This is a genomic window from Microbulbifer pacificus (genome assembly GCF_002959965.1).
Taxonomy (GTDB): domain Bacteria; phylum Pseudomonadota; class Gammaproteobacteria; order Pseudomonadales; family Cellvibrionaceae; genus Microbulbifer; species Microbulbifer pacificus_A.
On sequence record NZ_PREV01000026.1, the window covers coordinates 468871 to 584213 of the forward strand.

A 115343-nucleotide genomic window follows, 5' to 3' on the forward strand; every position below is an offset into this window, starting at 1 on the left:
CCACCAGCAGATACGGCGTGCATTTGTTATCGGTGATCCACTCATAAAACGCCCGTAACAGATACGGGCGGTTGGATGTCATCGGCGGCTTGTTCAATCAGCACCTCAGGAGCGCATTTCGCGCTCATATTCGGTCAGACTCTGCTGGAAGGCTTCGCGGGCAAAAAGGCGATCCATATAGTCCTGTAATGGCTTGGCCTGCTTGGTCTTCGGCAGCGCAATTTCCAGCTGATCCAGACGCCATAGCAGCGGCGCCATACAACAGTCCACCAGGGAAAACTCTTCATTGAAGAAGTACGGCAGATCGGTAAACATCGGCGCAATACCAACCAGACTATCACGCAGCTCTTTACGCGCCGTCGCCACATCCTTGCCGCCGGCAAGAATTTTGTCCACCAGTGGCACCCAGTCGCGCTCAATACGGTACATGATCTGGCGGCTCTGAGCGCGAGCTACCGGATATACGGGCAGCAGCGGCGGATGCGGAAAACGCTCATCCAGGTATTCCATCATCACCTTGGTTTCAAACAGTACCAGTTCCCTATCCACCAGAGTAGGCAGCGAGTTGTAGGGATTGAGCTCTGCCAGCTCCGCCGGTTTGTCTTCGGGATCGACGTCGACGATGTCAACGGTAACACCCTTTTCAGCGAGAACGATACGCACCCGGTGGCTGAAGTGACAACGACCATCGGAAAAGAAGGTCATGGAGGAGCGCTTGTTGGTCGGCACACCCATTGTGGAACTACCTCAATCTATACTGGTCGGCTTTGCGACCGTCATTCTGAAACGGAAAACGGGCGGTAGGGCTGATGCCGGAAACCGGCGGCCCACCACCCGGAAAAATCAGTCTGGCAATCGCTCAGTGATGAATATCTTTCCAGTACTCGCGATTCAACAGCCAGGCAAAAATGAAGAACACAAGGATAAACGCCAGCACATAGAAGCCGATACGTTTACGGGACTCCGCCATGGGCTCAGCCACGTACTCCATAAAATTGACCAGGTCATACACCGCCTGATCATATTCTTCACCGCTCATGGACCCCTTGACCTTGGCAACCTGCAGGCTGCCGCAGTTGGCGTCCATGATGGGATTGCCCATCTCGTCGCGCACTACCTTGCCGTGGTCGCGTTTGGGGCCCGGCGCGCACTCCGGAAGACCCTGCAGCTCCATCAGCACATGGGGCATCCCCACATTCGGGAACACTTTGTTGTTCACACCAGTGGGACGGCTCTCATCCTTGTAGAAGCTACGCAGATAAGTGTAAAGCCATTCCGGAGAGCGTGCGCGGGCCACCAGAGTGAGATCCGGCGGCGTGGCACCAAACCAAACCTTGGAGTCTTCAGGTTGCATGGCAATTTGCATCAGGTCGCCGATCTTGTCGTCGCCCAGCACCAGATTCTGCAGCATCAGCTCGTTGGGGATATCCAGGTCCGTGGCAACACGCTCCCAGCGGGAAAAGTTGGCGCTGTGGCACCCCATGCAGTAGTTAACGAAGTACTTGGATCCGCGCTGCAATGAGGCTTTATCGTTCAGGTCGATATTGATGTGGTCCAGCTCAACGGAACTCTCTGCCCCCACCGCCTTGATGGGCACGAAGGCCAGCAATACCACCGCGATAATACCGCCGAACAGAAGGATGAACGATTTGCTGCCAGACGGGCTGGTAACACGATCCGGCACCGGGTGTACCACATCGCGCTCGGTCAGCCACGGCAGCGCCGCGAAAAAGCCGGCAAACAACAGGGACACGACACCAACGAACAGGCTCGCTTTCCAATTCACAACCGCCATCCACAGAAACAGGAAGGCGAATACACCACTGACAATCCAGGAAACCAGAGTTTTACGACTGGTCGGATTGGTCCAGATTGGCATGGTGACAAAGAAGGCAAAGTAGAACAGGGTCGCTACCTGAGCCAGGAAGTTACGCCCCGGGGTCGGCGACTTAACACCCAAGTATCCAAGAATGATGAACACCGCGGCAAACACGAGCAGCAGGACCTTGGGCAGCACTCCCTTGTAGCGAATGGACTTGACCGGGCTTTTGTCGAGCCAGGGCAGTACAAACAGGATTGCAATGGCCGCACCCATCGCCACCAGGCCGAGGAATTTTGCGGTCAACGGACCGATATCCATGGTCACTGCACGCAGCACCGCATAGAACGGCGTGAAGTACCACACCGGAGCAATGTGCTCGGGGGTCTTCAGCGGGTTAGCCTCTTCAAAGTTGGCGTGCTCGAGGAAGAAACCGCCCATTTCCGGGAAGAAGAATACCACTACACAGAAAGCGAACAGGAAAACCGCCACACCGACGAGGTCGTGCACGGTGTAATAAGGATGGAAGGCAACCCCATCCAGCGGGACACCGTTTGCGTCCTTGTTCTTCTTGATCTCGATACCATCGGGGTTATTGGAGCCCACTTCGTGCAGCGCCAGAATGTGCAGCACTACCAGCAACACCAGCACCAGCGGCAGGGCAATCACGTGCAGGGAGAAGAAACGGGTCAGGGTAATACCGGAAATCAGGTAGTCGCCGCGAATCCACTGCACCAGATCTTCACCGATACCGGGGATGGCACCGAACAGGGATACAATGACCTGCGCCCCCCAGTAGGACATCTGTCCCCAAGGCAGCACGTAACCCATAAAGGCTTCCGCCATCAGTACCAGGTAGATACACATACCGAAAATCCACACCAGTTCGCGTGGCGGCTTGTAGGAACCGTACATCAGGCCACGGAACATGTGCAGATAAACCACCACGAAAAACGCGGAAGCGCCGGTGGAGTGCAGATAACGGATAATCCACCCCATATCCACATCGCGCATGATGTATTCAACGGACGCGAAGGCACCTTCGGCAGATGGGTTATAGCTCATCACCAGCCAGATACCGGTCAGCAGCTGGTTCACCAGAACCAGCATGGAGAGCACGCCGAAGAAATACCAGAGGTTGAAGTTTTTGGGCGCGTAGTACTTGCCCATGTGGGTATCCCACGCGCGATAGATCGGCAGACGCTGATCAACCCAATCTCCCAAAGCGGTTAACCAGTTCATGCGGCGCCCTCCTGATCCACACCAATTACGATGACATCGTCACTTTCATAGGAATACGGCGGCACCTCCAGATTGGTAGGAGCCGGTACACCTTTGTATACGCGACCAGCCAGATCGTATTTGGAGCCGTGGCAGGGGCAAAAGAAACCACCCATCCATTCACTGCCGCCAAGATCGGCAGCGCCCACTTCCGGGCGATACATGGGCGCGCAACCGAGGTGCGTGCACAGACCGACAAGAACCAGCGTTTGAGGCTTGATGGCACGGTTTTCAGGGTTTACATAGGCGGGCTGATTGGACTCCGCAGACTTCGGATCGCGCAGCAGCGGGTCGACCTTGACCAGGTTATCCAGTGATTCCTGGGTGCGGCGCACCACGTACACCGGCTTGCCGCGCCACTCGACGGTGACCATTTGGCCGGGCTCCAGCTTGCTGATGTTGTATTTGACTGGCGCGCCTGCGGCCTTGGCCTTGGCACTCGGATTCCAGGAAGCGACAAAAGGTACTGCGACCCCGACCGCACCTGCACCACCCACGACAGAGGTAGCAGCGGTCAGAAATCGACGACGCCCCACATTTACACCGTCATCACTCATGACGTAGTTCTCCCATCACAGCGCCCCGCACAACCTACATGAACGTAAGCCCAGAGCTGACTGGCCCAAACCCAAAAAATCCGGAAAACTTCTGCAGTAAATCTACATGGCCAGCGGCGCTTCAGGTTCATCCGCATTGGCAGCGAGTGCGTGTATGCGGCCCAATGGTTCGGGAAGAAAAGATCCGCGACCAGATAGAACTGAGCACCCGCGCAATGGCGAATAGCTCGCCACAGCAACATCAGAGACTTAAGACAGAAACTCCCCACAACTGACCCACCTGCTTGGCTGTAGAACAAAGTAGCCAAACCCCAAGTGCAGGCGGATAGAAATTCGCGCAATGTTAAAGAAAATGCCAAACCGATACAAGGCGAAACCCGGGGCGAACGCCTGCGACCTTGCCGCGAACTGGCGGAATTTTAAACAGAAAATGCTTTGACCCATGGCCCGCGAAGAAGGCCCACACAAAAAAAAGCCCGGCAGTAGCCGGGCAATAAAATACAGAAAATTCTGCTTAACGCTTGGAGAACTGCGGCTTCTTGCGCGCTTTGCGCAGACCAACTTTCTTCCGCTCAACGGCACGCGCATCGCGAGTCACGAAGCCGGCTGCACGCAGCGGCTGACGCAGGGACTCGTCGTACTGCATCAGAGCGCGGGTCAGGCCGTGACGAATAGCGCCCGCCTGACCGAAGGAACCGCCACCTGCAACAGTGACATTGATATCGAACTTTTCGACCATATCGACCAGTTCCAGCGGCTGACGCACGATCATGCGAGCCACTTCACGACCGAAGTATTGGTCCAGAGTGCGGCCGTTGATGCTGATATTACCTTCGCCCTGCTGAATGAATACACGAGCAGTAGAGGTCTTGCGGCGGCCGGTACCGTAGTATTGAGTAGTTGCCATGAGAATGCTTTCCGTTTAGATCGACAGTTCAATCGGCTGCTGGGCCGCATGAGGATGTTCGCTACCCTTGTACACCTTCAGTTTCTTGAACATGGCGCGACCCAGGGGGCCTTTCGGGAGCATGCCTTTGACTGCACTTTGAATCGTGCGCTCAGGCGCCTTGTCGATCAGCTTCTCAAAGCTGATGGATTTCAGACCACCCGGGTAACCGGAATGGTGATGGTAGATCTTGTCTTTGGCCTTGTTGCCGGTCACGCGAACCTTTTCGGCATTGATGACTACGATGTAATCGCCGGTGTCCACGTGGGGCGTGTATTCAGGCTTGTGCTTGCCGCGCAGGCGGTGAGCGATCTCGGCGGAAATACGGCCGAGAGTCTTGTCCGCAGCGTCAACAATGTACCAGTCGCGAGTTACCGCTTCCGGCTTGGCACTGTAAGTCTTCATGTTATAAAACACCTGTATATGGCCTCCGAAATGGGGGCCGTCCCACGAAAAGAGCGCGAATACTACATAAGCGCCCGGGGCTTTTCAAGCACAAAATTGAGCAACTTGTGACCAGTCCAAACCGCCGCCGACGCCCTACTCCGGGCGGTGAGGGCGCGCCAGATACTCCCGAGACTGCATCTCCTGCAACCGACTGACGGTGCGCTCGAACTCAAAGCGCAGGTGGCGACCGCGGTACAGAGACTCCACTGGCTGTTCCGCGGAGATCACCAGCTTGACGCAACGGTCATAAAATTCGTCGATCAGATTAATGAAACGACGCGCCTGACTCTCCATACGCTCATCGAAACGCGGTACGTCCGCCAGCACAATGGTGTGAAACTCTCTCGCCAACTCGATGTAATCATTCTGTGACCGCGGTCCGTCGCAGAGCTCACTGAATCCAAACCAGGCCACATCGTCCGCGACCCGCGTCGCGACTATGGGGCGCCCCTCGATATCCAGTTTCACCTTTTCTCGCACCTCGCACCCCTCAACGATGAGACTGCGAAATGAGCGCTCAAGACTGGCATCGGCTCCGATTCCTAGCGGGCAGTGGTACAACTCCGCCATCTCCAGAGCACGCAAACGGTAGTCGACGCCGTTGTCGACATTGACCACCTTGGTGTGCTCCAACAACAGGTCTATGGCTGGCAGAAAGCGCGCCCGCTGCAGACCATCTTTATACAACCCCTGCGGCACGATGTTCGACGTGGCCACCAGAGTAACCCCGCGTTCGAACAGCGCCTGCAGCAGATTGGCCAGGATCATGGCGTCGGTGATATCCGAGACAAAAAATTCGTCAAAACACAGCACCCGAGCACGGCTCGCAATGCGATCAGCCACCTTTTCCAACGGATTTTTCTCACCCGCCAGGGTTTTCAGCTGTCGGTGTACATCGCGCATAAAACGATGGAAATGCGTGCGCTGTTTCTGTTCGAAAGGCAGAGCCTCAAAAAAGGCGTCCATCAGATAAGTTTTGCCGCGTCCGACGCCACCCCAAAAGTACACCCCCGTTTCGGGACGACGCTCACGCGCCCGAAATAATCGGCGCAGACGGCCAAACACCCCCTGCTCCCGCCCCCCGGCGGCCATCAACCGCTCATAGAGATCCTGCAGTTCGGCAACAGCCGCCTTCTGCGCGGGGTCTGCCACAAAATCCGGACGCTGCAGATCCCGCTGGTAGCGGGCCATGGGTGTAAGCCGTTCGGAGGTGGGCGGACGTTGTACCGTGACCATTAACTCGAAACCATTCAGAAAAATAATCGGGGGACACAACCAGACGGGGTGCGCATAATCCGCCCCACACAAGGGTTTCGGAAACGCCTGCGGCGAAGACACCTCCCCGCGACCGTCCGAATCGGCGCGCACTTTACCAAATCCGCAGTGACTTGGCACAAACCGTATCGCGGCGCGCTGGTGGGAATTGCGTATAATAGGGGCACCGTCACGGATGGCCGGTGCCACATTCAATTTGAGGAGAAAGTACGTGCACGCAACTTCGGTTTTAATTCTGGTCGGCATACTCGGCCTGGTCCTGGGCGCCCTGCTGGCCTTTCTGGCTACTCGCGGCCGCCAGAACGTCGATCGCACTCAGGAACTGGAACTGCGCCTGAAAGAGGCCAATACCAGACTGGAAGACTTCCAGCAGCAGGTGAATGAACACTTTGACCAGACGGCCCAACTGGTCAACAACCTGACCCAAAGCTACAAAGAAGTGCATGAACACCTCGCCACCAGCGCCATGCGGCTTTCCAATCAGGACATCGGGCGCCAGATGCTGGAGGCCGGCAGCGGCAACCTGAGTGACAACGACGAGAACCTCAACGTGCTCCCCCCCCGCGACTGGGCCCCAACGAAAGGCGCACTGTCCGAGGATTACGGGATTGAAAAAGAGGCGCAGGCCCCCTCGCCCGCCCCGATGAACTCTTCCAGCCGCTGATCTCGCCACTGCCGCTCAGGCCCTGGCGCTTACGCTCCAGATTCGAGACACAAAATTCGAGACACAAAATTCGAGACACAAAAAAGGCGGGACTTCCCGCCTTTTTTGTGTCCGCCGAAATATACCAGCTTTGTGATTACAGACTCTGGTAGTAGTCCATCAGAATCTGGGCCACTTCCGGACGAGAGAACTCCGGGGGCGGTGCAATGCCGTTGCCCAGCAACTCACGCACCTTGGTGCCGGACAACAGGATGAAATCATCCTTGGTGTGATCAGGCACATCGCGCATCATCACCACGCGGTTCAGTTTCTTGGAGTAGGCGGTGTGATCCGCGCGGAAGATTTCGATCTCCAGGGCGCCCTCCGGTACCTTTTCGTCGAAGATCGTCTGCGCGTCGAAAGCACCATAGTAGTCACCCACACCCGCGTGATCGCGCCCTACGATCAGATGGCTACAGCCACAGTTCTGGCGGAACACAGCGTGCAGAACAGCCTCACGCGGACCGGCGTACAGCATGTCAAAACCATAGCCGGTCACCATCACGGTATTTTTCGGGAAGTATTCTTCCACCATCTTACGGATGGCTGCGTCGCGCACATGGGCGGGAATGTCGCCGGCCTTAAGCTTGCCCAGCAGCATGTGGATCAGCACACCGTCGGCACCAACGGCGTCCAGCGCCATCTTGCACAGCTCTTCGTGAGCCCGGTGCATGGGGTTGCGGGTCTGGAAGGCAACAACCTTGCTCCAGCCGTGCTCCACGAATTCATTGCGGATTTCCACCGCGGTGCGGAAGGTATCGGGGAAGTCAGACTGGAAGTAGCTGAAGTTCAGCACCTCGATAGGGCCGGAGATCAGCTGGCGGCCCGCAGCCTTGAATGTCGCCACTCCCGGGTGGGCGTCATCCAGGGTGCCGAATACGTGCTCGGCGATGGTGTTTACCTGCTCATCGCTCACGGTTTCGATCGCGTCCACGTCCATTACCGCGATGACCGGGTTACCCTCGACATTGGGGTCGCGCAGGGCTATGCGCTTGGCACCAGCAACGGCAGAAGCGTCCTCCACCATATTCACCACAGGCACCGGCCAGAACAAACCATCCGCGGTACGCAGGGTTTCCGCCACGCTCAGGGTGTCCGCGAGGTTCATATACCCATGCAGCGGGTTGAAGTAACCCGCCCCCAGCATCACCGCATTTGCCGCCGCAGCGGAGCTGATGACGATGGACGGCAGGGATTCCGCTTCGTGGATCAATTGGTGATGGCGCTCACTGTCGTAAACGAAACGGGGCTGCAGCTCGACACTGCCGTGTGGACGAACCAGGGACATAGTTACTCCTGAGGTGTTTGGGATTCGGACCAGAATTTTGAGCGCCACATTATACGGATTCCGACATTGCCACCAAGCACCGTCCGCGGCCGCCCTTAGAACTCTTGAGGAGCCCCCGGCCGCAAAGGCGCATAAAGCACGTATAATGGCCCCAAATCAAGGAGCCGCCGGTGTCACTACAACGTTTTTTGCAAGATTGGGCCATTCCCGCAGCGATCGGTCTCGGTGTCGCCGCGGCGCTGTTGTTGCTGTTCCCGCACCTGCGGGGGAAACCGGACCAATCTGTTGTTATCGCGGATTTTCAGGGCCCCGCCTCCTATGCCAGTGCCGTCAATCTGGCGGGGCCCGCAGTGGTCAACATTTTCACCCGCAAAACCATATCCGAGCGCAGCCACCCGCTGTACAACCACCCGCTCTACCGGCGCCTGCTGGACAACATGAACATCCCGCAGCGGGAGCGCATGCAGTCAAACTTGGGCTCTGGGGTCATTGTCGACCAAGACGGTTACATTTTAACCAATTACCACGTCATTTCCGGCGCAGAAGAGATTGCCGTGGTGCTGTCGGACGGGCGTGAGGCCCAGGCGACCCTGGTGGGATCGGACGCCGATTTTGATCTGGCGGTGCTTAAGATCAATTTGCCCAACCTGACTACCATCGAAGTGGGAGACCCGGACAAGGCGCAGGTGGGTGACGTGGTGCTGGCCATCGGCAATCCGTTCGGGGTCGGCCAGACGGTAACCCAGGGGATCGTCAGTGCAACCGGTCGCGATCTGAGCAAAACCGGCACGGGCAGCTACCTGCAGAATTTCATTCAGACCGATGCCGCGGTCAACCCAGGTAATTCCGGTGGTGCCCTCGTGGATGCGCGCGGAAAGCTGCTGGGGATCAACACTTCCATCCTGAACCAGAGCGGCTCCTCGGGCGGGATCAGCTTCGCCATCCCTGCCAATATTGCGCTAAAGATTATGCAGGACATTATCGAATTCGGTCGCGTCGTGCCCGGCTGGCTGGGTATCGAGGCGCAGACGCTGTCGCCACAGCTGGCGCGCTCGTTCAACCTGGCCTCCACCAATGGCGTGATCATTACTGCCATCTACAACCAGGGACCAGCTCATCAGGCAGGACTCAAACCCGGCGACGTAATCACCCACATCAACAACGACCCGATCAATGACGGTATGCACGGTGTAGCGGCCATGGCAACACTGAGGCCGGGAGAAGTGGTCAGCATCACCTATATTCGCAACGGCGAAGTCCACAACACACGTGCCACGGTATCAGAGAAGCCGCAGTCCCAAAGCAGAAGCTGACAAGACGGACAATGAAGCGCGGAAAAGCGCGAGCCTGAGCAATCGAGGCCGCACCTGCAGGCCTCGATATTCAGAGACAAGGAAACCCTAACCCCGTTCAGCGCCCGGTGTTTTTACCACTCGATATTCTGCCGAGCGGGCGTGGGCATCCAGACCTTCACCCTTAGCGAGTGTGGCCGCCACGCGGCCCAGCGTATCGGCACCCTGCGGTGAGCAATAGATGATAGAACTGCGTTTCTGGAAGTCATAAACCCCCAGCGGTGAAGAGAAGCGTGCCGTACCACTGGTCGGCAGCACATGATTGGGACCCGCACAGTAATCCCCCAACGCCTCCGCGGTGTGGCGCCCCAAGAAAATGGCACCGGCGTGGCGAATACGCGGCAGATAACGCTCTGGCTCGTCGACGGAAACCTCAAGATGTTCCGGGGCAATTCGGTTTGCCACGTCTATCGCCTGCTCAATGTCGCGCACGAGGATCAATGCACCGCGATCGACAATGGAACGCATGGCGATGTCCTCGCGGGGCAACGCCTTCAGCAGTTTCTCCAGTGAGCGGGCCACCGCATCCAGAAACCCGGCATCCGGGCTGAGCAGAATGGACTGCGCCTGTTCGTCGTGCTCCGCCTGGGATAACAGATCCATGGCGATCCAGTCCGGGTCCGTCTTGCCGTCACAGATCACCAGAATTTCGGAGGGCCCGGCAATCATGTCTATGGCAACCCGACCGAACACGGCGCGCTTGGCGGAGGCGACAAAGACATTGCCGGGGCCGACGATCTTGTCCACCCGCGGCACGGTCGCAGTGCCGAACGCCAGAGCGGCCACCGCCTGGGCACCGCCGATGGTGAACACTTTGTCCACGCCGGCAATCGCCGCAGCCGCGAGCACGAGATCGCTGAGCTGATTATCTGGTGCCGGTACCACCATCAATACTTCATCCACACCCGCTACGCGCGCGGGAATCGCATTCATCAGTACCGACGACGGATAGCTCGCTTTACCGCCGGGTACATAGATGCCCACACGCTCCATCGGCGTAATCTGCTGGCCTAGCACGGTGCCGTCGGCTTCCCGATATTGCCAGGATGACTGCAACTGGTGCTCATGGTAGTCACGCACCCGCTTTGCAGCAGTTTCCAGTGCCGCGCGTTTATCGGCGGGGATACGCTCCAGCGCCGCCGCAAGTTCAGCCTGGTCGAGACAGAACGCATCGGCGCGGCTGAGATGGCGACGATCAAATCGGTTGGTGTACTCAATTACCGCGGCGTCGCCACGCGCTTTTACCTCGCGCAGAATTTCCGCCACAGCAGACTCTACCCGCTGATCCGCTACCGACTCCCAGGCCAATAGCTGCTCGAGATCCCCGGAAAATTCGGAGCTGCCGGCGTCCAGCCGGCGAATGAAGAAGTCACTCATGATTTTCAGTCGAAATTGCATCGCGGCGACAAGCCGCCTTAAAAAACGATCAGGGCAGCCATCAGAGAAAAATCAGGCGGTTTCCCGCGCCCGAACCGCATGGCCTAATTGCTCGATCAGCGCATTGATCGGGCCATACTTCATCTTCATGGAGGCCTTGTTCACGATCAGACGGCTACTGATATGCGCGATATGCTCCCTCGCCTCCAGGCCATTGGCCCTGAGGGTATTGCCGGTATCGACGATATCCACAATCTCGTCGGCGAGTTCCATCAGGGGAGCCAGCTCCATGGCACCATACAGTTTGATGATATCGGCCTGACGCCCCTGAGCCGCGTAATAACGCTTGGCGGACTGCACAAACTTGGTCGCCACTTTGATACGCCCTTTCGGCCGCGGCGCACCCTTGATACCCGCGGTCATCAGACGACAGCGCGCAATATTCAGATCCAGAGGCTCATAAATGTTGCTGGTGTCGTGCTCCAGCAGATTGTCCTTACCCGCCACACCGAGGTCCGCGGCACCATGCTGCACATAGGTGGGCACGTCGGAACCGCGCAAAATAAGCAGGCGCACATTGTCCTGATTGGTTGGGAATATCAGCTTGCGGCTCTGGGCGATGTCCTCCAGCGGCTCGAGACCGGCGGCAGCCAGCAGCGGTAGCGTTTCCTTGAGAATACGCCCCTTGGTCAGGGCAATGGTGATCTGCATATACGTTTATGATTGTTGAAGTGCCGACTGAGGCCGGACAGAGAGCGATGGCGGAAGCTTACTTGAATGTCAGCTTCCCGCGCCAATACAAATCTAGAATAGCGCTAGACACTTCGCATCTAGCGCTTTGGCGTCAGCCAGGGACGCGACGGATGTTTGCGCCGATCTGACGCAGTTTCTCTTCAATGCACTCGTAGCCGCGGTCGATATGGTAGATACGATCCACGGTGGTGGTGCCCTCCGCGACCATTCCGGCAATCACCAGACTCGCGGAAGCGCGCAGGTCCGATGCCATTACCGGCGCACCCTTGAGCTTCTCGACACCGGTAACAATCGCGGTATTGCCTTCAAGTACGATATTCGCCCCCATGCGGTTCAGCTCGTGCACCTGAATCAGACGGTTTTCGAAGATGGTTTCCACGACGGTACCCTTGCCTTCCGCCACCGCATTCATGGCGGTGAACTGGGACTGCATGTCGGTGGGAAAGGCCGGATAAGGTGCCGTGCGGAAGCTGACCGCCTTCGGGCGGTTACCTTTCATATCCAGCTCAATCCAGTCGTCGCCAATACTGATATGAGCGCCAGCCTCCTCAAACTTTGCCAGTACCGCATCGAGAATATCCGCACGGGTGTGGGTCAGGCGTACACGGCCACGGGCTGCAGCGGCTGCGGCGAGAAAGGTTCCGGTCTCAATCCGGTCAGGCATCACGGTAAAGGAACAGGGGTTCAGGCGCGATACGCCATGTACGCGAATGGTATCGGTGCCCGCGCCCTCAATCTGCGCACCCATGGCAGTCAGGAAGTCCGCTAGGTCGACAATCTCCGGCTCCCGCGCCGAGTTGTGCAGCACCGTGGTGCCTTCCGCCAGTGCCGCCGCCATCAGCAGGTTTTCGGTACCGCCCACGGTAACTTTTTCCATCACGATGTTGGCGCCCTTCAGGCGGCCATTACTGCGCGCGCGAATAAAGCCCTCATCGATGGTAATTTCCGCCCCCATCGCTTCGAGCCCCTTGAGGTGGATATCCACGGGGCGGCTGCCAATGGCACATCCACCGGGGAACGAAACGTTCGCCACACCATGACGCGCCAACAGCGGCCCCAGCACCAGAATCGAGGCTCGCATGGTTTTCACCAGATCGTAGGGCGCGGTCAGCTCGTTGACCGAGCGCGGGTCGATCTCGACCCCCAGGCGCTCATCGATGGTGATTTCAGTCCCCATGCAGCGCAACAGGGTAATCATGGTGGTGATATCGTTGAGGTGCGGGAGATTGTGAATCTGCACCGGGCCATCGGCCAGCAGAGTCGCAGCCAGAATCGGCAACGCAGAATTCTTGGCCCCGGAAATTCTCAGAGTTCCGGAGATGGGGCTGCCCCCTTCGATAATCAGTTTATCCATGCGAACTGGTTTCCCATTGCGAAGCAAAAATCCCTGGCGAGCCCGAGGCCCACAGAGCAGAGGTTACTGACCGGCCTCTTCCGGAGTGAGCGTTTTCATCTGCACCGCGTGCAGGGTGCCATCGGCAATTTTGTCGGACAGCGCACCGTAAACCAGCTGCTGCTTCTTCAACCGGGAGAGGCCACTGAAGGCTTCGCTGACGACCGTCAAATGCAGGTGACTACCTTCGAAGGCCACATCGGTAACCTGGCTGCCGGGAATCTGCCCTTCAATGAGGGACTTGATCTGATCTGGTTGCATAAAAATAAATACGGATGGGAATTCAGTCGATATAGAAACAGGCGCGGAGTGTACTGGAAAGCACATACTGGCGCAGCCGCGATTGTGCAAACTGCGCCTCAATTCGTTCGCTACGGTCAGTTCACACTATCCGCAACCTTGTCCGCCGCAGACCAGTTGGCAATGACCTTATCGAGATCGCCGCCGTTCGCCTGCATCGCCTGGGAGAATTGGCCGCGGAAGGTTTTACCGAGGTTGACACCATTCAAAATAACGTTGATCAATTTCCACTGGCCACTCTTGTTCCGCACCAGCGTGTAGGACACCTTGGTCAACCCTTCCGCACTGCGCACTTCCTGCAACACATTAACCCGGTTGCCGCTGGGAGCAGCGCCCGGATTCACCACCTTAACGTCCATATTGCCGAAGGTGGCAACACCGCGCGCGAACGTCGCCACCAGATCGCGGCGGAAGGTGCTGGAAAATTTGGCGCGCTGTGCCGGCGTCGCCTGCTTGGCGTAATTCCCCATGACACCACGGGCAATAAAGTCAAAATCCACCACCGGCGCCAGCACTCTATCCACGGAAGCGTAGTAGCGCTGCGGATTCGAACTGACCTGCTGCCCCTCGGAGCGGATCACATTCAACAACTGGCTGGAGACGCTCTCAATCGTGGTATAGGGGTTTTCCGCAGCACCGGCAAACGGAGCCAGGCAACACAACAGAACGGCGGAAAGCAGCGCTCTGCTCTTGCGCGCAATCGCGGATTGAAAAGCTCCGGTTTGGATAGTCATGGTGGGTGCGCTCACAGAAAATCTCCCAATTGGCAATTCGTCCCTTGGATGCACACAACACAAAAAAGTGTCATGGCGGTGCCGAAATATCTCGCTGGCAGGTTCAGACGCGCCCTCGCGCGGGCCTGGTCCGACACCACAGCTGACAATAGCGGCGGCAAACTATACCATGGCGCCGCCGCGGACAAGCGGCACTGAGCCACTTTCGCCCTATTGCACGACGAATGCGGTGGAGCGATGACGTCGGCGACAATTGGATGCACTTCGCATTCACAGCAGATCCGTGACGCAGGTCTCAACGTCGATTTCCACTGACACTACAAAGGTTAGCACGTCAGACCGAAGGCCGGCGGAGCGACAACGGATCGCCATTTGTCACCGCAGACAAGGCCGAGTTCGGGTTACTCCCTCTAAAATGAACACACTGGTAACGGTGAATACGGCCTGCCTGCCCACCCTGGTAATTCCACACGAGAGATGTCATGGGAAAAGATATGATCCTCCAGGCCGGACGCCGCACCATAGCCATGGAAACCGCCGCCGTAGCGGCACTGGAGGCACGCATCGGTGACGACTTTGGCCGCGCGTGCGAGCTGATCCTGAGCTGCCCCGGGCGCGTCATCGTATCCGGCATGGGCAAGTCCGGGCATATCGGGCGCAAGATCGCCGCCACCCTTGCCAGCACCGGAACCCCCAGCTTTTTCGTCCATCCCGGCGAAGCCAGCCACGGCGACCTCGGCATGATCACTCGCCAGGATCTGGTGATTGCCATCTCCAACTCCGGCAGCTCCGCGGAGGTGCTGACCCTGCTACCGCTGTTGAAGCGCCTTGGCATTCCCCTGATCAGCATGACCGGCAAGCCGGATTCGCCACTGGCGCAGTCCGCCGATGTGAATCTGGATATCTCTGTGGAAACCGAGGCCTGCCCGCTGAACCTGGCCCCGACGTCGTCTACCACCGTCACCCTGGTGATGGGCGACGCACTGGCAGTGGCACTACTGGAAGCACGCGGCTTCACCGCGGAAGACTTCGCTTTTTCCCACCCCGGTGGCGCCCTCGGGCGCCAGCTGCTGCTCAAGGTAGAGGATGTGATGCACGCCGGGCAGGAGCTGCCCCAGGTGTCCCCCGACACCCCCCTCTCGCAGGCCCTCCTGGAAATGACCAGCAAAGGCTTCGGCATGACGACCGTGGTGGACAACCAGGGCCAGCTCCAGGGCGTATTCACCGACGGGGACCTGCGCCGTGTTATCGACCACAAAGTCGAGCTGGACACCGCCACCATGAAGGACGTCATGAGCCGCAGACCGAAAACCGTGAGCGCCCACATCCTGGCGGCAGAGGCCCTGCGTATTATGGAAGACAACAAAATCACCGCGCTGGTGGTGGAAGACCCCGAGCACCACCCGGTTGGACTGCTGCACATGCACGATATACTGCGCGCCGGCGTTATCTGAGTAGTTGCAGCAATTAAAAGAGAAGGACACCCCATTGAGCCAGCAAAGCCCGTTCCGCCAGACCGGCAAACAGGACATTCAGCAAATACTGTGCAAGGTGCGCCACCTGATCCTCGACGTGGATGGCGTGCTTACCGACGGCAGACTGTATTTCGACAACCACGGAAATGAGCTGAAAACGTTCCACACCCTGGACGGACACGGCATCAAAATGCTGCAGAAATCAGGCGTGGCGGTCGCCATCATCACCGGGCGCCGCAGCGCGCTGGTGGAAAAGCGCGCGCACGATCTCGGTATTACCCGCCTGATCCAGGGGCGGGAAGACAAGTACAGCGCCTTTCTGGAACTCTTCGCGAATGAACCCTACGACCTCACACAGATCGCCTATGTCGGAGACGACTACCCCGACCTGCAACTGATGACCCGCGTGGGCTGCCCCATTGCTGTCCCCAACGCCGCCACACCAGTGAAAGAGCGCGCCCTGTTTGTGACCGAGCGCGAGGGTGGACTCGGCGCCGTGCGCGAGGTCTGCGATCGGATCATGCAGGCTCAGGGAACATTTGATGCGGCGCTCGCCCCCTATCTCGCCGACCATCCCCAAACCTGAACCTTCGCCCCCGAAAAGAGACTAAGCTGACGGCGCGAGCCGTCGCACATGAGAAAACGGATACAGCATGCGCACTTGGTTACCACTTGTTATCGTGGTCGCACTTATCTCCCTGGGACTGTGGTTTACCGAGAGCCCGTCCAAGCAGTTGTTGGGCAAGCGCCCGACCCAGCAGGAACACAACAGGGCCGCGGACCTCATCATTCGCGATGCCCGCACGCGCCACTACAGCACCGAGGGCACCCTCGCCTATGAGGTCGATGCCGAGCGGGTCACCTTCTTCCAGTTTGCGCGCCGGGATCGCGCGGATCTCACGGAGCCCCGCATGGTGTTTTACCAGGGAGAAAACACCAAGTGGCACACCGAATCCCGCACCGGGGTCGCCTACGACAACGGGCAGAAGGTTGAACTCAACGGTGACGTCTCCATCATGGAATTGCCACAGCCGGGAATCACCCTGCGCACGGAAAAGATCACTCTCAAACCCCGGGAAGAATTCGCCGAAACGGACAAAGTTGTTACCATTACCGACGGCTCCAATCGCACCACAGGCAAAGGCCTGCGCGCTGATCTAAAACAGGACAAGGTAGAAATTCTGTCAAATGTGGAAAGCAGCTATGAACCACGCTGATTTGCGCGGCATCCGCCGACCGACGGCGACCCACCGGCTGTGGGCCGCGGCCATTGCGGCGCTGCTGCTGGCAGGGCAAACCCACGCCCTGCCCAACGATCGCGAGCAGCCGGTAAAGGTTTCCGCCGACAAGTTTGAAGCCAACCGCAGCCAGAACCTGTCTATATACAGTGGCAATGTGGTCATCAGTCAGGGGTCGCTGCAGATTCGCGCCGACCGCGTGGAAGTGCACGGCAACACCAAAGGGGAAATCAACAAGGTGATTGCCACCGGTGCCCCCGCCCATTTTCAGCAGCAAGTGGAAGAGAGCACCAGCCCGGTGAAGGCCCGCGCCAAGCGTATCGAGTTTCTGGTAAGCACGGATGCCCTGCAACTCAGCGGCGAAGCGTTTGTGGATCGCGATGGCAACACCCTGTCTGCGGAGCACATAGATTACGACCTCAAAAGCGAGCAGATGCAGGCCCAGGGACAATCGGAGAAAAAGCGCGTAGAGATGATCTGGAAGCCCGAATCCAAGCCAGAGGCAGGTCCCGTGGAAAACCGCCAATAGGCCCTGCTCACTCAAACACCTCACCCAGTCAGAAGAAGCGGCCGTCTGTCCGCGCAGTTACCGGAATTCACTATGCCGACGCTCCAAGCGCTCCACCTCGCCAAGCAGTACAAGAAGCGCAAAGTCGTTAAAGATGTCTCCGTGAGTGTTTCAAGCGGTCAGGTCGTCGGCCTGCTCGGCCCCAACGGCGCCGGCAAGACCACCTGTTTCTATATGATTGCCGGCCTGGTGCAGGCCGATGCGGGCCAGGTGATGATCGATGAGGAAGACATTACCGGGCTGTCCATGCACGGGCGCGCACGCAAGGGCATTGGCTATTTGCCCCAGGAGGCCTCGGTATTCCGGCGTCTGTCGGTGCAGGACAATATCCTCGCCATCCTCGAGACCCGCAAGGATCTGGATCGCAGCCAGCGCCAGGAGCAGCTGGAAGCGCTGCTGCAGGAGTTTCATATCACGCACATCCGTGAGAGCCTCGGTATGGCGCTGTCGGGCGGCGAGCGTCGCCGGGTGGAGATCGCCCGCGCACTGGCCACCAATCCCGCCTTCGTACTGCTGGATGAGCCCTTCGCGGGAGTGGACCCCATCTCGGTGAACGACATCAAGCAGATTATCCGCCACCTGCGCGACCGCGGCATCGGCGTACTCATTACCGACCATAACGTGCGCGAGACCCTGGATATCTGTGAAACCGCCTACATTGTCAGCGAGGGACACATCATCGCCTCCGGCGCCCCCAAGGACGTTGCCGAGAACAAGCAGGTGAAAGACGTCTACCTGGGACACGAGTTCACCATCTGATCCCATCCGGGCGAAATCATCAGCATTTCACCCTTTAACACCGATCCCTGTCACAATTCTGACCAGGGTGCCCGAAAAAGGTAACTTTTTCGGCACACTTATTGCTAGGTTTTGCGCCCTCGGCCACTTGTGTTCCGATTTGCCCCGGGGTAGTCTGCAGGCGATGAGCAATCTGCCGCCGCCCAAGCATCAAATGCGCCGCAGCGGTGTTACGCCAGAATTTTATGCCGGCACACCCCCTATGAAGCAGTCACTCCAGTTAAAACTCGGCACTTCGCTGACAATGACGCCTCAGCTGCAACAGGCTATCCGCCTGCTGCAGCTGTCGACGCTGGAGCTGCAACAGGAAATTCAGTCCGCCCTCGACAGTAATCCGCTGCTGGAGTCGGATTTCGACGAGCATGGTGGCGAGCAACTGCAGGAACAGAACACCCCCGCCAGTATTGATCAGCGAACCGGCGACAATGCCGACAGCCGCCTCGACAGCGAGCCCGAGACCGCCGCGGATGGCGACTGGAGCAGCGACATCCCCGAAGACCTGCCTGTGGACACCCGCTGGGACGACATCTACACCAACAGCAGCCACTCCGGCGGCGAGGGCGAAGAGTACGCACTGGAACAGCGCAATGCCGCCTCGGAGAGCCTGCAGGACCACCTGCTGTGGCAACTGAACCTCACCCCGCTCACCGCCGACGACAAGCTGATCGGCGAGACACTGATCGATGCCATCGCCCCCAACGGGTTTCTCGACATCGACATCGAAGAGCTTGCGGCGTCATTCAGTGTGGAGACGGAAGAAGTGCTGGCCGTGCTGAAAGCCATCCAGCAGTTCGAGCCCGTGGGCTGCGGCGCACGCGATCTGCGGGAGAGCCTGCTGCTGCAATTGCGCCAGCTGCCGGAATCCACCCCCTGGCTGCCCCAGGCGGTTACCGTGGTCGGCCAGCACCTGGACCTGCTGGGCAAACGCGACTTCCGCCAGCTGAGCCGCCGCACCCGCCTGAGCGAAGCCCAGCTCGGCGAGGTAATGCGCCTCATTCAGACGCTGACCCCCTACCCCGGAGAGGCCTTCGGCGGTGAGGAGCCCCAATATGTTGTACCGGATGTGATCGTCAGCCGCCGCGAACAGCGCTGGGTGGTGGAGCTGAACCCGGAAACCACCCCCAAGCTGCGCATCAATGACGCCTATGCCGCTCTGATTCGCCGCGCCGACAATTCCATCGAGAACAACTACCTGCGCGACAACCTGCAGGAAGCACGCTGGTTCCTGAAAAGTCTGCAAAGCCGTCACGAGACGTTGCTCAAGGTGGCGAGCTGTATCGTCGAGAAGCAGCAGGGCTTTTTCGAGCTGGGCCCGGAGGCCATGAAACCCATGGTACTGGCCAATATTGCCGAGACCATCGGCATGCACGAATCCACCATCTCCCGGGTGACCACGCAGAAGTACATGCTTACTCCCCGCGGCGTTTTCGAGCTCAAGTACTTCTTCTCCAGCCACGTGAGTACCGATTCCGGCGAGGATGCCTCCTCCACCGCCATCCGCGCCCTGATCCGCAAACTGGTGGATGCCGAGCAACCGCGCAAGCCGCTGTCGGACAACAAAATCACTCAGGAGCTGGACAAGCAGGGCATCCAGGTGGCCCGCCGCACCGTCGCCAAATACCGGGAATCCATGGGCATTCCCTCCTCCAGCGAGCGCAAGCGACTGGTGTGAGCAGACTCACACACAATCTCTGGTCACACATACCCGAATTTCGACTACTCTTTGTGCAAATTCCGCCCGACCAATGCCCTGACATCGAGTGTATCCTTCCATTCTGGCGCACTTCCTAGTAGGGTTGCCGCCCTGTGCGGGGGTGCGGCCGGTTTGTGTAGTACCCGATGAGGAGAAATCCATGCAGATCAATATCAGTGGCCATCATGTAGACCTTACCCCGGCCATTCGCGATTACTGCCTGACCAAGCTGGACAAGCTCTCCCGCCACAATGACCTGATCACCAATGCCCAGGTCATACTTTCCGTCGACAAACTCATCCAGAAAGCGGAAGCGCGGGTTCATGTGAACGGCAACAAGGACATTTTTGCCGATTCGGAATCGGAAGACATGTACGCGGCGATCGATTCGCTCACGGACAAACTCGACCGACAGCTACTGAAACACAAAGAAAAGTTACGCAGTCACCGCTAGACGTTACCCCCGGGAGCGGTTGGCCTGCACTGCCAGATCACCTGTAAGTTATGACATTGGAAGCATTACTCTCTCCCCGCCTGAGCCTGTGCCACCTGGCGGGGAGCAGCAAGAAAAAGCTGTTACTCAACATCGCGCAGGCGATCTCTGAACAATACCCCGAGCTGGATTCCGATACCGTCTTCAACCAGCTGGTAGCCCGGGAGCGCCTGGGCTCCACCGGTATCGGCGAAGGCGTGGCCATCCCCCATTGCCGCCTGCCCGGCTGCGAGCGCCCGATTGGCGTCCTCTGCACCACGTCACCCGCTGTGGATTTCGATGCCATCGACCGCCAGCCGGTCGACCTGCTGTTTGCCCTGCTGGTTCCGGAAGACTCGGAACAGGAACATCTGGACACCCTGGCACAGATCGCCGCCCTGTTCAGTGACAGCCGGGTGCGCGACAAGCTGCGTGAAGCCACTACCAGTGACGAACTCTACGCACTGGCCATCAACAGCGCTGCGGCGGCATAATAGCCGTCGCACTGCCGGCGATCGCTCAGCGATGTAACACCGCCGGATCACGGGCCCCCAGCAACCACCCTGCTGCAAAGGATGCCCGCCCCCGAATCAGCAAGGAGCGCTCGATCTATGCGACTGGTGATCATCAGCGGCCGCTCAGGCTCAGGAAAGAGTTCTGCCCTGGAACTGCTTGAGGATGTCGGCTTCAACTGCATCGACAACCTCCCCGCCAGTCTGCTGCCGGAATTGATCCGCCGGGTTACAGAGCACCCCCCTCAGGAAACCACCCATCTGGCCCTCGGCATCGATGCCCGCAACCTGTGGCACGATGTACGCCAGGCACCCCGGGTAATCAGCGAGTTGCGCGAAAGCGGCGTCGAATGTGATGTCATCTACCTGGACGCCCGCTCACCGGTGCTGGTACAGCGCTTTAGTGAAACCCGCCGCAAGCACCCCCTGAGCGACAGCCGCACCCATCTGCTGGAAGCCCTCAATCACGAGAAAGAGCTGCTCGCCCCGCTGGCGGCAATGGCCGACCTGGTAATCGACACCAGCAGCCTCAGCCTGCATCAGCTGCGCGACCAGGTAAAAACCCGCGTAGTGGGCAAGGACTCTCCGGGAATGGCGATCCTGTTCCAGTCCTTTGGATTCAAACACGGCGTTCCGGTGGACGCGGATCTGGTGTTCGACCTGCGCTGCCTGCCCAACCCCTACTGGGTAGCAGAACTGCGCAATAAGACCGGACTCGACCCGGAAGTGGCGGAATTTCTGCGAGCCCATGGCGAAACCGAAGATATGCAGCGGGACATCACCACATTTCTCGAGCGCTGGCTGCCCTCCTACCAACAGAGCAATCGCAGTTACACCTGCGTCGCCATTGGCTGCACCGGCGGTCGCCACCGCTCGGTGTACATGGCAGAGCAGCTCGCCAGGCACTTTTCCAGTGAATTCAAGAATGTCCAGATCCGACATCGAGAGCAGCAGAAATAAACCGTCCCCACTCCGGATAGCCGCACCAGACAACAACACCAGAACAGCTCATGCAGAAAAGCCGCATCACCATCATCAACAAACTCGGTCTCCACGCCCGCGCCGCCAGCAAACTGGCCCAGACCAGCGCCCGCTTCTCATCGGAAGTGAAGGTGCACTGCCAGGGCAAGGCGGTGGACGGCAAGAGCGTGATGGCGCTGATGCTGCTTGCGGCCGGCAAGGGCATAGAGCTGGAGCTGGAAGTCTGCGGCCGTGACGAGGACGCCGCGCACGAGGCAATCTGCGCACTGATCAATGACCGGTTTGGCGAAGGTGAGTAGAAGACAAGCCATACGCTGAACCGTTGAATCCGGGCTGCTCACGACCTGGATGGTCTTTTTCAATACGCTGTTAATCGCCACATCACCGGTATAATGCCGCCAATCGCCGCCCTCCCGTAATCAGGTATCCCAGTGCCCAACCCCGTCACCGCCGACATCAACTTCCGCGCCCAGAATCAGCTCGGTGAGCTGTATGCCGCGCTGGACAGCGGCACCGGGCGCGAAGTGCAGCGTATGCTGCAATCCCTCTCCCCCCAGAGCATCGCCCAGCTGCTGGAAAGCTCGCCGCCGCGTATCCGCCAGGTGCTGTGGACACTGATCGACCGCGAGGTAGAAGGTGAGGTACTTCAGGAACTCGCCGATGACGTAAAAGCGCAGATCCTTTCCACCATGGACACCGAAGAAATGGTGGCCATCATGGAGGGGCTGAATGCGGACGACGTGGCGGACATACTCCAGCAGCTGCCCGATCGGGTCATGGCGGAAGTGCTCTCCGCCATGAGTGAAAGCGACCGCCAGCGAGTCGAGAGCGTGCTCTCCTACGATGAAGAGACCGCCGGCGGCCTGATGGACACGGACACCGTGTCTGTGCGCCCGCACCTGACCCTGGACGTGGTATTGCGCTACTTGCGCCGCCACGAAAAGCTGCCCAAGTCCACCGACAACCTGTTTGTGGTCAGCCGTCAGGACAAGTTCATTGGCCTTTTGCCCCTGACCCGACTGCTCACTGCCGATCCTTCCGTTACCGTGCGCGAGATCATGCGCACCGATGTGGAACCGATTCCCGCAGACATGCCGGACCACGAGGTCGCACAGCTGTTTGCCAAATACGACTGGATTACCGCGCCGGTGGTCGATGACAACAACCGCCTGCTCGGGCGCATCACCATCGACGACGTAGTAGACGTGATCCGTGAGGACGCGGACCACTCACTGATGAGCCTCGCCGGTCTCGACGAGGAAGAAGATACCTTCGCGCCGATCCGGCGCACCGCGCCGCGCCGCGCCATCTGGCTCGGGATCAATCTGCTCACCGCGCTGCTCGCTTCCTGGGTGATCAACCTGTTCCAGGGCACCATCGACAAGGTGGTGGCACTCGCCGTGCTGATGCCGATCGTCGCCAGCATGGGCGGCGTGGCGGGCAGTCAGACCCTGACAGTGATCATTCGCGGTATGGCCCTCGGGCAGGTGGGGCGCAGCAACCTGCGCTGGCTGTTGTCCCGCGAGCTTGGAACAGGGGCGTTAAACGGCATTCTGTGGTCCGCGGTCATGGGAGGGATCGCCGCCCTGTGGTTCGGGGATCTGCGCATCGCGCTGATTATCATTGCGGCCATGGCGATCAATCTGGTCACCGCCGCCTTTGCCGGCACACTGCTGCCGGTGGCCCTGAGGGCCCTGCGTATCGACCCCGCTCTCGCCGGCGGCGTGGCTCTGACCACGGTAACCGACGTAGTGGGCTTTATGTCTTTCCTCGGCCTGGCGACCTGGTTTTTTGCCTGATCGCTCCGGCACATCCTTTATTGCAGAGACATTTCATGCACAATTCCGACAATTTCCAGGATCAAGAAGACTTTGATGGCGACCAGCCAAAGAGCAAGACACAGCTCAAGAATGAGATGCTCGAGCTGCAGGAACTCGGCAAGCAGCTGACGGAACTCAACGCGTCCAAACTGGCGGAAGTACCGATGGACTCGGAACTTGAGGATGCCATCGCCACCTTCCACCGCATTAAATCCCGCGAGGCGCGACGCCGCCAGATGCAGTTTATCGGCAAGCTGATGCGCGATGCCGACGTGGACGCGATCAAAGCCGTTCTGGACAGCCACAAGGAAAAGGATCTGCAGCGTCTGCGTTTTGACCGTTTGGCGGAGGAGTGGCGGGACCGTTTACTGGAACAGGGCAATGAGGCGTTGAAAGAATTTTTCAACGAGTATCCGGGCGTGGATCTGCAACAGGTGCGCAACCTGCTGCGTGAATCCGGCAAGGAAAAAGCCAACAACAAGCCACCGACCAACCAGCGCAAGCTGTTTCGTTACCTACGGGATTATTTTGTTCGAGAGGAGTGAAATTCAGAGGTGGTTCTAAGCGGGTCCGGTGGCGACAAGGCACTGGGTATGGGTTTTCGAAACCGCTGTGAATACATCCCTGTACGCTGCGTCGGCGACATCCCTGTCGCCGACGCTTTCGAAAACCCATCCCCAGCACCTTCCCTTCAATTCACAGCACGGCACTCCGTCAGCAAACGTTGCTAGAGAAGAAGACCATCAGAGCGAAATCATGGCGATAGATCCGGACAAGTCTCAGTCGCCAATGGCTTTCCCAACTCTTCCGCCTTTTTTTCCTTCCCCAGCGGTTTGATCAGCACCAGCAGTAGCGGCAACAGGGTCAGGGAACCCAGTAGCGCCGCTGACATGGCGAGCGCGGTCAGCAGGCCGAAATAGATCGACGGCACGAACTTGGACAAAGCCAGGATCGAGAATCCGGCGATAATGGTAATCGCGGTGTAGAACATGGCACGGCCGATGGTGGCGTGGCTGCGGTGCATGGTCGCAACATAATCGCCATCTTTGGCAAATTCCTCGCGGAAGCGGTACAGGTAGTGAATCGCGTGGTCCACACCGATACCCACGGTAATCGCCGCGATGGTGATGGTCATCATATCCAGCGGGATATTTGCCAGCCCCATTCCCCCCAATACCACACAGGCCGCCAGCATATTCGGTATCAGCGCAATAATGGCCAGCGACAGCGAACGGAATAGCACCAGGAACATCAGCAGGATGCCGGCAAACACCGCACCGAGCGTCAGAATCTGCGACTTGAACAGACTCTGCAGCATGTTGTTGTAGAGCACCAGCATTCCGGTCTGACGCACATTTTCCGCCGCGATGCCCATGTCACTCTCTACAAAGCCGTAGATGCGCTGGATCAGTTCGTCGCGGCGCAGGTTCGGATCGGTTTCCATCACACGCATGGTGATACGCGCCTGCTGGTCTTGGGGAGACCAGTAGGGATTCACCAGCACCTGATTGATTTCTTCCGGCAGGCTCTGGCGTGCCACCGCCAGTTCGAAATCGTTCAGGCCGCCGTCGTTCAGATCCTTGGCCACCTTGTACAGGGTGGCGAGGGACTGCACTTTGCCGATTTCCGGCTGCGCCTCGAGAAAATCGTGCAGCTTTTCGATCTGGTTCAGGCCAGCCACGGTAAACCAGTAGGCTTCCGGTGCTTCCGTGCCGGACGCGCCGGAAGCAAACGGATCATCACTGGCAAACGGGTCTTCCTCGGTGAAGTCGTCAGCGGCGCCTGCATCATCGCCGTTTTCTGCTTCCGTGAATTCCTCAGAAGAGGTATCTGCGACGTCTTCGCCACCGAAATCGGCGGCGAAGGGATCCTCCTCACCCTCGAACTCCGGCGCGGCCTGCTGAGGCTTGTTCAGCACCACGTCGAGACTGATGGTGCCACCGAGACGTTGATCGATAACCAGCATGCCCTGGTAGATCTCCGTAGAATCGTCAAAGTAATCGATAAAACGGTTTTCCACTTTCAGGCGGGTGATACCCACCACACTGATCACCGCCGCCACCGCCGCCACACCCAGCACAATGCCCTTGTGGTTTTCGGTAAAGCGCGAGAAGACCTGGGTAAACGCGTGAGAGTTGTCCGCGCCCTGCCCGCCGTCGCGCTTTCTCAGAAGCATCAGGCTGGCGGGCAGGATCAGGAAGGACAGCACCAGCGCCAGGGTCACACCGATAGTCATCATCCAGCCAAAATCGATCACCGGGCGGATGCCACTGACCACCAGGGAGATGAAGGCCACCATGGTGGTGAGACCGGTATACAGACACGGCTTGGCCATGAACGACACGGTGGCGGAGGCCAGCTGCCAGCGATCCCACTCCGGGTGCTCGGCAAAATACTCGCGGTAGCGCACCGCCAGATGAATGGTGATGGCGAGAGTGATGATCAGCAACAGCGCCACAAAGTTGGCGGAGATCACGGTCATGCGCCAGTCGAGCCAGGACAGCAGCCCCAGCATCATAACCGCCGTGGTCACACAGGTAATGAGTGGCAGAAAGACCCAGCGCGACTGACGGAATATAAGCAGCAGGGTAATGACAATGAACGCCAGAATGCCTGCGCCAAAGACCACCAGATCACTCTGGATAAACGCGATCATGTCCGAGGTGATCATGGTGAGGCCACCGAGGAACAGCTCGGCATTGCCCTCATAGTGCGCAAGGATGTCCCGCACTTCCTGCACGCGCTCCCGCGCTGCGGTTTCCTGCGCGGTACGATGTGCCAGGTATTCGGCGGTAACCATTTCCAGGCGCTCGCTCTGTGCCGCATCCAGCCCTTCACTGTTGCGCAGGCGACGCAGGGCATCGCGCTCGCGCACCAGATCCAGCCCCTCTTTGTCGAGCTCCAGATTGAGCATCATGGCGGTGGTCTCGCCATCGGGACTCAGGATCAGTTCTTTGTAGATCGGACTTTCCAGAAACTCGCGGCGCACCAGATCTTTATCGGTACCGGGCGACGACAGAGTGCGGATGCCATCGGCCACATCCGTGATGGACAGCTTCGGGCTGTACAGCAGCGGTACATTCAGGATCGACTGCACCCCGGTGACGCCATCCACCATCGCGAGCTCATCCTGCAGGCGACGCATGGTGGCCAGGGACTCGTCACTGAAGAGGTCACCGTTTTTGTAACGGTAGGTGACCACGAGAAAATCGCCGGAGTTGTAGCGCTCGGAAATCTCGCGGAAAAAATCCAGAGAATCGTCGGTTTCCAGGGTCAGGGAATCCGCGGAGGCATCCAGTTTGAACCGCGGCAACCCCGCGGCAGCGGCAATGGTAAGCAGCGCCACCAGTGCCAGCACGGTCTTCGGATGTCCAAGCACCAGCTTTTCGTACCAGGTCTTCAAGCCCAACAGCATAATTCAGTTCGCTTTTTCTAATAGAAAACAGGCACCGCCGGTGCCCACGGATCCGGAAAATGTAAAAGTCACTTGTCCACGTGACCGAGATCGCGCTCAGGGAAAAGTACATCCCGCACTTTCTGTTTCAGTTCTTTCGGCCCGGGGAAACCGCCATCGCGCTTGCGCTCCCAGATCAACTGGTCGCCGACGTGAATCTCGAAAACACCACCGCTGCCCGGCTTCAGGGCCACCTGCTCGAGATCCTCGGCAAAGGTGTACAGCAGCTCCTGCGCCATCCAGGTGGCACGCAGCATCCAGTTGCACTGCACGCAGTAGTGAATGGTGACGGTCTTTTCCATCACGCCCCCCGTAAAAATCAGGTTTCTACACTGCCCCAGGGAGGCAGCAGCGTCTGTTCAATATCCAACTGGCTCAGAATCCGCGCCACCACAAAGTCCACCAGGTCCTGCACCGACTGCGGCTTCTGGTAAAAACCCGGGCTCGCCGGAAGGATCACCGCGCCCATGCGCGTGAGCTTGAGCATGTTTTCCAGATGAATTTCCGAGTAAGGCGCCTCGCGGGGTACCAGAATCAGCTGGCGGCGCTCCTTCAGGGCCACATCCGCCGCGCGCTCGATCAGGTTGTTGGAGGCTCCACAGGCAATCGCCGACAGGGTTCCGCCGCTCGCCGGGCAGATCACCAGGCTGCTGGCGGCACCGGTGCCGGAGGCCACCGGCGAAAACCAGTCGCGCTTGCCGAACAGGGTCAACTGGCCCTCTTCCGCACCGTAGAGTTCGCGCAGAAAAGACGCCGTGCGTTCTTCGTCCTCCGGCAGTGTCACCTCGGTTTCGGTGTCGATCACGATGCGCGCGGCATCAGACAACAACAACCACACGCGCACCCGCGCCGCCAGCAGACACTGCAGCAAACGCAGTCCGTACTGGGCACCGGATGCGCCGGTCATCGCGAGGGTGACGGTTTTGGGGTAAATCGGTTCGGCCAAAGAAGTATCCGTTGCGCCCCGGAATACGGGGCTATCCGCTGTGTTTGTGCGATCCGTACTTGTGCGCGAGAGCACTCAGCAAACGCTGGTGTACGCCGCCAAAGCCGCCGTTGCTCATCACGATGACGTGACTGCCGGGGCTGGTCAGTTCGAGAACAGATTCTACCGCAGCGTCAATGCTGTGGAGAACCTTCGCCGGCACAGTGGAGTGGTGAACCACCTCATCCAGAGACCAGTTCATCCCTTCCGGCTGGTACCACAACACCAGGTCTGCCCCGGCACAGGCGCGCGCCAATTGCTCGCGGTGATGCCCCATGCGCATGGTATTGGAGCGCGGCTCGATCAGTGCAATCACGCGCTCCGTCCCGACTTTTGCACGCAGCCCATTCAGGGTGGTCTCGATCGCGGTGGGGTGATGGGCAAAGTCGTCGTAAATACGAATGCCCTGGATATCCCCGAGGCACTCCATCCGCCGTTTCACGCCCTCAAACGCGCCCAGAGCCTCCGCTGCGGTGGCGGGCTCCACACCCACATGGCGGGCCGCAGCCATGACCGCGAGGCCGTTTTTCACACTGTGCAGGCCGGTCTGCTGCCAGTTCACTGTCGCCACCGGCCTGCCCTCCAGCAACACCTCAAAATGGCTGCCGTCCGCCGCGATATTCACTGCGCACCAATCCCCCAGGCGCACACCGTCGCCCTGCTCCACATCGAATCGCTGCACCTGGCTCCAGCAACCCTTGTCCAATACCTGGGTCACCGCATCTTCCCGCGCGGCCACCACCAGACCATTGCCCGGCACCGTGCGCACCAGGTGGTGAAACTGCTTCTGGATCGCCGCCAGATCATCAAAAATGTCTGCGTGGTCAAATTCCAGATTGTTGATGATCAGTGTGCGCGGGCGATAGTGAACGAATTTTGAGCGTTTGTCGAAGAAAGCCGTGTCGTATTCGTCCGCTTCCACCACAAAGAAGGGGGTGCCACCAAGGCGCGCTGACACGTCAAAATTACGCGGCACGCCGCCGATCAGGAACCCGGGGTCCATACCCGCGTAGTCCAGTACCCAGGCCAGCATACTCGCGGTGGTGGTCTTGCCATGGGTACCGGAGACCGCCAGCACCCAGCGCCCACCGAGAAAGTGATCACACAGCCACTGGGCGCCGGAGGTGTAAGGAAGCCCCTTTTCCAGTACCGCTTCCACCGCCGGATTTCCGCGCGACAGCGCATTGCCGATGATGACCAGGTCGGGGGCCGGCTCCAGTTGGGCGGGATCATACCCTTCCGTCAGAACAATCCCTGCGCGCTCCAGCTGGGTGCTCATGGGGGGATACACATTGGCATCGGAGCCGGTGACCTTGTGTCCCTCCGCCACCGCGAGCTGCGCCAGGCTGCCCATAAAAGTGCCGCAGATGCCTAGAATATGAATATGCATACCAGTTTGTTCACTCAGTTCGATATGTATGCGCGCCGGTCTCACTCACCGAAGCCGAACACGCGGCTGCCCGGGACTGCCAATTCACGCAATCATTCCCTATTTATGGGGGAATTTTCGGCCATCTCTGTGGCCGGGCACGGGTTTTGCGTTTACCAGAGCCACGGGCAGGAAGTGCCGGCAGTGCTCGAAAAATCAACGCCGCGCAAGCTTATCACGGCCTTTTCCCGCAGTAAGTGTCGAATACCCGCAATTCCATGCAATTGCCATATGAATACATTAGACTTCGCGCCGCGTGAGGTAGCCGTCAAGAGCCGCCCGCCGATACCACCCCACGCCGCGGGTGACTTTAGACGAGAAGCCATAGGATAGACATGTCGAAGAAGAACGCCTTTTACGCGCAATCCGGCGGTGTTACCGCCGTCATCAACGCCTCTGCCTGCGGAGTCATCGAAACCGCCCGCCAACACAGCGACAAGATCGGCACTGTCTACGCCGGCCTGAATGGCATCGTCGGCGCCCTCAAGGAGGAGCTGATCGACGTCAGCCAGGAGAGCCAGGAAACCATTGCCGCCCTGCGTCATACCCCCTCCGGTGCTTTCGGCTCCTGCCGCTATAAACTGAAGAGCCTGGAGCAGAACCGCGCGGAATACGAGCGCCTGATCGAAGTGTTCAAGGCCCACAACATCGGCTACTTCTTCTATAACGGCGGTGGCGACTCCGCAGATACCTGTCTCAAGGTCTCCCAGCTATCGGAGAAAATGGGTTACCCCATCCAGGCCATCCACATTCCCAAAACCGTGGACAACGACCTCCCGTTTACCGACAACTGCCCCGGCTTCGGCTCCGTAGCGAAGTATGTCGCGGTGTCCACCAAGGAAGCAGCCCTGGACGTAGCCTCCATGTGCGCCACCTCCACTAAAGTATTCATCCTCGAGGTCATGGGCCGTCACGCGGGCTGGATCGCCGCCGCCGGCGCACTGGCACAGGAGCAGGAAGGCGATGCCCCGCACATCATCCTGCTGCCTGAAGTAGCCTTCGATAAAGAAAAATTCCTGGCGAAGGTCCAACAGACCGTCGCCGATAACGGCTACTGTGTGATCGTCGCGTCCGAAGGCGCCCAGTATGCCGATGGCACCTTCCTCGCCGACGCCGGCGGTGTCGACGCCTTTGGCCACAAGCAACTGGGCGGCGTCGCTCCAACCCTGGCCAAAATGGTGAAGGACGAGCTCGGTCTGAAATATCACTGGGCGCTGGCCGACTACCTGCAGCGCGCCGCTCGTCACATCGCCTCCGCCACCGACGTGGAACAGGCCTACGCAGTGGGCAAGGCCGCGGTGGAGGCCGCGGTATCAGGCAAGAACGCCATCATGCCCACCATCCAGCGTCACGGTAGCAGTGCAGCCGACTATCGTTGGAGCATTGGTGAGGCCCCGCTGTCGGAAGTGGCCAATGTCGAGAAGTTCATGCCGAAGGAATTCATTTCCGAGGACGGCTTCGGCATCACCCAGGCCGGCCGCGATTATCTTGCACCGCTGATTCAGGGCGAGGATTACCCGCCCTACAAAAACGGCATTCCCCTATATGCGCGGCTGAAGAAAGTACTGGTGGAGAAAAGGCTGGCGGAGGCCTTCAAGGTCTGACCCCGTTTTTCAAGACCATGAAAAAGCCCCCGACCTGTTGCAGGGCGGGGGCTTTTTTATTACCGCGGCATGCGGATGTCAGACATTCAACAGCAGGTGCTGCCGTTCCCAAGGGGAAATCTCCCGGTGGAACAGCCGCATTTCCTCGCTTTTTACCGCCGCGTACAGCTGACAGAATCCCTCACCCAATGCCTGATGGATTTCCTCGGCATCGTCAAAGATGCGCAACGCCTCATCAAACGTGACCGGAATATAGGAGCGCTCTGCCTGCTCTTCATCCAGTTCTGATTCCGCCGGCGCGTCGGGTTCAATGCGGTTCACCATACCGAGATACCCACAGATCAGGCTTGCGGCAATCGCCAGATAGGGGTTGGCATCCACACCGATCACCCGGTTTTCCAGGCGGCGATCCTGAGCACCGGAATTCGGTACCCGCAGGCCGGTGGCACGGTTGTCGTAACCCCAGCCGATATTCGTCGGCGCACTGGAGTTTGCCTCGGATTCAAAACGCCGGTAAGAGTTCACGTTTGGCGCGATGAACGGCATCACCTCCCGCATATGTTTCTGGGTTCCGCCAATAAAATAGCGGAACAGATCAGTGGCGTTGCCGTCGTCGTCAGAAAATATATTCCTGCCACTGTCGATATCCACCACACTCTGGTGCACGTGCATGGCGCTACCCGGCTGGTCGCGCATGGGCTTCGCCATAAACGTGGCGAACATGCCATTCTTAAGCGCCGCCTCCTTGATGATGCGTTTGAAATAGAACACCTGGTCCGCAAGCCACAAGGGATCGCCGTGGGTGAGGTTGAACTCCACCTGCCCGGCGCCGTCTTCCTGGATTACCGAGTCGATATGCAGGCCCGCGGACTCCGCGTATTCATAAATGGTATCGATCACCGGGCCGTATTCATCGATGGCCGTCATCGAATAGGACTGCAGTGAGGTGCCCGAGCGCCCGCTGCGTCCCACCGGCGGCTGGATGGGTTCATTGGGGTCGATGTTCGGCTTGGTCAGGTAGAATTCCAGCTCCGGCGCCACAATCGGCTTCCAGCCACGCTCCGCGTACATCGCCATCACACGCTTCAACACATTGCGCGGTGCGCAGGCGATAGGATTGCCTTCGAGATCCTGCAGGTCGTGAATGATCTGCAGCGCCGGCTGCTTCGCCCAGGGCACCGCCATCGCCGTGGACATATCCGGCACCAGGGCCATATCGCTCTCGGCCCACTGGTTCTCGATATCCATCTCCACATCCTGACCGGTAATGGTCTGGTAAAAAATGGAGATGGGCAGGAACACCGGGCTGTCCGGAGAGAACTTACTGAGCGGCATCGCCTTGCCGCGGGACATGCCGTTGAGGTCGGGAACGATACACTCCACCTCATCCAGCCTGCGGCCGTTCAGGTAAGCGTGAAATGCAGCGGGAAGATCATCCAGCCAGGATTGTGCGTCAGGCTGACTCATGGGGACTCCGGGTATGAGTAATGTCCAGCGCATTGTAACGGAAAATGCCACTGCGGAAGTTGGACTTTCTATCGCGGCGCGCCCAAATGCAAGGGTAGTGCATGGGGCTAAGATTGTGGTTTGGTCAGGTATTGCCGCCCGCAGAAACCAGGTGGATGATATTGGATGGGCTGGATATCCAAAACGCCCTGAATCCCTCGGGTAAAGGTTCAATCTCATCGCGGCGGTAGCAACCCTGTTCCCTGAGATATCCCGAAGCCTTGTCGATATCACTGGTGACGACTTCCAGCCAGATTTCAGACTGGCTCAATCCCGGCATGCAATCGAGCCACAGCACCTTGCCGCCAAAATCAAATCTCGGGGTCTCATCCGGACCATCGGGGGTTAACTCCGCGAGCCGCAGCACATCCCGATAAAAACGAACTGTATTCTGATACTCATGTGCCGGGACTTTCATGGCGATATTCTTCCCTGGCTGAAATTCAAGATCCATTCAAATCCCCCTAGGCGTGAAAAAGGCAACGGAATCAAAACCATCGTCGAAGTAATAGGTGCGTCTGGATTGCAAGTGCCAGCAAACGCACCTCCCCGCTGAATAGCAAATACCCTGCGGATGCGATCTGATTAATACGGCTTCCGCAGCGATGCTGGAAATATGCTTATCGACGAGGTCGTCTCCACTCAGATCCGGATTGGCATCCTTGGTTCTGCGCAGGGTCAGCGGAGATTTTCCAGGAAGAAGCAAACGCATCGCAATTCGAAAAAAGAAGCTAGGACGCAACTGGCTCTTCACGCATTCTTTCCCAGGTTTGTACCATAAGCTTCTTGGTGGGGCCCCAGCGGTAACCTCCAAGCGCACCACTCTGCTGTATAACCCGGTGGCAGGGGATCAGTAAGGCAACCGGATTGGCTCCAATGGCGTTACCAACCGCTCTTGCAGATTTTGGGGCACCGAGTGCTTTAGCTACCTGCGCGTAGCTGGCCACAGCGCCCGGTGGTATTTTTAGCAGAGCTCGCCACACAGCGACCTGGAAATTGGTTCCTGCCACATAGAGCGACAGCGGACCATGCTTGGAAGCTATATCACTGCCAAAAAATGCATCCATAACATAGCGCGTAGATGCCTGGCTCTCCCTGAGAGAACTGAACGGCCAAGCATTTTGCAAATCATTGAGCAGTTCTTCGACGCTATAGAAGTCCATGAATTCTACGCGACAAACACCGCGCTGAGTTACGGCAACAAACATAGGGCCAAAAGGTGTAGGGTGCACACCGTATTCGATATGCACCTGCTTGCCTCTATTTTTATACTCCCCGGGTGTCATTGCCTCCAACTGCACAAAATGATCATACAACCTTGAACTTCCGCTCAATCCCAGCTCGTGTGAAACTTCGAGCAAGGAACGAGAGCTATCCAACAACTCTTTGCTCCGTTCCAAAGTCAGAACTTGTAAAAATCGCTTTGGAGTAGTCCCCGCCCAACGGCAAAACATCCTCTGAAAGTGATACGGGCTCAGATGTACATGAGCGGCGATCTCCTCCAGACTGGGCTGAGCAGTTGCCCGATCTACCAAGTAGGCCATGGCACTTGCAATTCGATCATAGTCTGACATGGCTCGACCTCTCAGACACGATTTATGGAGACACCACCATCGACCAACATCGCAGTACCAGTGGTGAAACTGGAGGCATCAGAAGCCAGGTACAATGCGGATTGAGCAATTTCATCTGGTGTTGCCATACGCTTAAGAGCGTGCAGATTATGCACAAAGGTCAATGCCTCTGGTGTATTGGCAAACTCACGCCCTGCTGGGGTATCCGTACCACCGGGCAAAAGGGAGTTGACCCGAATATTCTGAGGCCCATGCTCTGATGCCAGTACTTGGGTCAGCCCAATAAGGCCAGCCTTACTGGCTGCATAGGCAGCCATACCCGGCATACCAGCGGTATAACCAACGAAGGTAGAAGTGAAAATCAACGAACCTCCTTTTCGAGCAGTCATGGCGGGCAGCTGGTACTTTGCACCCAAAAATGCACCGGTTAAATTGGTCGAAATAACATGATTCCAGTCCGTTTGTAGCATCTCAGGGACTGGCCCCATAGCACCCAGGATAGCCGCGTTGTTGAAGGCAATATCCAAACCGCCAAAGTGATTTACCGCCCTATCTACCAAGGCCTTGGCGAAATTCTCCTCGCCAACATCACCCGCTAGCGCCAGTGCTTGCCCGCCTTCCGCACGGATCGAGTCCACAAGGTCATCCAGCTCCTTCTGTCGCCGTGCAGCCACCACTACCGCAGCACCTTCTCTCGCAAAAAGCTTCGCGGTTGCGTAGCCGATACCGGTGCTGGCGCCGGTAACGATAGCAACTTTGTTGGCAAGTATAGTCATCGATCATTTCTCCTGGCTCTGCTGACTGCAAAGGGCACATGCCCGAACAGGCGCCATATTAGGAGGCGATACGACTACTGCCGACCCGAATCTTGCTGTATGTCAATTACGCTATAACACCGCGAGCAGCGGCAGCTTTGGGCGCTTTATGCGCGAAAATGGGAGTGAAGCGACCTGCGCAGAAAGTGCACAAAGTAAGCTGTCCGGTGGAGGCCCATAGGGCCGATACAAACTGCCTCGCTTTGTTATACATCTAGCCATCCTTTAACCACCTCTTTTATCTCAATTTCACTAAAGCCAAGATATATGAGCAAGCCAAAAATAAAAGCAATCTCGATTAATTTCACAATACTACCGGCCAAACTTTTCTCGAATGACTCGAGTTTAAAACCTGCTGTTTCAAAAATCCAAAATGGCAAACGCAAAATTTTAGTAATTGAAGCTAAAATCCAATACAAAGGATTGATAATTTTTAATAGCTGAGACCTTTCAACTTCATTACATGAACCAATAGTTTCATTTAATAAGTCAAGTTTTTGACCATCTTCGATCAGGCCATCAGCATCATTGTTAAGAATAGTAGTGAATGCATGGGCTTGAGCCCTGCTTACCGGATCCATAGCTACAACCGGAATTTGGAAGATACTGGCCAATCTCTTAACTCTAGGCAACCCTCTGGCAAGCTCTTCACGAAGCCTATTCATCTCTCCAATATGACCGTTTATTTCCTCAACGGTAGCGCCAAAAAATTCTTTATTCTTATTTAAGAGATATTTTCTGGCAGACTCATAGTAGCCTTCTAGAAATTTTCTATCTGATTTAATACTGAAGTAAATCATGCTTCCCTTGTATAACAAGTTTATCCAATAGCACAGTCATATATAGACACTCACGTAGACATGCACGTAAGTGTCCACATATACGCAGATGGCTACATATATACACACAAGTGGCTACATATACACCGATGCCTACATATAGCCACAGAACGCCAGCGCGGTCACGAAAATATTTTCGGCTTCCATTACACGCAATTGCAAACGCGGGAGATTCACTAATCAGCCGCTCTGTCTTACTACCCGACCTACTTTATCTACGACTTACCGGGAAGACTCAATCACTGTCCTGTCGAAATTTTTCCACCCCACTTTCCGTCACCAGTGCTGTAGCGAGCACGCTATTGGGTGTACCGGGGTCAATGGTACCGGCAAAGGTCGCCTCCCGCTGGATCGCGAATACTTTTCGGACTTCCCCAGCTTCATTGCTGTCCCGGTGGTAATTCAGGATGGCGTCCCAGTAGTAGGCATTGCAGGTATCCGAGCGCAGTTCGCGCGGGAGACTGCAGCCACTGGCGGTCTGATTAATGCAGGAACCTTCGATGGTTTCCATGTCGACGCTGGAGGTGTACCAGGCGACGACGTCGTCGCCGCTCAGTTGCGGGTTGCCATCCAGGATTCTGCGCAGGATCAGCGGTGACAGGTAGGCGTGGTCACCGCCAGACGAGCAGCAGGCGCCGCGGCACATGGCGCACAGCCGGTCGCTCATGGTCTGTAATTCGGGGGTGCGGTGAAAGCAGTCTTGATTGCGATGGGAATCAGCCACGTAGTGGAGGTTCTGGTCTTCGACAATCTCGGTGGCGGAGACAAAATTCCCCGCTGCTGTCACGATTTTCTGCAGGTGTGCACGATAGTTTTCCAACCGCTGTTGAGTCACCGGTGCGATACGCGTGCGCCCGAAGGGAATTACCGCCCGGTGGATATCCCGCGTGGCGAACTCCGGGCGTGTTTTCAGCAGTGCATCGAACAGTTGCTGATTTTCCTGATCTTCGGCTTCCACGCGCGCGGATTTTTTCTTCCCGTTCCTGTTGCGCGGCTTTCCGTTCGCGATACTGTGCGCTGACGGATTCCAGCTGAGCACGGAACAGGTTTTCCGACAGGTGGCGGCGCTGTTCGATAAAGCGGGAGCAATCAAACGATTGGCAATGAGGGAACTCGGACGCCGCCTGCTGCCGTTGTCGCAAGGCGGAAATGGGTTCGCTGCAAGCACAACAGTGCGGATTCGCGGTGCACGGCGCTTGGGGATGTGACATCCGTAAATCTCCCTTTTACGGTCTCTCCTTTACTGCCTCGCTGCAAACACGGGGCGTTGCATGAGTGTCGCTACGATCCTAGTCAGCAAGCCATTTGTACATCACCAGCGCATCCACATAACCCAGAGATGGATGATTGAATGCACGCGGCAGTCGCCCGACGATATCGAATCCGAGTCGCTGCCACAACCGCACTGCGCCGGCATTAGAGGAGGCCACAAAGTTGAACTGCATGGCCTGGTAGCCCAGCGCCCTGGCCAGCTGCTGCGAGTGCTCACACATGGAGGAGGCCGCGCCGCGCCCGCGCGCCGCGGATGACACCATGTAGCCACAGTTACACACATGCGCGCCGGGGCCAGCCTGGTTCGTTTTCAGGTAGTAGGTGCCGATGATGTCGCCGTCGACTTCGCACACGAATGTCTTGCGCGGATTCTCCATCCACAGTGTGTACGCCTGTGCGCGGTCGGTTTCCCGGTCGTACGCGTAGGTCTCGCCGGCGCTCACCACCTGCTGGAATATGGACCAGATCGCGGCAAAATCTGTGGCCTCAGCTTCACGTATCTGCAGTTCTCCCCGCATGTCATTCACCTCGTGCTTCCACGCGTGCACTCAACACCTCGGCGGTGATCTCGAAGGATTTGAGGCGCGCGACGTGATCGTAAATGGGGCCGGTGACAATAAGCTCATCGACCCGGGTGCGCGCGAGGAAGCGGTCGATCCAGCTGGCGACGGAATCCCGGTTGCCCACGGCGGATTCCGCCAGTGCCTGCGCCACCTGCATTCGCTCGGAGGCAGAGGCGATGGATGCGGGATCGTCCACCGGCGGCTTGAGGCGGCCTGGCGTGCCGCGGCGCAGGGCGACGAACTGCTGCTCGATGGAGGTCATCAGCTTGCGCCCCTCCTCATCGGAGTCCGCCGCGAATACGTTGATCGCCGCCGCGGCATATGGCGCATCAAGAAATTGCGAGGGCTGGTACTTGCTGCGGTACAAGTGCAGGGCCTGATCCAGCATGGCCGGCGCAAAGTGTGAGGCAAAAGCAAATGGCAATCCCAGCGCCGCGGCCAGTTGCGCGGAATACAGGCTGGAACCCAGCAACCACACCGGTACCTGCAAACCGACCCCGGGTACGGCGCGCACCCGCTGCCCCGGCTTTTCCGGCGCGAAATAGTGCAGCAGTTCCTGCACGTCTTCGGCGAAGTGATCCGCCGCGTGCAGTGGGTCGCGGCGCAGTGCGGTCATGGTGGCGCCGTCGGTGCCCGGTGCGCGGCCGAGCCCGAGATCCACACGATCCGGGTACAGCGCCGCCAGGGTACCGAACTGTTCCGCCACCACCAGTGGCGCATGGTTGGGCAGCATCACGCCACCGGCGGCAATGCGGATCTTTTGTGTACCGGCGGCGATATGCCCCAGGGCCACCGCCGTCGCGGCGCTGGCCACACCGGTCATGTTGTGGTGCTCCGCCATCCAGAATCGCTTGTAGCCAAGCTTTTCCGCATGCCGCGCAACGTCCAGCGATTGCATCAACGCCTGGCGCGCATCGCCAACATCGGTGATTAACGAGAGATCCAGCAGGGAAAATGCGCGCACGGTGACTCCTTGACGATTTTCAGGCGGTAAAACTGTGCCAATCCTAGCGCAGGGGGAATGGAATACCTAAGGATGGGGAGTTTGTCGGGAAGGCCGTGGAACAGGTAATGACAGAGTCAGACAGGCGCAGGAGGAAAAAAGAATCGCTCCGGGGTCCCCGGAGCGATTGGCGCGGTCAGCGGGCGGATCAGGAATCCAGTGCCGCGCGCACGAAGTCGGTCAGTGCCTGGTCCTGGCTGTTCTCGAAGAAACAGGCCTGAAAACGCTCGCCGCCCACGGCGGTTTTCACCAGCTCAGGATCGATGGCCTTGAGGCCGTCGAGGTAAGACTTGGAGGTCGCTTCCTTGATGTGATTCAGGATACCGGCATTGGCCACCTGGGACTCTCTGCGTTCCGGTGGATAACCCTGACCTTTTACACCGGTGAAGGCTTTTTCAAACATATAGCGGATATTCAGCTCCGCGCCCCAACCAAATCCCTTGGCGAAGGGAATGGACAGCGCATTGCCGTTGTTGATCTGCGCAAACAGATAGGCATCCGCCGGGTCGATACAGTAGCCGCAGTTCACGCCCGGGTAGGCATTCAGGGACATCAATGCACCCTGGCCGGTACCGCAGCCGCTCACCACGAAATCCACGGCCCCGGAATTCAGCAGCAGGCTGCCCATGATCCCCAGGTGGATGTAGGTGAGACGATGATCGTTGTCATCGCTCATGCCGGTGTTGTACACGGTGTGGCCCAAAGCGGCAGCCACGTCCTGCAGTTCTTTCAGCACGATAGCGTTCTTGGATGCCTGACTGAATTCATTCATCAGTGCAATTTTCATGGATCGGTTTCCCCTTGTTGTCCGAATCGGCCATCTGGAACATCGATACACAGCGAAGCCGGAAATATTGGACACTTTTCGTTCGATGCTGTGCGTGATCGGCTTGGGGATTATATGTGTTTGGCCGATTATTAAAACCGGTCAGGCAGGATTGCCTGTCAAAAACCTAGTATCCAAACACCAGAGCAATGAAACAGGCACGTCACCCCGTCGGGCATGCTGGACAAACTGAGCCCTTTTGCGCCGCGAGACCTAAGACGCATCGGGAACAACCGTCATAAAACCTTACTCTCTCTGTCATTAACGCCTCTCAAACTGGTATAGACCAGATATTTTCTGGCGCACCGCATTCATTTACCAGAAAACAGGAGCTTTCATGAAGAGATTACTGATTTCCGGTCTGTTCACCGTCCTGATGGCTTCCGAGGCCCAGGCATTTCAGCAGATCACCCACAAGCGCATTGTCATCGACGCCGTGGCCTATATGCGCGATCACCCGGATACCACCGAATACGCGAAACTCAAAGCATGGGTAAACGCCGCCGGTTACACCGTCGACCAGTTTGCGGAAGTGCTGGGCCAGGGCGCCTATGACGTGGACGACTTTCAGGATACCTACCTTTGCGGCGCCGTAACCGGAGACTGCGTCTATGCGCCAGTCTTCAACGCCGGCGCTTCACTGGTGAACTACACCACCTACTGGCATTTCCAGAATCACACTCGCGGACCCGACGCCCACGGCAATGACTTCGGCGGTTACAACTACGACCTGCTCACGGTATGGGGGGATATCGACAATCTGGCAGCGAGCTGGCTGGTTGGCGATTATCTCGACGATGGCAACGGGGGCATGACAGGTTGGTTCTGGTCCGACGACTCCGAGTACAACAGCTACGGTATCACCGAAGCCAATTACCGTCAGGGCAGTTACTCCGCCAAGTCCATGTACGATGACTTCGAAGAAATTCCCTTCCAGCCCATCGACAACCTGGGGCAGTACTGGTACGGCCAGTTTCTCTCCCAACCCACGGCACAGACGCTCGGGTTTGTCATGCATACCACGGATCTTCTGCAACCCCATCACGTTTGGACCACTTCCGCCCTGAACCACACCGGTTGGGAAGGATGGGTAGCCGACTACTATGACAGCGAGAATCTGAACGACAGCGCCCTGGTAACGCAGGCCATTGGCAATTTCACCCCCATCAGCGCGAGCGACAATGACATTCGAGCGCTGCTGACCCAGGGGGGCGCACTGGCCTACAGCACCGGCGGCATCGTGCTGTCCAGTACGGACCACAACGACCGCGTGCAGGTTGGCCGGGTAGTGATCCCCAATGCCATCGCGATGGTGGTCCACATACTCAATCACGCGGCGCAGAAAGTGAGTTCGTAATCCGCAATAGAGATAAAGCGGCCGGCGCGCACCGGCGCCGGCCGCCAGGAATTATCCATGCAGAAGAAATGGCTGTGGGCCCTGCCGCCCCTGGTGGTAATCGCCCTGATCATACTGTTACTGATAGAACGCCCGCTCCCCGATCACCTGGCGGCACGCATCGACGGAGAAGACATTCCTGTCGACGCTCTCGACGTATTTGTTGCGGCGGCGCGACACCGGCAGCAGGATGCGAACAGAGAGACCGTATTCAAAGCGCTACTGGAAAACCGCCTACTGGCCAACTGGTTCCGTCAACAACCGTCGAAAGACATTACATCCAGGGTTGGCTATGACCGCCAGACACAACTGGAACAGCAGCTGTTCCGGCTGATTCGCAGCGCTTACTCCGAGAGGCTTCAGGAAACCATGAACAAGCGCGAAATTCGCAACAGTCTGGATTTTCTGGTTACGCCATTGGCGTTCGATCGCGAGTCACTGGCTCCCGTATTGAAGCTGCAACAGCAGTTATATAGCAGCATGACGCCGGAACAGCAGATGCAGGCACAACAATTGGTGATCGCCCGCTACCGCTTTCACCACAGGCAACCGGAACAACAACTCACCCTTTGGGACCTGTACCGGCGACAGAATGTGCAATTGAAGGTACAGATGCACAATCTCAATCTGGAATTTATTCGCGAAGCGATCCGACAGCAATTAACCACGGCCTTCGTACTCGACTGGTTTGCGCAACATTCCGGTCTCAGTGAACAATCCAGGAAAGCCATCCAGCGCTGCGTAGAGGATGCCCTGATTCGGGAAGCTGGTCTCCAGCAGATGGGGCTGCTGCAGGATATTCACGATGACAATCCCGGATTGCGCGACAAGGCAAAACAGATTTCAGCCGATGAAATCGCCGATTATTACCAGAGCCACCGCCAGGAGTTTACCCGCGTGGAGCGGGTTCACGCCTACCACATTCGCCTGCAAAGCCAGCAGGCCGCCGACAGGGTTTACCAGGAAATTGTGTCCGGCCTGCCGTTTACCGACGCGGTATCCCGTTACTCCGTCGCCCCGGACAAGGCACGGGGGGGCGCACTGGGCTGGATAGACCGGCGCAGCCGTGCAGACCACTGGAGTAAAGCACTGGCCTTCGTGCAAACACCTGCGCAGGTGTCGCGCCCCTTTCGCAGTCCGCAGGGTGGCGACGAAATTTACTGGGAGATACTGTTAGTGGATCAGCGTGAGACCGGATTTCAACCTGTCGACAGTGAATCGGTTCACTACCGCGCATCCCACGCGATTGCCAGGGAAAAACTCCAGCAACAGTATTATCAGTTACTGAATGAGATCCGGGATACCACAGACGTTCGTATCAATCGGAGGCAACTGCCATGCGAGTCCTGTTGAGCCTGATTCCGCTGCTGGCAATCGGTGTATCTCTGGGACTGTGGATCCAGCACACCGACCCGGCGGCGGCCCTCCCGAGCGAAGACAATGCTTTATCAAAGCCGGCCGTGCAAAAGCTCGAACAACCGCATACACCCAACGCCGCACTTCAGGGGCTGGGCGCCACACCAGAGCCACCCACCGATCCTGCGGAAAATCTGGACGTGGAGAGTGAACATCTCGCCGTTTCCGCCCTGCGGAACAGCATGACGAAGGGCGACCCGCGCACGCCTCCGCTGGCGCCCAGGGCGGAGGCGCGGGTGCTGCCCAGCGCACAGGAACTGGCAGACCACAAGTTGTATCAAGCCTACGAAACGCGCCAGAAACAGCAGGTCTACGCATCCTTCGCGGCCGCCGCCGCAAAGAAAATCACCGACCTGGAAGAGATGATGGCGCACGCGGACCAGGGAGGCGTGACACCGGAACAGCTGGCAGAAGGCCATAAAAAACTCAGCCGCTTGCGGGAGCAACAGGCACTGCTGCTGAAGCAGCATCCGGAGATCACCCCGCAAGATCCCGCCCCCTGACCACCACGCCGGCCGTCAGAGCCCCTCCTCCGCGGGTTCCCCGCCGGCGCCGTGCCTGCGAACACCCCAGTTCCGACCCTCGGACATATCTGATACCATCGCGCCCGCAAAACCTAAGGGGTGGCGAAAGCCTGAGATGCCGCCGGATCCGACCGATCCGGCTTCTTGCAAACCCTTGAACCTGATCCGGTTAATACCGGCGTAGGAATAGGTACCCAGTGCGGACTCCCGCACCCCCTCTTTTCTCGTCGCGCACCGGGTCTCTTTCCAATCGGATGACGAGAGAGAACCATGAATTCCAGCCTTTGTTTCAACACCCGCACCAAGCCCCTCGCCGGCGCCATCGGTCTTGCCAGCGCACTTGTCTGCACTTCCGTCGCTGCCGATACCGGTGTTGAGGAAGTCGTCGTAATCAGCCAGCTGCGCGCGACCACCCAGCTCGACACCCCCACCAGTGTGAGTGTGCTGAATACCGACACCATCGAAGCCCGCGGGGCCACGAATATCGAGCAACTGCTGAATCTGGCACCCAACGTGAACTTCGCCAGCGGCGCCTCCCGCGGGCGCTTTGTACAGATTCGCGGAATCGGCGAGCGCAGCCAGTTTATCGACCCGGTGAATCCCTCCGTGGGCCTGATCGTCGACGGCATCGACTTCACCGGCCTCGGTCTCGCCGCCAGCACACTGGATATGCAGCAGGTAGAGATCCTGCGCGGCCCACAGGGTACCGTGTACGGCGCCAATGCGCTGGCGGGCCTGATCAATATGACCAGTAACGCCCCCACAGCCGAAAACTTCGCGACAGTTTCCGCCGAAGCCGCCCGATACGGTTCGCACACCCTGTCCGCCGTCACCAGCGGCCCGCTCTCCGAGCAGCTCGGTTACCGTTTCGCGGTGCAACAGCAGCAGTCCGATGGCTATGTGCACAACCGCTTTCTCGACCGCGACAATACCAACAACATCAACGAGACCGTGGCCCGTGGCAAACTCCAGTACCAGGCGGGCGACGACCTGCAGCTGGACTTCACCCTGTTCTATCTGGACGCGGACAACGGCTACGACGCATTCACCCTGGATAACTCCCGCAACACCCTTTCCGACCGGCCCGGGCACGACCGCCAGCAAACCCTCGCCGGCGCGGTGAGCGCACTGTGGACCGGCCATGACCTGTTCACCGTCAAGTCCGTAGTGAGCGCGGCCACGTCCGACACCGAATACGGTTACGACGAGGACTGGGTACATGTGGGCTTCCACCCGGACGAATACGTCTCCACCGACAACTACCTGCGCGATCGCGATAACCTGAGCGTGGACCTGCGTTTGGTGTCTACCGACGGGAGCCGTCTGTTCGGCGGCAGCACCAGCTGGGCAGCCGGTATTTATCTGCGTACCGAAGAGGAAGGGCTGGAGCGCAATGCCAGCTTCAGCAGCCAGTTCGACACCGATAACGCCGCCATCTACGGCCAGCTGAATACCGCGCTCAGTGAACGCCTAGAACTGATCACCGGCCTGCGTGTTGAACAGCGCCGCGCCGATTACCGCGACTCGCTGCTGGTGGCCAACAATACCGATGAAACCCTGTGGGGCGGCAACCTCACCCTGCAATTTGCCCTGGACGAATACACCCTCCTTTACGGTACCGTCTCCCGCGGCTACAAGGCCGGCGGTGTGAATGGCCGCATCATCTCCGCCTCCGCGACCAATCCGGCAATCGGCAGTGACACCTTCCTGTTCGACACTGAGCACATGCTGAATTACGAACTCGGGGTGAAAGGAAACTGGCTGGAGAACCGCCTGAAGGCGCAGCTCGCCGCCTTCTTCCAGGACCGCAGCGACGTGCAGGCCAAGCAATCCATAGCCAACATCACATCCGACGGAATCTCCTTCGACGACTACCTGGCCAACGCCGCGGGCGGCCGCACCACCGGTGTGGAAGCGGAAGTGAACTTCCAGGCCAGCGATGCCCTGCGCCTGTTTGCCACCGTCGGCTGGCTGAATGCGGAATTCGAAGACTTCATCAGCAGCGCCCATGTAGACGCGCGCAATGACTACACCGGCGAGGTCACCCCCATCCCCCTCGGCGGCCGCGATGTAGCACACGCCCCCAACTATCAGTTCTTCACCGGTGCCGAGTTTGCGCTGACGCAAAATCTGGTGGCGCGTGTGGAATTGGAGGGCAAGGACGATTTCTACTTCTCGAACAGCCACAACGAGAAGTCCACCGCCTACGAGCTGGTCAACGCCCGCCTTACCTACCAGGGCGATAACTGGGATATCTCCCTGTGGGGCCGGAACCTGACTGATGAAGAGGTCTACACCCGCGGCTTCTACTTCAGCAATCAATTCGGCAATAACCCCGCCAACGGCTATGCGCCGGAGGGCTACTATCAGCTGGGTGAGCCGAGAACGGCTGGCATCTCCGGCAGTTACACTTTCTGAACAGGATCAGGGCTATGAAACTTTCCGTGGAAATCAGCATGTACCCGCTTAAGGACGAGTACATTCCGGCGATCAAGGATTTTATCCAGCGCCTGAACACGCACCCCCAGCTGCGGGTCATCACCAACACCATGAGCACCCAGGTATTCGGTGACTACGATCTGTTGATGGACATGCTGAAAACCGAGATGCGCCAATCCTGGGAGCGGTTCGGGCGCGCGATTTTCGTGTGCAAATTTATTGACGGCGACCTGAGCCCTGCCGCCGATGTTTAGCCCGGAAATCCGCGAAGCCGTTGTATCCGCATACGCCGCCATGACACTGTGGGAAGTGGTGGCGGTGGTACTGGCGCTGGCCTACCTGCTGCTCGCCATGCGGGAAAACATCCTGTGCTGGTACGCCGCCTTTGCCAGCACCGCAATTTACCTGTTCCTGTTCTGGGATGTGAGCCTGGTAATGGAATCCGCGCTGCAGGTTTTCTACCTGGCAATCGCGGTGTACGGCTGGTGGCAATGGCGCAAAGGCAAAGCGGAACCCGAGAAACTGCACATTCACCGCTGGTCCGTAACTACGCACCTGTACACCTTTGCCGCAGTCGGCCTGCTCACGCTGATATTCGGCTACGTGCTCGACAACCACACCAGCGCCGCCCTGCCCTATCTGGACTCCTTTACCACCTGGGGCGCGGTGGTGACCACCTATATGGTCACGCGCAAGGTACTGGAAAACTGGCTCTACTGGGTCGTTATCGACGGCGCGGCGATTTATCTGTATATCGACCGCGAACTGTATCTCACCGCGCTGCTGTTTGTACTTTATGTGATCCTGGTCATCATTGGGTTTTTCCAGTGGTATGCACTCTACCGGCAACAGCATAACGCCCCGCAGGAAACGGTCGCGGCATGAGCGCGGAGGTCGAGAAAATTCTCGCCAATGAATGGCCGAGCTGGAGTGACCGCCCACCAGAGCTCATCCGCCCGCTCACCCGCGGGCTGACCAACCGCAGCTTCCTGATTCAGGCCGGTGAAGAAAAACTGGTGCTGCGGATCAACACGCCTCACGCCCAGGCACTGGATCTGAACCGCCAGGCCGAGGCCGAGGCACTGATACCGGCCAGCGAGCGCGACCTGTGCGCGCCACTGGTATACCTCGCCCCGGATTACCGCTATCTGCTGACCCGCTTTATCAGCGGCGTGCCGCTGGATCTGAACCAACCCTGCGGGCTGGCGCAACTCGCGCAGTTGCTGCGCAACATTCACCGGCTACCACCGATTTCCGCACACCTGGAATATGCCGACAAGGTGCAGTGCTACCGGCAATCCATCGACCGGAACCTGCCGTTCTCCCCGGCGCTGGCAAGGCTGCACCAAAAAATGCAGCCGCTGTTGCAGCAACCTCAAGACAGGAAGGGGTTGTCGCTGTGTCACAACGATCTGCTGCTGGAGAATCTTCTGCTCGATGACAATGGTCGCCTTCGCGCCATCGACTGGGAATATGCAGCCTGTGGCGATCCATTTTTCGATCTTGCGGTCATTTGTGAGGGAAATGGATTTGCGCAACACCAACGCGAGATTCTGCTGCGGGAATATCTGCAACGCCCGCCGGTGCAGCAAGATCATCACAGCCTGCATCAGGGGTGTTTGATCTACCGGTATCTGGACCTGTTGTGGTACGCGGTACAGTTTTCAACCGGCCGGCTGTCCGAACCGCAGCATGCTGCGTATATCAGTACGGGAACACACACATTGTCACAACTGGCGTTGAGCATGCAGGATTAAGCCCTGCCAGCATTTTCATCCGATCTCACCGCGGCAAGCGTTCAGAAAAATTCCCCGGTATTCATCCGCAGTCAACGGCAAGGGGTTGCTCGGTGCGGAAGGGTCGGCGGTGGCCATCTGCCCGATCTGGTCCGCATCCTCTTCGCCGACGCCAATCTCCGCCAGGGTGTGCGGAATACCGAAGTCCCGGCGCAGGAACAGCACCCAGTCCAGCACGCCGGCAAAGCCCGCGGTGGGTAGTGCCAGATAGCGCGACAGCCGGCTCATGGGCTCTTCAATGGCTTCTCGATTCGCCGCCAGTACATAGGGCATCAGGATCGCGTTCAACAGACCGTGATGCTTGTCGTACAGTGCTCCGAGCGGATGCGCCAGCGCATGCATGGCACCGAGCCCGCGCTGAAACGCGGTGGCGCCCATACTGGAGGCCACCAGCATCTGCATACGCGCTTCGAGATCATTGCCATTGGCGACCGCTCTCGGCAGGTACACGTGAATCAGGCGCATGGCTTCGAGCGCGATCCCCTCGGCCATGGGGTGAAAATTCGGTGCACAGAAGGCTTCGAGGTTGTGGGAAAGTGCATCCATGCCGGTTGCCGCGGTGATCGGCGCGGGCAACCCCAGGGTGAGTTCGGGATCGAGCAACACGATTCCCGGCAGCATGCGTGGATGGAAAATGATTTTTTTCAGTTTGGCGTTTTCATCGGTAATCACCGACGAGCGCCCCACTTCCGAACCGGTACCCGCGGTAGTGGGCACCGCAATCACCGGCATCATGCCGTGGGTATTAACCTTGAGATAATTGTCCCCCACATCTTCGAAATCCCACACCGAGTGGGTCTGCCCTACCATCAGCGCAATCGCCTTGCCCGCGTCCAGCGCGGAACCTCCACCCAGAGCGATCACCCCGTCGCAACCGTGCGCCTTGAAGACCGCGACACCGTCACTCACATTTTTACCGGTGGGGTTGCCTTTGATCTCACTGAACACCGTCAGCGGCACGCCGGCCACCAGGCTGTTTTCCACCACCGCCCGCACCATGGGCAGCGATACCAGGCCGGGATCGGTGACCAGCATCGGTGTCGCCATGCCCATTTCCCGGCACAGTAGCGGCAGCTCGGCGATACGTCCCGGGCCCACGCGCATGGCGGTCGGATAATTCCAGTTGGTCACAAACGGGGATTTCGACATGATGAATTTCAGGGGTTGAGTTTGAGGTGGAAGGATTTCGGGCGGGTCAGGTGTTCGAAGCCAACGCCAGACAGGGTGCAGCCGCGACCGGAGTTCTTCACCCCGGTCCAGGCCAGCGCCGGGTCGAGATAGTCACAGCGGTTTAAAAACACCGTGCCGGTTTGCAACTGATCGCCCAGAGCCAACGCCGCCTCCGCGTCCGCGGTGTAGATGGCGGCGGTGAGGCCGTATTCGCTGTCGTTCATCAGTGCCAGGGCCTCGTTATCGTCCGACACCGGCATTACACCGAGTACCGGGCCAAACGATTCCTCGTTCATCACCCGCATGGCGTGGTTGACGCCGGTGAGCAACTGCGGGGCCATATATGGGCTGCCGCGGCGATCCAACTCGAACTCGCCACCATCGATATGAGATTGCGCGCCCTGCGCCACCGCTTCATCAATCTGGTCGCGCACAAAGTCCGCGGCACTGGCTCGAACCAGTGGGCCGAGTGTCGTGCGTTTATCATCCGGACGGCCCAGCCGGTATTGCCGGATCAACGCCACGGCCCGCTGTACAAATTCCTCGAACAACGTCTGATGCACATACAGACGCTCGATGCCGCAGCAGGACTGGCCGGAATTGAAAAATGCGCCATCGACCACCGAGGCCACCACGTGTTCCAGATCGGCATCTGCTCGCACATACGCCGGATCTTTACCGCCGAGTTCGAGCCCAACGGAGAGAAAACGCCCGGCCGCAGCACTCTCCACCGCCGCGCCTCCAATAACGGAACCCGTGAATGCCACATGCTGTACGCTGCCGTTGATCACGATCTGTTCCGCATCGCGATGATCCAGGTGCAGATACTGGAAAACCCCTTGCGGCAGCCCCGCCTGGGTGAACGCTTCCACCAACCGCTCCGCGCACAGCGGTGTCTGTGCCGAGTGCTTGAGGATCACGCTGTTTCCAGCCAGCAGAGCCGGAACCACCGCATTGATCGCGGTGAGATAGGGATAATTCCACGGAGCGATAACAAATGCCGTTCCCAGCGGTTCACGGCGAATAAAGCGGGTGAATCCTGTCTTCTGTGGCAATTGAATATCTTTCAGTGGGCCATCGGCGGATTCCGCCAGCTCGGCCATGTACAGCGCACGCTCGGCCAGACCATCGATTTCTCCACCGGCGTAGGCGATGGGCCGCCCCATCTGCCAGCAGATTTCCTCCGCCAATTCGGCTTTTTTCTGCTGCAGGTTTTTCACTGCCGCGCGCACCAGCGCGACGCGTTCCACGATCGACACCTGCTTCCAGCCCAGCTGCGCAGACTGCGCACTGCTCAATGCATTCTGGATTTCATAATCCGTGGCCAGCGGGCGCTCGACGTAAATACTGTTATCGATGGGAGAAATACACTGGAGTTTTTGCATAAGACGGTCGGCGTAAGAAATTTGTTATCAGATGATTTCAAAATAGCGCTGCAACTCCCAGTCGCCGATATGCTTGCGGAATTCGCGCTCTTCCCACTCGCGACTCGCGGCGAAATGCTCCACGAAGGCGTCACCGAACAGATCCCGCGCCGCTTTCGATTGTTTTAATCTCTGGGCCGCATCCCACAGGGTGCGTGGCAGTGCGAGCTCATCCGGGTGATTTATCTCGTAGGCATTGCCCTCCACCCGCTCGCCCGGTTCCCAGCCCTGCTCCACTCCATACAGGCCGGAGCCGAGCGCCACTGCCAGCGCCAGATACGGGTTCGCATCGGCGGCACCGAGGCGGTATTCCTGGCGCTGGGATTTGTCGCCGCCGGGGATCACCCGCAGCGCGGCGGTGCGGTTTTCCACTCCCCAGGTGGCGTGGGTGGGAGCCCAGAAACCGGGAATCATGCGGCGGTAACTGTTGATGGTGGGTGCGACCATGCACAGCAGTTCCGGCATCAGCCGCTGCTGCCCGGCGAGAAAGTGCCGCTGGGTTTCACTCATGGAATGGGGTTGCCCCTCGGCAAAAAACGCCGAGGTGTTGTCTTTCCGGCTGCGCAGGGAAAGGTGGATATGTCCGCTCTGCCCGGGGTAGTCGTTGGACCATTTGGCCATAAACGTCGCCATCAACCCGCGCCGTTCCGCCAGCACTTTCATGAATGTCTTGAACAGCGCCGCCTTGTCCGCCGCTGCCGCCGCGCCGTCCACCGCGATGGCCGCTTCCAGTACCCCGGGGCCGGTTTCCGTATGCAGCCCCTCGATGGGGAAGTCCATACGCTCTGCCAGTTCAAGAATCTCGTGGTACAGATCCGCATGCACCGAATTGCGGATCATCGAATACCCGAACCAGCCGGGTGTGAACGGCTTCAGGTTCCGGTACCCCTTGGCGCGGGCGGTGTCGGGGGTTTCGTCGAACACAAAAAATTCGTACTCCAGCGCCGCATAGGGCGCGAAGCCCGCCCGCTCACAGCGCTCGATCACCCGCCGCAGCAGCGCCCGCGGGCACACCGCCTCCGCCGCGCCCTCAAACTCCGCCAGAAACAGCAGCATGCCATCCTCAAACGGCACCTCGCGGCAGGTGTGGGGCAGAATACGTACCGGCGCATCCGGATAGCCGGTGTGCCAGCCGGTGTAGCGGGTGTTGTCGTACTGCTGGTCCTGTACGTCCCAGCCCAGTACCACATCGCAAAAGGCGAAGCCCTTGTCGAGGGCGGAGAAGAACTTCTCGCGGCTCATGTACTTGCCGCGCATGACCCCGTCGTTGTCGAACAGCCCCACCTTCACATGGCTGAGGCCACGGGCCTCCACGATCTGTCGCGCATCCGCGGCGGACTGGACCTGGCGCGGGTTGAGGGCCGAGTGGGTCTGGGACACGGGGGAACTGGAAACACTGGATACCGGCGACGACGCCGGCAGTTCGGTGGACTCGTCCATGAGGGGCTCCATTATTGTGACCGGTCCGTCGCCAGCTCGCGGCGGGCGGAATCCTGCCTTGAGCTTAGTCGACACACGCCAAAATTGCGGGTGAAGACGCCGATATCTAGACCACCACACGAGACGGGATATGAAACGCCCGTGAATCCGAAAATCCGCCGGCTATGTTAGTGCCCGCTCAGGGTATATAATCCGCGCTCCGATTTTTTCACCCACCATTTTGTTCACTATTTAACCAGGACCAGCAATGAGCTTCGAGAAGGTTTCCCCGGGCAAAGACCTGCCCAACGACATCAACGTCATCATCGAGATCCCCGCCAACCACGCACCGATCAAGTATGAAATCGACAAGGACGCCGACGCGGTATTCGTAGACCGTTTCGTAGCCACCCCCATGTTCTACCCCGCCAACTACGGCTACGTGCCCCAGACCCTGTCTGAAGACGGCGACCCCCTGGACGTGCTGGTAGTGGCACCCTACCCGGTCATGGTTGGCTCCGTGATCCGCTCCCGTGTGATCGGCGTACTGAACATGACCGATGAATCCGGTGTAGACGCCAAACTGCTGGCGGTACCCCACACCAAGCTGACCAAACTGTACGATCACGTTCAGGAAATCAGCGACCTGCCGGAGCTGCTGATCAAGCAGATCGAGCACTACTTCGAGAACTACAAAAAGCTCGAAGCCGGCAAGTGGGTGAAAGTGGATGGCTGGGCCGACGCCGAAGCCGCGCGCGCCGAAGTCATGGCTTCCCGCGAACGCTACCTGAAAGAAGAAAGCTGATCACTGCTCTCCTCTCCCGAAAGCCGGCTCTACGCCGGCTTTTTTGTGCCTGTAATTTTCTTTATCTCCGGACACAGACGAGCCACAGGTGCGGTGCCGCTACCGGTAATTCCCCACTATTTCCATCTTCAGCAGCAAACACCTGAGAATTTTTCGATTTTTCCTGTCGGGATATTTCCGTCGCTGGCGTTTACCCATTTACAGCCCACAAACATGGCTGTGCTTTGACATAACAAAAATTCGACATGCCAGATAACAATAGAATGGAGAAACCCATGCAAAGATCGCGCTCTCAATCCGCACTTTTCCGCCGAACACTGCTCGCCGGTAGCATCGCCGTAGTTTCTGCGGGAGCGGCGGCCCAGGAACAGGCTGCGGAAGGCAAGACCGTAGAAGAAGTGGTGGTAACCGGCATTCGCGGTGCCCTGCAACAGTCGCTGGATGTAAAGCGCGATGCCACCTCTATTGTCGACGCCATCAGCTCCGAGGATATCGGGAAATTCCCGGACAAAAACGTGGCCGACTCGCTGCAGCGGGTGCCGGGTATTTCCGTCGACCGCATCTGGGGCGAGGGCCGGGATATTTTTGTGCGTGGTACCGACAGCACCCTGAACCGCACCCTGATGAACGGGCAGAACGTGGCCTCCGCCTACTGGTGGGCCAATGACAACCCAAGCCGCGGCTTCAATTACTCCATTCTCGCCTCCGAACTGGTGTCCGCGCTGGAAGTCTACAAAAGTCCGGAAGCCCGTCACGATGAAGGCAGCATTGGCGGCATGGTGAATGTGCGCACGCGCAAGCCCATGGATCTGGACCCGATGACCGTCAACTTCTCCACCGAAGGCACCTACAGTGAGCTGCCAGATCAGTGGGACCCACAGGTATCCGGTCTGGTCAGTTGGAAAAACGACGCGGAAACCTTCGGTGTACTCGCCTCCTTCAACAGCCAGCAGCGCACCATGCGTCGCGATGGCCTGGAAGTGTTCCCCACCAATGACCTCTACACCATCACCGACCAGAACGGCAACGTCACCGAAAATGTGTATGTGCCCTGGGGTGGCGGTTCCGCCATATTCCAACAGGATCGTCAGCGCGATACCACCAACCTCACCGTACAGTTCCGCCCGACGGATCGCTGGGATCTGGCGATGAACTACGTCGCCTCCGATATGGAAATGGACAACAGCAATCAGAACTATCTGTTCGTGGCCGGCGGCTACAAGATTCCCAACGGCGACGTGGTTACCGATCCGGTATTTATCCCCACCAGTGACGGTTACCAGGCGCTGGTGGGCGGCGTCATCGAAAACCCGAACAGCATCGGTGTGGCGGACGAGCCCATTGTGCGCGACGCCTTTGTGGAATCCGAAGTGCTGGATTTTGCCGCGGACTACGAGGGTGACAACTGGCAGCTGCACCTGCAGGCGGGTACCACCAGTGCCGAGGGCGGCAGTACCAAGGATCGCAACTACTGGTTTGAGGGCAATGCGGCGGAAGATCTCAACTTTGCGTCCAATACCAATGAGTTCAGCTTCCCCGGCGTTGATCCGCTGGATGGCAATGCGCTGCATCTGAATGCCGCCAACCTGCGCGACTGGGTGCGCATCATGGAAGATGATGAAACCTATTTCCAGGCCGACGCCAGCTTCGATGTGGAGCTGGGATTCATCACCGCCATCAAGACCGGTCTGAAACTCCGCGACCACACCATTGAAAACAATCGTCAGAACGGTTCGGTGGATGTAAGCAATCCGGATATCGCCGATCAGGTGGCCGCGCTCAATGCCATCACTCTGGCGGATGTCTCCCGCGGCCCCAGCCCAGTACTGCACGGCGAGGGCGCCACCGCCGGCTCGTTGACCCGGTATGCGTTCCTGGATAGCGGACTCGCGCAGCAGAAGGTCGACAGCATTCTGGACGCGGGTGTTATGACCTACGCGGAAGACCAGAAGGCCTATTACAAGATCAACGAAGACATTACCGCGGCCTATGCCCAGGCGGAGTTTGAAACCGGTCGCCTGCGCGGCAACTTCGGCGTGCGCATTGTGGAGACCGACCAGACTTCCCAGGCTTACATCGACGGCGAGCGCGGTGCCGTCGGGCGCAGCTACCGCGAGGCGCTGCCAAGCGTCAACGTGATCTACGATCTTTCGGAAGAAATCATCCTGCGCGCCGCCGCCTCCCGCGCCATGGCCCGCCCCACGTTCCAGAATCTCAGTTCCAATATCGTGATCAACGCCACCAGCGGTACCGCCACCGCGGGCAACCCGATGCTGGACCCGATATTGGCCGACCAATTCGAGATCGGCGCCGAGTGGTACTTCAGCGACGCCAGCCTGGTGGCCGCCACCTACTTCAACAAGGACCTGAGTACCTTCGTGTTCCAGAACACGCAGGTGGAAGACATCGATGGTCAGAGCATCAATGTCACCCGTCCCTATAACGCTGATGAAGGTGCAGATATCCAGGGGGTTGAATTGCAGGTGCAACATGACTTCGGCAGTGGTTTCGGCGCGCTCGCCAACTACACCTGGACCGATGCCAAAGTGCCCGACAGCAAACTGGAACTTCCGGGCAACTCCCGCGATCAGTTCAACGCCTCCGCCTACTATGAAAACGACGCCGTGAGTCTGCGCCTCTCCTACAACCTGCGTTCGGAATCCTACGGCGGTTTGACGTCGGGCTCACAGCTGGTAACCGATCAGTATGATCAGTGGGATGCCACTGCCAACTGGATGGTGAATGACAATGTGGATGTTTTCCTCACCGCGGTAAACCTCACCAACGAGATCATCTACATGCGCACGGCGGATGGGATTCCCGTCGGTTTCTACGAGAACGGCCCGCGCTTCAGCCTGGGGGCGCGCGTCAGCTTCTAGCAGGCTGCTTTTACCAGGTATCACCTTGTCACCTTTCGAGGCGCCCTCCGGGCGCCTTTTTTCAAGCATTTTTCCACTCGGCCAAACCGATTTCACACTTCGAGAAATTGCCGGCTTGAAGCCGGAGCATTCATACCTATTTATACCGGCCCACGGTACAGTGGCTGACAATTCCGTCCAAGCAGTGGTTAAAGAATGCATTGGCTTTATCGCTACGCCTCCTGGAAAAAGACAGTACTTTTTCTCGCGCTCAACTTCGCACTACAGGCCATTATCCTGCTGATCATGTATCCAAAGATCAGCGCAACACTGGAACCACTGGATGTACGGGTGGGGTTGACCGCCACTGCCATTGGAGATTTTCTCAGTGCAATCGGCAGCGACGGCAGGGCACTGTATTTTTTCAATGAAAGCGTGCCGGACATGTTGTTTCCCCCGGCATACGCCGTCGCCTACGCACTACTGATGGCGCAACTCGTGAGGGGGTGCGGCCAGGTACAGACGCCTCTCAGATACCTGCCGCTACTTCCGTTCGCCATCGCCCTGTGCGACCTGCTGGAAAACCTGCAGATTCTCGCTGCAATATCCAGTTACCCCGATGTCAGCGACACCCTGGCGCAGGGGCTCGCCACCGCCAACCTGGCCAAACATATTTTCACAGCGCTGGTGTTGAGCGCGCTGGGTGTGCTGTTGTTCTGGCTGGCCTGCAGCCGTCTGTGGCGGGTGCGCACCTCTTATTGATCGCCCCGGTCACTGGGCTTTGGCGCGAGCCGGCGGTATAGTCGAACTTTCGCAACCGGGAAGCGCACGTATGACAAACACCGTTGATGGACCCGATGGAAAACCCCGCTGCGGCTGGTGTGCCGCAGCGCCGGAGTTTTTCGATTATCACGATCGGGAATGGGGCTTCCCGGTCGACGATGACCGCCGTCTGTTTGAAAAACTGTGTCTGGAGAGTTTTCAGTCCGGTCTCAGCTGGCGCACCATCCTTGCCAAACGGGAAAATTTCCGTAAAGCCTTCAAGAACTTCGACTTCAACAAGGTGGCCCGCTTCACCGAGCAGGATGTGGAACGCCTGCTGCAGGATGAGGGCATTGTCCGTCACCGGGGCAAAATCGAGGCGGTGATCAACAACGCGCAGCGGGCCAAGGAAATGGTCAAGCAGGAAGGCTCTATCGCCGCTTATATCTGGCGATACGAACCCGGCCCTGCCGATCAGCTGAAACCACAAAGCGCATCCACATCCGAGATATCCAAGGCGCTCTCCAAAGACTTGAAAAAGCGCGGCTGGAAATTTGTGGGGCCGACCACCGTTTACGCATTTATGCAGGCCATGGGACTGATCAACGATCACGTGGAGCAGTGCAAATCGCGCACGGAAGTGGAACGCGCGAGAAAATCCTTCAAGCGCCCTTAGAAACGGTTGAAGGATTTTGCGTAGCTAAAACACACAGCGTCTTTGCGGTATATAGCGCCCGCCGCTAGCGCGGCTCGAGCACCAGAATACGCTGGTTGTTTTTGTTAATGCGGGCACCGAAACCCTGCTCCAGCGCAAACGCCAGGCCGTCGGCATCGCCAATATTAAACACACCGCTGATACGCTGATCGGCGAGCGCATCGCCAACCAGCACCATTTTGCGCGTGGTATAGCGGTTGTATTCGGCAATGGCGTCTTCCAGACGCTCATTGTCGAAGTAGATCCTCCGGGTTTGCCAGGCGGTGACCTGATCCAGGTTCACCGGCATTACGCCACTGTTGTCGTCCGGGCGTACAGCGGTGTAGCGAATCCCCTGCCCCGGCAGCATTTTCGCCAGTTGCCGGGACTCTCCACCATCACCCTCTGCCCGCACCTCCACCACGCCCTGGGTGACCGCCACCCGCACCCGGTCGGCCTGCAGCGAGACGTTAAACGCCGTACCCAGGGCACGCACTTCTGATCCCTGTACATTCACCACAAATGGACGCGACGGATTTTTCGCCACCATAAAAAACGCTTCGCCACGCTCGAGAAACAGGGCGCGCTGCCTGCGCTGGTACCGTACCCCCACACGGCTGTCAGTGTTCAGCATAAGGGTGGAACCATCGTCCAGGTGCACCACCCGCTGATCGCCGATACCCGTCTGGTAATAATCGATCGCGTAGTACTCCCGTGTGACCAATGCGGCCACGGCAACCAGTACCACCGCGGCAATGCCACTCACCCAGCGCCAATGACTGTTCAGGCGGGAGCGCCGGCGCACCGCTTTGCGGATTTCCGGCAGACCGGCATTGAGTTCGGGGTCGTCTTTCAGGAAGTCGGTCATCAATCCCAGTTGCTGACACTGGGCAAACGCCTGCCGGTGCCGGGCATCCGCCTGCAGCCACTGCTCCAGTGCATCCGCTTCAGCAGCACTCATGGCGCCGCTCAACTGACGCGCAAGCCAGTCCGCGGCCTGCTCGCGGAGAGCACTATCCAGGGCGCGTCTGGCGCCGGCTGTAGTATGCGTCGGGGTCATAACAACTCGTTCAACTCTTGCTGCAGGTGCTTCAGGGCTGTGCTCATATGCCGCTCGACACTGCGGGTACTGATCGACAGCGCCGCCGCGACTTCCGGATAGGTCATTTCCTCGAAGCGGCTTAACAGGAACACTTTGCGGGTAACCGGCTTGAGCTTCAACAGCGCCTGTTTCAGCTGCTGCAGGCTCTGCTGCCACTCGGCGCTGCCCTGGGGTGACACCGTCACGCTGGCGTGGTCGTGCTCGTCAAAACTGTCGTGCTGATCTGTCTTGCGGCGCAAGTGACTGCGCAGGCTGTCGCGTACCAGATTGGTGGCCACGGTAAACAGGTAGGCCCTCGGGTTTTCCTGCAAAGGCCGCAAGTCCTGCAGGCGCAACAGTTTGATATAGGTCTCCTGCAGAATCACTTCCGCTTCCTGTCGCCCGCCCGGCAGCATGCGCGCAACGTAGCGACCGAGCTCGGAGTGGTACTCACCGTAGAGCGTTTCGATGAAGCCGCGGTCCTCACTGCGCTCACCCGCGACCGGCGACGGCACCAGGCGCAGTGGAGCCCGGGATCTCAAGCCCCGTATTTTGAAACTACGCAAGCCCGCCCCCCGAGGTCACGCTGACGCGCATCCGCTGTATTGTTCGCAAACGTTTACCCATAACTCCTGTAAACGACAGCGGGAACAAAATCCCGACAACTTTTTTAAACGATTTCAATTTTTCTTGGAGATCAGCGGACGCTGGCCCTCGCCACCGACCTGTCCCTTGCGGGTTTCGTCGATTATCGGGTATTTTGACCCATCTGCGGTATCGGCCCGATTCGCCACCCCGCTTTCCGCCAAACGATAATAATGACCAGAACACACGCTGCAGCCGAACTGAGGCGCATTAGACCTGCAGTGCTTCTGTTGCAGGCTTTGCTGCTATCGCTCCCCGCCTATGCTTTGCCCGCGGCGCTCGCGTATGCCGCAGACCTGCAGACGCCCGCCACGGCAGTCACCAGCACAGCAGCGGTTGACGGCTCTGAAGCTGCGGCCCGCACCTGGTTTGAGCGGACAGTAATACCGTTTGACCTGCCCGGACAACCCCTGCACCAAGCGCTCACCCGCTACGCCGAACAGGCCAAAATCCAGCTGTTTTACCGCCGCGACCAACTGCCAGCGCAGACGTCGCCACGAATCACGGGATCATTCAGCCCGCGCGCGGCCATCGCGCAGCTGCTGGACGGTACCGGCCTCGAGTTCCAACTGGGACACAATCGCACCCTGGTGATCAGCGCACCGGCACCCGGCGCGGCCGCTCCGGCGGATACCGCGGCCTTGCGATCCCCCTCCAGCCCCGGGCGCCCGCTGGAAGAAACCTACGTGACCGGAGTGCGCACCAGCCTGCGCCAGAGCCTCGCCATAAAATACACAGCGGATAATCTGGTGGAGGTCACCACCGCGGAGGATATCGGCAAGTTCCCCGATCACAATGTGGCGGACGCACTGCAGCGAATTGCCGGCGTTTCCGTTGACAGGGTGTGGGGTGAGGGACGGGACGTAAACATCCGCGGCACCGACAAAGACATCAACCGCACCTTGCTGAACGGTCAGCACGTTGCCTCCGCTTACTGGTGGGCGAATGACAATCTGAGCCGCGGTTTCAACTACGCTACCCTCGCCTCACAACTGGTGCAGTCTCTGGAGGTACATAAAACCTCCCGCGCAGATCTGGACGAGGGCAGCATCGGCGGCACGGTCATCGTGCGCACCCGTAAACCGCTGGAGATGGACAACCTGGAACTACACCTGTCAGCCGGCCAGCAGTACAGTGCGCTGGCGGATCGCTGGGCACCCCAGGGGGCCGCCCTCGGCAGCTGGAAAAATACCGGGCAGACCTTCGGCCTTCTGGCATCCCTGAACTGGCAGCACCGCGACAGTCGTCGCGACGGTCTGGAGACCTTCGCCGACAACAATCTCTACCGCATCATCGACGACCAGGGCCATGTCACCGACAACGTCTACGCGGTCTGGGGTGGCGGCTCCGCGATGCTGCAACAGGAGCGCCGCCACACCACCGGCAACCTTACCGCCCAGTGGGCACCGGATGCCCGCTGGGATGTCACGCTCAATCTTGTGCGTTCACAGATGGACATCGACAATCGCAACCACAACTTTCTGTTCTCCCCCGGCGGTTACAAACTCAGCGAGACACCGCCGGTGACGGTGACCAATCCCGAATTCCTGCCCAGTGACGATGGCCACCAGGTTCTTGCCGGTGGCACCCTCGGCAACCCGGGTAGTGTCGGAGCGATTCTCGACAGTATCCAGCGTCAGGCGTATATCGACACCGAGGTTAACGATGTCGACATTCGTCACCGCGGCGCACGGTGGGACAGTCACCTGCAGTTCGGCCATACCGGCGCCCGCGGCGGCACCAACCACGACCGCCTGTACCGTTTCACCGGCAACAGCCGGGTGCGCTTCCACCTGGATCGAAATACCCTGGAAACCGAGTATCTCGACCTCGACCCGCAAGACCCCGGTGCCCTGGATCGCCTGTCGCCGCTGTCGCGGGACTGGGTGCGATCCATGGAGAGCCGGGAGCATTACGGGCAGTGGGACCTGGGGCGGGATTTCTCTGGCAACTGGCTGCAGCGCGTCCAGTTCGGCGTCAAGTACCGCAGTCACCAGGTGGAAAACAATCTCACGTTGGGGGAAATCGATACCCAGTCCAGTGCCTGGCAAATACTGGAGACCGTAGGGCTTGAGCAGGTCAGCCACAGCCTCAGCCCGACACTCAGTGATCAGGGCGCCAGTGCCGGCACGTTGGTGCGCTACGCGCTGACGGACCCGGCGCTGCTGCAATCGGTCATCGACCCGTTGTTCGATAGCGGCGCCATGCGCTATCACTACGATCGCGGCGCCTTTTTCAGGATTCGCGAGCAGAGTTTCGCCAGTTACGCCAGTGTCGACTTTGCATCCGGCGCTTGGGCGGGCAACGCGGGAGTACGCGGCGTCGGCACCTGGCAACGCGCCAGCGCCTACAACAGCGATCGTCTGCATCACGCGGACAACACCTACCGCGACCTGCTGCCGAACCTAAATCTACAGTACCGGATGGACGACGCCCTGCTCGCCCGTCTGGGTATTGCGCAGGTGATGGCGCGACCAAACTTCCAGGATCTGACGCCCAATATCATTGTCGAGCCCACCAGCGGTTATGGTGCCGCGGGCAACCCGCGTCTGGATCCCTACCGCGCAAACCAGTTGGATCTCGCATTGGAATGGTATTTCGCCGACGCTTCACTGCTCTCCGCCACGGCGTTTTACAAAGACATCTCCACCTTCGTTTACCCCCATGTAAACGCGGAGTGGATCGACGGCGAGCTGCACTACATCACCCGGCCGCAGAATGGTCCGGGCGCGACCATTCGCGGGCTGGAACTCCAGTGGCAACAGGGGCTCGGCGGAAATCTGGGAATTCTCAGCAATTACACCTACACCGATGCCAGCGTGCCCTCGCCGGACGGCAGCCGCACGCTGGAACTGCCGGGCAACTCCCGCAGTCAGTTCAATGCCTCGGTGTATTTCGAGAATCCGCGCTTCGACGCGCGCTTGAGCTACAACTATCGCTCGCGTTCCTACGGCGAGATCATCGCCGGCTCCCAGAGTGAAACCGCGGCGTATCAGCAGTGGGACGCCACCGCGCAGTGGCGCTGGTCGGCCGCCCTCGCGTTTTCCGCCGAGGTCGTCAACCTAACCGATGAGGTGATAAGGATTCACAGCGCCGCGGGCATACCACAGGGAATTTATGAAAACGGCCGCCGCTTTGCTGTGGGCGTGAAGATGGAATTTTGATCTGGCCGGAAACGGACCCGGCCGGAGATCACGCGGCGAGTCAGTCAGGCACTTTATAGGTGGCCTTGCCGGTGATGTGGCTGGCCAGTTTCCAGTCCGGTACGGAAACCGGTGGCGGAGTTTCCTGATTGCGCTCCCGCGCCTCGAGCAGATTGCCCTCCGCCGGTTTGAGGCTGAGATGACTGACCGGCACCTGCGCCGGCTCCACCCGGGCGCGCTCGTGCTCCTTCAGCAGGTACCCTTCCATCGGCGCAAGGGTAAGGCCCGTCTCCACCGCGGGCGCTGGCGCTGCGGGTTGCTCTTCCGCGCGGGGCTCAGGTTTCAGAACGGACTCCGGTGAAGGCTCCGGCGCTGCGGCGGCAACCGCTTCCATTTCCGACTTGAGCGAAGACTGGGCACCGAGTTTTGCCAATGTGGCCTGTAAATGCTCCGCCTGCGCCAGTGGCAGCCCTTTTTTGATCGCCAGTGGGCGACCACAGAACAGTTTCTCCACAGCCTCGGGCCCGATCTTGAACAGGCGCGCAAAATTGGCTTTAACATCAGCGACGGTATACCCGGGCTGCAGGTCACCGCGAAAAATCACACTGTAGGTGGCTTCAGGCATGCAAGGTTCTCGCTCGATAGTATTGCCGTTATGACCGGCTTTTCATTTTTTTGCTGCGGTCTATTCAAACGGATTCAGTCTTCGGAATCCAGAGTCTGGTCCATGGTAAATGCCGGTGCCGCGACACTTTTCGCCGCGACAATACGCGCAGGAACCCCGGCCACCGTGGCGTGCGCGGGCACATCGCGCAACACCAGGCTGCCGGCGGCAATTTTTACCCCCTCGCCGATATTGACCGGCCCCAGCACCTTGGCGCCGGCACCGATCATCACACCGCGGCCGATTTTTGGATGACGATCGCCACCGCCACAACCGCTGCCTCCCAGAGTCACCGAGTGCAGGATGGAAACATCATTGCCCACCACACTGGTCTCGCCCACCACCAGGCCAGTGGCGTGGTCGATCATGATGCCACAGCCGAACGAGGCCGCCGGGTGGATGTCCACCGCGAACTGTTCGGATACTCTGCTTTGAAAATACAAGGCCAGCGTGTGCCGCCCTTTTCCCCACAACCAGTGGGCGATGCGATGGGACTGTAACGCGTGGAAACCTTTGAAGTAGAGAAACGGCGTCAGGTATTGATCGCAAGCGGGATCGCGGTCGTACCAGGCGCAGATATCCGCCTGCATGCAACGGGAGATATCGGCGTCGTCGGCGAGCGCCGTGGCGATCACCTCCTGCAGGGCCGTGGCCGTGAGCGCGGCGTGATCCAGCACCGATGCCAGCTGATAGGCCAAGGCGCGGTCGAGACTGCGGTGACGCAGTACCGTATTGTGAAAGTAACTCGCCAGCACCGGCTCGTCGGCAGCGGCCACCGCCGCTTCCTCACGCATGCTGGACCAGATGTCGCGGTTGTTCAGTGCACTGACGTTGATGGCATCCGCTCCCATGGTTGATCTGAACCCCTGTGTAAAGATCGCCTAAGGCGCTAGTAATACTTAAAGGCGGTACATATTGGTGGGGTACGCCGTTTCCGGAACCGCCACGAAACGCGTAAAAATATCGTCCATGGCCGCGCACACGGTGTCCGCCAACATTACCTCCGCATCCTGCGGGCACGACAGCAACTGTTCACTCAGGAGTGCGCCGCTAAGCATCTGCTGGAATTCCTTTGCCCGCGGCGCATAGCTGAGGTGCCAGCGCTCCGGCGCCACACCGCCACGGTCTTCCCCATAGGGCCGGAACAGGCCGTAACTTTTGCCCTCGGCAATGCGCTGATCGAGCCAGCAATGGAAGGGGCCGAACACACCTTTGTCCGCTACCTCTTCCGGCGTCAACTGCACCCGGTAATCTTCCGCCACGGCGGCGGCGTCGATCACGTCGAAATCCGTACCCCAGTGATGGCGCGACCCCCCGGGCAACGCGGACCAGCGCAATATAGCGAATACGATTTCCTCTGGCGACATACACGCCACATCCAGCTCCCGGCACTCGCTGTCGAGCAGCGGTCTCTGCCCAACTGCCTTGGCATTCCAGATGGTGCGCTGACGCTCGAAACTGCGGAATCCAGACACCACCCGCGGGTGGAAGCCAGCCTCCCGGGCATCGCGGCGCAACTGGTCGAACGCCGTGAGCGCCTCCGGATGCAGCAACTGTCCGGAATCCGGCTCGAGAATTACATGGGCATCACTGAGCCCAAACAGCATGTCGCGCAGGAGTCTGTGCACAATCGAAATACCTTAGGAAAACGACCTTGGAAAAACCTCGCGGCAAAACCCGCAGAATGGGACTAGGCTTTTCTGCAGATGTGACTAAATAGCACAAATGTACCAGCCGAAGACAGCCGTCGCCGCTGGTTACCGACGCACTGTAACGCATACGGCGCCGAAACAGCACCGCTGCATACGGGCAACGCACCAGTGGTCGACAATAGCCACCGGATATTTTGCTGGTAACCGCTGCGGTTTGGCCTTTTATTTTTTTGTGCTATGTTGCACGCCAGTTGTAATTTGGCTCGGGAGTGGGCCAAAAGTGGCAGGTTAGGATGTATCCACGGACTCGGCTTACGTGGAAAAGGGATTTGGTTGTAAACGACAACCAGAGAGTCTCAACCGTTCAGGGAAGGAATTTATGCACCCAAGTCAATCAGAGCTGTTACAACTGAAAAACCTGGGACTCGCCTCCGTCAATATTCTTCATTCCATTGGCATACGCACCCTGGAAGATTTGCATAGGGTAGGCCCGGTGGAAGCCTTCGCCAGTATCCGCCGCCGCGGGATCAATGCCTCCCGGGTTCTGCTCTATGCACTGCAGGGCGCCCTGCTGGACGTGCACTGGAATGATCTCGATCCCGACCTCAAGGCCAATCTGGTGAGCGAAGCGGAGCAATTGCTCTCGCGAAAAGATAGCGCCTGAGTCGACCATTCTTACATTGCGCTTACGCAACGCTTTCTACTGACCGGCATATTTTCGTTCATCTCGCCATGCGACATCCATCCGTTCGAGTGATCGCGGGCCGGTATAACAAACTTTACGCATTCAGTGCCGGATCCATCTGGTCAGCCCTTGTTTTCGGCGCTGCTCGACCCTATTAAAGCCGGAACAGAGACACTCTGGTCAAATGCAAAAAAAGCACTGCCCCAAAGATGGATTCCCGACCATTCTTTATCTCAGAACCAACATGGTTCTGAATCTCCCTGACAACATTCTTTTTGGAGAAGGCTGATGCTGCGAATAGGGCTTTTCCTGATGACCAACCTGGCTGTCATGCTGCTGGTGGGCATCATTTTCAATCTGCTGGGTATCCAGGGCATTCTCGACGCCAACGGCGTCAATCTGAACCAGCCCGGGCTGCTACTGATGTGTGCAATTTTCGGTATCGGCGGCGCACTGATTTCACTGCTGATGTCGAAAACCCTAGCGCGCATGTCCACCCGCACGCAGATTATCGACCAGCCACAAACCGCGGATGAACGCTGGCTGGTGGAGACTGTGCGCGAACTGTCTCAAAAAGCCGGTATCGGCATGCCGGACGTGGGCATTTTCCCCATGCCCCAGGCCAATGCCTTTGCCACAGGCTGGAACCGCAACAATGCACTGGTGGCGGTGAGCGCCGGTCTGCTGGAGCGTTTCAATCGCGACGAGGCGCGCGCCGTGATCGGCCACGAAATCGGTCACGTGGCCAACGGAGACATGGTGACACTGGCCCTCATTCAGGGCGTGGTGAATACCTTCGTAATGTTCTTTGCGCGTCTCGTAGGTTTCTTTGTCGACCGGGTACTGCTGCGCAATGAGCAGGGCCTTGGCATCGGTTACTACATCACCTCCATCATCATGGATATGGTGTTCGGCGTGTTCGCGATGATCATCGTCGCCTGGTTCAGTCGCCGCCGCGAATACCGCGCCGACGCCGCCGGTGCGCATCTCGCCAGCCCCAACGCCATGATCGCCGCACTCGCGCGCATCAAGGCGGAATCGGAAGCCGGACGCGAACAGCCGCTGCCCGCCAACATGAAGGCGTTTGGCATCTACGGCAACAGCATGGCCGCATTGCTGGCGAGCCATCCGCCCCTTGAGGATCGGATCCTGGCACTGCAGAATTCTGCCCGTTAACGCGATTGCGAGCACAGCCGGTTCCACTTGCGGGCCGGCCGTGTCGAACGATAACTACGGATCAGAAACCACCCATGGCCATATCTCTCCATTCTGCTTTCCGAACACTGCCTGCCCGCGCGCTCCTGCTTCTGCTCTTCACTCCGCTGTTTACGGCGCAGGCCCAAACACCCCCACCCCAATTCGCCACCGATGATGAAGTGAACACCATGCAGGTGTTTAATTTCGCCAGTCCCTCGGTGGTGTATGTGACCAACGAAACCCTGGTGCGGGACCGCTGGAGCTTGCGGCTGCACACGGTGCCGAAAGGCGCTGGCAGCGGGTTCATCTGGGATGATCAGGGTCACGTGGTGACCAATTACCATGTGATCGAGAAGGCGCGCAAAATCACCATTACCCTGCAGGATCGCAGCGAGTGGTCGGCGGAGCTGGTGGGCTCGGCGCCGGAAAAGGATCTGGCGGTGGTCAAGATCCGTGCGCCACGGGAACGGCTGAAACCCCTGGTGCCAGGAAATTCCTCCGGACTCGCCGTGGGCCGCAAGGTGCTGGCCATCGGCAATCCATTCGGTCTCGACACCACCCTGACCACCGGTGTGGTCAGTGCACTCGGACGCGAAATCGAGGCCGCCGGCAATCGCACCATCCGCAACGTGATCCAGACGGACGCGGCCATCAACCCGGGCAACTCTGGTGGCCCGCTGCTGGACAGCAGTGGTCGGCTGATCGGCGTAAATACGGCTATCTACAGCCCCAGCGGCGCGAGTGTCGGAATTGGTTTTGCCATCCCCGTGGATACCGTGAAGAAGATCGTGCCGGAATTGATTGCCCACGGCCGCCTGGTGCGCCCCATCCTCGGTATTGAGTCCGCGCCGGATCAATGGGCGAGCCAGTATGACTTCAAGGGCGTTGCGGTATTGCGCACCGCTCCGGGCCTGCCGGCGGAGAAGGCCGGACTGCGCGGCGTATATCGTGGTGAGCGCGGAGGCTGGCAGCTGGGGGATGTGATAGTCGGCATTGACGGCCATCCCATCAGCAATTACGACGACATGATGAATGTGCTGGAAAACCGCCGCCCCGGTGACCGGGTACAGGTGGACTATCTTCGCGACGGCGAGGCAATGCAGACCTCGCTGGTGCTCGCGGCGCCCTGATTCGTTACACTCGCAGGCCGTTACGACGACAGCGCGAAGGCAACCCATGCAAAAACACTTTCTCTGCCGCTATGAAGATCTCACCGAAGGTGACTCCAAAGGCTTTTCCCTCGGCGATAACAGCGCGGGCATGGACAATGTGTTTGCAGTAAAAAAAGACGGCGAGGTTTTCGCCTACAGAAATATTTGCCCGCATCGGGGCATCAATCTCGAGTGGCAACCGGATCAGTTTCTGGATTCGGAAAAAGCCCTGATCCAGTGTGCCAGCCACGGCGCGCTGTTCGAGATCAGTACCGGCGAGTGCATTGCCGGCCCTTGCGCCGGAGACGCCTTGACGCCGGTACCGGTGGAGTACGCACAGGACGGACTGTACGTGATTCTCGCAGACTGACGACAAGACCGATGAAGAGGTGGGCTCCCGACAGATCAGCGGGTTACCTCACAAACGGAACCGGCTCGCGCAGGCGGATTTCGCCCGCTGTCAGCACCGCGCGGTACGCAATTACCTCCACCCCCGCCTCAACGGCCTGCGCCAGCGCCTGTGCATACGCGGGATCAATTTCGGCTGCCGCTTCCACTGTCTCAATGCCCGAGTGCTGAACACAGTAAAACAGCACCGCACGCACGCCGGCTTCCGCCAGTTTTTGCAGTTCGCGCAAGTGCTTGGTCCCCCGCGTGCTCACCGCGTCCGGGAACATCCCGCGTGCGCCCTCGGCGAGGGTGACGTTTTTTACTTCCACATAACAGTCGTCATTACCACGACTCAACAGCAGGTCGATACGGCTGTTTTCCTCACCGTATTTCACCTCGCGACGCAAATTGTCGTAGCCCTGCAACTCGCGAATCACTCCGTCGCGTACCGCTTCTTCCACCAGAGCGTTGGCGCGACCGGTATTCACTCCGGCGAGCGCCCCTTCCGGGGTGGTGGTGATTTCCAGCGTATGGCGATACTTACGCTTCGGGTTGCCGGAATCCGAAAACCAGCATGGCGCATTTTCCACCCAGCAGTTTTTCATTGACCCGGTATTGGGGCAGTGAATGGTTATAATTTCACCTGATGGAAGCTGGATATCGGCGAGGAAACGCTTGTAGCGTCGCAACAGCACACCCTCGCCAAGGGCCGGATCAAGTTTCACGATGCATCCTGTAAACAAGTCAGTTTTGACCGGAATGTTTCCCGGGCCGTCGAAAAAATGGCCGCCAGAATACACCATTCGACACTCTTCCGGCCGGAGGATTGTCGACAGAGGCCCGCGCGGGCAACATTTTGTGGCGCGGCTCCCGGAGATTTGATAGTTTCCTCGCCTTGGTCGCCGCGGCGGCCTGAGGATACAGCCTGCGGTCGCTTAGGCTTTGAGCCTGCAAGGCTTGAATTTGGTTGTAGTGCCCCTATAAAACAGGGCCCGTATTACGAGAGAGGCAATGACTATGCCCAATACTGCTGCGAAATCCGATTCTCTGCACGGCTTCGAGCCCTATCAGGAAAAGAAGGGCGAGGAGTACATGAATGAGAAGCAGCAGGAGCATTTCCGCAATCTGCTGCTGGCCTGGAAGGCCGAACTCATGGCAGAGGTGGATCGCACCGTAACGCACATGAAGGACGAAGCTGCGAATTTCCCCGATCCGGCGGATCGCGCCAGCCAGGAAGAGGAATTCAGCCTGGAACTGCGCACCCGCGATCGCGAGCGCAAGCTGATCAAGAAAATTGACGCCACGATCGAACTGATCGATCAGGACGACTACGGTTTCTGCGAAGCCTGTGGCGTCGAAATCGGTATCCGTCGCCTGGAAGCGCGCCCCACCGCCACGCTGTGTGTGGACTGCAAAACCCTGGCGGAAATCAAAGAGAAGCAAATCTCGGGATAACGCCGCGCACTTAGCGGGCACCGCTCGCTAAGTGGACTCACGCCCCATGAGGGCCGCAGACGCCGTGAGAGCCTGGAACGGCCCCGGCCGGGCCAGGCGATATGCCATGGACGGGTTCTCGCGGCAAGCCCACCTGGCAGACACTTGCCGCGAAGTTTGCCCGACGCACTATCCCCATGACGCCCCCACGCTACATCGGGCGCTTTGCGCCATCCCCTACAGGTCCCCTGCACTTTGGTTCGCTGGTGTGCGCCCTCGGCAGCTATCTGGACGCCGTGGCTCATGGCGGCACCTGGTTGATACGTATGGAAGACCTGGACCCGCCGAGGGAAATGCCCGGGGCCGCGGAACGAATTCTGCATTCGCTGGATGTCCACGGATTACACAGTCCGCACCCCGTCGAATGGCAGAGCAAACGCCACCACCTGTATCAGCGCGCACTGGATCAGCTGCAGGAGAATAATCTGCTTTACGCGTGCGGCTGCACCCGAGAACAGATCCGGCGTGCGGGCGGCCACCGGCGCGCGGACTGCCGGCAAGGCTCTCCGGTTTCCGGCACGCCTGCCGCCCTGCGCTTCTGCAGTGAGGGCGAGGACGAACATTTTCTCGATCTCTGGCACGGCCCCCAGTCCCAGCGAACCTCTGAAGACCCGATCCTGAAGCGCAAGGATGGTCTTTTCGCCTACCAGCTGGCCGTCGTGGTGGACGACATCCAGCAGGGCGTGACCTGGGTGGTGCGCGGCGCCGATCTGCTGGATTGCACGGGGGTTCAGTGCCAGCTGTTCAGAGCCCTCGGCGCAGAACCACCGGGCTTCGGCCACCTGCCGCTGGTGATGAACGAAACCGGGCAGAAGTTGAGCAAACAGAATCACGCCGCGGCGCTGGATGATCGCCGCCCCACCGACAACCTGCTGCAGGCGCTGCGCTTTCTCGGGCTTCGCCCGCCAGTGGAATTATCACTGGAGCAGCCTCACCACCTGCTCGCCTGGGCCACTGCCCACTGGCAGCGCCAGCAAGTGAATCGCCACAATCGCCGGTTGCATCAATAGGCTGGAGCAGGCTGTTACTGGATGCAAAATTTGCCGCGAAATATCAGTGGTTGAACTGTGCCCCAACGGGGCATTAACATTTTGCGCCATATTTTCTCCAAGCTGCCTCACCGCAGGACGACCCCGACAGGTCTTTGATGAGCAACCGTACCCTGCTAATCCTGCTGGTACTGGTGGGCTATGTATTCAGCCCTACCGTATTCACCTGGATGATCAACCCCACCGGCGCCTGGTATCGCCCCTTTATCCTGTGGTTCGTCCTGATCCTGTTGGCGATCTTCATCCAGCGGAGGCGTCGCCCCGATGACCTTTGAGATCGTCAATATCGCGCTGATCGGCGTCGCCTACATTTTCGCGCTGTTTTTTGTCGCCTTTGCCACCTCCAAGGGTTGGCTGCCGAGTAACTGGGTCCGCCATCCGTTTTTCTATGTGCTGTCGCTGGGGGTTTCTCTCAGCGCCTGGACCTATTACGGCATCATCGACCTGGCCTGGCAGCATGGTTATGGCGTACTGGCCTACTATCTCGGCACAGGCGCCATGTTCCTGTTCGCCCCGGTGGCCCTTGAACCGCTGGCGCGCCTGGCCCAGCGCTACCAACTTACTTCGCCGGCGGATCTGCTGGTGTTCCGCTACCACAGTCGCGAGGCGGGCACCCTCGCCACCCTGTTCATGCTGCTGGGCCTGCTGCCGTTGATCGCACTGCAGATTCAGGCGGTGGCGGAGACTCTGGCGCTGTTGTCACGGGACAATGTAGCGGCACTGGCACTGCCGGACAGCGGGGTTACGAGTAAGGACCTGATCGCGTTTTTTTACTGTGTACTGCTGGCGCTGTTCACCAGTACCTACGGCGCGTCACGCAAGCGCCGTGCGGGTCTCGCCAGTGCCATGGCGCTGGAATCCCTGGTAAAACTGCTGGCATTGCTGGCGGTTGGGCTGTATGCGGTGTACGGCGTGTTCGGAGGGCTCGGCGGGCTCGACAAGTGGCTGGCGCAGAACAACGACATGCAGCAGCTGCTGTATTCGCCAATCAAGCAGGGCTCTTCCCACACTCTGCTGCTGGTGTTTATCGCCACCGCCGTGGCCATGCCGCATATTTTTTATCTCAGCATCGCGGAACGCCCTGCAGCCCTGGGCCTGCGCACCGCGAGCTGGGGCTTTCCGCTGTTTCTGCTGCTGATGGCGCTGCCGATCTTCCCCATCATGTGGGCTGGCTTCGCGTTGGATGTGGCCGAGCCGGTGCAGTACTTTACGCTCGCCGTACCGCGCGCCAGCGGTTCCGCACTGCTGACCATCCTTGCGTTTGTCGGTGGTCTTTCCGCCGCCACCGGCGCCCTGATCATGATCACGCTCGCGCTCTCCACCATGGTGATGAACCACTGGCTGTTGCCCGGCACCCGCTGGCAATCCGAAGACAACATGTACCGCCAGCTGTTGTGGCTGCGCCGCGCGCTGGTGGCGGCGCTGTTTCTCGCCGGGTTCGGGTTCTACCTTCTGCTGAATAACCGCCTGTCGCTGTCCGATCTGGCGATCATTGCGTTTATTGCCTCGCTGCAGTTCCTGCCGGGTATTTTTGCGGTGATCCACTGGCCTCAGGGTAACCGCCGTGGCTTCATCGCTGGTCTGCTCGTCGGCATGCTGATCTGGGCCGCCGGACTGCTGTTCCCGGCGATGGTGGGCAACAGCGGTATCGCCTTTGGCGACTATCGAATACCACTGGGCATGGAGATCTGGCCGCAGATCACCACCTTGTCGCTGTCGATGAACGTACTGCTGTTTGTGGGCCTGTCGCTGTTCACCCCCACATCGAGCCTCGAGCGCTACGCCGCCGATCTGTGCAGCGACGACTCCATCAGCCAGGCCCTGCGCCTGGAACTGGATGTGCAATCCGCCGCAGATTTCCGCCAGCGTCTGTCGGAGAGTCTCGGCGCTGCCACCGCCAGCCAGGAGGTGAGCCGCGCTCTGCGCCAGCTCAACCTGACGGAGAATGAGCGCCGCCCCTACGCCTTGCGCCAGTTGCGCGACAAACTCGAAGCCAACCTGTCCGGCCTGCTGGGACGGGTGCTCGCCGGGCAAATCGTGGATCGCCACCTGCCGTTCGTGACCAGCGACCAGCCTGCCAATAAAGATATCCACCTGATCGAGACCCGCCTCAGCCGCTATAAAAATCAACTCACCGGCCTCGCCGCGGAATTGAATAACCTGCGCCTCTACCACCGCCAGATGCTGGAAGAACTGCCGATGGCCGCCTGCTCACTGGGACGCGATGGTGAGATCCTGCTGTGGAACTACGCCATGGCGGAGGTGACCGGCGTTGCCGCCAGCGAGGTGATCGGCTCCAAGCTCGAATATCTGCCCGAGCCCTGGCGCACCCTGCTGACGGAGTTTGCTCACTCGGAAGACGCCAGCCGTTTCAAGCAGCAGGTCGATATGGACGGCAGCAGCCACTGGCTGAACCTGCACAAAACCCGCCTCAAACAGAAAAAGTACGGCCGCGACGGCAACCGGAACAAAGACAGCCGCGGCGATGGCCAGATGCTGCTGGTGGAGGACATTACCGAGACCCAGGTGCTGGAGCAGGAACTGATGCACAGTGAGCGCCTGGCATCCGTGGGGCGCCTCGCCGCCGGCGTGGCGCACGAGGTTGGCAATCCGGTTACCGGTATTGCCTGTCTGGCGCAGAACCTCCAGTACGAGTCCGATAACCCGGAAGTGCTGGAAACAGCAGATCAGATACTCAGTCAGACCCAGCGTATCAGCCGTATCGTGCACTCGCTGGTAAGTTTTTCCCACAGCGGCACCCAGGACCGGGAGAAGGCACCGGTGGACCTGCACGCCTGTGTAGAAGAAGCGGTACAGCTGCTTTCATTGCAGCGAGACAAAACTCAGGTGACCTTCGCCAACCTTGTGCCCGCGGACCTGATCGCGCTCGGTGATAACCAGCGCCTGATTCAGGTATTCATCAATCTGCTGAGCAACGCCCGCGACGCCAGCCCGGACGGTGGGCACATCGAGATTGAAGGCTACCTGCGCACCGGCTTCGCGTGTATCGCGGTAACCGACAATGGTCCCGGTATCTCCCCGGCACACCGCGACAGGATTCTGGAGCCATTCTTTACCACCAAGGAACCCGGTGAAGGCACCGGACTTGGACTCGCCATGGTCTACAGCATTGTGGAAGAGCACGGCGGACAGCTGGAGCTGGTGAGCCCCGCCCATCTGGAAACGGGTCGTGGCGCCCGCTTTATTGTGCAGTTACCGCTTGAAGCCCCCAATTAGCGTACGATCGCCCTACAATTTGTTACCCACAAATGGCGGAAAATCGAACAAAAATTAAGCATTCGTCGGAATCTGGGTTGCATAGAAACGCCCGACAGGTAAAACTTAGGCCCCTCTGAACATTTTGTAACCAGGCGTAACATATGAGCCACATTCTGATCGTAGAAGATGAAGCCATTATCCGCACAGCCCTGCGCAAGCTGCTGGAGAGGCACCGCTACAAGATCAGTGAAGCCGGCTCCGTACGAGAAGCGACCACCAAGTATCGTCTCGCGGACATGGATCTGATCATCTCAGATCTGCGCCTGCCAGGCGCCCCCGGTACCGACCTGTTGAAGCTTGCGGGCGATGTGCCGGTGTTGATCATGACCAGTTACGCCAGCCTGCGCTCAGCGGTGGACTCCATGCGTATGGGCGCCGCCGACTATATCGCCAAGCCGTTCGATCACGACGAAATGCTCGCCACCGTACGCCGGGTAATTGGCAAGGCGGAGCAGAATCGTGCCGCCGGTGCCGCGGCTGCCGACAGCAAGGCCGAGGGCCGCGCGATTGCGGGCATGATCGGTGACAGCCCGGTGATGCGGGATCTCTACGCCCGCATCCACAAGGTGGCTCCCACCGATGCCACGGTGTTGGTACACGGTGAGACCGGCACGGGTAAGGAGCTGGTCGCACGCGCAATCCACGAGGAGAGCAAGCGCAATGGTAAGCCTCTGATCTCCGTGAACTGTGCGGCGATTCCGGAAACGCTGATCGAGGCCGAGCTTTTCGGTCACGAAAAGGGCGCGTTCACCGGCGCCCAGAGCGCCCGCGAGGGTCTGGTGGCCGCCGCCGACGGTGGCACCCTGTTCCTCGATGAAATCGGCGAGTTGCCGTTGGAAGCACAGGCCCGTCTGTTGCGGGTGCTACAGGAGGGCGAAGTGCGCCCCATCGGCGCGATCGAGTCCCGCAAAGTGAATGTGCGTCTGGTGGCGGCGACCCACCGCAATCTGCGCCAACTGGCCGCGGAGCGTCGCTTCCGAGAAGACCTTTACTACCGTATCAACGTGGTTCAGCTGACGCTGCCGCCGCTGCGGGAGCGGGGCAAGGATGTACTGTCCATTGCGGAGAATCTGATCGAGAAGTTTTGCGTCAAAATCAACCGCCCGATACTCAAGTTCTCACCGGAGGCCATTCAGGCGGTAACGACTTACACCTGGCCGGGTAACGTACGCGAGCTGGAAAATGCAATCCAGCGGGCGGTGATTCTCACCGAGGACAGCAGCGAAATTGACCACGAGACCCTGGATATTGATCTGGACCTGGTCCCAATCGACGAAGCGGATCCGGAGCGCCGCCCGCGCAACAGCCTGCACTCGGATCCTCGGGAGGATCTGTCACTGGAGGACTACTTCGCGCGTTTCGTTCTGGAACACCAGGATACGATGAGCGAGACGGATCTGGCGAAGAAGCTGGGTGTGAGCCGCAAGTGCCTGTGGGAGCGCCGTCAGAAGCTCGGTATTCCGCGCAAGAAGTCCAAGCGTACGGCGGAAGAAGAGGTCTGAGACCGCCTCCCCCCTCGACAACCATTTACAGATCATCGCTAGCACTTCGTAGAAATTCTGTGGCGGTGCCGCTACCGGGTATCCCCTTGCGAGACACGAGCTAGGCGCCCCTCCTCAACCTATCCCTGGGGGCTCGTCTGCGGCCATCCGGGCCGCAGACGGTCTCGCAAGGGGATAACCCGGCATCGCCACCTTCTCTCGCCCCCCGTGGGCACAGGGCACAGTCTTACCGCACCTCACCTCCCCGAGAAGAATCGCCAATTAACTCTTTCTGAATCAATAGGTTACGCGAGTACAACCTCGTGGGCACACGTGTGCGCGGGATTCTCATCGGGGGATAAATTGGTAACAAGTGAAAGTGTTACCCCCTCTCACAGGCGAGTAACAATTGCCGTACCTTGCGTAACGGAAAACTGTGTTTCCACTGCGTAAAAAAGTTCCTTAAATTTTTAAGTTATTGATTTATAAGAACTTTTTAAAGTTGGCACGCAATCTGCTTTGTATAGGTCAAACATCAAGAACAGCCAAGAATAAAAATAAATGACTGTTTAAGCCCTAATAACAACTGACAATAAGTGGGCGCAACATAAAAATAATAAGAACGGGCAGATCGATAATAAAAGCCAAAGTGATCGATGACCGGAGCAAAATTTGAGCAATAACAACAATAAGGCTCAGTACAACAATAAAAATAAACAAAAAGTAATAAGAACTAAAAACAACAATAAACAATAAGAATAAAGAGAAATAACAAGAACAATAACTTGTAGAAGACAACAAAAATAACGACAAGCACGTGACAAACTGACTGATTGTGCCTGGGAGAGGGTTTGCTGAAAAGCAAATTGATAGCGCAAGGAAGCCGCTGCCTTCATACCGAATAAGAATAATTCCCTTCTTTTCTTTTCCAATGAATGCACGCATTTGCTGGCCCCCGCAAGGAGCGGGACCGGCAGCTGTGCGTTGCGCTGTGTGTGTTAGAATCCGCCCCCATACGAGTCAGGAACACCGCCATCCCGGTGCCACCTCGCTTTGAGACACCAGGATCAACCGTACAGCCGCCCTCGATTCAGGGCTGCGGATAACACAGTAAGCCGTATGTTCAATTCCCTGATCAGCAGTATCAAACGCTGGCACAACAAATCGAAAGCCGCTGATGGTAACACTGCGGAGAAAAACACTTCCCCTTTATCTGGCGCACATGGCCGCAGCGACCCGCCGCGCAAGAACTCCTCTCGAAAATCGTCCCAGAGCCAGCCATCCAGGCAAAAGGCTGGTAATAATGGCGTAGCCCGAGTGGTCGTTCCCCGCAGCGAACACAGCCTGTCCCGCCGGGATGTCAGTCGCGCGGCGCTCACGGTGATGAAACGTCTGCAGGAAAGCGGGTTTGAGGCGTATATCGTCGGTGGCGGTGTGCGCGATCTGTTGCTGGGCGGCCATCCCAAGGACTTTGACGTGGCGACCGATGCCACGCCCGAGCAGGCGCGCCAGCTGTTTCGCGGCTCGCGTATCGTCGGGCGTCGCTTCCGTATCCTGCATGCGCGTATCGGCCGCGAGGTGATCGAGGTCACGACCTTCCGCGGCCACCACAGCGATGGCGAGGAGCATGAGGCACAACAATCCGAACACGGCATGCTGCTTCGGGACAATGTCTACGGCGACCTGGAGAGTGACGCGATTCGCCGGGATTTCACGGTCAATGCGCTCTACTACACCACCAATGGCTTCGAAATCCACGACTACACCGGTGGCCTGCGGGATATAGAACAACGCCTGATCCGAATGATCGGCGACCCGGAAACACGCTACAAGGAAGATCCGGTACGCATGCTGCGCGCGGTGCGCTTCGCCGCAAAGCTCGACTTTGATATAGAACCCGCCACTGCCGCACCCCTGAAAGAACTGGCGCCATTACTGCGCAACATCGCACCCGCGCGCCTGTTCGACGAGGTGCTGAAACTGCTGATGAGCGGCCACGGCGAACGCACCTTCGAGCTGCTGCGGCAGTACCACCTGTGGCAACACCTGTTCCCGGACAACGCGCGCCTGCTGGACAATCCGGAGGCCCTGGCCCTCACCCGCCAGGCCCTGCGTAACACCGATACCCGTATCCGCGAAGACCTGCGGGTAACTCCCGCATTTCTGTATGCCGCCCTGCTGTGGCCCGGGGTCAATTCCGAGCAACAATTCCTTGAGAGCAAGGGTATTCCGCCGGTACCGGCGCTGGCCCAGGCGGCGCAGAAAATCACCAGCAATCAGCTGGTGCACACGGCCATACCCAAACGCTTTACCATGCCCATGCGCGAGATCTGGGATATGCAGTCCCGTCTCCCCCGCCGTGCGGGTGAACGCGCCTTCCGTTTGATGGAACTGCCCAAATTCCGCGCGGCCTATGACTTCCTGCTGCTGCGGGAAGACAGCGGCGAGATTCCCGCGGGCCTCGGTCAGTGGTGGACCGAGTTTCAGCAAGCAGACGAAGAGCAGCGCCTGCAGATGGTACGCGACCTCCCCCGCGGCGGTGCCCAGGGTAACGGCAAGGGTCGCGGGCGACGCAATCGCGGCGGCCGTAACCGCGGCAATCGCGGCCGTCAGGGCGGCGCGGAACATCCGTCAAGTTGAGCGGAAATCACAAGTGACACGCTGTTATATTGGCCTCGGCAGCAACCTTGAACACCCAGCGGCCCAACTGAAGACGGCGCTGGCGCGCATGCGGGAGATTCCGCAGACGCAGGTTCTCAGGTGTTCCGGTTTTTACGCCAGCGCCCCCATTGGTCCCGGCGAGCAACCGGATTACGTCAATGCGGTAGCCAGTCTCGATACCGAACTGAATGCGGAGACGCTACTGGATGCGCTGCAGGCCATCGAAAACCTTCATGGTCGTGAGCGCGTCCTGCGCTGGGGGGCGCGCACTCTGGATCTCGATATCCTGCTGTATGGGAACGAAACACTGGACACCGCGCGTTTGTGTGTTCCACACCCGCGTATGTCCGAGCGCAATTTTGTGCTGGAACCGCTTGCGGAACTCGCACCGGATCTGACCATGCCCGACGGTACCCCGCTGCAGACATTGTTGGCACAATGCCCATTCAACCGCCTGCATCGACTGGAATAACCGGTATCGACTGTAATAAGGGAACAAGAGGGAGTATCCCCGGTGACAAAATCCTCCGTATCCGATAAGAACCTTTCCGGAGACTACAGCGCCGAACGCCTGGCACAGGAACTGAACCTGCGGGAGCGCCATTTACCGCGTTTTATCGCCGTCGAGGGCAATATCGGTGTCGGCAAGACGACCCTCGCGAAGAAGCTCGCGGCCACGTTCAATTACGACACCTTGCTGGAACTGCCGGAAGACAATCCCTTCCTGGAACGCTTCTACCGCGATCCGAAAAGCGCAGCACTCCCCACCCAGCTGCACTTTCTGCTACAGCGTTCACAACAGATACAGGCCCTGCGCCAGGACGACCTGTTCAAGCCGGTGCGGGTGGCAGACTTCCTGATCGAAAAGGATCACCTGTTTGCGGAGGTCACCCTCGACAGCGACGAACTGGCGCTCTACCAGCAGGTGTACCAGCACCTGACCCTGGAGGCCCCCAAGCCGGACCTGGTGATTTACCTGCAGGCGCCCCTCGAAGTACTGCAGCAGCGTATCCACAAGCGCGGGATCGCCGCCGAGCGCAGTATCAGCAACGAGTATCTCGCCACCCTCAACGAGGCCTACACCAATTTCTTCCACTACTACGACCAGGCACCCCTGCTGATCGTGAACTGCGCCGAGATCGACATCGTCGACCAGCAGCGGGACTACCTGCAGCTGGTGGAGTACCTGCTCGAGATCAAGAGCGGCCGCCATTACTACAATCCCGGCAGATAAGTTTCCACGCATCCGCCGTTCGAGTTTCCGGGGTCACCCCCGATACAAGCCGGGCCCCGCCCCCAAGATGAGTGAGTAATTACCATGCCCTACGCCCCCAGTGAGCTGACAAAACCCATTACGGTCCAGACCCTGCGCAAGATGAAGGCGGATGGAGAAAAGTTCATCTGTGTTGCCCTCTACGATGCCCCCATGGCCGCGATGGCGCAGAAGACCGGAGTGGAAACCGTACTGATCGGCGATTCTCTGGGGATGACCGTACTGGGTTACGACAGCACCATCCCGGTCACCATGGAACAGATGATCTACCACGTAGAGGCGGTGGCCCGCGGCAACAAAAAATCCCTGATCATGGGCGACCTGCCCTTCATGACCTATGCCACCCCGGAGCAGGCACTTACCAACGCCACCCGCATCATGCAGGCGGGCGCGCACATGGTGAAAATCGAAGGCGGCGCCTGGCTGGCACCCACCGTAAAAATGTTGACCGAACGCGGTATCCCCGTGTGCGCACACCTGGGTTTGACACCGCAGTCGGTGCACAAGCTGGGAGGCTTCCGCGTGCAGGGGCGCGACGACGATCAGGCCGGGGAAATCCTGAACGATGCGGTGCAGCTGGACGAAGCGGGCGCAGACCTTCTGGTTCTGGAGTGCGTGCCGTCAGAACTCGGCAAACGCATCACTGATGCCGTCACCATGCCCACCATCGGTATCGGCGCGGGCCCCCACACCGACGCCCAGGTATTGGTGATCAACGACATTCTCGGTCTCACCGAAAAGCCGCCGAAGTTCTCCAAGAATTTCCTGGTTGAAGCGGGTGATATCCCCGGCGCGCTGCGCAAATACGCCGAAGACGTGAAAAACGGGATGTTCCCTGACACCGACCACAGCTTCAGCTGATCGCAATGCAATCACAAGAATCCAAGCCAGAGCAGGCCCCGCGGATATGAACCTCAGCAATATTCTCCAGTCGGCGCGCAGCGACGAAACAGCAACCATTCCGGTGGGATGGTCTCAGGGGCGCGCGACCTTCGGCGGTCTTGTGGCTGCGATGCTGTACCAGCGTATCGAAACCGCACTGCAGCTGGCTACCGGAGGGCCGGTGGCAGACACGCCCCTGCGCTCCCTCACCATATCCTTCGTGGCCCCCGCGGAAGCGGGTGCATTGCACACCAGTGCGCGGGTACTCCGCGCGGGCCGCTCCGCGGTACAGATCGAAGCCCACGCCAGCCAACCGCAGGAAAATGGCGAGCAGGTCGTCACCGCCGCCCTGGCGAGCTTTGGCAAACCGCGCGCATCGTCAATTGCCGTCAGCAACGACGCCTTCCCCGGGCTTCCCGCACCGGATGCCTGCCAGCCCCTGCCCTATATCGAGGGTGTGGTCCCGGAGTTTACCCAGCACTTTGACTACCGGATTGGCGTTGGCGCACTCCCCTTTAGCGGCCATCACGAAGGCCGTATCGGCGGCTGGGTTCGCTTCCGCGAGTCTTCCGGCCCTGTCACCATCGCTCACCTGCTCGCCCTAATCGACGCCTGGCCGCCGGCGGTGCTGCCGATGCTGAAAACCGTTGCGCCCGCCAGCTCACTGACCTGGACGGTGGAACTGATGCCCGCCGCAATGGCCGTCGCAAACGCCAGCTGCGACGACTGGTGGCAGTACTTGGCGGAGGTAGAGCAGGCGGAGGACGGCTACGCCGTGATCCAGGCGAAGCTGTGGAACAGCCGCGGCGAGCTGATGGCACTTACGCGGCAGACGGTAACCGTGTTCGCCTGACCGCGCTCAGGCCACTACAGCCACTGCTTCCAGCGGAAAACCACCAGCTGAACTGCCACGGTTACGATGAGTAACACACTGAAGATGAGAAAGGCGTGGGGATTTTCAGAGCCGGGAATACCCCCGACATTGATACCCAGCAGGCCGGTGAGGAAACCCAGTGGCAGAAATATGGCGGCGATAATGGAGAGCACATACATGCGGCTGTTGAGCTGCTCGGAGATGCGGCTCATTAACTCCTCCTGGGTTACCGCCGCGCGTTCGCGCACCGCATCAATGTCCTCGATATGCCGCAACAGGCGATCGCTTACTTCGCGCAATTGCAGGCGATCCGCCTCGCGGATCCATTCCAGCTTTTCCCCCAGCAGCCGCGCCAGTGCCTCCCGCTGAGGCGACAGGTAACGGCGCAGAGTGATCGTCTGCTTGCGCAGCATTGCCAGGTCCAGACGCAGATTGGCGCTCGCGCCCTCCACGACCCGATCCTCCAGCTCGTCGATCACATCCTCGAAGTTGTCCACCGTATCGCTCATCCGCCACACCAGCAGATCGGCAATTTCCACCACCAGGCCCGCGGTGCCGATCGGTCCACGCCCGCTGTCCAGCTGGGTACACAGATCGTCAATGGACAGCAGGCGGCGCCGGCGGGTGCTGATGACCCGGGACTCTTCCGCCCACAGCCGGATGGAGACCATATCTTCCGGTTGGGATTCCGGGTTGAGGTTGACCCCCCGCAGTGCCAGCAACAGGCCGTTGCTGATACTGGTGGTGCGCGGGCGGGTCTCTTCCGTCAGCAACGCATCCGCCACCAGCGGATCGAGGTTGGCCGCACCATTGATCCAGGCGCGGGCGTCATTATCGGTGTAATCGAAATGCAGCCACAGGCAGCCCTGGTCCGGTGTCCACTGTTTCACCTCCGGCCACTGCAGGCGCCGGCCAGCACCGCGCCCATCGAGCAGATAGGCATGAATCAGTCCGGATTGCATGGAACCTCCCACCTTGCTTCGGGTTGATGACGCACTTGGACAAATATCAGCGCGCCAGAATCAGGCGCGCGCGGGCAGATTCACCCGCGCTCAGCAGCCAGCTGTTGGCAAACGCATTGCCGTGCTCCACACAGACGAAATCGCGGTAGCGCACACCGATATCGGCAATGGTGGCGGCGAGCTCGGCCCCGGGGTTCCAGGTGATCACCGTATGGCAATGTTCGCTCTCTGCAGTGATCGGATTGGGGGTATGGATCACCTGGCGGGCCGGCGCATCCTCGAACACCCGGTCCACCTCGCCGTCAAAGGTCTGCATGCCATCGAGACGATAGCGGGCGAAGCCGCGGGTCTTGTCGAGGAACTCTCCACCGTCGAGCCCTTCCACCTCCACCCCGTTTACGTCTTCCACCGCAAAGTAGCTGTGCAGGGCCCAGCTGTATTCCACCGCATGGTCGGCGGTGTTGGTAAGCTCGAGCTCAAAACGGAGGCTGGAGCCCAGCCCAATTTTCAGGCAACAGTCAAAACTCGCGGCGAACAGCGCGTCCCCGACGTGGCGGAAGCGCAACGCCAGTTCCACACTTCCGTCGGCCTGTTTTTTACACTCTGCCAGCTCCCAGAGCTGTGTGCGCACCAGGCCGTGCTTGGGTTTCGCCGGGTCTTTCCGGTTTTCTCCGAACCACGGCAAACACAGGGGTACACCACCGCGCACCGCGGTGCCCGCCTCAAACGGCGTGTCGGGGCTCAGCCACAGAAGCGGCGCGCGGCCGGTTGCAGCAAATTCCAGTACCTGCGCGCCCTGCAGGGAAATTACTGCGCGGCATAGGCCAGTCTCTATCAGCAGCAGGTCGAGGCCGGGCCTACCGTAGAGGGCACCGCTGTCGGTACGGGTGAGGAAATCGAGTGCAGCCACCAGGGAAAACTCCATTTGCTGAATCGGGAAGGGTCGCGCCGGAGCGGCGATCACCTGTCCCGCTCACTGGCGCCGGAATAAAGGTCTACTCTGCCTTTTGGATCTGCAACCAGTCAAATCCTTCCTGCTGGCAGGCAAAAATACAGTTGGCGGCCTGGGCGGCGGCCTCGGCAAGGGCTGTGCGGGCTAGCTCCAGACTGTTGTTCTTTTCACTGATATGGGCAACCACGAGATGCTGCAGCCGCTGGCTGCCGACACGCTGCAGAAAGCCTGCCGCCTGCTGGTTGCTGAGATGTCCGTAGGCGCCGCCAACACGCCGCTTCAGGGATGGCGGGTACGGTCCCTGCGCCAGCATCATCGGGTCGTGATTGGCTTCCAGTACCAGCGCATCGCAGTCGCCGTAATGGGATTCCACATGGGGCGTGATGGTACCGAGATCCGTCAGCAGCCCGAGGCAACTGCCGCGACTGCGGAAGACGAACTGCGCGGCCTCGCGGGCATCGTGGGGCACCGCCACCGGGGTAACCTGTATATGACCTACAGTGAACGGCTGATGCCCTTCGATCAGGTGCACCGAGGGCAGCGCACCGAAGTCCCGCGCGCGCAGGGTGCCGGGGGTGAGATAGACCGGCAGCTGGTATTTGCGCGCCAACGGACCAACGCCGGCCATATGGTCGCTGTGTTCATGAGTGACGAGAATGGCGGAGAGCTCCGCGGGGGAAAGACCGAGTCGCGCCATGCGCCGCTCGGTCTCCTTGATGGTGAAGCCGCAGTCCACCAGCAGGCAGTGGTCGCCGGAAGCGACCAGAGTGCCATTGCCCTTGCTGCCACTACCCAGGGAGGCAAACCTGATCGCCATATACGAGCCCGGGTCAGATCAGATTCTGGCGAATCGCCATCAACAGCTCTGATGCCTTGTTGCGGCTGAGTGGCTGACCGCGTGTATTGCGGATACGTACCTCGATGGACTCACCTTCACCGCGCAACACCACCAGGTATCCCGGAATATTGCTGTTAGGTGCACCGCCAAGCCCCTGCAGGTTGGCAAACAAGCGCGGCTCGGCACTGGAGCTGGTATCGATATTGGCCAGCACCTGCTGCAGGCTGTAGGCGTCCGCGGCCTTGGCCTGCTTGTCGTCGTCCTTACCGGAGCGCCAGCTGGAGAACCAGCCACTATCTTCCTCGGACAGTTCGCGGTCGGTGTCGTAGGTCACGTAGAAAACACCGATATCCGCGTCTTCCTTGTGCATCCGATAGGCGCCGGTATTGAGAGCGTGGGCAACAGTGGCCCAGGCGCGGTTCATCCCCAGGCCCAGGGCGATATACGGCTCTCTTCCCGCCGGCTCCATCACCTGCACCTTCACCTTGCCACCGCCGATGGCCTGGGCCACCAGGGACGCGGCGGCACCGCTGTTGTCCGCCGCCAGGGCATTGGACATTTCATCGATCATCCAGCCCTCACGCTCGGGACTGCTGGACTGAGCTGGCCAATCCACGGGGGCGCTTGCCGGCGCATTCAGCGCAGCGGAATAGTGGCGCACGTGGATTTCCGTGGTATCCGGCTGTACACCGGACTCCACCTGCAGGCGGTACTTGTCTTTGGTATCGGGATTTTCGCCGAAGGTCAGCCAGGTAGTTTCCATGGTGCCGGCGCCGGCGTCGGACATCGCCAGTTGCAGGCCCGCCGAGCGCAGGAAGTAGTGCAGTTGCGGCCAGACTTCATCTGGCGGCTGGTTCACCAACACCCAGCGGCGGTTACCCAGCTTCTGGATTTTTACCCGGTCGAGTCCCACGTTGACCGACAGCGCCTGCGGACGCGGCACTTCGAATGCTCCGCGCTCCACCTCGCCGCTGATCTGCGGCACCTCGTACAGTTCTTCCTGGTGTTTGGCGGTAACGCCCGGCGGCATCTGCAGCGGCGGCAGGCTATCGGCCAGTTGATAGTCGTCACCGCGGTCGCGGAAATAACCGTCCTTGCCAAAGATGCCACAGCCACCCAGAGTGGTAACCGCAGCACACAGCAGGGCTCCGGCGGTAAATTTTGTCATTATTCGTACCTTGTCGAATCAGTCCCGATCGCAATCGTCCTGTGCGGTATTGACCATAAGGCCGGGGAAAACGTTTCCCGCCGCCGCAAATTTTCTGCCAGTCAGAGTACGCCCGCACTACGCAGCGCATCGCGCACCACGCCGTGGTGCTCGGCGGACAGGCCAGTGAGCGGCAGGCGAATGCCACTGTCGATACGGCCCATTTCTTTCAGTGCCCATTTCACCGGTATGGGGTTGGACTCCACAAACAGCGTTTTGTGCAATATTTCGATGCGCTGATTGATGGCGCGTGCAGTCTCCGCATCTCCCGCCAGCGCCGCTTCACACATCTGCGCCACCGCCGCCGGCGCCACATTCGCCGTCACGCTGATATTACCGTGACCGCCGAGCAGCATCAGTTCCACGGCGGTGGCGTCATCGCCGGAATAGACAGCAAAGTCCTCGGGCACCATGTCGAGAATCTGGCGTGCGCGCTCCATATTCCCGGTAGCCTCTTTGATGCCGACGATGTTGGCAACCGCTGACAGGCGACGCACGGTCTCCGGCAGCATATCCACGGCGGTACGCCCGGGCACATTGTAGAGGATCTGAGGGATATCGACGGCTTTGGCCACCGCTTTGTAATGCTGGTACAGGCCCTCCTGAGTGGGCTTGTTGTAGTAGGGAGTCACAAGCAGACAGGCGTCCGCACCACATTTGGCCGCGGTGGCCGTGAGTTCAATGGCTTCGGTGGTGGAGTTGGCACCGGTACCGGCGATCACCGGGATACGCCCGGCAACCTGGTCCACCACGCGGCGGATGACTTCTAGGTGCTCGTGCACATCGAGGGTGGCAGATTCACCGGTGGTGCCCACGGCTACCAGCGCACGGGTGCCCTGTTCGATGTGCCATTCCACCAGCTCGTGCAGTTTGTCCCAATCCAGGCTGCCGTCTGCATACATGGGTGTGGCCAGCGCCACCATACTGCCGGAAATCATTGCAACTCCTTCTCCAACCGGCCTATCGCCGGCCTGTACCGCCAAAAAATGAATGCGGTATGTTACTGACCGCGCCAGTTCGATGCCAGCGCAAAAGGATCATCCTGTTGCACGGCGATGAGCCCGGCAGATATTGATCAAATTTTGCGTTTCTTGCGCCGTCTTTTCCGCGGCGGATAAAACGGCTCCTCGCCCTCGGGGCGAGTTTTGAAGCGGCGGTGCACCCACATGTACTGGGTCGGGTTCTCTCGCATGCGCGCCTCCACAAACTGATTGACCAGCACCGCATCCTTCAGTTCGTCCCCGGACGGAATTTGATCGATCGCCGGGAACACCCTGACCTGATAGAACCCCTTACCCTCCAGGCGCGTCACCGTGTAAGGCACCACTTGGGCACGGCCGACACGGGCGAAGCGTGAAGTGCCGGTTACGGTGGCAGCAGGAATGCCGAACAGCGGCGCAAACACACCCTGTTTGATGCCGTAGTCCTGATCCGGCGCGTACCACACCGCGCGCCCCTTCTGTAACGCGCGCAGCATGCCGCGCACATCCTTGCGCTGGTAGACCTCGGAATCCTCGCCGTGACGCTCGCGCCCCTTGCGCTGAATGTAGTCATAGACGGGATTTTTATGCGGCCGGTACATACCATCCACCGGATGGCTCATCGCCATGAAGGCGGCGCCGATTTCCAGAGTGGTGAAGTGCATTGCCATCATCACCACGCCCTGCCCGCGGCGGTGGGGTTCCTGCAAATGTTCCAGCCCCTCAATGGTGAAGCGCCGGCGCAGCCAGTGGCTGGAGCGGAACCACGCCATACCGGTTTCCATCAGTGCGATACCGTTGGAGGCGAAGTTACGACGCAGCAGCTGCTCGCGCTTGGCAGCGCAAAGCTCGGGGAAGCACAGTGCGAGATTGCGCTCGGCGATGTGGCGCCGGCTGTGGGCAAAACGCAGCATCAGCCGGCCGAGGGCGCGACCGAGCGCCATCTGCCAGTTGTAGGGCAATTGCGCAACCACGAACCAGAGGCCGAACAACAGCCAGGTCAACCAGTAGCGCGGGTGCAGCAGGGCGGCACGAAAACGGGGTTTTTCCATAAATTGCGGACAGCAGAGATCGGGGAATAAGCACCAGGCGGCCAATGCCCCCGGAAGAAAACGGCGCATTATAGCCGTGCTGGCCCATCAGAGGGTACTCCCAACGGCCCAGCGACCACGGCCCGTCCCGCGACATTCCCCCAATCGCTCTCAGTGCCGCAACAGCGCGTCCAGCTCATCCACCACTTCGCACCAGTCGGAATCTTCCAGAATGGCATCGCGCAGGAACTTGCGCTGACTCTCGCTCCAGAACTGTGCCCGGGTCAGTTTTTCCTCGCCCGCCAGGTGATGGCGGCTGAGGAAGTCTTCGATGGCACTGTCGTCGGAGCCAAGCCCCAACTGGGCGAATAGGTCATTGAGGGTGTGATAACCGGTCTGCATAAGTACTCCCTTTGGCCCGAGCATCAGCAAAGAGGGCCTGTTCGGCGCGAAACACTACCTAGCAGTATAGATCGCGATGGCAGTGTTTCGCGCCGGAGGAAGGACACCCGACGATCCGGTCACGGTGCAGGGTTGGGATTTTGCAGATGCACCGCCTCAATAGCCTCCAACAGCTCCGGGCTCAGCTGTACGTTGCTACTGGCGATATTCGAACGAAGCTGCTCCATGGTGGTGGCGCCGATGATGTTGGACGTCACAAAGGGCTGCTGGGAAACAAAGGCCAGCGCCATCTGCGCCGGATCCACACCAAACTCCCGGGCAAGCCTCACATACTGTTCGGTGGCGGACACCGCGCGCTCACCCGTGTAGCGCTGGAAGCGTTCGAACAGGGTTAGGCGCGCGCCCGCTGGGCGCGCGCCATACAGATATTTACCACTCAGCGTACCAAACGCGAGCGGCGAATAGGCCAGCAGGCCGCACTGTTCACGTATCGCCATTTCCCCGAGGCCCACCTCAAAGGTGCGGTTCAACAGACTGTAGGGATTCTGAATGGAAGCGACACGCGGTCGATTGCCGTGTGACGCGAGACGCAGGTAGCGGTGCACACCCCACGGGGTTTCGTTGGAAAGGCCGATGTGACGCACCTTGCCCGCCGCTACCAGTTCGTGGAGCGCAGCCAGGGTTTCGCTGATGTCGATACCGATCTGGTCGCTGTGCTGGTAGCCAAGCTTGCCGAAAAAGTTGGTCTGGCGCTCCGGCCAGTGCACCTGATAGAGGTCGATGTAGTCGGTTTTGAGGCGCGCCAGGGAATCGTCGCAGGCTTTGAGAATCTGCTCGCGGTTCAGACGAGGACCACCGCGAATATGGCCGACACCGGAGTTACTCTCGCCGCGTCCCGTCACCTTGGTAGCGAGCACCAGAGACTGCCGGTCGCCGCGCTTCTCCAGCCAGTTGCCAATGATTTCCTCGGTGCGCCCATAGGTCTCGGGCTTCGGTGGCACCGGGTACATTTCCGCGCAGTCGATGAAATTCACTCCATTGGCCACCGCGTAATCCAGCTGTTCGAAGGCTTGAGCTTCCGTATTCTGCTCACCAAACGTCATGGTGCCCAGACAGATCTTGCTTACCTTGAGATCGGTTTTTCCGAGCTTGCGGGTTTCCATGGAATCTCTCCTGCGGAATCAAAAGTGCGCAATTATAAAACGGAAACGCCGGGCAATTACCCGGCGTTTCCGTTCCGAACGGTGTTCAAACCAGCGTGCAGCGAACTTACTTGAAGTCTGCTTCCACCAGCGGGCTGATATCGGCATCGTAGTCGATACCTTTTACACCAAAGCCGAACAGCTTGAGGAAGTCGTCCGCGTATCCTTTGTAGTCGGTCAGCTCGAACAGATTTTCCTCGGTCACTTCCGGCCATAATTTTTCAATCTTGGCCTGGGTTTCCGGACGCAGTTCCTTGTCGTCCATGCGGAAACGATTGGTGTTGTCGAGGCGCGGGCTATCGCTGTACAGGCCTTCGGTGTAGAGGCGGTACAGCTGCTCAATACATCCTTCGTGGGTACCCTCTTCCTTCATCACCTTGTAGACGAGGGAAATGTACAGCGGCATGACGGGAATGGCAGAGCTGGACTGGGTAACCAGCGCTTTCAGCACCGCGACGTTGGCACTTGCGCTGCCACTGTCGCTGATGGCCTTGGCGGCGCGATCCAGGTCTTCCTTGGCTTTGCCGATGGTGGCGTGACCGTAGATCGGCCAAGTGAGCTTTTCACCGATATAGGTGTAAGCAACGGTTTTGCAATTGTCCGCCAGTACACCGGCGTCACTCAGGGCCTGCATCCACAGTTCCCAGTCTTCCCCGCCCATCACTTTGACGGTGGCTGCGATTTCCTCTTCGTTCGCCGGTTCGACGCTGATGTCAGAGATTTCCAGCTTGTCCGTGTTGAGGTTTTTGGCGGTGTAGGACTTGCCGATGGGCTTCAGTACCGAGCTGTAGAGTTCGCCGGTTTTCGGGTCGGTACGACGGGGAGAGGCAAGGCTGTAGATCACCAGGTCGATTTTGCCGAGGTCCTGCTTGATCAGGTCAATGGCCTGGGCCTTGATCTCATCGGAGAAGGCATCGCCATTGATACTCTTTGCATAGAGGCCGGCTTTGTGTGCTTCTTCTTCGAAGGCGGCGGAGTTGTAGTAACCAGCGGAGGCGGTGCGTTTGTCGGTCGGCGGCTTTTCAAAGAATACACCGAGGGTGCCCGCGCCACAGCCGAAGGCGGCGGTGATGCGGGAGGCGAGGCCATAGCCGGTGGAGGCACCGACCACGAGGACGTTTTTGGGGCCGTTCTCAATGGCGGGCTGGGACTTGATGTATTCGATCTGCTCGCGCACGTTGGCGGCGCAGCCCTGTGGGTGGGCGTTGGTGCAGATGAATCCGCGAACTTTCGGCTGGATGATCATGCCGGGCTCTCCGTTGGGTGATTCTTCGATCCAGGTAATTTAAATGACCGACTGATGGGCCACAAAGGCGCACATTCTAAAGGCGTTTGTTAGTGACTCCCAGAGTGGCAAGTCACGAACCGGGAATTTCGAGGCCAGAATATCTGGTTTTGCGGCCAGTTTAGCCACACGACGATTAGTACCATTGCCCCCTCAAAGTGCAGACTGAGTACTTTTTGCACACTTATGACCGAGCACCAAGGTCTAGTTCCCTCGAAGCAGGTCCGATGGCGGAAAGCCACCGGGTGAAAGGTTTCAGAACCGCTGTGAATACCCGCAAGCGGGCCCGGCCGCCAATCGCAGATTGGCGTCGTTCGCCTGCGCGCGAAGCAGTGCTTCGCAAACGCTTGTCTCACCCCTCTACGCTGCGTCGGCAACATCCCTGTTGCCGACGCTTCTGAAACCTTTCACCCGGTATCTTTCCTTCGCATCAAATAATTCGCAAATCCTTGGCATGCTTAATGCAATTCCTCTTCTGGGGCCGTTAAGGAATACGGCGGTTTTTATTCCCAACCAAGGGTTAACCAGCGAGGTAAATTCTCATGAAGTACTACTCACGTCATTTCGTAAAACCCGGCGACCTGAACCCAGCTCAGCGTCTTTTCGGTGGCCAGGCGCTGGCGTGGATAGATGAGGAGGCGGCTATTTTCGCGGGGTGCCAAATGGGCACGGCCAATATTGTGACCAAGCTGATGTCGGAAATTGACTTTGTCAGCTCCGCGGTGTGCGGGGATATTGTGGAATTCGGGTTTGAGGTCGTGGATATCGGCCGTACGTCCCTGACTGTGCACTGCGAAATGCGCAACAAGCAGACCCGGGATCTGATTGTACGGGTGGACCGCATTGTATTTGTGGCGCTGGATTCGGAGGGTAAACCGACCCCGCACAAGAAGGCGGGGATGAGCGTAGAACCGGCGGCGAACACCGCCACCGGAGAGAGCAAACTGGCCAGCTGAATCTCACGACAAAAAGCCGGAGTGCCTGCTCCGGTTTTTTATTTCGTTGCTCTGCTTTTAAAGCGCACTTCTTCAGCGCAGCAGCAACAGAGGCTGATTGGTGCCGAGCAGCATCTTCGCGGTCACACTGCCCAACAACAGGTCCCGCAATTTACTGTGGCTGAAGGCGCCCATAACCGTGAGATCTATATCATTTTCCTGCTGATAGGCAATCAAGGCGTCCACGGTTTTACCCTGCAAGTTGGCACTGATGACGGAGACACCGCCATGACTCAACGCCTCCGCACCCGCCGCCAGCACCGACTCAGCATCATCACCAACGTACACCAGGTGGCACAGGACATCCTTGAACAGCGCACTGTGCGCCACCATTTCCAGTGCCTTGCGCGCAGCTTCGCTGCCATCGTAGGCAAGCATAATCGAGCGCGGCGCGCGAAATTCCCGGTTCACCACCAGAATCGGCTTGTGCAGCGAACGCACAATTGGCTCCAGCTGCGCCCCCAAGCCTCGGCTCTCCGCTGCGTGCTCCTCACCGCGAATGCCCAGCACCAGGACACGAATATGATCCTCCAGCTCCACCAACGACTCGACCAGAGAACCGTGGCGCTGGCAGGTAACCACCCGCTCCGCCCCGGCACCCGCCGCCCGCTCCCGCGCCTGATCCAGCAGCTGCCGCCCCTGTTCCAGCAACAGCCTTGAACGCTGCTGCTCCAGATTCGTCAGTTCCTCCAGCAACTCCTCCTGACTACCGAGACCAATACTCCCGGTCAGATCCGCTACTGCGGGCGTGGAGACTCGTTCGATGTTGTGCAGAAGTTTGATGGGTGCACCGACAGTGCTGGCTATCCAGGCGGCATAGTCGCATACCGCACCGCTGAAGCGGGAGCCGTCGATGCAGGTGAGCACAAGGGGGTCTTTCTGTTCGGTCATTATTATTTTCTCTCGTTATCGCAAGTCATTTTCGAAGTACAAAAATCAGACTTGAAGCTCAGGCGCCGGGGGAATGATTTCAAAAGCGTCGCAAACAGGGACGTTTGCGACGCAGCTTACAGGGATGTATTCATAGCGGTTTTGAAATCATTCCCCCGGTGCCGGAGCGCCACAGGGCGACACTACGAAGTACCCGACCAAACGAGGCCGGATCAGTGCCCACCCAATACCTTCTCAATTTCCTCAGGCTTATCGTGTACCCCAAAGCGGTCCACAATCGTCGCACTGGCGTCATTCAGGCCGATCAGCTCAACCTCCGCCCCCTCGCGGCGGAACTTCACCACCGCCTTGTCCAGAGAGTACACCGCCGACACATCCCAAAAGTGCGCCCGGCTCAGGTCGATGACTACCTTATCCAGCGCCTCTTTAAAATCAAACGCCGCCACAAACTTGTCCGCCGAATTGAAAAATACCTGCCCGATCACTTTATAGGTCCGGCAATTGTTCTCCTCATCCAGCGCCGAGCTCACATACATAAAGTGGCTCACCTTGTTGGCAAAGAACAGCGACGCCAGCAACACCCCCACGAATACCCCAAACGCCAGGTTGTGGGTAAACACTACCACAACCACCGTCGACAACATCACCAGATTGGTCGACAGCGGCAACCGTTTCAGATCGCGGATCGAACCCCAGTTAAAGGTACCGATGGACACCATGATCATCACCGCCACCAGCGCCGCCATCGGGATTACCGCCACATAATCGCTCAGGAACACCACCAGCGTCAGCAGACCAACCCCCGCCACCAGCGTAGACAGGCGGCCACGGCCACCGGACTTAACGTTGATCACCGACTGGCCAATCATCGCGCAACCCGCCATCCCGCCCAGCAGGCCGGCACCGATATTCGCAATGCCCTGGCCCTTGCACTCGCGGTTCTTGTCACTGCTGGTATCCGTCAGGTCGTCGACGATGGTCGCCGTCATCAGGGATTCCAGCAGCCCCACCACCGCAAGGCCGGCTGAATAAGGGAAGATGATCTTGAGGGTCTCCAGGTTGAGCGGTACCTCCGGCCACAAGAAGACCGGCAAGGTGTCCGGCAGATCGCCCATATCCCCCACGGTGCGGATATCCAGCCCCAGCACCACCGCCACCGCTGTGAGCACCAGAATACAGACCAGCGGAGAAGGCAGGATCTTGCCCACCACCGGCACATAGGGAAACAGATAAATGATGCCGAGGCCCGCGGCCGTCATTGCATAGACGTGCCAGGTGACATCGATCAGCTCCGGCAGCTGCGCCATAAAGATAAGGATCGCCAGCGCGTTCACAAATCCCGTGACCACCGCTCTGGAAACAAAACTCATCAGGCTGCCGAGCTTGAGATAACCGGCGATGATCTGCAGCACGCCGGTGAGCAGCGTCGCTGCAAGCAGGTATTGCAGACCGTGCTCCTTGACCAGAGTGACCATCAGCAGCGCCATAGCGCCGGTGGCCGCGGAGATCATACCGGGGCGACCACCGACGAAAGCGATAACCACCGCGATACAGAAGGAGGCATAGAGGCCCACCCGGGGATCAACGCCGGCGATGATGGAGAAGGCGATGGCCTCGGGAATGAGGGCCAGGGCCACAACGAGGCCGGCGAGCACGTCGCGGCGGATATTGCCAAACCAGTCGTTTCTGGTGGATGACAACAGGGTGTTAGAGAACTGCATAAGTCGGAAGAGCCTGTCTGGGAAGTCTTGTTCTAAGCCCCGAAAAGGGGGCGCGGATTCTAGCATCTTGGGGTTGCTGGCTAAAGAACAGGCAATGAATCCAGGCTCCGAAGACAACCTGTGGCGATCCCGCTGCCGGGATCTTCACATGAACCGTCAGTGTGTCGAACCTTACGTCGCCTGTTTCCACTCCTGTCCGGCAACGTGGACACGGCCTGTCCGGACACATTTTCCGGACACTCTACCGCCACCCCTCAGAGAAACAAAAAAATTATTTTCCTTAACTTTCAAATACTTAACACCAAAATTCACCTTGGCACGGCAATTGCGATAAGGCCACTGCATCCACAAATTCAACCCTGCATCCGCGGCGCAACATGCCCGCGTCACACTGGCAGAACAACACAAACCGATATACAGCACTTGGGACCAACATGATCAGAGATACCTCCGGGCAGGATGTCCAACTCACTCCGCAGCAACCGTGGAAGAACCCGCAGCTGCTGAAACGCGCGGGCCTCGGTTTGGGCGCAGCCGCTTTTGTGGTGTGGGGTCTGATGAGCTGGCAGAGCACCAATGCGGTGGACGCGAGCCTGTCGCTGTCACGCCTCAATATCGCCGCAGTAGAGCGCGGGGATCTGGTGCGGGATCTGGTGGTGCAGGGCAAGGTCGTGGCCGCCAACAGCCCAACCCTGTTCAGCCCCGCTCAGGGCATCGTGAAATTCGCCGTCAAAGCCGGCGACAGCGTAGCGCGCGGCCAGCTACTGGCGGAAGTGGACAGCCCGGAGCTGCAGAACCAGTTGGCCCAGGAAAGTGCGCTGTACAACAAACTCAGCGTGGAACTCGCACGCCAGAAAATCCAGGCCAAGCGCCAGCGCCTCGAAAACACCCAGAAAGCGGACCTCGCTGAAGTGAATCTCACCGCCGCCCGCCGTGAGCTGAAACGCGCGGAAATCTCCATGGAGAAGCAGATCATCTCCCAGCTGGACTTTGAAAAAGCCAGTGACGATCTCGCCCGTGCAGAGCTCGAACACGCGCAGGCAGTTCAGAACGCCATGCTGGAAAACGAAGCGCTCACGTTTGAAACCCAGACCCTGCAACTGCAGGTAGATCAGCAGAAGCTGCAGATGGAAGAACTGCAACGCAAGGTCAATGAGCTGCAGATCGTCTCCCCCGTCGACGGCACCATCGGCAGCCTCGCCGCCACCCAGCGCGCGGCCGTCGCCGCCAACGCACCACTGCTCACCGTGGTCGACCTCACCAGCTTCGAACTCGAAGCCGCAGTGCCGGAAAACTACGCCGACGACCTCGGCCTCGCGATGACAGTGGAAATCAATATGGGCGGCAAAAAACTGCCCGGCGAAATCACCGCGATTGCACCGGAAGTGATCGACAACCAGGTCGTCGCACGCGTGCGCTTCACCGGCGAGCAACCATCCAACCTGCGCCAGAACCTGCGCCTCACCGCCCGTGTGCTGCTGGAAAACCGCAACGACGTGATGCTGGTCAAGCGTGGCGCCTTCCTCGATCAGACTGGCGGCCGCTATGCGTGGAAACTGAACGACCAGAGCCAGGCGGTCAAGGTACCGATCACCATCGGCGCATTGGGGCTGAATCAGGTGGAGATCGTCTCCGGACTGAACGTGGGAGACCGGATCATCACTTCTTCCGCGGAAGAACTGGATAGGGCGCAACTGGTTGCACTTAAAGACTGATCGAGCACTTGAACTTAATGCGAAGGCGCAGATGCCGATTGTTGGGTGCGAGACCTTCTGCGAGAGGGGCCGAAGGCGCCGTGAATGCATGGAGCGGCTGGGCCACCTCGCAGAAGAGCCCCCATGGATGGGTTGAGGGGGGGCGCCTAGCTCGTGTCCCGTGAACCCCTACCGCCAGCTAGGCCGCTACAGAACAACGAACAAAACCGCAAATTACTAACTACGAAGACAAGGAAATCCACCATGCTGAAAATGCACAACATCCGTAAAAGCTACCGCACCGACACCATTGAGACGCACGCGCTCCGGGACTTCAGCCTGGAAGTGAACGAGGGAGAGTTCGTATCCGTCACCGGCCCCAGCGGCTCGGGCAAAACCACGTTTCTGAACATTGCCGGCCTGCTGGAAACCCCTACCGGTGGTCAGTACCTGCTGGACGGACAGGAAGTAGGCAACCTCTCCGACCGCGACCGCTCGCGCCTGCGCAACGAAAAAATCGGCTTTATTTTCCAGGGCTTCAACCTGATTCCCGACCTCAACCTGTTCGACAACATCGACGTGCCCCTGCGCTATCGCGGCTTCAACGCCAAAGAGCGCCGCCGCCGTATTGAAAAATCCCTGGAACAGGTCGGCCTCTCCGCCCGCGCCAAACACCTGCCCGCACAACTGTCCGGCGGTCAGCAACAGCGCGTAGCCATCGCCCGCGCACTGGCCGGCGAACCTCGCTTTCTGCTCGCGGACGAACCCACCGGCAACCTCGACTCCCTGATGGCGCGCCAGGTGATGGAACTGCTGGAATTCATCAATGAGTGGGGCACCACCATCATCATGGTTACTCACGACCCGGATCTCGCGCGCCGCGCTCAACGAAACATCCAGATCGTCGACGGCCAGGTGTCCGATCTGCGCCAGAGCATCGCCGCCGACGAAGCGGCCATCGCCTGAGGACATCGCCATGATCGGATATTACGTTTCCCTCGCGCTGCGCAGCCTGCGCCGCACCCCGATACTGAGCGCGCTGATGGTTGCCGCCATCGCCGTCGGCGTGGGCGCCGCCATGACCACCCTGACATTGAACTACATGATGTCGCGCAACGCCCTCGCGGACAAAAACGAAGTGCTCTACGCCCTGCAGCTGGACAACTGGGATCCCCACGAAGCCGCCGACAACCCCAGCGAAATGCCCTGGCAGCTCACCTACAAAGACGCCATCAGCCTGCTGCGTTCGGATATTCCGACCTATCAGGTGGCCATGCATCGCTGGGGCGGTCCCGTCACACTGGAAGACTCCACCGTGCGGCCCTACACCGCACAGGCGCGTGTCACCAGCCGCGATTTCTTTGCTCTGTTTGACATTCCGTTTATCTACGGTGGCACCTGGGCCAAAGAAGCAGACAGCAATGCGGTATTCCAGATTGTCATTAACGAAGCCACCAATGAAAAACTGTTCAACGGCGAAAACAGCGTGGGCCGCACGATCAACTTCAATGGAACCCCGTTCACCGTTGTCGGCGTAATCGGGAACTGGAGTCCAAGCCCCAAGGTACACGACCTGAACAATGGCTCGTTCCAGAAATCCGCCGAGCTTTTCATTCCCTTCGGCCTGCATCGCACCTTCGAAATCCAGCCCTGGGGCAACACCAACGGCTGGAAGCCGGAAAAAATTGAAAGCTACGAGGACGGCCTCGGTGCCGAATACGTGTGGGTTCAGTACTGGGTACAGCTGGATTCCGCGGAACAACGCCAGCGCTACGAAGATTATCTGACCGGTTTTATCCGTGAGCAGAAAGATCAGGGGCGCTTCCCACGGCCGCTGAAGTTCGGCCTGAGCAAGCCTTCCGAGTGGCTGGTGCTCAACGAAGTCGTGGACGGCGACGACCGCATGTTGAGCTGGCTGTCGCTCGCGTTCCTGCTGGTATGCCTGGTCAACGCCGTTGCCCTGCTGCTGGCGAAGTTCCTGCGCAAGGCCCCGGAAACCGGTGTTCGCCGCGCCCTCGGCGCAAGCCGCAGCGCAGTGTTCAGTCAGCACCTGGTGGAAAGTGGCTGCATCGGCCTCGCCGGCGGTCTGATCGGAATCCTGCTGACCCTGGCCGGGCTGGCACTGATCCGCCAACTGTCGATGGGCTATATGGACAGCGTCGCGTCCATGGACTGGCTGATGATGCTGTCCGCCATCGGACTCGCCATTCTTTCCAGCCTGCTGGCTGGTCTGTACCCCGCGTGGCGCATCAGCCGTACCAACCCATCCATCTATCTGAAAACCCAGTAAGGCCACACGTCAGCGAGACCAAAAGGAAACTACCATGCTGGAACTGAGACCCATTTTATCGGCGCTGTGGCGCCACAAAATTTCCGCGCTCCTGATCGCGCTGCAGCTCGGCCTCACGCTGGCCATCGTCAGCAACGCGAGCGTCGTCATCAAGGAACGCCAGGAGAGAATCGCCCGCCCCACCGGTGTGGCCGAAGCGGATATCGTCACCGCCCATTTCATGCCGATCCCGAAGGACTACGACATGCTCGAAGCCTTCCGTCTGGATATGGACATGATTCGTCAGCTACCCGGCGTCGCCGCCGCCACCATCAGTCGCGCACCGCTGACCGGCAGTGGCTCCTCCAGTGGATTCCATACCAAGCCCCATCAGGAAGTCGGCTCCACCGGCGCCGCCAACTTCCGTGTGGATGAACACTTCATCGACGCCCTGGGAATGAAACTGGTCGCGGGCCGCAATTTCACCCCGGATGAAATCCGAATGATGGAAAGCAACTCCAGCGAGCGGCCCACCAAGACCATCATTACCCAGCAGCTGGCGGATACCTTGTTTCCCGAAGGCAATGCGTTGGGAAAACCCATTTACTTCGGTGGTGAAGACAATCCCATGGAGATCGTCGGTATCGTCGAACGCAACCTGGGGCCCTGGCCAAACTCTTCCATCGCCGGCAACACCGTGTTCTTCCCTGCCATTATGGATAATCAGTGGTACGACTATATTGTCCGTGCGGAACCCGGCCAGCGGGACGCAGTACTAAAACTGCTCGAGGAAAAACTGGCCGAGCGCGACGCAGATCGGGTGATCAACGTAGAAACCCTGGAAGAGCAAAAAACCCGTTACTATGCCGGTGACAACACCATGATCAAGGTGCTGTCCGGAGTTGTCAGTCTGCTGACCTTTATCGTTGCCCTCGGTATTGTCGGCCTGACCGTATTCTGGATCACCCAGCGCCAGAAGCAGATCGGCGTTCGCCGCGCCCTCGGCGCCACCCGACTCGCCATCAGCCGCTACTTCCTGCTGGAAAACCTGATGATCGCCGCCACCGGTATCGTACTCGGCGTTGCCACCGCACAGATCTTCAATAAGTTCCTCGCCAGCGAATTCGGTCAACCCGCCCTGCCGCTGTCTACAACGCTGATCTGTGCCTTTATACTGCTCGCCGTCAGCGTCGCCGCGGCACTGGTACCGGCACTGCGCGCCGCGAATATTTCGCCGGCGATGGCAACGCGCAGCGTATAAACACCGATACGAAGTTAAATACGCGATGAGAAGGCCCTGCTGCCGGCAGGTGGTTGTGGGCTCTTCTAAAACAGGGATGTTTTAGAAGAGCCCCCATGGATGGGTTCACGGCGTGTCCCACAACCACCTGCCGGTAGTAGGGCCGCCACAAAATTAACTACAAAGGACAGTTAATTGGACAAGGTCCTAATCATCGACGACAACACCGGCATTATCACCGCCCTCTCCCTGTTGTTGTCCCTCCATGATATCCAGACACTCTCCGCCATCACCCCCCAGGCGGGCCTGCAGCTTCTGCGGGAAAATCCGGACATCGGCCTCGTCATCCAGGACATGAACTTCACCGCCGACACCACCTCCGGCGAGGAGGGCCGCGCGCTGTTTTTCGCCCTGCGCGAATTGCAACCGGACATTCCCGTCATCCTGCTCACCGCCTGGACCCAACTGGAAATGGCCGTGGAACTGGTCAAAGCCGGCGCTGCGGATTACGTGGGCAAACCCTGGGACGACCACAAACTCATCGCCACCATCAAAAATCTTCTGGAACTGCACGAACTGCAACAGCAACAACGCCAAACCCAGCGACGCGCCCAGCAGGCCCGGGAACAACTGCAGCAACAGTACGATTTGCAGGATATTGTTTACCGCAGCCACAGCGTGCAGAGCCTGCTGGAAATGGCCACCCAGGTCGCCCACTCCGATGTGCCGATTCTGATTACCGGTCCCAACGGCGCCGGCAAAGAAAAAATTGCCGATATCGTACAGGCCAACTCCAGCGTAAAAGCCGGCCCCTACATCAAGGTCAACGTGGGTGCACTGCCGGAAGAATTGATGGAAGCCGAACTGTTCGGCGCCGAAGCCGGTGCCTACACCGGCGCCGGCAACAAGGCCCGCGTAGGCCGTTTTGAAGCCGCCGACGGCGGCACCCTGTTTCTCGATGAAATTGGTGAGCTCTCCGCCAGCGGCCAGGTCAAACTGTTGCGCGTACTGCAGACCGGCGAATTCCAGCGCCTCGGCAGCAGCCAGACCCGCAAAGTGCGCGTGCGTGTGATCAGCGCCACCAACAGCGACCTGCCGCAGATGATCAATGAGGGCAGCTTCCGCCAGGACCTGTTCTACCGCCTGAACGTGATCGAACTGAAACTGCCGCCGCTCGCCGACAGACCGGAAGACATTCTGCCCCTGGCCCGCGCCTTCCTCGCCCGAACCGGCAAACAGCTGGCACCTCAGGCCCAACAGCGCCTGATGCGCTACAGCTGGCCCGGCAATGTGCGCGAGCTGCAGAATGTCATGCAACGGGCCGCGGTACTGACGCGCGATGACACCATCGAAGAAGCCACCCTCGCACTGCCGGAAGACACCCAGCTGAAAATGCCGGAACACAGTTTCGAACCGAGCCGCGAACTGCTGGAACAGACCCTGGCCAACTGCAACGGCATCATCGCCCAGGCCGCGCGCGAACTCGGCCTCAGCCGCCAGGCACTGTACCGCCGGCTCGACAAATACGGGATTCCCTATTGATGTTCCGCCCCTCCATTGAAGGCAAGATTTTCGCCTGCGCACTGCTCGCGGTCGCCCTGGGTACCGGCATACCGTTTGCGCTGCAGGCGCAGGGTGTCGACAGCAAGCTCGCGTGGAGCGCCGGATTACTGCTGGCCGTAATACTTGTGTGGATTTTGTTACGGCCGCTGACACGCTCGCTGGGTCGCGCCCTGAACAGCCTGCAGGGTGGCCTGCTGAATTTCCGCGATGGAGATTTTTCTATTTCACTGGCACTGGAACGCCGCGACCAGCTCGGGGAACTGGCGGACCTGTACAACGAAGTCGGGGAAATTCTGCGGCGCGAGCGCGCCCACATTCATCAGCGGGAACTGCTGCTGGACACGGTCATCCAGAGTTCGCCCCTGGCTCTGCTGCTGATCGACCAGAGCGAACACATCATTTACGCCAACACCAGTGCAAGACACCTTCTGCACGGCGGCAAGCCGCTACAGGGACACCGACTGGAACAGATCCTGCCCCTCTGCCCCCCTGAACTGGCCAAGGCCATCGAGCAGCACAAGGAAGGCCTGACCAGCTACCTGGACAACGACACCAACCACACCCTGCATATCAGCAACAGCACCTTCGTACTGAACTCGCAGAAGCACCGCCTGATACTGCTGCGGGAGATGACCCGCGAACTTACCCGCGCCGAAGTTCAGGTGTGGAAAAAAGTGATCCGCCTGATCAGCCATGAACTGAACAACTCTCTCGCCCCTATTTCATCCATGGCCCACAGCGGCAAGCTGCTCTCGGAAAAATTGCATTCGCAACAACTGGCCGGTGTGTTTGATGTAATCGCCGAGCGCTGCCGGCACCTGACCGAGTTTACCCAGGGGTACGCCCGCTTCGCCAAACTGCCGCCACCGGTGTGTGAAGAGGTGTCCTGGTCCGGGCTGGTCGCCAGATTGCAGCCTCTACATCCATTTCAAATCCACGGGGGCTTACCCTCGCGCCCCGGCTATTTCGACCCGGCGCAGCTGGAGCAGGCGCTGTTGAATCTGCTCAAGAATGCCGCCGAATCCGGCAGCGCGGTAGAAGACATTTCTCTGCAAGTGGAAACGGATGCGCACGGTCAGTTGCTGACCGTCAGAGACCGCGGCACGGGCATGAGCGATAAGGTGCTGCAACAGGCGCTGTTGCCGTTTTACTCCACCAAGCCCCAGGGGGTCGGCCTTGGTCTGGCGCTGTGCCGGGAAATCATCGACGCGCACAACGGGCAAATCCATCTGCACAACCGCGCAGACGGCGGTTTGCAGGTTAGCCTGTGGTTGCCGTGGCCGGAAAAAAACAACCCACACGAATAGCCTCACGGCGCCCTGGAACAAACGCCGCGCATTAGGCCTGTAAACACTAAGCTCGATGAGCTTTTCGGCAACCTGCCAGAACTTCACGCCGGAATGCGCTGCTCACCGCGCAATTTATTCACATCCGCACGCGGCGGTGCGCCAAACATACGACTGTACTCGCGGCTGAAGTGCGAGGGGCTCTCGTAACCGACGCGGTAGCTGGCAGAAGCGGCTTCCAGGCCTTCACTCAGCATCAGGCGGCGCGCTTCATGCAGACGCAGTTTCTTTTGGAACTGCAGCGGCGACATCCGCGTAACCTGTTTAAAGCTGTGATACAGGGACGACTCACTCATATTGGCCCGATCTGCCAGCTCGCTAATCCGCAGCGGTTCCGCAAAGCGATCCTTGAGCAGGGCAATGACCTGGGAAATACGGTTCGCCTGGCTGTCAGCCACGGCAAATTTGCGGATACGCGCCCCCATTTCCCCCATCAGCACCCGGTAGAGAATTTCCTTGCGCACCAACGGCGCCAGTACCGGCACATCCGCCGGGCTGTCGAGCAGTTCGACGAGACGGCTCACTGCACTCAGCAGGCCCATGTCCATACGCGCCACACAGAGACCACAATTCACTTCCCGGCAGGGGGGATCCATGTCCGCGGACGGCGCCTGCCCGCCCTGTTCCAGGACCAGATCGGTCACTTCCTGCGGATCCACCACCAGTTTAATGGCGAGATACGGCTGTTCCGGCGAGGCGTTCACCACTCGGGCCTGTACCGGCAGGTGTACCGAGGAGGCCAGATAGCTCAACGGACCATAAGAAATTTCCCGGTCACCCAACTGTAAGACTTTCTCGCCCTGCACAATAAAGCCGAGCGAGGGCTCATATACGCCGGAAACACAACTGGCGGTGGCCACGTCTGAACGGATCAGGCCGACCCCGCTCAGGGGAGATTCCCGCAGCCCTTCCGCTGGCGCCCAACGCAAAACAGTGCGCGCGAGCTTGCTGCGCGCGGATTCCAGGTCCCGCGAAATATCACTGCTGTGTTGATCTTGCGACATGCGCCCTCCAGATACCGGCTCAACGGTCGGCCAGTATACGGAGTTTTGGGCAAGCCACTTAGAACTTTGCAGAATTGGGCAAGTACTGGGCAGTAATATGCAATCGGCTTATACAAAACCTCAAGAGCGGAACGGTACAGCGCAAACAAAAGCTACAGGAAAATGACAGACCGATGTAGAGTCGGCCCGAAGCCGTGCTCCACCCGAATGGTCCTACGCTCGTGCTCCGTAGAATCAGGCAAGCAGAATACAGTAACCGAATACCGCCCTCGGGTAGTGCTCGGCTAGGGTACGTCCCCGATGGGCCGAGGTTTCCTCGCCCGAGCAGAGGAGTAAGCACCCAATGACAAGAAATTTCCTGATAGGCCTGGCAACCCTGATTCTCGCAGGCTGCAATGCCGGTGATACTGAGGGCCAGAGACCGCCGCCCACACCGGTGGAAGTTGTGGAAGTCAGCACCGCGCCGGCAACCCTGTGGGGCGACTTTACCGGACGGGTTGCCGCGCCCGAGACCGTAGAGCTGCGCGCGCGGGTGAGCGGCTACATCGACAAGGTCGCGTTTACCGAGGGTGAGCTGGTGAAGCGCGGGGATCTGTTATTCGAGATAGATCCCCGCCCCTACCGGGCCCGCGAGCGGGCGGCGCAGGCGGAACTGGCTCGCGCGCAGAGCCAGCTGGCACTCAGTGAAAGCCGCGCGCAACGCGCCCGGCAACTGTTGACGAGCCGCGCCATTTCCCGCGAGGAGCACGACCAGCGGCAGGCGGCACTGGATTCGGACCGCGCTGCGGTCAGTGCGGCACAAGCAGCGCTGGAGAGTGCACGCCTCGACCTGCAATTCACGCAAGTTAAATCCCCCATTGACGGTCGCGTGGGCCGTGCCGAGATCACCCGCGGCAATCTGGCCAGCGCCGACCAGACACTGCTCACAACACTGGTTTCCGTCGATCCGATGTATGTCTATTTCGAAAGTGATCAGAACAGTTTCGCCGGCAACCGAGCGTTCTTCACGCCCGAGCAGCGCCCGCAGGTACTGGTCGGGCTGGCTGGCGAGGACGGCTTTCCCCACACAGGAAAACTCGACTTTATCGACAACCGCCTGAACAGCCACACCGGCACCATTCAGTTCCGCGCGGTCGTCGACAACCCACTGGGACACTTAAAGCCCGGGCAGTTCGCGCGAGTGCAGATGCCAACCGCACAGCTCGACAACGCGCTGCTGCTCAGCCGCAAGGCGGTGCTCACAGATCAGGACCGGCGCTATGTGTATGTGGTAAACGCCCAGAACATCACCGAGCGTCGCGATGTGGAAACCGGCCCGCAACAGGGAGAACGGGTGCTGATCCGCAAAGGCCTCGAACCCGGAGAACAGGTAGTGGTCAACGGCCTGCAAAAAATCCTGTTCCCCGGAATGCCGGTACTGCCACAACCCGCGCAAAAGCGTATTGAGGAATCCTCACCACAACTCGCCGGGCGCTGAACAGACTTCGCAACACCCACCCAAAGCCCAGTCAGGTATTTTTTCAAGTTTGAGTTTCTGGTGCGGTCACCAACATCGCACATGGGATAGCAGCGTATGAATTTTTCCCGCTTTTTTGTCGACAGACCCATCTTTGCCTCGGTGCTGTCGATCATCATTTTCGTCGTCGGGCTGATCAGCATTCCGGTGCTGCCGGTAAGTGAATATCCCGATGTAGTGCCACCGAGTGTCGCGGTGACGGCGCGCTACCCGGGCGCCAATCCCAAGACCATCTCTGAAACCGTCGCCACCCCGCTGGAAGAGGCCATCAACGGCGTGGAGGACATGATCTACATGAAATCCGTCGCCGGCAGCGATGGCACGCTGTCACTGACCGTCACTTTCAAGCTGGGAACAGATCCCGATCAGGCTCAGGTTCAGGTGCAAAACCGGGTTTCCCAGGCGCTACCGCGTTTGCCGGAGGATGTGCGCCGCCAGGGCGTCACCACCCAGAAACAATCGCCCAACCTGATGATGGCGGTGCATCTGATATCACCGGACGATCGCTTCGACGCAACCTATATCCGCAACTACGCGGTGCTGCATATTCGCGATGAGCTCGCGCGTATTCCCGGTGTCGGCCAGGCGGGGCTGTTTGGTGCCGGCGACTACGCTATGCGCCTGTGGGTCGACCCACAGAAGGCCGCCGCCCTCGGTATCACCGCCGCCGATATCGTCAGCGCCGTGCGCGAACAGAATGTACAGGTGTCCGCCGGTCAGATCGGCGCCCAGCCGATGCCGGACGAAAACGATTTCCTGATTTCCATCAACGCCAAAGGCCGCCTGGCCAGTGTCGAGGAGTTCGGCGATGTGGTGTTGAACACCGGTCGCGATGGAGAGATTACCCGTCTGCGCGATGTCGCGCGTATCGAACTGGCCGCCTCCGAGGATACGCTGCGCGCGCTGCTGAACGGACGCCAGGCCGTCGCCCTGCCAATCTTCCAGGCGCCCGGTTCCAATTCCCTGGAAGTCTCGCAGGCGATTCGGGAAAAAATGGCCGAGCTGGATGATCAGTTTCCCGAAGGATTGGAATGGGAGATCGCCTATGACCCAACGGTGTTTGTCAGCACCTCCATTAAGGCGGTGATAAAAACCCTGCTGGAAGCGGTACTGCTGGTGGTGCTGGTGGTGATCCTGTTCCTGCAGACCTGGCGCGCATCCCTGATTCCCCTGCTGGCGGTACCAGTCTCAATTATTGGTACCTTCGCGGTACTGCACCTGCTGGGTTTTTCCATCAATACACTGACCCTGTTCGGCATGGTGCTGGCGATCGGTATCGTGGTGGACGATGCGATCGTGGTGGTGGAGAACGTGGAGCGCAATATCGAGGAGGGATTGAGCCCGCTGGCTGCCGCCCACCAGGCCATGCGTGAAGTGAGCGGCCCGATCGTCGCCATCAGCCTTGTACTCTGCGCGGTGTTCGTGCCCATGGCCTTCCTCGACGGTATCACCGGACAGTTCTACCGCCAGTTTGCGATGACCATTGCGATCGCCACGGTAATTTCCGCCGTCAATTCGCTGACCCTGTCACCGGCGCTGTCCGCTACGCTGTTGAAGCCCCACAGCGCGGCGCCGGATCTGCCGGCGCGGATTATCGATCGCCTGTTCGGCTGGATTTTCCGCCCGTTCAACCGCTTCTTCAATCGAAGCTCCAAACACTATCAGGGATTTGTTGGTCGCAGTCTGAATCGGCGCGGCCTGGTATTCGCCGTCTATGCGGCGCTACTGGCCGGTACCGTGTTCATGTTCAACCAGGTTCCGGGCGGCTTTATCCCCACCCAGGACAAGACCTACCTGGTGGGCAGTATCCGCCTGCCGGAGGGCGCCTCGCTGGACAGAACCGAAGCCGTCGCGCGCCGCGTGAGTGAGCTGGCACTGGAAACCGAGGGCGTATCCCACGCCGCGGCCTTTGTCGGCTTCAATGCTCTGCAGCGCACCAATACCCCGAACGTGGGTACGGTATTCGTGCTCTTCGACGATTTCAGCGAGCGCGATCGCAGCGCCGGCGAAATTGCCGCTGAACTGAATGCCAAGCTGGCCGGTATCAAAGAGGGATTTGCAGTCAGCTTTATGCCGCCGCCGATCTTCGGCCTCGGTGCCGGCTCCGGCTATTCACTGTATGTCCAGGACCGCACCGGTGCCGGCTATGGTGCACTGCAAACAGCCACCAACGGGCTCGCCGGTGTACTGAGCCAGGCGCCGGGCCTCAGCTATCCATTCAGCTCCTATCAGGCCAACGTGCCGCAACTGGATGCGGAGGTGGACCGCCTGCAGGCCAAGGCTCAAGGAGTGCGCCTGGACGATCTGTTCGGCACCCTGCAGCTGTATTTCGGCTCGCTGTATATCAACGATTTCAATCTGTTCGGCCGCACCTACAGGGTCATGGCCCAGGCGGATGCACCGTTCCGCAACGAGATTACGGATATCGATCATCTCTACACCCGCAACAGTCGCGGCGAGATGGTACCAATCAACACCATGGTGCAGCTGAAGCAGAGCTACGGCCCCGACCCGGTGATCCGTTACAACGGCTATCCCGCCGCGGACCTGCTCGGCCAGTCCAACCCGGCGATGCTGTCATCCAGCGAGGCGCTGGCGACCGTGGAGCGCGTGGCGAAGCAGGCGCTACCGGCGGGTATGACGATTGAGTGGACGGACCTGAGTTTCGAACAGGTCAACCGCAGCAACGCCTCCATGCTGGTGTTCCCGCTGGCACTGCTACTGGTGTTTCTGGTGCTGGCCGCCCTCTACGAGAGCTGGGTAATGCCGCTGGCGGTGATCTTGATTGTGCCCATGTGTCTGTTGGCGGCGCTCTTCGGCGTCTGGCTGACCGGCGGCGACAACAACGTGTTCGTACAGGTGGGTCTGGTGGTATTGATGGGGCTGGCTTGTAAAAACGCCATTCTGATCGTCGAGTTCGCCCGCGAGCTGGAACTGGAGAAAGGTTTGGACCCGGTACGCGCCGCACTGGAGGCCTGTCGCCTGCGCCTGAGGCCGATCATCATGACCTCGGTCGCCTTTATTGCTGGCGTTGTGCCACTGGTACTGGCCAGCGGCGCCGGCGCCGAGGTTCGCAACGCCATGGGGATCACCGTGTTTACCGGCATGATCGGCGTAACGCTGTTCGGTCTGCTGCTGACACCGGTGTTCTACGTAGCCCTGCGTACACTCGCAGGGCGGCGCAAACCGCGGACAGAGGAAATACCGCGGCGGGACGCGGACAGAGGGCTTCAGGTCGGTGCCGGGTTACCCGGGCAATGACGACAGGTCACACACCTGACGAATAGCAGCGCAGGCCTTCGCCGTAAATCCAACAGCGCCCCTCTTCCGGACAGGGAGCGTCCATGGTCAGCGGTGCACTCCCCGCAGGGCACTGGGGCGCGATACCGGCGGTACACCAGTTGCCGGTATCCAGCTGATAACAGACGTTGTCGCCGGTGAGGCAAGTACTCGATGTCGGGATCTGGGTGTCGCCAGCAAAGCAGTTGCGGGGATACAGCGGTGTCAGATTTTCGGGCAGGCGCCCCTGGTAATAGGTTGCGGGAGAGCCGGTCAGGTCGCACCAGAAACCGTCGAGGCTTTTCACATTGTCAATGTTGCTGGCAGTACCGGCACAACCGACAAAAAAAGCCGCGACAAACGGGGCAATCAGGCGCAATTTCATTTCACATCCTCTGTGCATATATTGGGGCTTCCCGCCCCCAATCCCATCAATTCGCGGGCTTACTTCTCGTACACGATACAGCGGCGTCCGCCGGAAATTTCATAGCACTGGGCCGTAGCCGGGCAGATGGAACCCGGCGCCAGCTCCTCGGCATCACCGGGGCAACCGCTGTAATTGGTTTTCTGTTGCGCGTGCGCCGGCGCGCGGGGAATAGGCGCACTGTTAGGGTAGACCACCTGATCACGCACACTACTGGTTCCGCAGCCGGTGAGTAACGAAGTGGAAAGTGTGGCCGCCGCCAACAGCGGAAGAATCATTACTCGTGCGCGCATGTAGCCTCCTGACAAAAGCCCTGATTCTGCGGCCTCCCACAATGGGAGGCCGCGCCGAAAAAATCCGGTTATGCCCGGAAATCAGTAAACCCGCATCACCGGGAAGAACCAGCAGGCGGAGCCTACTTTGGTGTGCTCAACCTCGGTAGAACACTGACGACTGGCCGCCGGTGGCGCAGAAGTATTTGGCAGATAATTGCCCACTTCCACAAAATCCGCGGTTTGACTCTTGTCGTCCGGATTGAAAAAAAACGGGTCGTAACTGTGTTCGTTATCAAAGGGGACAAATATACAGCCTTGTAAGCACAGCGTGGCACCCATTGCCACCACTGCGATCCCTGCGCGATTCATGACGACTACCTCGCGATTCGCTTTCCATCACATCAGCAGGTTCGGAACATCCTCTTCCGATCCACGATTGCCGTACCTACAGTTTAGTACTCGGGACGTGTTCGACGACGCTGTACAGCTTTTAACCAGAATTAAATGCGCGGGAATCAACGTCGACAGGATTTCCGCGACAACTGGCAAGCAGGATCAATGGACCACGGATGAGTTCGACCCCATTCACTCCGGGGTGCTGGCGGCGACCCTGTTCACGGTTTTCACAGTGCCGGTAGCATACGATTTGCTGGTGCGTCACACCGGTTCCCGGGGCGAGATAAAACGCGGGCGCCCCCCTTTCCGATCGCCGGCAAGCTGATAATCTAACGTCGCGCATTCAGCATTCGTTAAGCGGGCGTTGCGCAGACTGCCGCAACCTCTTCGCGCTGGAGAGGTTTGTCGATTTACCGGCCTAGTCCAATAACAACAATCCAGAGGAAATCGCCATGTCACTGTCCGCCCCGTCCAAAGTACTGATCCTTGTGACCAGTGCGCTAATCAGCAGTCAACTCACCGCCGCGGAGCCGGCGAAAACCGAAACCACGACAAAATCCGTGGCGCATACCCAAATTTCCAACCTGCCGATCACGCCCGTGTTAAAAACGGAAAAGCCGGAAGAGAAATCCACGCAAAAGGTTGTTGCCGTCAAACCGAAAGCTGCGGTAACTCTGAAAAATATCCAGCTTTCCCCTGCCCAGCTACCTATACAGAATCAACCGTCGATTCAAAAGCAGCCGCGGCCCGCCAATGCCAATTTGTTACTGGCGGAGCAGATCAAATCCAATCCCCGCCTGCGCCCACTTACACCAGCCAAATTTGAACCCCGGCGCCCGAACTACGACTGCGCCAAAGGCGACAATGATCGGGATGGCGATGGCAGCATGGCCATCGAATGTGGCGGCAATGACTGTGACGACTACAATCCCAGGCGCTACCCCGGTGCCATCGAGGTGTGCGACGATCGCGGTCTGGATGAAGACTGCGATATATCCACCGCCGGCCTGCGCGATGCGGACGCCGACGGACATATCGATATGATGTGTTTCAACACGACGGACTCAGGACAACTGAAATTCGCCGACACCTACCCGGATTGCGACGACGCCAATCCCAAGGTCAATCCGCTGCGCGACGACATCTGCAACAACCGCGACGATGACTGCGATGGCTTTATTGATGAGGATATTTGCCCGGATGTTTGCCCCACCAGCCAGATGCGCGGCAGCTGTGTGGCCAACCAGTGATTCACTGACCTGGTCGTTGTTGAAGCCGAACAGATACAGCGCCGCGTCCAGACCGAATGGCTCTATGGCCTTGGGCACCGTGGCGCGCACTTTGGGAATCAAAGGGATCAGCAATCAAAATCCATGGGGGCAGTGTCATTGATTTTTTGCCCCCGACTGTGCCCCTTTGATCCCTGGTTTTTTAGTGGATGCCATTGGGTGGCGAAATTTTCAACATCCCTGACACAAAAAACGCCCATAAAAAAACGCCGAGGGGTTAACCCCTCGGCGTTTTTTTATGGGCTGCGATAATCGCGAAACTAGAGCAATAGTTTACGCACGTCGCCAAGCACCGCGGCCAGGTAGGTCAGGAAGCGACCGGCGTCGCCACCGTTCACCGCGCGGTGATCGTAGGACAGCGCCAGCGGCAGCATCTGCCGCGGCACGAATTCCTTGCCGTTCCACTCCGGGCGCACCGCCAGTTTGGACACACCGAGGATACCCACTTCCGGCGCATTCACGATCGGGGTAAAACCGGTGCCGCCGATGGCACCAAGGCTGGAAATGGTGAAGCAGGCACCCTGCATATCACGGGGTTTCAGCTTGCCATCGCGCGCGGCCAGCGCCATGGTGGTGGCCTCTTCCGCCAGCTCGTACAGACCCTTCTTGTCCACGTCGCGGATCACCGGGACCATCAGGCCTTTCGGCGTGTCCACCGCCATACCGATGTGTACATAATCCTTGTGTACGATGTGCTCGCCATCGTTGTGCAGGGATACGTTGAAGCTCGGTACTTCGCGCAGTGCAGCTGCCGCCGCTTTCAGCAGGAAGGGCACCGGTGTCAGTTTCACGCCGCGCTTTTCCGCTTCCGCTTTCATGGACTTGCGGAATTCTTCCAGCTCGGTGATATCCGCATCGTCGAACTGGGTGACGTGGGGCACGTTCAGCCAGTTGCGGACCATGTTGGCCGCGGTGAGCTTGTGAATCTTGCTCATGGGTTCGGTGCGCACCGGGCCGAACTGGCTGAAGTCGATCTCCGGCATCGGCGCAATGCCGATGCTGCCGCCAACACCGCTGGCCGCACCGCTCTCGGCCTTCTTCACCTGCTCTTTGATGTAGGCGTTCAGGTCGTCTTTGGTCACGCGGTTGCGCGGGCCGGTGGGCTTGACCTTGTTCAGGGTAACACCCAACTCACGCGCGAGTTTGCGCACAGCGGGACCGGCGTAGACCTCCGCGGAGGGGGAGTGATCGCGCTCCAGGTGATGATCTTTCTGGGGAGCGGCCGGTGGTTCTTGTGAGAGCGCGGATGGCTCCTGTGACGCCACTGGTGCCGGGGCCGGAGCTGCAGCCGGAGCGGAGGCAGCCGGTGCTTCGACAGCGCCTGCCGCCTGGGCCTTCATCACGCCGATCACGTCACCGGTGGATACCTTGTCACCCACCTTCACAGACAGGGACACAATGACGCCCGCAGCCGGAGAGGGAACATCCATGGAGGCCTTGTCGCCCTCCACCACGATCAGGGAATCGCCCTCACCCACTTCGTCGCCGGCGGCCACGGAGAGTTCGATCACGTCCACGGAATCGGCACCGCCGAGATCCGGAATCACGATATCCATCTCTTTGGCGACCCCCGCGGGCGCCGCTGCGGGTGCCGGCGCCGGAGCGGGCGCTGCGGCCGGAGCCGGCGCAGACTCGGCAACCGGGGCCGCTTCTTCCGCTTTTTCTTCCGATGCGTCGCCGGCGACTTCGATCTCGCCGATCACATCGCCTTCGGAGATCTTGTCGCCCACCTTGACGGAGATGCTCAGGATCTTGCCGGCCAGCGGCGCGGGCACGTCCATGGAGGCCTTGTCGCCTTCGACGACAATCAGCGCATCCTCTTCCGCCACCGTGTCACCCACGGCGACGGCGATTTCAATGACATCGACCTTATCGGCACCGCCGAGATCGGGCACTTTTATGACTTGTTTTGCCATGTCTCTACTCCTTACTCAGCGGGTGTTAAACCAGGCGCGGGTTAACTTTTTCCGCGTCGATGTTCAGCTTCTTGATGGCCGCGGCCACTTCACTGGCATCGATCACACCCTGCTTGGCCAGGCCGGTCAGCGCAGCAATGGTCACATAGTTGCGGTCCACTTCGAAGAAGCGGCGCAGCTGCTCGCGGCTGTCGGAGCGGCCGAAGCCGTCGGTGCCGAGCGCAATCACATCGCCGTCGATAAACTCGCGCAGTGGTTCCACATAGGCGCGGATGTAGTCGGTGGAGATGATCACCGGAGTCTCGTTGCCTTCGAACTGTTCGCTAACCCACGCTTTGCGCGGGCTCTCGGTCGGGTGCAGCATGTTCCAGCGCGCCACGTCCTGAGCCTCACGGGAAGCTTCGTTGGCAGAGGTCAGGTTCCATACGTCGGAGGTCACACCGAACTGGTCGGCGAGGATATCCGCGGCAGCCAGTACTTCGCGCAGGATGGAACCGGCGCCCACCAGCTGAACATGCTTTTTCGCCGCCTTGCCTTTACCGGCCTTGCGGGAGTTGGCTTCCAGCTTGTAGATACCGCGGATGATGCCCTCTTCCACGCCCTGCGGCATTTCCGGCTGCAGGTAGTTTTCGTTTTCGATGGTGACGTAGTAGAAGAGGTTCTTCTGCTCTTCGTACATCTCCTTCAGGCCGTGACGGACGATTACCGCCAGGTCGTAGCCGTAGGCCGGGTCGTAGCTCTTACAGTTCGGGATGGTGCCGGACAGCACGAGGCTGTGGCCGTCCTGGTGCTGCAGACCTTCGCCGTTCAGGGTGGTACGGCCGGCGGTGGCGCCCACGAGGAAGCCGCGCGCCTGCATGTCACCCGCGGCCCACGCCAGGTCACCAATGCGCTGGAAACCGAACATGGAGTAGTAGATGTAGAACGGCACCATCGGCACGCCGTGGTTGCTGTAGGCGGTCGCCAAAGCCATCCACGCGGACATGGCACCGGCTTCGTTGATGCCCTCTTCCAGCACCTGGCCTTTCTTGTCTTCCTTGTAATACATAATCTGGCCGTGGTCGACCGGCGTGTATTTCTGGCCCTGGGAAGAGTAGATACCCAGCTGACGGAACAGACCTTCCATACCGAAGGTACGGGCTTCGTCCGGCACGATCGGCGCCACGTTCTGCCCCATATTCTTGTCTTTTACCAGCACCGACAGCAGACGCACGAACGCCATGGTGGTGGAGATCTCGCGGTCGCCGGAGCCTTTGGTGACGGCACTGAACGCATCCAGTTCCGGAATCTTCAGCTTCGCCACTTCCGTGCTGCGGGACGGCACCGGCCCACCCAGCGCTTTGCGACGCTCGGCCATGTACTTCATTTCCGGGCTATCGGGAGACGGACGGTAGTAGGGGACCTCTTCGATCTCCTTGTCGGTCAGCGGAATCGCGAAGCGGTCGCGGAAGCGCTTCAGCGCCTCGGTGTCCATCTTCTTCACGTTGTGGGTGTCCATCGCCGCTTCACCGGCAGCACCCAGGCCATAGCCTTTTACGGTCTGCGCCAGGATCACGGTGGGCTTGCCCTTGCTGGCCATGGCTTCGGCGTAGGCCGCGTACACCTTGTAGGGGTCGTGGCCACCGCGGTTCAGCTTCATGATCTCTTCGTCGGACATGTCCTTGACCATTTCCAGCAGTTCGGGGTACTTGCCGAAGAAATGCTCGCGGGTGTAGGCGCCGCCGTTGGCCTTGAAGTTCTGCATCTCGCCATCGACGGTCTCGTCCATAACCTTTTGCAGCAGACCCTTGTCGTCCTTCTCGAACAACGGGTCCCACAGACGGCCCCACAGCACCTTGATCACGTTCCAGCCGGCGCCGCGGAATACACCTTCCAGCTCCTGCACGATCTTGCCGTTGCCGCGCACCGGGCCATCCAGACGCTGCAGGTTACAGTTGACCACGAACACCAGGTTTTCCAGGTTCTCGCGGCCAGCCAGGGCGATAGCACCGAGGGATTCCGGCTCGTCACACTCGCCGTCACCGAGGAATGCCCACACCTTGCGATCACCGCGCGGGGACAGGCCGCGGGCAGACAGGTAGCGCATGATGTGCGCCTGGTAGATCGCCTGGATCGGGCCGAGGCCCATGGATACGGTGGGGAACTGCCAGTAATCCGGCATCAGCCACGGGTGCGGGTAGGAAGAGAGCCCCTGGCCATTCACTTCGCGTCGGAAGTTGTCCAGTTTGTCTTCGTCGAAACGGCCTTCAAGATAGGAGCGGGCGTAGATACCCGGCGCGCTGTGGCCCTGGAAGAAAATCAGGTCGCCACGCTCTTCGCCCTCATTGCCGCGGAAGAAGTAGTTGAAAGCAACGTCGTACAGGGTGGCCGCGGAGGAGAAACTCGCGATGTGGCCGCCCAGGCTGTCGCTGTTGGAGTTGGCGCGCACCACCATGGCCAGCGCATTCCAGCGGATCAGGGAGCGGATACGGCGCTCCATGAACAGGTCGCCGGGCATGCGCTTTTCCGCCTGCACCGGAATGGTATTGCGGTACGGGGTAGTGATGGCCGCCGGCAGCTGAACGCCAATATTGGTGGCGCGATCAGACAGCTGCTTGATCAGGAACGCCGCGCGCTCCTTGCCGCTGTGACGGATCACCGCCTGCAGCGCATCCAGCCATTCCTGCGTTTCCTGAATGTCGGTTTCTTCGTGCATCAAATGCTCCTCGGCGAAAGTGCGACGTCGAGTCGGTGTTTTTTTATGGTCAGAATTTTTGCTGCGCAACAGTACATCAAGCGTGGGAGTTTACCCGCGCTCTGAACACCCACTCGCCAATTCGCCGCCAATAATGGCGGAAAAGCAGCATTGGCTGCTCAGAGATTCAGCACAGGGGTACGTTCAGTGGAACTGTGCGACCTGAATACCGCTGGTAAGGAAACTCTGGAGCGAGTCCCTGAACCAGCTCGACATGAATTCAGCGTTGAATTCGAAAGTGCATGCGGGGCCAGTCAAGTGGAAAGCAGACCAGTTTCAGCACCATACGCGCTGTAACTGTCCTCAAATAACAGGCTCGAGCAAGCAAGCGGAGGCGATTGTAGTATTACTACAAGCGATTTACCAGATAGGACGATTAGTAACAAATAAAACCAAATTGCAAAACAAATATTTGCTTAATCAACAAAACCCCGGAACCATTTAAGGCAATAGCCGGTAATTCCGTTACAAAATAAAGTCCGAAATTTCGATTTCGGTCACGTTTTTCTCACGCTCCGAGCCCTGCCCCCGGCCTGTCCGGCACGGCGGTACCAAGCGCCGGCAGACGCAGTTCAAATCTCGCGCCCCCCAGTGCGCTCGAAGCACCGGCGACGATGCTTCCCTCATGCCAACCCACCACCTTGCGCACAATCGCGAGTCCCAGGCCGTAACCGGAGACCTCCTGAGCGCCATCCGCGCGGACATACGGCAAGAAAATGTCTTCAAATCCGAGCCCGGCCAACCCCGGCCCATCGTCCTCAATCACAAATACCGCCTCCCCACCGTCCTGGTAAAGGCGCGCCTGCACCTGAGTGAGCGAGTACTTGATGCCGTTGTCGATCAGGTTGTTGAACACTCGCACCAGCGAGCGACGATCCGCCATGGCAATGACCATTCTCGAAATCTCTATCCCCGCCTGCCGGCCGCTGATCTTCGCGAGTTGCTGGAGACGGGGAGAAACCAGTTCCAGTAAATTGACGGGCTCAAAGTCCAGCAAAGGTCGCTCGTGTTCCTGACGGGAAAACGTCAGATACTCTTCCACCAGCCCCTCCAGTTCGTCCAGGTCCTCCTGAAACTCCTGCTTCAACAGCGGGTCGCAGCTGGAGGGAAGCGACTCCACCGCGAACTTCAGACGCGTGATCGGCGTTCTCAGTTCGTGCGACAGGGTGGCGGAGAGCTCCTGCTGCAAGGCGACGGCGCGGGCCAGACGCTGCCCCATCCACACCATGGCATCGGAAACCGGCGTAAAGAAATTGCTGTGCGGAAACTTGAAGTGTCGGGGATTCCTATCCCTGGCAAAACACGCGGCGGCGTCTTTGAGCTGCTGCAGATCTCTGATCAGCGGCCACAGGCAGAACAAGATAGAAAGCCCGAGAAACAGATAAAAGAGCCGTGTGTACCAGTGATGGGTTTCTGAGAGGTCATCCTGAAATGGACCGAGCTGGGCAATCAGATCTCCCGCCTTCAGATAAAGAACATATTCCCCGGTATCGCTCTCTGCGCGCACCGGATTCCCGGCATTCAACGCCTGACGTTCCGCTGGTGGCAGCGCCAGCTGGTCCGGCGCCAGGAAACGGATACGCTCACCGTGCAGCGCGCGCTCCGGCGCGCAGACATTCTGCTGGCAATAGGCGTTCAGCATTTGGTGCAAGGCCAGGGTTTCAGGGGCGGGCGCCTGCTGCTGCCGACTGAGGTATACCTGATCCGCCAGCCATACCATCACCGACAAGCCCAGCAACACCAGCAGCAAATAGCGAATATACAGCCGGTTCACTGCTTCGCCGCCAGCATATAGCCCTGCCCCCACACCGTTCGTACCGTAAGCGGAAGACTCGAAAAGCGCTCCATTTTCTTGCGCAGCCGGCTTATGCGCCCGTCGATGGTTCTATCCAGCCCATCGTATCGACGGCCGAGAGAATTGATAAATAAAAACTCGCGACTGAGCGCCTGCTGGGAGTGGGTTCCGAGCAACCACA

General features: G+C 59.1%; 106 protein-coding genes and 1 riboswitch (2 of these 107 only partly in view). Of the genes, 51 read left to right on the forward strand and 55 right to left on the reverse strand.

Translation table 11 applies throughout. The features are described 5' to 3' along the window. The 7 genes from C3938_RS02505 to zapE all read right to left on the reverse strand — a co-directional run. Positions 1-82, reverse strand: partial view of a ClpXP protease specificity-enhancing factor gene (locus C3938_RS02505; protein WP_105101680.1) — the 5' portion only. It extends 311 nt beyond the left edge of the window; the window shows 82 of its 393 coding nt (coding positions 1-82); the start codon lies at positions 80-82; its stop codon lies off the left edge, out of view. A gap of 23 nt (positions 83-105) precedes the next feature. Further along, positions 106-735: a glutathione S-transferase N-terminal domain-containing protein gene (locus tag C3938_RS02510; protein ID WP_105101681.1), complete on the reverse strand. Its 630-nt coding sequence runs from the start codon at positions 733-735 to the stop codon at positions 106-108. 124 nt (positions 736-859) lie between these two features. Continuing rightward, positions 860-3061, reverse strand: a complete 2202-nt coding sequence (locus C3938_RS02515; RefSeq protein ID WP_105101682.1) for a ubiquinol-cytochrome c reductase — start codon at positions 3059-3061, stop codon at positions 860-862. Beyond that, complete coding sequence (gene petA / locus C3938_RS02520) at positions 3058-3657, reverse strand: ubiquinol-cytochrome c reductase iron-sulfur subunit (protein ID WP_105101683.1); 600 nt, start codon at positions 3655-3657, stop codon at positions 3058-3060. Before petA ends, C3938_RS02515 begins: the two co-directional genes overlap by 4 nt. Positions 3658-4171: 514 nt before the next feature. Further along, positions 4172-4564 (reverse strand): 30S ribosomal protein S9, encoded by a 393-nt coding sequence (rpsI, locus tag C3938_RS02525; protein ID WP_105101684.1) that lies wholly within the window; start codon positions 4562-4564, stop codon positions 4172-4174. 15 nt (positions 4565-4579) lie between these two features. Continuing rightward, positions 4580-5008: a 50S ribosomal protein L13 gene (rplM, locus tag C3938_RS02530; protein WP_105101685.1), complete on the reverse strand. Its 429-nt coding sequence runs from the start codon at positions 5006-5008 to the stop codon at positions 4580-4582. 135 nt (positions 5009-5143) lie between these two features. After that, positions 5144-6286 (reverse strand): cell division protein ZapE, encoded by a 1143-nt coding sequence (zapE, locus tag C3938_RS02535; RefSeq protein ID WP_105103183.1) that lies wholly within the window; start codon positions 6284-6286, stop codon positions 5144-5146. 250 nt (positions 6287-6536) lie between these two features. On the opposite strand from zapE, the gene C3938_RS02540 reads away from it, so the two are divergent. Beyond that, on the forward strand, positions 6537-6989 hold the full coding sequence (locus tag C3938_RS02540) for a YhcB family protein (RefSeq protein ID WP_105101686.1): 453 nt from the start codon (positions 6537-6539) through the stop codon (positions 6987-6989). 136 nt (positions 6990-7125) lie between these two features. On the opposite strand, the gene sat is transcribed toward C3938_RS02540, so the two are convergent. Next, positions 7126-8316: a sulfate adenylyltransferase gene (sat, locus tag C3938_RS02545; protein WP_199775473.1), complete on the reverse strand. Its 1191-nt coding sequence runs from the start codon at positions 8314-8316 to the stop codon at positions 7126-7128. Between the two features lie 170 nt (positions 8317-8486). Here sat and C3938_RS02550 point away from each other — a divergent pair, with 170 nt between their 5' ends. Next, positions 8487-9629 (forward strand): S1C family serine protease, encoded by a 1143-nt coding sequence (locus C3938_RS02550; RefSeq protein ID WP_105101687.1) that lies wholly within the window; start codon positions 8487-8489, stop codon positions 9627-9629. 87 nt (positions 9630-9716) lie between these two features. Here the strand turns inward: C3938_RS02550 and hisD are convergent, their stop codons facing one another. From hisD to C3938_RS02575, 5 genes are all read right to left on the reverse strand, one after another. Next, entirely contained in the window at positions 9717-11066 is a 1350-nt protein-coding gene (hisD, locus tag C3938_RS02555; RefSeq protein ID WP_418903563.1) for a histidinol dehydrogenase, read from the reverse strand. A 51-nt stretch (positions 11067-11117) separates the two neighbouring features. Continuing rightward, positions 11118-11756, reverse strand: a complete 639-nt coding sequence (hisG, locus tag C3938_RS02560) for an ATP phosphoribosyltransferase (RefSeq protein WP_105101688.1) — start codon at positions 11754-11756, stop codon at positions 11118-11120. Between the two features lie 133 nt (positions 11757-11889). Then, positions 11890-13152 (reverse strand): UDP-N-acetylglucosamine 1-carboxyvinyltransferase, encoded by a 1263-nt coding sequence (murA, locus tag C3938_RS02565; protein WP_105101689.1) that lies wholly within the window; start codon positions 13150-13152, stop codon positions 11890-11892. Between the two features lie 63 nt (positions 13153-13215). Then, on the reverse strand, positions 13216-13452 hold the full coding sequence (locus tag C3938_RS02570) for a BolA family protein (protein WP_105101690.1): 237 nt from the start codon (positions 13450-13452) through the stop codon (positions 13216-13218). 116 nt (positions 13453-13568) lie between these two features. Further along, positions 13569-14240: an MlaC/ttg2D family ABC transporter substrate-binding protein gene (locus C3938_RS02575; RefSeq protein ID WP_233998612.1), complete on the reverse strand. Its 672-nt coding sequence runs from the start codon at positions 14238-14240 to the stop codon at positions 13569-13571. 467 nt (positions 14241-14707) lie between these two features. On the opposite strand from C3938_RS02575, the gene C3938_RS02580 reads away from it, so the two are divergent. The 12 genes from C3938_RS02580 to yjgA all read left to right on the forward strand — a co-directional run bounded on the left by C3938_RS02580 (position 14708) and on the right by yjgA (position 24327). Next, positions 14708-15679 carry a KpsF/GutQ family sugar-phosphate isomerase gene (locus C3938_RS02580; protein ID WP_105101691.1) on the forward strand — a complete coding sequence of 324 codons (972 nt, stop codon included), beginning with the start codon at positions 14708-14710 and terminating at the stop codon, positions 15677-15679. Positions 15680-15713: 34 nt separating this feature from the next. After that, on the forward strand, positions 15714-16286 hold the full coding sequence (locus tag C3938_RS02585; protein ID WP_418903564.1) for a KdsC family phosphatase: 573 nt from the start codon (positions 15714-15716) through the stop codon (positions 16284-16286). A 67-nt stretch (positions 16287-16353) separates the two neighbouring features. Next, positions 16354-16917 carry an LPS export ABC transporter periplasmic protein LptC gene (lptC, locus tag C3938_RS02590; RefSeq protein WP_105101692.1) on the forward strand — a complete coding sequence of 188 codons (564 nt, stop codon included), beginning with the start codon at positions 16354-16356 and terminating at the stop codon, positions 16915-16917. Further along, positions 16904-17467, forward strand: a complete 564-nt coding sequence (gene lptA / locus C3938_RS02595) for a lipopolysaccharide transport periplasmic protein LptA (RefSeq protein WP_105101693.1) — start codon at positions 16904-16906, stop codon at positions 17465-17467. Before lptC ends, lptA begins: the two co-directional genes overlap by 14 nt. 72 nt (positions 17468-17539) lie before the next feature. Next, a complete protein-coding gene (gene lptB / locus C3938_RS02600) occupies positions 17540-18265 on the forward strand; it encodes an LPS export ABC transporter ATP-binding protein (protein ID WP_105101694.1) in 726 nt (241 codons plus the stop codon). 241 nt (positions 18266-18506) lie between these two features. Beyond that, entirely contained in the window at positions 18507-19976 is a 1470-nt protein-coding gene (locus C3938_RS02605) for an RNA polymerase factor sigma-54 (RefSeq protein ID WP_105103188.1), read from the forward strand. A gap of 181 nt (positions 19977-20157) precedes the next feature. After that, complete coding sequence (gene hpf / locus C3938_RS02610; protein ID WP_105101695.1) at positions 20158-20451, forward strand: ribosome hibernation-promoting factor, HPF/YfiA family; 294 nt, start codon at positions 20158-20160, stop codon at positions 20449-20451. A gap of 50 nt (positions 20452-20501) precedes the next feature. Then, a complete protein-coding gene (ptsN, locus tag C3938_RS02615; protein ID WP_105101696.1) occupies positions 20502-20963 on the forward strand; it encodes a PTS IIA-like nitrogen regulatory protein PtsN in 462 nt (153 codons plus the stop codon). Positions 20964-21080: 117 nt separating this feature from the next. Continuing rightward, the gene (gene rapZ, locus C3938_RS02620) at positions 21081-21941 is read left to right on the forward strand and encodes an RNase adapter RapZ (RefSeq protein WP_105101697.1); all 861 of its coding nucleotides are present in this window, start codon (positions 21081-21083) and stop codon (positions 21939-21941) included. Between the two features lie 50 nt (positions 21942-21991). After that, positions 21992-22261 carry an HPr family phosphocarrier protein gene (locus tag C3938_RS02625; protein WP_105101698.1) on the forward strand — a complete coding sequence of 90 codons (270 nt, stop codon included), beginning with the start codon at positions 21992-21994 and terminating at the stop codon, positions 22259-22261. 132 nt (positions 22262-22393) lie between these two features. After that, on the forward strand, positions 22394-23761 hold the full coding sequence (gene mgtE, locus C3938_RS02630) for a magnesium transporter (RefSeq protein ID WP_105101699.1): 1368 nt from the start codon (positions 22394-22396) through the stop codon (positions 23759-23761). Positions 23762-23796: 35 nt separating this feature from the next. Continuing rightward, complete coding sequence (yjgA, locus tag C3938_RS02635; protein ID WP_105101700.1) at positions 23797-24327, forward strand: ribosome biogenesis factor YjgA; 531 nt, start codon at positions 23797-23799, stop codon at positions 24325-24327. 209 nt (positions 24328-24536) lie between these two features. On the opposite strand, the gene C3938_RS02640 is transcribed toward yjgA, so the two are convergent. From C3938_RS02640 to mpl, 4 genes are all read right to left on the reverse strand, one after another. Next, complete coding sequence (locus tag C3938_RS02640) at positions 24537-27197, reverse strand: efflux RND transporter permease subunit (protein WP_105101701.1); 2661 nt, start codon at positions 27195-27197, stop codon at positions 24537-24539. Positions 27198-27265: 68 nt separating this feature from the next. Then, on the reverse strand, positions 27266-27538 hold the full coding sequence (locus C3938_RS02645; RefSeq protein ID WP_199775474.1) for a SelT/SelW/SelH family protein: 273 nt from the start codon (positions 27536-27538) through the stop codon (positions 27266-27268). A gap of 17 nt (positions 27539-27555) precedes the next feature. Next, positions 27556-28143: a flavin prenyltransferase UbiX gene (locus tag C3938_RS02650; protein ID WP_233998792.1), complete on the reverse strand. Its 588-nt coding sequence runs from the start codon at positions 28141-28143 to the stop codon at positions 27556-27558. A gap of 70 nt (positions 28144-28213) precedes the next feature. Continuing rightward, positions 28214-29611 (reverse strand): UDP-N-acetylmuramate:L-alanyl-gamma-D-glutamyl-meso-diaminopimelate ligase, encoded by a 1398-nt coding sequence (mpl, locus tag C3938_RS02655; RefSeq protein ID WP_105101704.1) that lies wholly within the window; start codon positions 29609-29611, stop codon positions 28214-28216. A 374-nt stretch (positions 29612-29985) separates the two neighbouring features. On the opposite strand from mpl, the gene C3938_RS02660 reads away from it, so the two are divergent. Further along, the gene (locus C3938_RS02660; protein WP_105101705.1) at positions 29986-31254 is read left to right on the forward strand and encodes a 6-phosphofructokinase; all 1269 of its coding nucleotides are present in this window, start codon (positions 29986-29988) and stop codon (positions 31252-31254) included. 78 nt (positions 31255-31332) lie between these two features. Here the strand turns inward: C3938_RS02660 and C3938_RS02665 are convergent, their stop codons facing one another. The 10 genes from C3938_RS02665 to C3938_RS02705 all read right to left on the reverse strand — a co-directional run bounded on the left by C3938_RS02665 (position 31333) and on the right by C3938_RS02705 (position 39613). After that, the gene (locus C3938_RS02665) at positions 31333-32721 is read right to left on the reverse strand and encodes a glutamine synthetase family protein (protein WP_105101706.1); all 1389 of its coding nucleotides are present in this window, start codon (positions 32719-32721) and stop codon (positions 31333-31335) included. A 124-nt stretch (positions 32722-32845) separates the two neighbouring features. Further along, the gene (locus C3938_RS02670; RefSeq protein ID WP_105101707.1) at positions 32846-33214 is read right to left on the reverse strand and encodes a hypothetical protein; all 369 of its coding nucleotides are present in this window, start codon (positions 33212-33214) and stop codon (positions 32846-32848) included. Further along, positions 33215-33514 (reverse strand): hypothetical protein, encoded by a 300-nt coding sequence (locus C3938_RS17740; protein ID WP_158681529.1) that lies wholly within the window; start codon positions 33512-33514, stop codon positions 33215-33217. It abuts the gene before it with no gap. After that, positions 33492-34334, reverse strand: a complete 843-nt coding sequence (locus C3938_RS02675; protein ID WP_105101708.1) for a bifunctional transcriptional activator/DNA repair enzyme AdaA — start codon at positions 34332-34334, stop codon at positions 33492-33494. The genes C3938_RS17740 and C3938_RS02675 overlap by 23 nt, the downstream gene beginning before the upstream one ends. A gap of 11 nt (positions 34335-34345) precedes the next feature. Then, complete coding sequence (locus tag C3938_RS02680) at positions 34346-35110, reverse strand: SDR family oxidoreductase (protein WP_105101709.1); 765 nt, start codon at positions 35108-35110, stop codon at positions 34346-34348. A gap of 245 nt (positions 35111-35355) precedes the next feature. Continuing rightward, positions 35356-35949 carry a hypothetical protein gene (locus tag C3938_RS02685; RefSeq protein ID WP_105101710.1) on the reverse strand — a complete coding sequence of 198 codons (594 nt, stop codon included), beginning with the start codon at positions 35947-35949 and terminating at the stop codon, positions 35356-35358. A gap of 274 nt (positions 35950-36223) precedes the next feature. Continuing rightward, positions 36224-36946 carry a hypothetical protein gene (locus tag C3938_RS02690; protein WP_158681531.1) on the reverse strand — a complete coding sequence of 241 codons (723 nt, stop codon included), beginning with the start codon at positions 36944-36946 and terminating at the stop codon, positions 36224-36226. 331 nt (positions 36947-37277) lie between these two features. After that, positions 37278-37778 (reverse strand): GNAT family N-acetyltransferase, encoded by a 501-nt coding sequence (locus C3938_RS02695; protein ID WP_199775475.1) that lies wholly within the window; start codon positions 37776-37778, stop codon positions 37278-37280. A gap of 1 nt (position 37779) precedes the next feature. After that, positions 37780-38787 carry an LLM class flavin-dependent oxidoreductase gene (locus tag C3938_RS02700; protein ID WP_105101712.1) on the reverse strand — a complete coding sequence of 336 codons (1008 nt, stop codon included), beginning with the start codon at positions 38785-38787 and terminating at the stop codon, positions 37780-37782. A gap of 187 nt (positions 38788-38974) precedes the next feature. Continuing rightward, complete coding sequence (locus C3938_RS02705; protein WP_105101713.1) at positions 38975-39613, reverse strand: RpiB/LacA/LacB family sugar-phosphate isomerase; 639 nt, start codon at positions 39611-39613, stop codon at positions 38975-38977. A gap of 376 nt (positions 39614-39989) precedes the next feature. Between C3938_RS02705 and C3938_RS02710 the strand changes: the two genes are divergently transcribed. From C3938_RS02710 to C3938_RS02740, 7 genes are all read left to right on the forward strand, one after another. Then, entirely contained in the window at positions 39990-41009 is a 1020-nt protein-coding gene (locus tag C3938_RS02710; RefSeq protein WP_105101714.1) for a phospholipase, read from the forward strand. Between the two features lie 57 nt (positions 41010-41066). Next, entirely contained in the window at positions 41067-42401 is a 1335-nt protein-coding gene (locus C3938_RS02715; RefSeq protein WP_105101715.1) for a peptidylprolyl isomerase, read from the forward strand. Then, positions 42386-42967 (forward strand): hypothetical protein, encoded by a 582-nt coding sequence (locus C3938_RS02720; RefSeq protein WP_105101716.1) that lies wholly within the window; start codon positions 42386-42388, stop codon positions 42965-42967. The genes C3938_RS02715 and C3938_RS02720 overlap by 16 nt, the downstream gene beginning before the upstream one ends. Before the next feature lie 106 nt (positions 42968-43073). Next, a riboswitch (TPP riboswitch) is annotated at positions 43074-43192 on the forward strand. A 66-nt stretch (positions 43193-43258) separates the two neighbouring features. After that, positions 43259-45406, forward strand: a complete 2148-nt coding sequence (locus C3938_RS02725; protein WP_105101717.1) for a TonB-dependent receptor — start codon at positions 43259-43261, stop codon at positions 45404-45406. 14 nt (positions 45407-45420) lie between these two features. After that, on the forward strand, positions 45421-45681 hold the full coding sequence (locus tag C3938_RS02730) for a hypothetical protein (protein WP_105101718.1): 261 nt from the start codon (positions 45421-45423) through the stop codon (positions 45679-45681). Then, a complete protein-coding gene (gene pnuC, locus C3938_RS02735; RefSeq protein ID WP_105101719.1) occupies positions 45674-46312 on the forward strand; it encodes a nicotinamide riboside transporter PnuC in 639 nt (212 codons plus the stop codon). The genes C3938_RS02730 and pnuC overlap by 8 nt, the downstream gene beginning before the upstream one ends. Beyond that, positions 46309-47184: a phosphotransferase gene (locus C3938_RS02740; protein WP_105101720.1), complete on the forward strand. Its 876-nt coding sequence runs from the start codon at positions 46309-46311 to the stop codon at positions 47182-47184. The genes pnuC and C3938_RS02740 overlap by 4 nt, the downstream gene beginning before the upstream one ends. 15 nt (positions 47185-47199) lie before the next feature. Here the strand turns inward: C3938_RS02740 and C3938_RS02745 are convergent, their stop codons facing one another. From C3938_RS02745 to C3938_RS02755, 3 genes are read right to left on the reverse strand one after another with little or no spacing between them, the layout of a single operon-like run. Then, a complete protein-coding gene (locus C3938_RS02745; protein WP_105101721.1) occupies positions 47200-48372 on the reverse strand; it encodes an iron-containing alcohol dehydrogenase in 1173 nt (390 codons plus the stop codon). A gap of 8 nt (positions 48373-48380) precedes the next feature. Beyond that, entirely contained in the window at positions 48381-49778 is a 1398-nt protein-coding gene (locus C3938_RS02750) for an aldehyde dehydrogenase family protein (RefSeq protein ID WP_105101722.1), read from the reverse strand. A gap of 27 nt (positions 49779-49805) precedes the next feature. Further along, complete coding sequence (locus C3938_RS02755; protein ID WP_105101723.1) at positions 49806-51257, reverse strand: glutamine synthetase family protein; 1452 nt, start codon at positions 51255-51257, stop codon at positions 49806-49808. Between the two features lie 247 nt (positions 51258-51504). Between C3938_RS02755 and ppa the strand changes: the two genes are divergently transcribed. The 4 genes from ppa to C3938_RS02775 all read left to right on the forward strand — a co-directional run bounded on the left by ppa (position 51505) and on the right by C3938_RS02775 (position 56337). Next, entirely contained in the window at positions 51505-52041 is a 537-nt protein-coding gene (gene ppa / locus C3938_RS02760; RefSeq protein WP_105101724.1) for an inorganic diphosphatase, read from the forward strand. 275 nt (positions 52042-52316) lie between these two features. Further along, positions 52317-54920 (forward strand): TonB-dependent receptor, encoded by a 2604-nt coding sequence (locus C3938_RS02765; RefSeq protein ID WP_105103190.1) that lies wholly within the window; start codon positions 52317-52319, stop codon positions 54918-54920. A 195-nt stretch (positions 54921-55115) separates the two neighbouring features. Next, positions 55116-55661 (forward strand): hypothetical protein, encoded by a 546-nt coding sequence (locus C3938_RS02770; protein ID WP_105101725.1) that lies wholly within the window; start codon positions 55116-55118, stop codon positions 55659-55661. Positions 55662-55731: 70 nt separating this feature from the next. Beyond that, entirely contained in the window at positions 55732-56337 is a 606-nt protein-coding gene (locus C3938_RS02775) for a DNA-3-methyladenine glycosylase I (RefSeq protein ID WP_105101726.1), read from the forward strand. A gap of 64 nt (positions 56338-56401) precedes the next feature. Here the strand turns inward: C3938_RS02775 and C3938_RS02780 are convergent, their stop codons facing one another. Next, positions 56402-57415 carry a FecR family protein gene (locus C3938_RS02780; RefSeq protein ID WP_105101727.1) on the reverse strand — a complete coding sequence of 338 codons (1014 nt, stop codon included), beginning with the start codon at positions 57413-57415 and terminating at the stop codon, positions 56402-56404. Continuing rightward, positions 57412-57978 (reverse strand): RNA polymerase sigma factor, encoded by a 567-nt coding sequence (locus C3938_RS02785; protein ID WP_158681532.1) that lies wholly within the window; start codon positions 57976-57978, stop codon positions 57412-57414. Before C3938_RS02785 ends, C3938_RS02780 begins: the two co-directional genes overlap by 4 nt. Before the next feature lie 324 nt (positions 57979-58302). Here C3938_RS02785 and C3938_RS02790 point away from each other — a divergent pair, with 324 nt between their 5' ends. Further along, positions 58303-61245, forward strand: coding sequence for a TonB-dependent receptor (locus C3938_RS02790; protein ID WP_158681534.1), 2943 nt, complete (start codon positions 58303-58305; stop codon positions 61243-61245). A gap of 40 nt (positions 61246-61285) precedes the next feature. On the opposite strand, the gene C3938_RS02795 is transcribed toward C3938_RS02790, so the two are convergent. The 3 genes from C3938_RS02795 to C3938_RS02805 all read right to left on the reverse strand — a co-directional run bounded on the left by C3938_RS02795 (position 61286) and on the right by C3938_RS02805 (position 63516). Further along, positions 61286-61849, reverse strand: a complete 564-nt coding sequence (locus C3938_RS02795) for a hypothetical protein (protein WP_105101730.1) — start codon at positions 61847-61849, stop codon at positions 61286-61288. A gap of 74 nt (positions 61850-61923) precedes the next feature. Continuing rightward, on the reverse strand, positions 61924-62739 hold the full coding sequence (gene cysE, locus C3938_RS02800) for a serine O-acetyltransferase (protein WP_105101731.1): 816 nt from the start codon (positions 62737-62739) through the stop codon (positions 61924-61926). Between the two features lie 48 nt (positions 62740-62787). After that, on the reverse strand, positions 62788-63516 hold the full coding sequence (locus C3938_RS02805; protein ID WP_233998614.1) for a M15 family metallopeptidase: 729 nt from the start codon (positions 63514-63516) through the stop codon (positions 62788-62790). Positions 63517-63919: 403 nt separating this feature from the next. Between C3938_RS02805 and C3938_RS02810 the strand changes: the two genes are divergently transcribed. The 4 genes from C3938_RS02810 (at position 63920) to C3938_RS02825 (ending at position 66943) form a co-directional block, all read left to right on the forward strand. Next, complete coding sequence (locus tag C3938_RS02810) at positions 63920-64204, forward strand: TfoX/Sxy family protein (protein ID WP_105101733.1); 285 nt, start codon at positions 63920-63922, stop codon at positions 64202-64204. 309 nt (positions 64205-64513) lie between these two features. Next, on the forward strand, positions 64514-65401 hold the full coding sequence (gene htpX, locus C3938_RS02815; RefSeq protein WP_105101734.1) for a protease HtpX: 888 nt from the start codon (positions 64514-64516) through the stop codon (positions 65399-65401). Between the two features lie 209 nt (positions 65402-65610). Then, the gene (locus C3938_RS02820; protein WP_325027365.1) at positions 65611-66552 is read left to right on the forward strand and encodes a S1C family serine protease; all 942 of its coding nucleotides are present in this window, start codon (positions 65611-65613) and stop codon (positions 66550-66552) included. A 46-nt stretch (positions 66553-66598) separates the two neighbouring features. After that, positions 66599-66943 (forward strand): Rieske (2Fe-2S) protein, encoded by a 345-nt coding sequence (locus C3938_RS02825; protein WP_105101736.1) that lies wholly within the window; start codon positions 66599-66601, stop codon positions 66941-66943. A gap of 43 nt (positions 66944-66986) precedes the next feature. Here C3938_RS02825 and sfsA read toward each other — a convergent pair whose 3' ends face one another. Continuing rightward, entirely contained in the window at positions 66987-67688 is a 702-nt protein-coding gene (gene sfsA / locus C3938_RS02830; protein ID WP_105103191.1) for a DNA/RNA nuclease SfsA, read from the reverse strand. A 292-nt stretch (positions 67689-67980) separates the two neighbouring features. Between sfsA and dksA the strand changes: the two genes are divergently transcribed. The 10 genes from dksA (at position 67981) to C3938_RS02875 (ending at position 79935) form a co-directional block, all read left to right on the forward strand. Further along, positions 67981-68418, forward strand: coding sequence for an RNA polymerase-binding protein DksA (dksA, locus tag C3938_RS02835; RefSeq protein ID WP_105101737.1), 438 nt, complete (start codon positions 67981-67983; stop codon positions 68416-68418). A gap of 101 nt (positions 68419-68519) precedes the next feature. After that, a complete protein-coding gene (gene gluQRS / locus C3938_RS02840; RefSeq protein WP_233998616.1) occupies positions 68520-69467 on the forward strand; it encodes a tRNA glutamyl-Q(34) synthetase GluQRS in 948 nt (315 codons plus the stop codon). 137 nt (positions 69468-69604) lie between these two features. After that, a complete protein-coding gene (locus tag C3938_RS18025; RefSeq protein ID WP_166220175.1) occupies positions 69605-69781 on the forward strand; it encodes a hypothetical protein in 177 nt (58 codons plus the stop codon). Continuing rightward, positions 69771-72743: an ATP-binding protein gene (locus C3938_RS02845; RefSeq protein ID WP_105101739.1), complete on the forward strand. Its 2973-nt coding sequence runs from the start codon at positions 69771-69773 to the stop codon at positions 72741-72743. Before C3938_RS18025 ends, C3938_RS02845 begins: the two co-directional genes overlap by 11 nt. Positions 72744-72886: 143 nt before the next feature. Beyond that, on the forward strand, positions 72887-74287 hold the full coding sequence (locus C3938_RS02850) for a sigma-54-dependent transcriptional regulator (RefSeq protein ID WP_105101740.1): 1401 nt from the start codon (positions 72887-72889) through the stop codon (positions 74285-74287). Positions 74288-75385: 1098 nt separating this feature from the next. Next, on the forward strand, positions 75386-76906 hold the full coding sequence (pcnB, locus tag C3938_RS02855) for a polynucleotide adenylyltransferase PcnB (protein WP_199775477.1): 1521 nt from the start codon (positions 75386-75388) through the stop codon (positions 76904-76906). 13 nt (positions 76907-76919) lie between these two features. Beyond that, entirely contained in the window at positions 76920-77399 is a 480-nt protein-coding gene (gene folK, locus C3938_RS02860) for a 2-amino-4-hydroxy-6-hydroxymethyldihydropteridine diphosphokinase (RefSeq protein WP_199775478.1), read from the forward strand. Between the two features lie 99 nt (positions 77400-77498). Continuing rightward, positions 77499-78161 carry a deoxynucleoside kinase gene (locus tag C3938_RS02865; protein WP_105103192.1) on the forward strand — a complete coding sequence of 221 codons (663 nt, stop codon included), beginning with the start codon at positions 77499-77501 and terminating at the stop codon, positions 78159-78161. Positions 78162-78245: 84 nt separating this feature from the next. Continuing rightward, on the forward strand, positions 78246-79061 hold the full coding sequence (gene panB / locus C3938_RS02870) for a 3-methyl-2-oxobutanoate hydroxymethyltransferase (protein ID WP_105101742.1): 816 nt from the start codon (positions 78246-78248) through the stop codon (positions 79059-79061). Positions 79062-79107: 46 nt separating this feature from the next. Next, a complete protein-coding gene (locus C3938_RS02875) occupies positions 79108-79935 on the forward strand; it encodes a thioesterase family protein (RefSeq protein WP_105101743.1) in 828 nt (275 codons plus the stop codon). Positions 79936-79949: 14 nt separating this feature from the next. Here the strand turns inward: C3938_RS02875 and zntB are convergent, their stop codons facing one another. The 9 genes from zntB to fabV all read right to left on the reverse strand — a co-directional run bounded on the left by zntB (position 79950) and on the right by fabV (position 88776). After that, complete coding sequence (gene zntB, locus C3938_RS02880; protein ID WP_105101744.1) at positions 79950-80918, reverse strand: zinc transporter ZntB; 969 nt, start codon at positions 80916-80918, stop codon at positions 79950-79952. Positions 80919-80964: 46 nt separating this feature from the next. Then, on the reverse strand, positions 80965-81843 hold the full coding sequence (locus C3938_RS02885) for a D-hexose-6-phosphate mutarotase (protein ID WP_105101745.1): 879 nt from the start codon (positions 81841-81843) through the stop codon (positions 80965-80967). Between the two features lie 70 nt (positions 81844-81913). Beyond that, positions 81914-82687, reverse strand: coding sequence for an MBL fold metallo-hydrolase (locus C3938_RS02890; protein ID WP_105101746.1), 774 nt, complete (start codon positions 82685-82687; stop codon positions 81914-81916). A gap of 13 nt (positions 82688-82700) precedes the next feature. Further along, positions 82701-83876 carry an outer membrane protein assembly factor BamC gene (gene bamC / locus C3938_RS02895; protein WP_105101747.1) on the reverse strand — a complete coding sequence of 392 codons (1176 nt, stop codon included), beginning with the start codon at positions 83874-83876 and terminating at the stop codon, positions 82701-82703. A gap of 101 nt (positions 83877-83977) precedes the next feature. Then, positions 83978-84853 carry a 4-hydroxy-tetrahydrodipicolinate synthase gene (dapA, locus tag C3938_RS02900; RefSeq protein WP_105101748.1) on the reverse strand — a complete coding sequence of 292 codons (876 nt, stop codon included), beginning with the start codon at positions 84851-84853 and terminating at the stop codon, positions 83978-83980. 137 nt (positions 84854-84990) lie between these two features. After that, entirely contained in the window at positions 84991-85947 is a 957-nt protein-coding gene (gene lpxL / locus C3938_RS02905; RefSeq protein ID WP_105101749.1) for an LpxL/LpxP family Kdo(2)-lipid IV(A) lauroyl/palmitoleoyl acyltransferase, read from the reverse strand. A 150-nt stretch (positions 85948-86097) separates the two neighbouring features. Beyond that, positions 86098-86328 carry a DUF2789 domain-containing protein gene (locus tag C3938_RS02910; protein WP_105101750.1) on the reverse strand — a complete coding sequence of 77 codons (231 nt, stop codon included), beginning with the start codon at positions 86326-86328 and terminating at the stop codon, positions 86098-86100. 119 nt (positions 86329-86447) lie between these two features. Beyond that, positions 86448-87491, reverse strand: coding sequence for an NADP(H)-dependent aldo-keto reductase (locus C3938_RS02915; RefSeq protein WP_105101751.1), 1044 nt, complete (start codon positions 87489-87491; stop codon positions 86448-86450). Between the two features lie 106 nt (positions 87492-87597). Continuing rightward, positions 87598-88776, reverse strand: coding sequence for an enoyl-ACP reductase FabV (gene fabV, locus C3938_RS02920; RefSeq protein WP_105101752.1), 1179 nt, complete (start codon positions 88774-88776; stop codon positions 87598-87600). Between the two features lie 581 nt (positions 88777-89357). Here fabV and C3938_RS02925 point away from each other — a divergent pair. Continuing rightward, positions 89358-89771: an acyl-CoA thioesterase gene (locus tag C3938_RS02925; protein ID WP_105101753.1), complete on the forward strand. Its 414-nt coding sequence runs from the start codon at positions 89358-89360 to the stop codon at positions 89769-89771. A 72-nt stretch (positions 89772-89843) separates the two neighbouring features. Here C3938_RS02925 and C3938_RS02930 read toward each other — a convergent pair whose 3' ends face one another. Further along, entirely contained in the window at positions 89844-90701 is an 858-nt protein-coding gene (locus tag C3938_RS02930; RefSeq protein WP_105101754.1) for a universal stress protein, read from the reverse strand. Between the two features lie 212 nt (positions 90702-90913). After that, on the reverse strand, positions 90914-92422 hold the full coding sequence (locus C3938_RS02935; RefSeq protein WP_105101755.1) for a SulP family inorganic anion transporter: 1509 nt from the start codon (positions 92420-92422) through the stop codon (positions 90914-90916). A 434-nt stretch (positions 92423-92856) separates the two neighbouring features. Between C3938_RS02935 and C3938_RS02940 the strand changes: the two genes are divergently transcribed. The 6 genes from C3938_RS02940 (at position 92857) to C3938_RS02965 (ending at position 100495) form a co-directional block, all read left to right on the forward strand. After that, entirely contained in the window at positions 92857-94137 is a 1281-nt protein-coding gene (locus tag C3938_RS02940; protein ID WP_105101756.1) for an efflux RND transporter periplasmic adaptor subunit, read from the forward strand. A 243-nt stretch (positions 94138-94380) separates the two neighbouring features. Further along, a complete protein-coding gene (locus C3938_RS02945) occupies positions 94381-95082 on the forward strand; it encodes an ABC transporter ATP-binding protein (protein ID WP_105101757.1) in 702 nt (233 codons plus the stop codon). 10 nt (positions 95083-95092) lie between these two features. After that, positions 95093-96406 carry an ABC transporter permease gene (locus C3938_RS02950; RefSeq protein WP_105101758.1) on the forward strand — a complete coding sequence of 438 codons (1314 nt, stop codon included), beginning with the start codon at positions 95093-95095 and terminating at the stop codon, positions 96404-96406. Between the two features lie 34 nt (positions 96407-96440). After that, entirely contained in the window at positions 96441-97646 is a 1206-nt protein-coding gene (locus tag C3938_RS02955; RefSeq protein WP_105101759.1) for an ABC transporter permease, read from the forward strand. A 174-nt stretch (positions 97647-97820) separates the two neighbouring features. Beyond that, positions 97821-99167, forward strand: a complete 1347-nt coding sequence (locus tag C3938_RS02960; protein ID WP_105101760.1) for a sigma-54-dependent transcriptional regulator — start codon at positions 97821-97823, stop codon at positions 99165-99167. After that, complete coding sequence (locus C3938_RS02965) at positions 99167-100495, forward strand: sensor histidine kinase (RefSeq protein WP_105101761.1); 1329 nt, start codon at positions 99167-99169, stop codon at positions 100493-100495. The genes C3938_RS02960 and C3938_RS02965 overlap by 1 nt, the downstream gene beginning before the upstream one ends. Positions 100496-100578: 83 nt before the next feature. Here the strand turns inward: C3938_RS02965 and C3938_RS02970 are convergent, their stop codons facing one another. Then, positions 100579-101538, reverse strand: a complete 960-nt coding sequence (locus C3938_RS02970) for an AraC family transcriptional regulator (protein ID WP_105101762.1) — start codon at positions 101536-101538, stop codon at positions 100579-100581. A gap of 343 nt (positions 101539-101881) precedes the next feature. Here C3938_RS02970 and C3938_RS02975 point away from each other — a divergent pair, with 343 nt between their 5' ends. Both C3938_RS02975 and C3938_RS02980 read left to right on the forward strand, forming a co-directional pair. After that, a complete protein-coding gene (locus tag C3938_RS02975) occupies positions 101882-103015 on the forward strand; it encodes an efflux RND transporter periplasmic adaptor subunit (RefSeq protein ID WP_105101763.1) in 1134 nt (377 codons plus the stop codon). A gap of 96 nt (positions 103016-103111) precedes the next feature. Continuing rightward, entirely contained in the window at positions 103112-106315 is a 3204-nt protein-coding gene (locus C3938_RS02980; protein ID WP_105101764.1) for an efflux RND transporter permease subunit, read from the forward strand. 7 nt (positions 106316-106322) lie between these two features. On the opposite strand, the gene C3938_RS02985 is transcribed toward C3938_RS02980, so the two are convergent. The 3 genes from C3938_RS02985 to C3938_RS02995 all read right to left on the reverse strand — a co-directional run bounded on the left by C3938_RS02985 (position 106323) and on the right by C3938_RS02995 (position 107401). After that, a complete protein-coding gene (locus C3938_RS02985; protein WP_105101765.1) occupies positions 106323-106718 on the reverse strand; it encodes a hypothetical protein in 396 nt (131 codons plus the stop codon). Positions 106719-106777: 59 nt separating this feature from the next. Further along, complete coding sequence (locus tag C3938_RS02990; RefSeq protein WP_158681536.1) at positions 106778-107050, reverse strand: hypothetical protein; 273 nt, start codon at positions 107048-107050, stop codon at positions 106778-106780. An 81-nt stretch (positions 107051-107131) separates the two neighbouring features. Beyond that, a complete protein-coding gene (locus C3938_RS02995) occupies positions 107132-107401 on the reverse strand; it encodes a hypothetical protein (RefSeq protein ID WP_105101767.1) in 270 nt (89 codons plus the stop codon). A gap of 479 nt (positions 107402-107880) precedes the next feature. On the opposite strand from C3938_RS02995, the gene C3938_RS03005 reads away from it, so the two are divergent. Next, a complete protein-coding gene (locus C3938_RS03005; RefSeq protein WP_105101769.1) occupies positions 107881-108678 on the forward strand; it encodes a putative metal-binding motif-containing protein in 798 nt (265 codons plus the stop codon). Between the two features lie 299 nt (positions 108679-108977). Here C3938_RS03005 and aceF read toward each other — a convergent pair whose 3' ends face one another. The 4 genes from aceF to C3938_RS03025 all read right to left on the reverse strand — a co-directional run. After that, positions 108978-110633 carry a dihydrolipoyllysine-residue acetyltransferase gene (gene aceF / locus C3938_RS03010; protein ID WP_105101770.1) on the reverse strand — a complete coding sequence of 552 codons (1656 nt, stop codon included), beginning with the start codon at positions 110631-110633 and terminating at the stop codon, positions 108978-108980. A gap of 25 nt (positions 110634-110658) precedes the next feature. After that, the gene (gene aceE, locus C3938_RS03015; protein ID WP_105101771.1) at positions 110659-113328 is read right to left on the reverse strand and encodes a pyruvate dehydrogenase (acetyl-transferring), homodimeric type; all 2670 of its coding nucleotides are present in this window, start codon (positions 113326-113328) and stop codon (positions 110659-110661) included. Positions 113329-113875: 547 nt separating this feature from the next. After that, a complete protein-coding gene (locus C3938_RS03020; RefSeq protein ID WP_105101772.1) occupies positions 113876-115141 on the reverse strand; it encodes a sensor histidine kinase in 1266 nt (421 codons plus the stop codon). Continuing rightward, positions 115138-115343: the 3' end of a response regulator transcription factor gene (locus C3938_RS03025; protein ID WP_105101773.1), read on the reverse strand. It continues 484 nt past the right edge of the window; 206 of the gene's 690 nt are visible here — the last part of the coding sequence; its start codon lies off the right edge, out of view; its stop codon occupies positions 115138-115140. The genes C3938_RS03020 and C3938_RS03025 overlap by 4 nt, the downstream gene beginning before the upstream one ends.

What these genes read in the sequence shown, in the direction of transcription:
- C3938_RS02510 (WP_105101681.1), bottom strand. Translation starts at nt 735, where the DNA reads ATGGGTGTGCCGACCAACAAGCGCTCCTCCATGACCTTCTTTTCCGAT.
- C3938_RS02515 (WP_105101682.1), bottom strand. Translation starts at nt 3,061, where the DNA reads ATGAACTGGTTAACCGCTTTGGGAGATTGGGTTGATCAGCGTCTGCCG.
- petA (WP_105101683.1), bottom strand. Translation starts at nt 3,657, where the DNA reads ATGAGTGATGACGGTGTAAATGTGGGGCGTCGTCGATTTCTGACCGCT.
- rpsI (WP_105101684.1), bottom strand. Translation starts at nt 4,564, where the DNA reads ATGGCAACTACTCAATACTACGGTACCGGCCGCCGCAAGACCTCTACT.
- rplM (WP_105101685.1), bottom strand. Translation starts at nt 5,008, where the DNA reads ATGAAGACTTACAGTGCCAAGCCGGAAGCGGTAACTCGCGACTGGTAC.
- zapE (WP_105103183.1), bottom strand. Translation starts at nt 6,286, where the DNA reads ATGGTCACGGTACAACGTCCGCCCACCTCCGAACGGCTTACACCCATG.
- sat (WP_199775473.1), bottom strand. Translation starts at nt 8,316, where the DNA reads ATGTCCCTGGTTCGTCCACACGGCAGTGTCGAGCTGCAGCCCCGTTTC.
- hisD (WP_418903563.1), bottom strand. Translation starts at nt 11,066, where the DNA reads ATGCAATTTCGACTGAAAATCATGAGTGACTTCTTCATTCGCCGGCTG.
- hisG (WP_105101688.1), bottom strand. Translation starts at nt 11,756, where the DNA reads ATGCAGATCACCATTGCCCTGACCAAGGGGCGTATTCTCAAGGAAACG.
- murA (WP_105101689.1), bottom strand. Translation starts at nt 13,152, where the DNA reads ATGGATAAACTGATTATCGAAGGGGGCAGCCCCATCTCCGGAACTCTG.
- C3938_RS02570 (WP_105101690.1), bottom strand. Translation starts at nt 13,452, where the DNA reads ATGCAACCAGATCAGATCAAGTCCCTCATTGAAGGGCAGATTCCCGGC.
- C3938_RS02580 (WP_105101691.1), top strand. Translation starts at nt 14,708, where the DNA reads ATGGGAAAAGATATGATCCTCCAGGCCGGACGCCGCACCATAGCCATG.
- lptC (WP_105101692.1), top strand. Translation starts at nt 16,354, where the DNA reads ATGCGCACTTGGTTACCACTTGTTATCGTGGTCGCACTTATCTCCCTG.
- lptA (WP_105101693.1), top strand. Translation starts at nt 16,904, where the DNA reads ATGAACCACGCTGATTTGCGCGGCATCCGCCGACCGACGGCGACCCAC.
- lptB (WP_105101694.1), top strand. Translation starts at nt 17,540, where the DNA reads ATGCCGACGCTCCAAGCGCTCCACCTCGCCAAGCAGTACAAGAAGCGC.
- C3938_RS02605 (WP_105103188.1), top strand. Translation starts at nt 18,507, where the DNA reads ATGAAGCAGTCACTCCAGTTAAAACTCGGCACTTCGCTGACAATGACG.
- hpf (WP_105101695.1), top strand. Translation starts at nt 20,158, where the DNA reads ATGCAGATCAATATCAGTGGCCATCATGTAGACCTTACCCCGGCCATT.
- ptsN (WP_105101696.1), top strand. Translation starts at nt 20,502, where the DNA reads ATGACATTGGAAGCATTACTCTCTCCCCGCCTGAGCCTGTGCCACCTG.
- rapZ (WP_105101697.1), top strand. Translation starts at nt 21,081, where the DNA reads ATGCGACTGGTGATCATCAGCGGCCGCTCAGGCTCAGGAAAGAGTTCT.
- C3938_RS02625 (WP_105101698.1), top strand. Translation starts at nt 21,992, where the DNA reads ATGCAGAAAAGCCGCATCACCATCATCAACAAACTCGGTCTCCACGCC.
- yjgA (WP_105101700.1), top strand. Translation starts at nt 23,797, where the DNA reads ATGCACAATTCCGACAATTTCCAGGATCAAGAAGACTTTGATGGCGAC.
- C3938_RS02640 (WP_105101701.1), bottom strand. Translation starts at nt 27,197, where the DNA reads ATGCTGTTGGGCTTGAAGACCTGGTACGAAAAGCTGGTGCTTGGACAT.
- C3938_RS02645 (WP_199775474.1), bottom strand. Translation starts at nt 27,538, where the DNA reads ATGGAAAAGACCGTCACCATTCACTACTGCGTGCAGTGCAACTGGATG.
- C3938_RS02650 (WP_233998792.1), bottom strand. Translation starts at nt 28,143, where the DNA reads ATGACCGGCGCATCCGGTGCCCAGTACGGACTGCGTTTGCTGCAGTGT.
- mpl (WP_105101704.1), bottom strand. Translation starts at nt 29,611, where the DNA reads ATGCATATTCATATTCTAGGCATCTGCGGCACTTTTATGGGCAGCCTG.
- C3938_RS02660 (WP_105101705.1), top strand. Translation starts at nt 29,986, where the DNA reads ATGTCGAAGAAGAACGCCTTTTACGCGCAATCCGGCGGTGTTACCGCC.
- C3938_RS02665 (WP_105101706.1), bottom strand. Translation starts at nt 32,721, where the DNA reads ATGAGTCAGCCTGACGCACAATCCTGGCTGGATGATCTTCCCGCTGCA.
- C3938_RS02670 (WP_105101707.1), bottom strand. Translation starts at nt 33,214, where the DNA reads ATGGATCTTGAATTTCAGCCAGGGAAGAATATCGCCATGAAAGTCCCG.
- C3938_RS02675 (WP_105101708.1), bottom strand. Translation starts at nt 34,334, where the DNA reads ATGTCAGACTATGATCGAATTGCAAGTGCCATGGCCTACTTGGTAGAT.
- C3938_RS02680 (WP_105101709.1), bottom strand. Translation starts at nt 35,110, where the DNA reads ATGACTATACTTGCCAACAAAGTTGCTATCGTTACCGGCGCCAGCACC.
- C3938_RS02685 (WP_105101710.1), bottom strand. Translation starts at nt 35,949, where the DNA reads ATGATTTACTTCAGTATTAAATCAGATAGAAAATTTCTAGAAGGCTAC.
- C3938_RS02695 (WP_199775475.1), bottom strand. Translation starts at nt 37,778, where the DNA reads ATGCGGGGAGAACTGCAGATACGTGAAGCTGAGGCCACAGATTTTGCC.
- C3938_RS02705 (WP_105101713.1), bottom strand. Translation starts at nt 39,613, where the DNA reads ATGAAAATTGCACTGATGAATGAATTCAGTCAGGCATCCAAGAACGCT.
- C3938_RS02710 (WP_105101714.1), top strand. Translation starts at nt 39,990, where the DNA reads ATGAAGAGATTACTGATTTCCGGTCTGTTCACCGTCCTGATGGCTTCC.
- C3938_RS02715 (WP_105101715.1), top strand. Translation starts at nt 41,067, where the DNA reads ATGCAGAAGAAATGGCTGTGGGCCCTGCCGCCCCTGGTGGTAATCGCC.
- C3938_RS02720 (WP_105101716.1), top strand. Translation starts at nt 42,386, where the DNA reads ATGCGAGTCCTGTTGAGCCTGATTCCGCTGCTGGCAATCGGTGTATCT.
- C3938_RS02725 (WP_105101717.1), top strand. Translation starts at nt 43,259, where the DNA reads ATGAATTCCAGCCTTTGTTTCAACACCCGCACCAAGCCCCTCGCCGGC.
- C3938_RS02730 (WP_105101718.1), top strand. Translation starts at nt 45,421, where the DNA reads ATGAAACTTTCCGTGGAAATCAGCATGTACCCGCTTAAGGACGAGTAC.
- pnuC (WP_105101719.1), top strand. Translation starts at nt 45,674, where the DNA reads ATGTTTAGCCCGGAAATCCGCGAAGCCGTTGTATCCGCATACGCCGCC.
- C3938_RS02740 (WP_105101720.1), top strand. Translation starts at nt 46,309, where the DNA reads ATGAGCGCGGAGGTCGAGAAAATTCTCGCCAATGAATGGCCGAGCTGG.
- C3938_RS02745 (WP_105101721.1), bottom strand. Translation starts at nt 48,372, where the DNA reads ATGTCGAAATCCCCGTTTGTGACCAACTGGAATTATCCGACCGCCATG.
- C3938_RS02750 (WP_105101722.1), bottom strand. Translation starts at nt 49,778, where the DNA reads ATGCAAAAACTCCAGTGTATTTCTCCCATCGATAACAGTATTTACGTC.
- C3938_RS02755 (WP_105101723.1), bottom strand. Translation starts at nt 51,257, where the DNA reads ATGGACGAGTCCACCGAACTGCCGGCGTCGTCGCCGGTATCCAGTGTT.
- ppa (WP_105101724.1), top strand. Translation starts at nt 51,505, where the DNA reads ATGAGCTTCGAGAAGGTTTCCCCGGGCAAAGACCTGCCCAACGACATC.
- C3938_RS02765 (WP_105103190.1), top strand. Translation starts at nt 52,317, where the DNA reads ATGCAAAGATCGCGCTCTCAATCCGCACTTTTCCGCCGAACACTGCTC.
- C3938_RS02770 (WP_105101725.1), top strand. Translation starts at nt 55,116, where the DNA reads ATGCATTGGCTTTATCGCTACGCCTCCTGGAAAAAGACAGTACTTTTT.
- C3938_RS02775 (WP_105101726.1), top strand. Translation starts at nt 55,732, where the DNA reads ATGACAAACACCGTTGATGGACCCGATGGAAAACCCCGCTGCGGCTGG.
- C3938_RS02780 (WP_105101727.1), bottom strand. Translation starts at nt 57,415, where the DNA reads ATGACCCCGACGCATACTACAGCCGGCGCCAGACGCGCCCTGGATAGT.
- C3938_RS02795 (WP_105101730.1), bottom strand. Translation starts at nt 61,849, where the DNA reads ATGCCTGAAGCCACCTACAGTGTGATTTTTCGCGGTGACCTGCAGCCC.
- cysE (WP_105101731.1), bottom strand. Translation starts at nt 62,739, where the DNA reads ATGGGAGCGGATGCCATCAACGTCAGTGCACTGAACAACCGCGACATC.
- C3938_RS02810 (WP_105101733.1), top strand. Translation starts at nt 63,920, where the DNA reads ATGCACCCAAGTCAATCAGAGCTGTTACAACTGAAAAACCTGGGACTC.
- htpX (WP_105101734.1), top strand. Translation starts at nt 64,514, where the DNA reads ATGCTGCGAATAGGGCTTTTCCTGATGACCAACCTGGCTGTCATGCTG.
- C3938_RS02820 (WP_325027365.1), top strand. Translation starts at nt 65,611, where the DNA reads ATGCAGGTGTTTAATTTCGCCAGTCCCTCGGTGGTGTATGTGACCAAC.
- C3938_RS02825 (WP_105101736.1), top strand. Translation starts at nt 66,599, where the DNA reads ATGCAAAAACACTTTCTCTGCCGCTATGAAGATCTCACCGAAGGTGAC.
- dksA (WP_105101737.1), top strand. Translation starts at nt 67,981, where the DNA reads ATGCCCAATACTGCTGCGAAATCCGATTCTCTGCACGGCTTCGAGCCC.
- gluQRS (WP_233998616.1), top strand. Translation starts at nt 68,520, where the DNA reads ATGCCATGGACGGGTTCTCGCGGCAAGCCCACCTGGCAGACACTTGCC.
- C3938_RS18025 (WP_166220175.1), top strand. Translation starts at nt 69,605, where the DNA reads ATGAGCAACCGTACCCTGCTAATCCTGCTGGTACTGGTGGGCTATGTA.
- C3938_RS02845 (WP_105101739.1), top strand. Translation starts at nt 69,771, where the DNA reads ATGACCTTTGAGATCGTCAATATCGCGCTGATCGGCGTCGCCTACATT.
- C3938_RS02850 (WP_105101740.1), top strand. Translation starts at nt 72,887, where the DNA reads ATGAGCCACATTCTGATCGTAGAAGATGAAGCCATTATCCGCACAGCC.
- pcnB (WP_199775477.1), top strand. Translation starts at nt 75,386, where the DNA reads ATGTTCAATTCCCTGATCAGCAGTATCAAACGCTGGCACAACAAATCG.
- panB (WP_105101742.1), top strand. Translation starts at nt 78,246, where the DNA reads ATGCCCTACGCCCCCAGTGAGCTGACAAAACCCATTACGGTCCAGACC.
- C3938_RS02875 (WP_105101743.1), top strand. Translation starts at nt 79,108, where the DNA reads ATGAACCTCAGCAATATTCTCCAGTCGGCGCGCAGCGACGAAACAGCA.
- zntB (WP_105101744.1), bottom strand. Translation starts at nt 80,918, where the DNA reads ATGCAATCCGGACTGATTCATGCCTATCTGCTCGATGGGCGCGGTGCT.
- C3938_RS02885 (WP_105101745.1), bottom strand. Translation starts at nt 81,843, where the DNA reads ATGGAGTTTTCCCTGGTGGCTGCACTCGATTTCCTCACCCGTACCGAC.
- C3938_RS02890 (WP_105101746.1), bottom strand. Translation starts at nt 82,687, where the DNA reads ATGGCGATCAGGTTTGCCTCCCTGGGTAGTGGCAGCAAGGGCAATGGC.
- bamC (WP_105101747.1), bottom strand. Translation starts at nt 83,876, where the DNA reads ATGACAAAATTTACCGCCGGAGCCCTGCTGTGTGCTGCGGTTACCACT.
- dapA (WP_105101748.1), bottom strand. Translation starts at nt 84,853, where the DNA reads ATGATTTCCGGCAGTATGGTGGCGCTGGCCACACCCATGTATGCAGAC.
- lpxL (WP_105101749.1), bottom strand. Translation starts at nt 85,947, where the DNA reads ATGGAAAAACCCCGTTTTCGTGCCGCCCTGCTGCACCCGCGCTACTGG.
- C3938_RS02910 (WP_105101750.1), bottom strand. Translation starts at nt 86,328, where the DNA reads ATGCAGACCGGTTATCACACCCTCAATGACCTATTCGCCCAGTTGGGG.
- C3938_RS02915 (WP_105101751.1), bottom strand. Translation starts at nt 87,491, where the DNA reads ATGGAAACCCGCAAGCTCGGAAAAACCGATCTCAAGGTAAGCAAGATC.
- fabV (WP_105101752.1), bottom strand. Translation starts at nt 88,776, where the DNA reads ATGATCATCCAGCCGAAAGTTCGCGGATTCATCTGCACCAACGCCCAC.
- C3938_RS02925 (WP_105101753.1), top strand. Translation starts at nt 89,358, where the DNA reads ATGAAGTACTACTCACGTCATTTCGTAAAACCCGGCGACCTGAACCCA.
- C3938_RS02930 (WP_105101754.1), bottom strand. Translation starts at nt 90,701, where the DNA reads ATGACCGAACAGAAAGACCCCCTTGTGCTCACCTGCATCGACGGCTCC.
- C3938_RS02935 (WP_105101755.1), bottom strand. Translation starts at nt 92,422, where the DNA reads ATGCAGTTCTCTAACACCCTGTTGTCATCCACCAGAAACGACTGGTTT.
- C3938_RS02940 (WP_105101756.1), top strand. Translation starts at nt 92,857, where the DNA reads ATGATCAGAGATACCTCCGGGCAGGATGTCCAACTCACTCCGCAGCAA.
- C3938_RS02945 (WP_105101757.1), top strand. Translation starts at nt 94,381, where the DNA reads ATGCTGAAAATGCACAACATCCGTAAAAGCTACCGCACCGACACCATT.
- C3938_RS02950 (WP_105101758.1), top strand. Translation starts at nt 95,093, where the DNA reads ATGATCGGATATTACGTTTCCCTCGCGCTGCGCAGCCTGCGCCGCACC.
- C3938_RS02955 (WP_105101759.1), top strand. Translation starts at nt 96,441, where the DNA reads ATGCTGGAACTGAGACCCATTTTATCGGCGCTGTGGCGCCACAAAATT.
- C3938_RS02965 (WP_105101761.1), top strand. Translation starts at nt 99,167, where the DNA reads ATGTTCCGCCCCTCCATTGAAGGCAAGATTTTCGCCTGCGCACTGCTC.
- C3938_RS02970 (WP_105101762.1), bottom strand. Translation starts at nt 101,538, where the DNA reads ATGTCGCAAGATCAACACAGCAGTGATATTTCGCGGGACCTGGAATCC.
- C3938_RS02975 (WP_105101763.1), top strand. Translation starts at nt 101,882, where the DNA reads ATGACAAGAAATTTCCTGATAGGCCTGGCAACCCTGATTCTCGCAGGC.
- C3938_RS02980 (WP_105101764.1), top strand. Translation starts at nt 103,112, where the DNA reads ATGAATTTTTCCCGCTTTTTTGTCGACAGACCCATCTTTGCCTCGGTG.
- C3938_RS02985 (WP_105101765.1), bottom strand. Translation starts at nt 106,718, where the DNA reads ATGAAATTGCGCCTGATTGCCCCGTTTGTCGCGGCTTTTTTTGTCGGT.
- C3938_RS02990 (WP_158681536.1), bottom strand. Translation starts at nt 107,050, where the DNA reads ATGCGCGCACGAGTAATGATTCTTCCGCTGTTGGCGGCGGCCACACTT.
- C3938_RS02995 (WP_105101767.1), bottom strand. Translation starts at nt 107,401, where the DNA reads ATGAATCGCGCAGGGATCGCAGTGGTGGCAATGGGTGCCACGCTGTGC.
- C3938_RS03005 (WP_105101769.1), top strand. Translation starts at nt 107,881, where the DNA reads ATGTCACTGTCCGCCCCGTCCAAAGTACTGATCCTTGTGACCAGTGCG.
- aceF (WP_105101770.1), bottom strand. Translation starts at nt 110,633, where the DNA reads ATGGCAAAACAAGTCATAAAAGTGCCCGATCTCGGCGGTGCCGATAAG.
- aceE (WP_105101771.1), bottom strand. Translation starts at nt 113,328, where the DNA reads ATGCACGAAGAAACCGACATTCAGGAAACGCAGGAATGGCTGGATGCG.